108 protein-coding genes and 1 CRISPR repeat array (2 of these 109 only partly in view) are annotated in these 115,343 nt (G+C 40.8%); of the genes, 97 read left to right on the forward strand and 11 right to left on the reverse strand.

Going from position 1 to position 115,343, the window contains the following annotated elements; translation table 11 throughout:
* From LI288_RS02200 to LI288_RS02235, 8 genes are all read left to right on the forward strand, one after another.
* A protein-coding gene (locus LI288_RS02200; protein ID WP_227089280.1) for a LytR/AlgR family response regulator transcription factor crosses the window boundary here: on the forward strand, window positions 1–476 show its 3' portion. It extends 235 nt beyond the left edge of the window; 476 of the gene's 711 nt are visible here — the last part of the coding sequence; its start codon lies beyond the left edge, outside the window; the stop codon is at window positions 474–476.
* A 295-nt stretch (window positions 477–771) separates the two neighbouring features.
* Window positions 772–1,257: a DUF2712 domain-containing protein gene (locus tag LI288_RS02205; RefSeq protein ID WP_227089281.1), complete on the forward strand. Its 486-nt coding sequence runs from the start codon at window positions 772–774 to the stop codon at window positions 1,255–1,257.
* 79 nt (window positions 1,258–1,336) lie between these two features.
* Window positions 1,337–2,065 carry a hypothetical protein gene (locus LI288_RS02210; protein ID WP_227089282.1) on the forward strand — a complete coding sequence of 243 codons (729 nt, stop codon included), beginning with the start codon at window positions 1,337–1,339 and terminating at the stop codon, window positions 2,063–2,065.
* A 4-nt stretch (window positions 2,066–2,069) separates the two neighbouring features.
* Complete coding sequence (locus tag LI288_RS02215; RefSeq protein WP_227089283.1) at window positions 2,070–2,891, forward strand: hypothetical protein; 822 nt, start codon at window positions 2,070–2,072, stop codon at window positions 2,889–2,891.
* Window positions 2,885–3,649: a hypothetical protein gene (locus LI288_RS02220; protein ID WP_227089284.1), complete on the forward strand. Its 765-nt coding sequence runs from the start codon at window positions 2,885–2,887 to the stop codon at window positions 3,647–3,649. The genes LI288_RS02215 and LI288_RS02220 overlap by 7 nt, the downstream gene beginning before the upstream one ends.
* Entirely contained in the window at window positions 3,650–4,456 is an 807-nt protein-coding gene (locus LI288_RS02225) for a hypothetical protein (protein WP_227089285.1), read from the forward strand.
* An 11-nt stretch (window positions 4,457–4,467) separates the two neighbouring features.
* Window positions 4,468–5,109, forward strand: coding sequence for an ATP-binding cassette domain-containing protein (locus LI288_RS02230; protein ID WP_227089286.1), 642 nt, complete (start codon window positions 4,468–4,470; stop codon window positions 5,107–5,109).
* Window positions 5,096–5,665: a hypothetical protein gene (locus tag LI288_RS02235; protein WP_227089287.1), complete on the forward strand. Its 570-nt coding sequence runs from the start codon at window positions 5,096–5,098 to the stop codon at window positions 5,663–5,665. The genes LI288_RS02230 and LI288_RS02235 overlap by 14 nt, the downstream gene beginning before the upstream one ends.
* A gap of 82 nt (window positions 5,666–5,747) precedes the next feature.
* On the opposite strand, the gene LI288_RS02240 is transcribed toward LI288_RS02235, so the two are convergent.
* Window positions 5,748–6,860 carry a sugar kinase gene (locus LI288_RS02240; RefSeq protein WP_022432324.1) on the reverse strand — a complete coding sequence of 371 codons (1,113 nt, stop codon included), beginning with the start codon at window positions 6,858–6,860 and terminating at the stop codon, window positions 5,748–5,750.
* A 176-nt stretch (window positions 6,861–7,036) separates the two neighbouring features.
* On the opposite strand from LI288_RS02240, the gene LI288_RS02245 reads away from it, so the two are divergent.
* From LI288_RS02245 to gltA, 5 genes are all read left to right on the forward strand, one after another.
* Complete coding sequence (locus LI288_RS02245; protein WP_022432323.1) at window positions 7,037–7,996, forward strand: bifunctional 4-hydroxy-2-oxoglutarate aldolase/2-dehydro-3-deoxy-phosphogluconate aldolase; 960 nt, start codon at window positions 7,037–7,039, stop codon at window positions 7,994–7,996.
* Window positions 7,997–8,215: 219 nt separating this feature from the next.
* On the forward strand, window positions 8,216–12,043 hold the full coding sequence (locus LI288_RS02250) for an Ig-like domain-containing protein (RefSeq protein ID WP_227089288.1): 3,828 nt from the start codon (window positions 8,216–8,218) through the stop codon (window positions 12,041–12,043).
* A gap of 402 nt (window positions 12,044–12,445) precedes the next feature.
* A complete protein-coding gene (locus LI288_RS02255; RefSeq protein WP_227089289.1) occupies window positions 12,446–14,128 on the forward strand; it encodes a chitobiase/beta-hexosaminidase C-terminal domain-containing protein in 1,683 nt (560 codons plus the stop codon).
* 81 nt (window positions 14,129–14,209) lie between these two features.
* Window positions 14,210–15,094, forward strand: a complete 885-nt coding sequence (locus tag LI288_RS02260) for a sulfide/dihydroorotate dehydrogenase-like FAD/NAD-binding protein (RefSeq protein ID WP_022432320.1) — start codon at window positions 14,210–14,212, stop codon at window positions 15,092–15,094.
* A 36-nt stretch (window positions 15,095–15,130) separates the two neighbouring features.
* Window positions 15,131–16,516 carry an NADPH-dependent glutamate synthase gene (gltA, locus tag LI288_RS02265; protein WP_022432319.1) on the forward strand — a complete coding sequence of 462 codons (1,386 nt, stop codon included), beginning with the start codon at window positions 15,131–15,133 and terminating at the stop codon, window positions 16,514–16,516.
* Window positions 16,517–16,705: 189 nt separating this feature from the next.
* Here the strand turns inward: gltA and LI288_RS02270 are convergent, their stop codons facing one another.
* Window positions 16,706–17,422: a hypothetical protein gene (locus LI288_RS02270; RefSeq protein ID WP_022432318.1), complete on the reverse strand. Its 717-nt coding sequence runs from the start codon at window positions 17,420–17,422 to the stop codon at window positions 16,706–16,708.
* A gap of 253 nt (window positions 17,423–17,675) precedes the next feature.
* Between LI288_RS02270 and LI288_RS02275 the strand changes: the two genes are divergently transcribed.
* The 7 genes from LI288_RS02275 (at window position 17,676) to LI288_RS02305 (ending at window position 25,771) form a co-directional block, all read left to right on the forward strand.
* On the forward strand, window positions 17,676–18,329 hold the full coding sequence (locus LI288_RS02275; RefSeq protein WP_227089290.1) for a thiamine diphosphokinase: 654 nt from the start codon (window positions 17,676–17,678) through the stop codon (window positions 18,327–18,329).
* Between the two features lie 160 nt (window positions 18,330–18,489).
* Window positions 18,490–19,938: an acyl-CoA carboxylase subunit beta gene (locus tag LI288_RS02280; protein WP_022432311.1), complete on the forward strand. Its 1,449-nt coding sequence runs from the start codon at window positions 18,490–18,492 to the stop codon at window positions 19,936–19,938.
* Between the two features lie 17 nt (window positions 19,939–19,955).
* Window positions 19,956–20,777, forward strand: a complete 822-nt coding sequence (locus LI288_RS02285) for an OadG family protein (protein ID WP_227089291.1) — start codon at window positions 19,956–19,958, stop codon at window positions 20,775–20,777.
* Between the two features lie 55 nt (window positions 20,778–20,832).
* Complete coding sequence (locus tag LI288_RS02290; RefSeq protein ID WP_227089292.1) at window positions 20,833–21,195, forward strand: biotin/lipoyl-containing protein; 363 nt, start codon at window positions 20,833–20,835, stop codon at window positions 21,193–21,195.
* Window positions 21,196–21,232: 37 nt separating this feature from the next.
* Window positions 21,233–22,384 carry a sodium ion-translocating decarboxylase subunit beta gene (locus tag LI288_RS02295; protein WP_022432308.1) on the forward strand — a complete coding sequence of 384 codons (1,152 nt, stop codon included), beginning with the start codon at window positions 21,233–21,235 and terminating at the stop codon, window positions 22,382–22,384.
* A gap of 26 nt (window positions 22,385–22,410) precedes the next feature.
* Window positions 22,411–23,829: an oxaloacetate decarboxylase subunit alpha gene (locus LI288_RS02300; RefSeq protein WP_022432307.1), complete on the forward strand. Its 1,419-nt coding sequence runs from the start codon at window positions 22,411–22,413 to the stop codon at window positions 23,827–23,829.
* A gap of 226 nt (window positions 23,830–24,055) precedes the next feature.
* On the forward strand, window positions 24,056–25,771 hold the full coding sequence (locus LI288_RS02305) for a methyl-accepting chemotaxis protein (RefSeq protein ID WP_227089293.1): 1,716 nt from the start codon (window positions 24,056–24,058) through the stop codon (window positions 25,769–25,771).
* A gap of 112 nt (window positions 25,772–25,883) precedes the next feature.
* Here the strand turns inward: LI288_RS02305 and LI288_RS02310 are convergent, their stop codons facing one another.
* On the reverse strand, window positions 25,884–28,046 hold the full coding sequence (locus LI288_RS02310) for an immunoglobulin domain-containing protein (RefSeq protein ID WP_227089294.1): 2,163 nt from the start codon (window positions 28,044–28,046) through the stop codon (window positions 25,884–25,886).
* A gap of 264 nt (window positions 28,047–28,310) precedes the next feature.
* Entirely contained in the window at window positions 28,311–29,540 is a 1,230-nt protein-coding gene (locus LI288_RS02315) for an NAD(P)-dependent oxidoreductase (protein WP_022432304.1), read from the reverse strand.
* Window positions 29,541–29,700: 160 nt separating this feature from the next.
* Here LI288_RS02315 and LI288_RS02320 point away from each other — a divergent pair, with 160 nt between their 5' ends.
* From LI288_RS02320 to LI288_RS02395, 16 genes are all read left to right on the forward strand, one after another.
* On the forward strand, window positions 29,701–30,369 hold the full coding sequence (locus LI288_RS02320; RefSeq protein WP_227089295.1) for a response regulator transcription factor: 669 nt from the start codon (window positions 29,701–29,703) through the stop codon (window positions 30,367–30,369).
* Window positions 30,366–31,349, forward strand: coding sequence for a sensor histidine kinase (locus LI288_RS02325; RefSeq protein ID WP_227089296.1), 984 nt, complete (start codon window positions 30,366–30,368; stop codon window positions 31,347–31,349). The genes LI288_RS02320 and LI288_RS02325 overlap by 4 nt, the downstream gene beginning before the upstream one ends.
* Window positions 31,350–31,443: 94 nt before the next feature.
* Complete coding sequence (locus LI288_RS02330) at window positions 31,444–32,124, forward strand: ABC transporter ATP-binding protein (RefSeq protein ID WP_022432301.1); 681 nt, start codon at window positions 31,444–31,446, stop codon at window positions 32,122–32,124.
* The gene (locus tag LI288_RS02335; protein WP_227089297.1) at window positions 32,124–34,673 is read left to right on the forward strand and encodes an ABC transporter permease; all 2,550 of its coding nucleotides are present in this window, start codon (window positions 32,124–32,126) and stop codon (window positions 34,671–34,673) included. The genes LI288_RS02330 and LI288_RS02335 overlap by 1 nt, the downstream gene beginning before the upstream one ends.
* Window positions 34,673–35,491, forward strand: coding sequence for a sensor histidine kinase (locus LI288_RS02340; RefSeq protein ID WP_022432299.1), 819 nt, complete (start codon window positions 34,673–34,675; stop codon window positions 35,489–35,491). Before LI288_RS02335 ends, LI288_RS02340 begins: the two co-directional genes overlap by 1 nt.
* Window positions 35,492–35,630: 139 nt before the next feature.
* On the forward strand, window positions 35,631–36,119 hold the full coding sequence (locus LI288_RS02345) for an NfeD family protein (protein WP_022432298.1): 489 nt from the start codon (window positions 35,631–35,633) through the stop codon (window positions 36,117–36,119).
* A gap of 73 nt (window positions 36,120–36,192) precedes the next feature.
* Entirely contained in the window at window positions 36,193–37,179 is a 987-nt protein-coding gene (gene floA, locus LI288_RS02350) for a flotillin-like protein FloA (RefSeq protein WP_227089298.1), read from the forward strand.
* A complete protein-coding gene (locus tag LI288_RS02355; RefSeq protein ID WP_227089299.1) occupies window positions 37,157–37,537 on the forward strand; it encodes a hypothetical protein in 381 nt (126 codons plus the stop codon). Before floA ends, LI288_RS02355 begins: the two co-directional genes overlap by 23 nt.
* Before the next feature lie 13 nt (window positions 37,538–37,550).
* Window positions 37,551–38,456 carry a LytR/AlgR family response regulator transcription factor gene (locus LI288_RS02360; RefSeq protein WP_227089300.1) on the forward strand — a complete coding sequence of 302 codons (906 nt, stop codon included), beginning with the start codon at window positions 37,551–37,553 and terminating at the stop codon, window positions 38,454–38,456.
* 141 nt (window positions 38,457–38,597) lie between these two features.
* Window positions 38,598–39,848: an NAD(P)/FAD-dependent oxidoreductase gene (locus tag LI288_RS02365; protein WP_227089301.1), complete on the forward strand. Its 1,251-nt coding sequence runs from the start codon at window positions 38,598–38,600 to the stop codon at window positions 39,846–39,848.
* A 94-nt stretch (window positions 39,849–39,942) separates the two neighbouring features.
* Window positions 39,943–40,614 carry a (d)CMP kinase gene (gene cmk / locus LI288_RS02370; RefSeq protein WP_022432293.1) on the forward strand — a complete coding sequence of 224 codons (672 nt, stop codon included), beginning with the start codon at window positions 39,943–39,945 and terminating at the stop codon, window positions 40,612–40,614.
* Window positions 40,611–41,459, forward strand: coding sequence for a 4-hydroxy-3-methylbut-2-enyl diphosphate reductase (gene ispH, locus LI288_RS02375; protein ID WP_227089302.1), 849 nt, complete (start codon window positions 40,611–40,613; stop codon window positions 41,457–41,459). Before cmk ends, ispH begins: the two co-directional genes overlap by 4 nt.
* Complete coding sequence (rpsA, locus tag LI288_RS02380; RefSeq protein WP_022432291.1) at window positions 41,440–42,522, forward strand: 30S ribosomal protein S1; 1,083 nt, start codon at window positions 41,440–41,442, stop codon at window positions 42,520–42,522. The genes ispH and rpsA overlap by 20 nt, the downstream gene beginning before the upstream one ends.
* A 335-nt stretch (window positions 42,523–42,857) precedes the next feature.
* Window positions 42,858–43,337, forward strand: a complete 480-nt coding sequence (locus tag LI288_RS02385; protein ID WP_227089303.1) for a hypothetical protein — start codon at window positions 42,858–42,860, stop codon at window positions 43,335–43,337.
* A gap of 118 nt (window positions 43,338–43,455) precedes the next feature.
* Window positions 43,456–43,647: a hypothetical protein gene (locus LI288_RS02390; protein ID WP_227089304.1), complete on the forward strand. Its 192-nt coding sequence runs from the start codon at window positions 43,456–43,458 to the stop codon at window positions 43,645–43,647.
* A gap of 126 nt (window positions 43,648–43,773) precedes the next feature.
* Window positions 43,774–45,888 carry an acid phosphatase gene (locus tag LI288_RS02395; protein WP_227089305.1) on the forward strand — a complete coding sequence of 705 codons (2,115 nt, stop codon included), beginning with the start codon at window positions 43,774–43,776 and terminating at the stop codon, window positions 45,886–45,888.
* A gap of 35 nt (window positions 45,889–45,923) precedes the next feature.
* Here LI288_RS02395 and LI288_RS02400 read toward each other — a convergent pair whose 3' ends face one another.
* Complete coding sequence (locus LI288_RS02400; RefSeq protein ID WP_227089306.1) at window positions 45,924–46,679, reverse strand: YlmH/Sll1252 family protein; 756 nt, start codon at window positions 46,677–46,679, stop codon at window positions 45,924–45,926.
* 292 nt (window positions 46,680–46,971) lie between these two features.
* Here LI288_RS02400 and LI288_RS02405 point away from each other — a divergent pair, with 292 nt between their 5' ends.
* Window positions 46,972–47,760, forward strand: a complete 789-nt coding sequence (locus tag LI288_RS02405; protein ID WP_022432286.1) for a CheR family methyltransferase — start codon at window positions 46,972–46,974, stop codon at window positions 47,758–47,760.
* Window positions 47,761–47,875: 115 nt separating this feature from the next.
* On the opposite strand, the gene LI288_RS02410 is transcribed toward LI288_RS02405, so the two are convergent.
* Window positions 47,876–48,958: a ribonuclease H-like domain-containing protein gene (locus tag LI288_RS02410; protein WP_227089307.1), complete on the reverse strand. Its 1,083-nt coding sequence runs from the start codon at window positions 48,956–48,958 to the stop codon at window positions 47,876–47,878.
* A gap of 245 nt (window positions 48,959–49,203) precedes the next feature.
* Between LI288_RS02410 and rsxC the strand changes: the two genes are divergently transcribed.
* The 8 genes from rsxC to LI288_RS02450 all read left to right on the forward strand — a co-directional run bounded on the left by rsxC (window position 49,204) and on the right by LI288_RS02450 (window position 55,863).
* Complete coding sequence (rsxC, locus tag LI288_RS02415) at window positions 49,204–50,523, forward strand: electron transport complex subunit RsxC (protein WP_022432284.1); 1,320 nt, start codon at window positions 49,204–49,206, stop codon at window positions 50,521–50,523.
* Between the two features lie 17 nt (window positions 50,524–50,540).
* Window positions 50,541–51,497, forward strand: a complete 957-nt coding sequence (locus LI288_RS02420; RefSeq protein ID WP_227089308.1) for an RnfABCDGE type electron transport complex subunit D — start codon at window positions 50,541–50,543, stop codon at window positions 51,495–51,497.
* Window positions 51,498–51,499: 2 nt separating this feature from the next.
* The gene (locus LI288_RS02425; protein WP_022432282.1) at window positions 51,500–52,168 is read left to right on the forward strand and encodes an RnfABCDGE type electron transport complex subunit G; all 669 of its coding nucleotides are present in this window, start codon (window positions 51,500–51,502) and stop codon (window positions 52,166–52,168) included.
* Entirely contained in the window at window positions 52,161–52,883 is a 723-nt protein-coding gene (gene rsxE / locus LI288_RS02430; protein ID WP_227089309.1) for an electron transport complex subunit RsxE, read from the forward strand. The genes LI288_RS02425 and rsxE overlap by 8 nt, the downstream gene beginning before the upstream one ends.
* Window positions 52,884–52,898: 15 nt before the next feature.
* Entirely contained in the window at window positions 52,899–53,471 is a 573-nt protein-coding gene (rsxA, locus tag LI288_RS02435) for an electron transport complex subunit RsxA (RefSeq protein ID WP_022432280.1), read from the forward strand.
* A gap of 12 nt (window positions 53,472–53,483) precedes the next feature.
* The gene (locus LI288_RS02440) at window positions 53,484–54,275 is read left to right on the forward strand and encodes an RnfABCDGE type electron transport complex subunit B (RefSeq protein ID WP_227089310.1); all 792 of its coding nucleotides are present in this window, start codon (window positions 53,484–53,486) and stop codon (window positions 54,273–54,275) included.
* Window positions 54,276–54,619: 344 nt separating this feature from the next.
* Entirely contained in the window at window positions 54,620–55,072 is a 453-nt protein-coding gene (locus LI288_RS02445; RefSeq protein WP_227089311.1) for a zinc ribbon domain-containing protein, read from the forward strand.
* Window positions 55,073–55,092: 20 nt separating this feature from the next.
* Window positions 55,093–55,863 carry an SHOCT domain-containing protein gene (locus LI288_RS02450; protein WP_227089312.1) on the forward strand — a complete coding sequence of 257 codons (771 nt, stop codon included), beginning with the start codon at window positions 55,093–55,095 and terminating at the stop codon, window positions 55,861–55,863.
* Between the two features lie 137 nt (window positions 55,864–56,000).
* Here the strand turns inward: LI288_RS02450 and LI288_RS02455 are convergent, their stop codons facing one another.
* Window positions 56,001–56,270 carry a helix-turn-helix domain-containing protein gene (locus LI288_RS02455; RefSeq protein ID WP_022432274.1) on the reverse strand — a complete coding sequence of 90 codons (270 nt, stop codon included), beginning with the start codon at window positions 56,268–56,270 and terminating at the stop codon, window positions 56,001–56,003.
* Between the two features lie 358 nt (window positions 56,271–56,628).
* On the opposite strand from LI288_RS02455, the gene LI288_RS02460 reads away from it, so the two are divergent.
* The 12 genes from LI288_RS02460 (at window position 56,629) to LI288_RS02515 (ending at window position 70,444) form a co-directional block, all read left to right on the forward strand.
* Window positions 56,629–56,781 (forward strand): hypothetical protein, encoded by a 153-nt coding sequence (locus tag LI288_RS02460; RefSeq protein WP_227089313.1) that lies wholly within the window; start codon window positions 56,629–56,631, stop codon window positions 56,779–56,781.
* Window positions 56,782–56,871: 90 nt separating this feature from the next.
* Window positions 56,872–57,834 carry a helix-turn-helix transcriptional regulator gene (locus LI288_RS02465; RefSeq protein WP_227089314.1) on the forward strand — a complete coding sequence of 321 codons (963 nt, stop codon included), beginning with the start codon at window positions 56,872–56,874 and terminating at the stop codon, window positions 57,832–57,834.
* Between the two features lie 35 nt (window positions 57,835–57,869).
* Window positions 57,870–59,183, forward strand: a complete 1,314-nt coding sequence (locus tag LI288_RS02470; protein ID WP_227089315.1) for a dynamin family protein — start codon at window positions 57,870–57,872, stop codon at window positions 59,181–59,183.
* Window positions 59,184–59,188: 5 nt separating this feature from the next.
* Window positions 59,189–61,453, forward strand: coding sequence for a dynamin family protein (locus LI288_RS02475; RefSeq protein ID WP_227089316.1), 2,265 nt, complete (start codon window positions 59,189–59,191; stop codon window positions 61,451–61,453).
* 12 nt (window positions 61,454–61,465) lie between these two features.
* Entirely contained in the window at window positions 61,466–62,005 is a 540-nt protein-coding gene (locus tag LI288_RS02480) for a hypothetical protein (protein WP_227089317.1), read from the forward strand.
* Complete coding sequence (locus tag LI288_RS02485; RefSeq protein WP_227089318.1) at window positions 61,989–62,486, forward strand: hypothetical protein; 498 nt, start codon at window positions 61,989–61,991, stop codon at window positions 62,484–62,486. The genes LI288_RS02480 and LI288_RS02485 overlap by 17 nt, the downstream gene beginning before the upstream one ends.
* A 4-nt stretch (window positions 62,487–62,490) precedes the next feature.
* A complete protein-coding gene (locus tag LI288_RS02490) occupies window positions 62,491–65,772 on the forward strand; it encodes an ATP-binding protein (protein ID WP_227089319.1) in 3,282 nt (1,093 codons plus the stop codon).
* 30 nt (window positions 65,773–65,802) lie between these two features.
* Window positions 65,803–66,402 (forward strand): HNH endonuclease, encoded by a 600-nt coding sequence (locus LI288_RS02495; protein WP_227089320.1) that lies wholly within the window; start codon window positions 65,803–65,805, stop codon window positions 66,400–66,402.
* 41 nt (window positions 66,403–66,443) lie between these two features.
* Window positions 66,444–66,872: a DUF6985 domain-containing protein gene (locus tag LI288_RS02500; protein ID WP_227089321.1), complete on the forward strand. Its 429-nt coding sequence runs from the start codon at window positions 66,444–66,446 to the stop codon at window positions 66,870–66,872.
* 15 nt (window positions 66,873–66,887) lie between these two features.
* On the forward strand, window positions 66,888–67,544 hold the full coding sequence (locus LI288_RS02505; protein ID WP_227089322.1) for a hypothetical protein: 657 nt from the start codon (window positions 66,888–66,890) through the stop codon (window positions 67,542–67,544).
* A gap of 198 nt (window positions 67,545–67,742) precedes the next feature.
* Window positions 67,743–68,522 (forward strand): Rpn family recombination-promoting nuclease/putative transposase, encoded by a 780-nt coding sequence (locus LI288_RS02510; RefSeq protein ID WP_227089323.1) that lies wholly within the window; start codon window positions 67,743–67,745, stop codon window positions 68,520–68,522.
* A 623-nt stretch (window positions 68,523–69,145) separates the two neighbouring features.
* Window positions 69,146–70,444, forward strand: a complete 1,299-nt coding sequence (locus LI288_RS02515; RefSeq protein ID WP_227089324.1) for an AAA family ATPase — start codon at window positions 69,146–69,148, stop codon at window positions 70,442–70,444.
* A gap of 296 nt (window positions 70,445–70,740) precedes the next feature.
* On the opposite strand, the gene LI288_RS14760 is transcribed toward LI288_RS02515, so the two are convergent.
* A complete protein-coding gene (locus LI288_RS14760) occupies window positions 70,741–71,175 on the reverse strand; it encodes a hypothetical protein (RefSeq protein WP_440311440.1) in 435 nt (144 codons plus the stop codon).
* A 223-nt stretch (window positions 71,176–71,398) separates the two neighbouring features.
* On the opposite strand from LI288_RS14760, the gene LI288_RS02520 reads away from it, so the two are divergent.
* The 10 genes from LI288_RS02520 (at window position 71,399) to cas2 (ending at window position 83,499) form a co-directional block, all read left to right on the forward strand.
* The gene (locus LI288_RS02520) at window positions 71,399–73,129 is read left to right on the forward strand and encodes a TM1812 family CRISPR-associated protein (protein WP_227089325.1); all 1,731 of its coding nucleotides are present in this window, start codon (window positions 71,399–71,401) and stop codon (window positions 73,127–73,129) included.
* 3 nt (window positions 73,130–73,132) lie between these two features.
* Window positions 73,133–73,492, forward strand: a complete 360-nt coding sequence (locus LI288_RS02525; protein WP_227089326.1) for a hypothetical protein — start codon at window positions 73,133–73,135, stop codon at window positions 73,490–73,492.
* 38 nt (window positions 73,493–73,530) lie between these two features.
* Window positions 73,531–74,265: a CRISPR-associated endoribonuclease Cas6 gene (gene cas6 / locus LI288_RS02530; RefSeq protein ID WP_227089327.1), complete on the forward strand. Its 735-nt coding sequence runs from the start codon at window positions 73,531–73,533 to the stop codon at window positions 74,263–74,265.
* A gap of 14 nt (window positions 74,266–74,279) precedes the next feature.
* Window positions 74,280–75,902: a Cas10/Cmr2 second palm domain-containing protein gene (locus LI288_RS02535; protein ID WP_227089328.1), complete on the forward strand. Its 1,623-nt coding sequence runs from the start codon at window positions 74,280–74,282 to the stop codon at window positions 75,900–75,902.
* On the forward strand, window positions 75,895–78,069 hold the full coding sequence (locus LI288_RS02540) for an RAMP superfamily CRISPR-associated protein (RefSeq protein ID WP_227089329.1): 2,175 nt from the start codon (window positions 75,895–75,897) through the stop codon (window positions 78,067–78,069). The genes LI288_RS02535 and LI288_RS02540 overlap by 8 nt, the downstream gene beginning before the upstream one ends.
* Window positions 78,059–79,438 carry an RAMP superfamily CRISPR-associated protein gene (locus LI288_RS02545; protein ID WP_227089330.1) on the forward strand — a complete coding sequence of 460 codons (1,380 nt, stop codon included), beginning with the start codon at window positions 78,059–78,061 and terminating at the stop codon, window positions 79,436–79,438. Before LI288_RS02540 ends, LI288_RS02545 begins: the two co-directional genes overlap by 11 nt.
* Complete coding sequence (locus LI288_RS02550; protein WP_227089331.1) at window positions 79,439–79,894, forward strand: hypothetical protein; 456 nt, start codon at window positions 79,439–79,441, stop codon at window positions 79,892–79,894.
* Window positions 79,891–81,270, forward strand: a complete 1,380-nt coding sequence (locus tag LI288_RS02555) for a TIGR03986 family type III CRISPR-associated RAMP protein (RefSeq protein WP_227089332.1) — start codon at window positions 79,891–79,893, stop codon at window positions 81,268–81,270. The genes LI288_RS02550 and LI288_RS02555 overlap by 4 nt, the downstream gene beginning before the upstream one ends.
* A 40-nt stretch (window positions 81,271–81,310) precedes the next feature.
* Window positions 81,311–82,312 (forward strand): CRISPR-associated endonuclease Cas1, encoded by a 1,002-nt coding sequence (cas1, locus tag LI288_RS02560; RefSeq protein ID WP_227089333.1) that lies wholly within the window; start codon window positions 81,311–81,313, stop codon window positions 82,310–82,312.
* A 210-nt stretch (window positions 82,313–82,522) separates the two neighbouring features.
* A CRISPR array of direct repeats spans window positions 82,523–83,123; the repeat unit is 36 nt; unit sequence GTTTAGAAGGACATTAACCCCGAAGGGGATTGAAAC.
* A gap of 58 nt (window positions 83,124–83,181) precedes the next feature.
* Window positions 83,182–83,499, forward strand: coding sequence for a CRISPR-associated endonuclease Cas2 (gene cas2 / locus LI288_RS02565; protein WP_227089334.1), 318 nt, complete (start codon window positions 83,182–83,184; stop codon window positions 83,497–83,499).
* Window positions 83,500–83,514: 15 nt separating this feature from the next.
* Here cas2 and LI288_RS02570 read toward each other — a convergent pair whose 3' ends face one another.
* Both LI288_RS02570 and LI288_RS02575 read right to left on the reverse strand, forming a co-directional pair.
* Window positions 83,515–84,648, reverse strand: coding sequence for a WYL domain-containing protein (locus LI288_RS02570; protein ID WP_227089335.1), 1,134 nt, complete (start codon window positions 84,646–84,648; stop codon window positions 83,515–83,517).
* Window positions 84,635–85,903 carry a WYL domain-containing protein gene (locus LI288_RS02575; protein WP_227089336.1) on the reverse strand — a complete coding sequence of 423 codons (1,269 nt, stop codon included), beginning with the start codon at window positions 85,901–85,903 and terminating at the stop codon, window positions 84,635–84,637. Before LI288_RS02575 ends, LI288_RS02570 begins: the two co-directional genes overlap by 14 nt.
* 178 nt (window positions 85,904–86,081) lie before the next feature.
* Here LI288_RS02575 and LI288_RS02580 point away from each other — a divergent pair, with 178 nt between their 5' ends.
* The 7 genes from LI288_RS02580 to LI288_RS02610 all read left to right on the forward strand — a co-directional run bounded on the left by LI288_RS02580 (window position 86,082) and on the right by LI288_RS02610 (window position 90,454).
* Entirely contained in the window at window positions 86,082–86,360 is a 279-nt protein-coding gene (locus LI288_RS02580; protein ID WP_227089337.1) for a hypothetical protein, read from the forward strand.
* Between the two features lie 81 nt (window positions 86,361–86,441).
* Window positions 86,442–87,431 carry a GTPase family protein gene (locus LI288_RS02585; RefSeq protein ID WP_227089338.1) on the forward strand — a complete coding sequence of 330 codons (990 nt, stop codon included), beginning with the start codon at window positions 86,442–86,444 and terminating at the stop codon, window positions 87,429–87,431.
* Window positions 87,432–87,440: 9 nt separating this feature from the next.
* A complete protein-coding gene (locus LI288_RS02590; protein ID WP_227089339.1) occupies window positions 87,441–88,124 on the forward strand; it encodes a GTPase family protein in 684 nt (227 codons plus the stop codon).
* A gap of 92 nt (window positions 88,125–88,216) precedes the next feature.
* The gene (locus LI288_RS02595) at window positions 88,217–88,360 is read left to right on the forward strand and encodes a hypothetical protein (protein ID WP_227089340.1); all 144 of its coding nucleotides are present in this window, start codon (window positions 88,217–88,219) and stop codon (window positions 88,358–88,360) included.
* A gap of 12 nt (window positions 88,361–88,372) precedes the next feature.
* Window positions 88,373–89,395: a GTPase family protein gene (locus LI288_RS02600; RefSeq protein ID WP_227089341.1), complete on the forward strand. Its 1,023-nt coding sequence runs from the start codon at window positions 88,373–88,375 to the stop codon at window positions 89,393–89,395.
* Window positions 89,396–89,495: 100 nt separating this feature from the next.
* On the forward strand, window positions 89,496–89,906 hold the full coding sequence (locus LI288_RS02605) for a NusG domain II-containing protein (protein WP_227089342.1): 411 nt from the start codon (window positions 89,496–89,498) through the stop codon (window positions 89,904–89,906).
* Window positions 89,907–89,923: 17 nt separating this feature from the next.
* Window positions 89,924–90,454 carry a Gx transporter family protein gene (locus tag LI288_RS02610; protein ID WP_227089343.1) on the forward strand — a complete coding sequence of 177 codons (531 nt, stop codon included), beginning with the start codon at window positions 89,924–89,926 and terminating at the stop codon, window positions 90,452–90,454.
* Between the two features lie 204 nt (window positions 90,455–90,658).
* Here the strand turns inward: LI288_RS02610 and LI288_RS02615 are convergent, their stop codons facing one another.
* Complete coding sequence (locus LI288_RS02615; protein ID WP_022432262.1) at window positions 90,659–91,957, reverse strand: glycosyltransferase family 2 protein; 1,299 nt, start codon at window positions 91,955–91,957, stop codon at window positions 90,659–90,661.
* Between the two features lie 241 nt (window positions 91,958–92,198).
* Here LI288_RS02615 and LI288_RS02620 point away from each other — a divergent pair, with 241 nt between their 5' ends.
* The 23 genes from LI288_RS02620 to spoIVA all read left to right on the forward strand — a co-directional run.
* Complete coding sequence (locus LI288_RS02620) at window positions 92,199–93,518, forward strand: ATP-binding protein (protein WP_227089344.1); 1,320 nt, start codon at window positions 92,199–92,201, stop codon at window positions 93,516–93,518.
* Between the two features lie 19 nt (window positions 93,519–93,537).
* Complete coding sequence (gene ruvA / locus LI288_RS02625; protein ID WP_227089345.1) at window positions 93,538–94,146, forward strand: Holliday junction branch migration protein RuvA; 609 nt, start codon at window positions 93,538–93,540, stop codon at window positions 94,144–94,146.
* A 12-nt stretch (window positions 94,147–94,158) separates the two neighbouring features.
* The gene (gene ruvB / locus LI288_RS02630) at window positions 94,159–95,157 is read left to right on the forward strand and encodes a Holliday junction branch migration DNA helicase RuvB (protein ID WP_022432259.1); all 999 of its coding nucleotides are present in this window, start codon (window positions 94,159–94,161) and stop codon (window positions 95,155–95,157) included.
* A gap of 342 nt (window positions 95,158–95,499) precedes the next feature.
* Window positions 95,500–95,907: a cell division protein ZapA gene (gene zapA, locus LI288_RS02635; RefSeq protein WP_022432258.1), complete on the forward strand. Its 408-nt coding sequence runs from the start codon at window positions 95,500–95,502 to the stop codon at window positions 95,905–95,907.
* Window positions 95,908–95,960: 53 nt separating this feature from the next.
* Window positions 95,961–98,522, forward strand: a complete 2,562-nt coding sequence (locus tag LI288_RS02640) for a U32 family peptidase (RefSeq protein ID WP_227089346.1) — start codon at window positions 95,961–95,963, stop codon at window positions 98,520–98,522.
* Complete coding sequence (locus LI288_RS02645; RefSeq protein ID WP_227089347.1) at window positions 98,522–99,907, forward strand: FtsW/RodA/SpoVE family cell cycle protein; 1,386 nt, start codon at window positions 98,522–98,524, stop codon at window positions 99,905–99,907. The genes LI288_RS02640 and LI288_RS02645 overlap by 1 nt, the downstream gene beginning before the upstream one ends.
* Entirely contained in the window at window positions 99,834–101,306 is a 1,473-nt protein-coding gene (locus tag LI288_RS02650; protein WP_227089348.1) for a peptidoglycan D,D-transpeptidase FtsI family protein, read from the forward strand. The genes LI288_RS02645 and LI288_RS02650 overlap by 74 nt, the downstream gene beginning before the upstream one ends.
* A gap of 96 nt (window positions 101,307–101,402) precedes the next feature.
* Window positions 101,403–101,837, forward strand: coding sequence for an NUDIX hydrolase (locus LI288_RS02655; RefSeq protein WP_227089349.1), 435 nt, complete (start codon window positions 101,403–101,405; stop codon window positions 101,835–101,837).
* Between the two features lie 13 nt (window positions 101,838–101,850).
* On the forward strand, window positions 101,851–102,588 hold the full coding sequence (locus tag LI288_RS02660; protein WP_022432253.1) for a lytic transglycosylase domain-containing protein: 738 nt from the start codon (window positions 101,851–101,853) through the stop codon (window positions 102,586–102,588).
* 39 nt (window positions 102,589–102,627) lie between these two features.
* On the forward strand, window positions 102,628–102,951 hold the full coding sequence (locus LI288_RS02665; protein ID WP_022432252.1) for a leucine-rich repeat domain-containing protein: 324 nt from the start codon (window positions 102,628–102,630) through the stop codon (window positions 102,949–102,951).
* A gap of 235 nt (window positions 102,952–103,186) precedes the next feature.
* A complete protein-coding gene (locus tag LI288_RS02670; RefSeq protein ID WP_022432251.1) occupies window positions 103,187–104,467 on the forward strand; it encodes a diaminopimelate decarboxylase in 1,281 nt (426 codons plus the stop codon).
* A gap of 24 nt (window positions 104,468–104,491) precedes the next feature.
* Window positions 104,492–105,877 carry a hypothetical protein gene (locus LI288_RS02675; RefSeq protein WP_022432250.1) on the forward strand — a complete coding sequence of 462 codons (1,386 nt, stop codon included), beginning with the start codon at window positions 104,492–104,494 and terminating at the stop codon, window positions 105,875–105,877.
* Window positions 105,878–105,884: 7 nt separating this feature from the next.
* Window positions 105,885–106,229, forward strand: a complete 345-nt coding sequence (locus tag LI288_RS02680) for a hypothetical protein (protein WP_022432249.1) — start codon at window positions 105,885–105,887, stop codon at window positions 106,227–106,229.
* A 20-nt stretch (window positions 106,230–106,249) separates the two neighbouring features.
* The gene (locus LI288_RS02685; protein ID WP_227089350.1) at window positions 106,250–107,236 is read left to right on the forward strand and encodes a hypothetical protein; all 987 of its coding nucleotides are present in this window, start codon (window positions 106,250–106,252) and stop codon (window positions 107,234–107,236) included.
* Window positions 107,237–107,256: 20 nt separating this feature from the next.
* A complete protein-coding gene (locus LI288_RS02690) occupies window positions 107,257–107,655 on the forward strand; it encodes a GerW family sporulation protein (RefSeq protein ID WP_227089351.1) in 399 nt (132 codons plus the stop codon).
* 303 nt (window positions 107,656–107,958) lie between these two features.
* Window positions 107,959–108,144, forward strand: a complete 186-nt coding sequence (gene rpmB, locus LI288_RS02695) for a 50S ribosomal protein L28 (protein ID WP_022432246.1) — start codon at window positions 107,959–107,961, stop codon at window positions 108,142–108,144.
* A gap of 153 nt (window positions 108,145–108,297) precedes the next feature.
* Window positions 108,298–108,657, forward strand: coding sequence for an Asp23/Gls24 family envelope stress response protein (locus LI288_RS02700; RefSeq protein ID WP_022432245.1), 360 nt, complete (start codon window positions 108,298–108,300; stop codon window positions 108,655–108,657).
* Between the two features lie 36 nt (window positions 108,658–108,693).
* The gene (locus LI288_RS02705) at window positions 108,694–110,376 is read left to right on the forward strand and encodes a DAK2 domain-containing protein (RefSeq protein ID WP_227089352.1); all 1,683 of its coding nucleotides are present in this window, start codon (window positions 108,694–108,696) and stop codon (window positions 110,374–110,376) included.
* A gap of 140 nt (window positions 110,377–110,516) precedes the next feature.
* Window positions 110,517–110,963, forward strand: coding sequence for a GatB/YqeY domain-containing protein (locus tag LI288_RS02710; protein WP_022432243.1), 447 nt, complete (start codon window positions 110,517–110,519; stop codon window positions 110,961–110,963).
* A 3-nt stretch (window positions 110,964–110,966) separates the two neighbouring features.
* The gene (gene recG, locus LI288_RS02715; RefSeq protein ID WP_227089353.1) at window positions 110,967–113,030 is read left to right on the forward strand and encodes an ATP-dependent DNA helicase RecG; all 2,064 of its coding nucleotides are present in this window, start codon (window positions 110,967–110,969) and stop codon (window positions 113,028–113,030) included.
* A 33-nt stretch (window positions 113,031–113,063) separates the two neighbouring features.
* A complete protein-coding gene (locus LI288_RS02720; protein ID WP_022432241.1) occupies window positions 113,064–113,294 on the forward strand; it encodes a hypothetical protein in 231 nt (76 codons plus the stop codon).
* A 94-nt stretch (window positions 113,295–113,388) separates the two neighbouring features.
* Window positions 113,389–114,093, forward strand: coding sequence for a tRNA threonylcarbamoyladenosine dehydratase (locus LI288_RS02725; protein ID WP_227089354.1), 705 nt, complete (start codon window positions 113,389–113,391; stop codon window positions 114,091–114,093).
* Between the two features lie 92 nt (window positions 114,094–114,185).
* On the forward strand, window positions 114,186–115,343 hold the 5' portion of the coding sequence (gene spoIVA / locus LI288_RS02730; RefSeq protein WP_022432239.1) for a stage IV sporulation protein A. The gene runs 324 nt beyond the window's last position; 1,158 of the gene's 1,482 nt are visible here — the first part of the coding sequence; its start codon is at window positions 114,186–114,188; its stop codon lies off the right edge, out of view.

The raw sequence follows: 115,343 nt of genomic DNA on the forward strand, positions 1-115,343 counted from the left end.
GAAAAGAAATGATTGCATTTATAACGTGCTATGACGGATATATCCGGGAGGCTTTTGGCAAAAATGTATGTGGTTTCATAGATAAACCGGTTTCAAGGGAAAAGGTATTTGAGGTTCTGGATAAAGCTGTTGAGGAGAAAAAAGAAAATGCAGTCTGTCGGCTTACGGCAGAAACAGGGGTTTCATTAAAAGAGATTCAATATATTAAATCAAACGATAAATATATTGAGATTTATACGGAAAATGGTGTTGTGCCGGGATATATCAGTTTAAAGGAGTGTGAGGACATACTTCCAGTTCAGACATTTATACGGGTTTCGCGATTTTATATTGTGAATTTTGCAGCAATTAAAAATATTGCGGGAACAATAGAAATGAATGATGGACAAAAAATCAAAGTCAGCCGCGGAAAGTTAAAAGAAATCCAAAGACAGTATGCCGATTACCTAATGGAAATCCGTTTCCCGTATATTTAGTAAAAGTGTGAGTTTGGGAGGGTATGCATGAACTTAACGTTTAATGAAGAAATTTTTAAAAATACAAACAATAAAATGTCTGACAGGAAAATCAATCCTGCCGGACATTTTTCTTTTAGATAAGATGAAATAAATCAAAAATGTATTGGAATATTGAACAAAAATTAATAAAAAGTGCAGTTCACGAAAAAAAAGTGCAGTTGGCGAATGACAGATGGAAAATAGAGAGAGTATAAGTTAATATAAATGTAAGGTCGACCGGTAAAATTAAAATAAATATTTGGAGGAAATCAAAATGATAAAATCACGAACGATTAACAAATACTTAAAAGGCTGTCTGATTGCATCAGCTGCAACAGTGACGGTTATGTCTACAAGTATTTTTCAGACTCTGGCAGCAGGAAATTATAAGGATACAGTGCATGAGGAATATAATTCCACGGATTTAGTTGAAGTTACAGATATTGGAACAGAACAGAGAGGCAAGTGGGATTATACGTCGTCATATGCTTATAACAAAAATTCAAATACGGATTTTGATGCGGTATTTGTATATGGCTCGTATAATGAAGATAATGACCCGAGTTGTGGAGAACCAGCATATGATGGACTGCATAACTGCACATATGGTGAGACACTAGATTTACCAATGGGGTGCTCAAGATATTTCCCTAACACAGTGAAAGAAGAGGGATATGAGTGTGCTTCGTTAAGAATATGGCCTGATTATGGTGGAAAAGGTATGTATATTTATTTCTTGTGGAGTCCAGATAGTATTTAAGTAAATAGCATTGGTTGGAACAATTAACAATTGTTCCGACCAATATCTTTATTCATAATAATAGATATGGAGAAAAAAGATGAAACGTAAATGGGGTATTACAGAGAAGGCATTTTTAATTCTTGTCATAGCAGTTTTTGCAGTTTTTGGCGGACGCAGGTTTTTTAGTATGTATCATACGGTCAAAAGTGATGAAACATCTCAGAGGCTGTCCACAGATGAGGCTGTCACAGTTGTGGCAGGAGGAGAGGAACAAAAGCCGGAAAAAGACAGTTATCAGGTCGATATATGGAAGTATTCATATGAAATACTGGAAGCAAAGATTTTGAAGGAACTGCCGTTTGAACCGCAGGAACACGCATCAGGGATACAGTTTGACGGGAACAGAATTGTCAATGATTACAGTATTGTTAGTGTAACCATGACAATAGAAGACAATAACGATATAAGTCCTGATAAGACAGAAACGTTAAACAGTCATCAGCTGCATATTGATAAAATACAGAATACAAAGACACACAAATATGAATTGTATATGAGCAGTATTGGCGAAGAACCTGAACCAATGGAGGATTTTCATTATCAGATGAAATATGGAGAAAAATCAGAGCCGGTTACATTGTACTATCTTGTGAGCGATGATGATTTGACCGGAGATGCCAATATCAATCTGCTGTTAAATCCAATGGGAGCCTACGGTTCCAAAACAACTTACAAATTGAAAGATGAGAATACAACGGTAGAATCTGTGAAAAAATATGCATTTATAAAATTAAATGACCTGTTAAGAAAAAGTGAGGAGTATTAAACGGATGAAACAGATGATTAAATTTGAAGTAAAAAGAATGTTAAGAAATCCGGGATTTTATATTGCGCTGTTGATAGGGCTGATTGTGTCAGTTGTCCATTGGATAGTAGAGGTTCTTCCGGTTGTGAGGGGAATGGATAAATATATGTCTTTAGATTTTGCACTCCTATATCCACCGAATCTGTATAATAGCTGGATATGTGAGGGGAATAATATGTACTCATATCTTTATTTACTTATTCTTCCGATTCTGGTAACACTGCCATATGCAGCTACTTTTTTTAGTGATGTAAATAATCATTTAATTGAATTTATCTGCACAAGGGCAGATAAAAGAGAGTATTTTTATGCAAAATTCACGGCGGTATTTTTGTCGGGAGGAATTGTATCCTGTGTTCCGCTTATTTTCAATATTCTGCTCTGTACGGCAGTTGTGCCGACAATAAAACCACAGGCGGCAGCTTCAACGTCGAATATGGTTCCGAAAGGAAGCTTTTCTGCATTGCTGTTTACACATCCGGCAGTTTATGTTGCAATTTCATTGATTGTTATATTTTTATTCAGTGGAGCACTGGCGGCATTTGCATTAAATGTTGCATTTTACTCCAATCACATTTTTACAGTGCTGTTAGCACCATTGGTATTAAACGTGTTTTTATCGGCATTGTTCCAGCTGCTGAATTTGCAGTCGTGGGAGCCATCTAATTTTATAAATCCTGCGTATAGTTCGCCCAGAATGATTCCGTTCGTGGTAGAAACGGCAGTCCTGCTTATTATCACGGGCTGGGAGTTCATTTACCGCGGCAGGCAGGAGGATATATGCTGAATAAAAATTTAATGAGAATTAAAAAATACTGTGAACCGTATATGCTGGTTGTTTTTCTTGTGATTGTAGTACTTGGAGTACTATATACAGGTAATGCAAAGATTAATTTACAATACGTAAAAGGTGCGGTAATCAGCAGGGCAGATATTCTCATTCACAGTGAGTTGTTGATGTTAAGAGGCTCTATAATATATATTGCATTACTTTTGATTTTTACAAGGACAATTCGCAATGATTTTTTATACTGCAATATATTACAGCATAAAAAGAGAACGGCAATATGGGATTATCAAATAAAAAAACTGTCAGTGGCAGGACTGGCAGCTGCTGTTGTATACAGCGGCAGTACCATTTTGTCGACAGCGGTAATCTGTAAGAATGATATAAACTGGCAGAGTGCTGATAGTTTATATGCATTGTCAACAGGAGAAACAATGCAGATTCGCTATGCTGTGGTTGCAGCGGTATATATAGCGGCGATTCTTGTGCTGACAGAACTCATTATGGTTATCAGCCTGTTGCTGTATTGGATAATCAATCAGGTGGCGTTGGTATGGGTTGGTATTCTTGTATTCTATGTAATAGATATATATGGTACTCATAAAATACTGCGGCTGCTGATGCTTGATTATAAGAACTGGGAGAATCATAAAATCGGTATTTATATGGCAGGTGCAGTTGTTTTCTGTATAGCCATCTATATAATAGGGCGGATTGCTGCAAATAAAAAAGATTTTATACCAAAGAGGTGCAGATAGGTGAATTTAAAAATAATCTGGTATGATATCCGGGCAGTATGGAATGAAAACAAAATAAAATATGCAGTGTTGGCAGTATTTATAATGCTTGCGTGTGTATGCTGCAATCATTCGTGTAAAGAAGCATTATCTGTCGATATGGGATTTTGGGATTATATCATATGGAATTTCCGGGGAATGAAAGCAATCCGTAAAAATCAATATATCGTGCCAAATGCATACTGGGTCTTTATATGGCTGTATCTGGCGGTTATAGTTGGCGTATATCCGGTAAAGGATTTGCATATGGCAGGACAGCAGATTCTTTTGAAATCAGGAAATCGAAAGGCATGGTGGTTCGGAAAAGTGATTTGGAATATCCTGTCTGTTCTCGGATTTTATCTTGTGCTGTATCTGTCGGTGACTGCGGTGAGCATTGTAACAGGCGGATTTAAGGCGGCACAGCCGGAGGTTACGGCATTTTTGCTGGAAAATGAGCAGATTGAAAATGAGGGGACAACGTTATACATATATGCATTGGTATTGCCGGTCATTATATCAATTGCAATTTCTGTTACGCAGATGATGATCGCAGTCGTTTTTCAGTCGATGATGGGATATATCTGGGTCTGCTTTATTCTTGCAGCAGGAATTTTTGTGTACAGTCCATATAGTCTGGGGAATTATTTAATGCTCATGCGCACTCCGGTATTCATGCACGGGAGTGTTTTGAATGTATTGTGGGCGGTGATGCTTAGTATACTGTTTACAGCGGCATCAGTGGCCATCGGCAGTATTGTAATAGAAAAGAAGAATATTTATTCATAGTAGGAGAATGTATGTATTTAGAAATTCAGAATATATCAAAAACAATAAAGGGCAATAAGGTGCTTGATGATATATCAGCATCTATGGAATGTGGGAAAATTTATGGTTTCCGGGGGCAGAATGGTTCGGGAAAGACCATGCTGATGCGGTGTATCTGCGGACTGGTGATTCCTGATAACGGAGCAATTATTGTAGACGGAGATGAACTGGGAAAAAGAATATCATTTCCGGAAAGTCTTGGGGCACTCATTGAAAATCCGGGATTTATAGAGCATTACAGTGCATTGGATAATATGAGGGCAATCGCATCCATCAAAGGAATTGCTTTGGAAAATGAAATGCGTGAAATACTACAGGAAGTAGGATTAGACCCTGATGAAAAGAAGTCCGTAAAGAAATATTCACTTGGAATGAGACAAAAGCTGGGAATTGCCATTGCACTAATGGAAAATCCCGAACTGATTATTTTAGATGAACCTTTTAATGCTTTAGATGAAAAAAGTGTGGAAAAAGTAAAGAAAATTATAAAACAAAGAGCGGAAGCAGGTGCATTAATTATTGTCAGCTGTCATGACAGAGAAATATTAGATCAGATAGCAGACAGCATTTATTATATGGAGGAGGGGAAAATTATCCGAAATGAAAAAAAGTAGAATAAAAACGATCATAATTGCCGTATCGGTGATTGCCTTTTTTGCATATCTGGTGCTGGTAATCGGTATTAACCTGAAATATCCGAAAGCACAGTTAGAGGAAAAACAGCTTGGAGAAGCGATGACGGCTGATGATTTTGAAATAACGGCAACCGATGTGTCTTTTATGAGTCAGGAAGATTTTTCTGATATTTATGCTTCTGAAAAGGAGATATTTAAAGAAGCAGAATGTATTATGGTTACAGTCAATATAAAAAATATGTCAGAAGAGAAACAGCGGGTAACATTAGACCGTTTTGCACTGACATCACAGGCATGGACAAACTGTGCAGCACCTGATAAGTATATGGCGGTAAATGCAAAATTGAACAGTGAACAGTATCAAAGCGGTCCAATCTATATCGAATCAGGCGAAGAACGGACACTGATTCTGCCATTTCTTTTAGTAAAAAAAGGATTTAGACAAAAACAGTGGGAGCACGTAAAAGAACGAAACTATGAACTGGTATTGTCATTGTATCCGGTAAAGAAGCAGATAAAACTCAAATGTGTGTAATAGCATAGAAAAAAACCGGCAGGGTATGGTACCCTGCCGGTTTTTTCTTGAACGCTCTAATCAAATGAAAGCTAAGCTTTAATTATCTCTGAACTCTTGCGCCAGCACCACCAACGATACCTTCAACTTCCTTGAGAGAAGCCATTGTTGTATCACCAGGAGTTGTCATAGCAAGAGCGCCGTGAGCAGCACCGTAATTAACAGCCTTTTCAGCATCTTCAAATGTCATAAGACCATATACAAGACCTGAAGCGAATGAATCACCGCCACCAACTCTATCCATGATTTCAAGACCGTCATACTGAGCAGCCTTATAGATTTCACCATCAGCCCAGCAGATAGCAGACCAATCGTTAACTGTAGCTGTCTTAACCTGACGAAGTGTTGTAGCAACAGCCTTGAAGTTCGGATATGTAGCAGCAGCTTCGTTGATCATCTTCTTGTAACCATCAAGGTTCAGAGTCTTAAGGTTTGCATCGTTACCTTCGATTTCAAAACCAAGGCAGGCTGTGAAGTCTTCTTCGTTACCAATCATAACATCAACGTACTTGGCAACTTCCTTATTAACTTCCTGAGCCTTAGCTAATCCACCGATAGCTTCCCACATAGAAGGACGGTAGTTTAAGTCGTAAGATACGATTGTACCATACTTCTTAGCTGCCTTACAAGCTGCGATAACTGTTTCACAAGCCTGTTCAGAAAGAGCAGCGTAGATACCGCCTGTATGTAACCAGCGAACACCTAAACCACCATCGCTCTTGTTCTTGAAGATGTAGTCGAAATCGAAATCATCCGGTGTAGCCTGAGAGATAGCTGTGTTAGCTCTGTCAGAGCAGCCCTTAGCGCCACGGATACCAAATCCTCTTTCTGTGAAGTTCAGACCGTTTCTGCAAAGACGTCCGATACCATCAGTCTTCTTCCAGCAGATGAGGTCTGTTGAAACGCCACCCTGCTCGATGAAGTCTTTCATAAGAAGACCTACTTCGTTATCAGCGAAAGCTGTGATAACAGCTGTGTTCATTCCGAAACACTTGTGAAGACCACGGATAACATTGTATTCTCCGCCGCCTTCCCATGCTCTAAAGCTTCTTGCTGTACGGATTCTTCCTTCACCCGGATCAAGACGAAGCATTACTTCACCTAAAGATACGGCATCAAATGTGCACTCTTCGGCTGGTCTTAAATTTAATTTCATTTTTTAGATACCTCCAAAATATTTTATTACAAATGTATTCTATCATACTTGTCCGATTTAATCTATATTTTTTACCGAAAGAATTTCATGAATTTACAAAACTATGAATTGACAAAAAAATGTACCAACTCTATAATAAAAAGAAATTACATATTCTAGTAAAAGGAGAAGTTAAAATGAATAAAGTTGTAGAAGAATTGAGCAAGATTGGTATTGTACCGGTTATCGCATTAGATGATGCAAAAGATGCAGAACCGTTAGCAAAGGCTTTAATTGAAGGCGGACTTCCTTGCGCAGAAGTAACATTCAGAACTGCAGCAGCAGAGGAATCTATCCGTATCATGGCTGAAAAGTTCCCTGAACTTGTTGTCGGAGCCGGTACAGTATTAACACCGGAGCAGGCAGACAGAGCCATGAATGCAGGAGCAAAGTTTATTGTCAGTCCGGGACTGAATCCTAAGGTTGTAAAGCATTGTCTGGACAAGGGTTATCCGATTGTTCCGGGTACAAGCAATCCTTCTGATGTAGAAACAGCGATTGAATTAGGACTTGATGTCGTAAAATTCTTCCCGGCTGAAGCAGCAGGCGGACTCAACATGATTAAGTCTATGGCAGCACCATATACAAATATGAAATTTATGCCGACAGGCGGTATCAATGCAGGCAACTTAAAGTCTTATCTTGACTTTGGCAAAATTGTATGCTGCGGCGGTTCATGGATGGTAAAGAAAGACATGGTTGCAGCAGGCGATTTTGAAGGCATTAAGAATCTGACAAGAGAAGCTGTTGATACGATGCTTGGATTTGAAGTTAGACACGTTGGTGTCAACTTACAGAGCGGTGAAGAGGCAGAAGACCTTGCAGATACATTCAATAAGATGTTCAGCTTTGAAAAGAAAGTCGGTAACAGTTCAGTATTTTCAGGAACAGGCTTTGAGCTGATGAAAAAGCAGGGCCGTGGAACACATGGCCATATTGCAATCGCAACAAACTATATTGAAAGAGCAATCTATCATTTAGAGAAACGTGGATTTGAATTTGACAAGGATTCAGCCGTTATTAAAAATGACAGATTAAAGGCAATTTATTTCAAGGGCGAGTTCGGCGGATTCGCTATACATCTTGTTCAGAAATAATTGCAGGAATTGTTTTTAAGTCCATGGGACTGCCGTGCTTTGAAAGTGCGGCAGTCTGTTTATGTAGTACCTTTGTAACAGAAGCCTCCCATGCGGGGGAATTAAAACGTAAATTTTGTGGAAAATGTTGAAAAAATTGTGAAAATATAGTAAACTAAACACAAAATGTAGTCGATAGACTAAATAGGTATTTAGAATACAGTAGAAAAGAGGTCTGTTATGAAAAAAATTTATCAGATTAGAAGATTGCGTAAGGGCTGGAAGGTGCTGGCAGCTGCAATCTTTGCAATCGCTCTGTTAGGAGGATATATGCTCTATGCCAACGCTGCGACCAGTGTTGCCATGAGATTGTCAACGACTTCTGCAAGCATTGCATTCAATAAAGAGTCTAACTCGGTTGTACAGGTTAGTTCTCTTACCGGTACGGATGATAATGGGGATCCGAACCAGAATTACGCACCAAATGGTAATAATATCGAATGGACATCTTCTAATAACGATATTGTTACATTCCGCAGAGAAAATGATGTAATGGATCACGACACTGCAAAAGGTATGATTCCTATTATTAAGGGTGCACATGCCGGTAAAGCGGATGTGACAGCTACATACTATTCTATTCAGTATGACAGCACAGGTTCCATTATCAATAAGTCACTGGTTACCAGCCTGACGGCAAAGGTTGTTGTACCGCTTGAAGTTACGACAACTCATTCCAACAGTACGATTTATACAGTTGGTGATCAGATCACATTTACAACCAATACCTGTGATTCTAACAAGATTTTTATTGAAACAAAGAACGACACCAGTGGAAACGTTTCTCATGACGGTGTAGTTGAACTGGTTTCATCATCCAGCACACAGGCAACTTTAAAGGTTGTCGGCGGTGGACAGGCAACGGTTATTGTAAGAACAGCAGACGGCGGCGGTGAAGAGGCTCTTTGCAAAGAATTTACAGTTCGTGCAAAAGTAGAATTTAATGATTCAAACATTTACAGAGACAATAATAACCGCAAGTGTTTAAAGTTAAATGATGAACCATATGTAGAGTTTACGAAGTATGTTATTGGTTCTAACATCAATAATCCGGCAACGGCAGGTGTTTTTTACGAGTCATCTGACCCGAAGGTTGTTGAAGTTGCACAGGACGGTTCAGTACTTGGTAAGTATGCAGGTGTTTCTACGGTAACAGTAGGTATTCCGGCATATGATGCACAGGGCAATAAGACATGGTATACGCATGATACCGTTGATGTTGTTGTACCGTTTAAGAAACTGGGCAATCAGGTCAGCAATATGAACGTTGATGACCAGCTGCAGTTATCAACATCAGCAAATCCGACAGAGATTACATGGACAACATCGAACAATGCAGTCCTGCAGGTTGATGCAACAACAGGTCTTGTTACGGCAATTGGTGCCGGTACTGCAAAGATATATGCATCAAGAGCAGCAGATGATTTCAGTACAAAGTACAATCAGCCGATTCAGCTGGTGTATGAAATTACTGTTATTGATGATTTTGCATTAAGTGCAGATAAGACATCTGTTAACATGGGCGAAACCATTGAAGTGTCAGCCCTTGTAACAGCTACAGATATTACAGCCAATCCAATTACTTATAAGCTTGAAAACCAGCCAAAGGATGACGGAACAATTCCGACAGGTGATCTGGTTACAGTAGAGCAGGACGGTAAGACATTTAAGATTACCGGTGTGAAGTCCGGTACGGTACATTTGATTGTTACACAAAACGTTAACGGCGTTATGAAGACAGCAACCTGTGTTATTTATGTAACGACACCGGTTAATGAAGTATCCATTAATCCGTCGTCTATTCAGATTGACAGAGGTTCAACCGGAACGGTCCAGCTGTTATTTAATCCGGCAGGACCAACCAATGATAAAGTATTATGGTCTTCTTCAAATACAAGCGTTGCAACAGTTGAAGGTGACAGCTACACGGCAACTATCACGGGTGTAGCCGGCGGTACAGCAACCATCAGTGTTATTACAGAAGATGGATTAAAGACAGCAACTTGTGATGTTTATGTAAGAGAACCGGTTACAGGTGTTGTATTAAATGAAACATCGGTAGAATCTTCTATGTCTATCGGACAGTTCCAGTTAGTGGCAACTGTTCTTCCAGCAGGGGAAGGTGTTAACAGAAATGTTACATGGCAGTCTACAGATGAAAGCATTGTAAAGGTTGATGAGAATGGTCTTGTAACATTTGTAAAACCGGGACATGCAGCAGTAGTTTGTAAAACTGAAGACGGCGCATTTCAGGCATTCTGTAATTTTGTCATTGATATTCCGGTAGAAACGATTACACTCGATTATACAGATGAAATTATGAGAATCGGAGATACATTAAGAATTACAGCAGAAGTACTTCCGTTAGAGGCATCTAACAGAACAGTACGCTGGACATCTTCTAATACCAATGTTTGTATCGTAGACTCTAACGGTTTAGTACAGGCAGTTGGAACAGGAAGCTGTACAATTCTTTGTGAATCATTAGATGGCAAGGCATCTGCAATGTGTAATATCTATGTAAAACAGCCGGTTACACAGGTTGTTTTAAATACAACAGATATTACAGTAAGAAAAGGTCAGGTATTCTGGCTGAATGCAACCTGTCTTCCGGAAAATGCGGATAACAAAATCATTACATGGGAAAGCCGTGATGAAGATGTGTGTACAGTGGAAAGCGACGGTAAGGTAACAGCTACCGGTGCAGGTACAACTTCTATTATTGCAACAAACCCGGATTCCGGTCTGACAGCATACTGTGTTGTAACAGTTACACAGCCGGTAACAGGTATTACCTTAAATTCTGATTATCAGGAATTATGGGTAGGTGCAAAGTATGCGATTATTCCGAATATCGAGCCGTATGATGCTGAAAATAAGAATGTAACGTATCGTTCAAGTGATCCTGATGTTGCAACCGTTGATGAAATGGGTGTTGTAACAGCAGTAAAGGGTGGCTCCTGCGTAATCATTGTTACAACAGAGGAGTGCCAGCTGACAGCAGCTTGTACGATTGATGTAAAAGAATATGTTTCTTCTATTACATTAAGTGAAACACATAAATTTATGAATGTAGGAACTTCCGGAACTTTAACAGCAACGGTAGGTTCTGATACGGCAACCAATAAAAATATTATATGGACCTCATCCGATAATTCAATCTGTTCCGTAGACTCTTACGGTACATTAAATGCGGGTGAACCGGGTATTGCAGTTATTACTGTAACAGCAGCTGATGGCAGCGGTGTATCCGCTACCTGTGTTGTTCAGGTTGTAAATCCGGTGACATCTATCCGTATTGAACCGGATACAGTCCGTATGTTAGTTGGAGAATCCCGCATTGTACAGGCAGTTATTGAACCGGACGATGCATCGATTAAAGATGTAACATGGGAATCTTCTAATGAAGAAATTGCAACAGTTGATGAAGCCGGCGAAATCTTTGCTTTAAGTACAGGTAAGTGTAAGATTACAGCGACTTCGAAGGATGGAAATAATGTAAAGGGTGTCTGCTGGGTATATGTAACACCGGTAGTTAATATTACATCCATTAAGATTAATTCAAGCGAAATCTATATGCTCACCGGTAAGTCAAGACAGTTATCTGTCAGAGTGCGTCCGGCAATTAATACGGATTCCTATGAATGGTATTCAACAGATACCGGTATTGTTGTAGTAGATGGTAATGGCGTAATTACAACAGTGGGTCCTGGTACTGCGGAAGTTGTGGCAGAAAGCGTCAATGGTACTGCACTTTCATCTTGTACAGTCCATTCACTGGCTATCAGCCGTTCAAGCATCACTTTGGAACAGTATGATTCATACTGGCTGGATGTTATCGGTAACGACAGTAACAGCAAGGTGACATGGAGGAGCAGTAACCCGAGAGTCTGCACAGTCGACTCAACAGGTCATGTAGTTGCCCGTAAGGCAGGTACGACAACTGTAACAGCAGTCTTAAATAATAAGACTTTGTCATGCACAGTAAGAGTAACAAATATCCGGTAAGAATAACACAGTAGTGGTATTCCGGTATTAATAAAAGCAGCCGCAGGCGGTTCGTGAAGAACGTCTGTGGCTGCTTTTTATTGTAGTGCAGGAATTATTGAAAGCCGATTTAGCAGATATAGAATTAAAAAAAGTAATAAAAAACCGGTACCCTTGGGGAGAGTACCGGTCAAAAAAATATGAGGGGGAGATAGAAAGAATATCTTTGCTATCGAGATTTATTATATCTGGGAATTGTGAGCAAAGTGTGTACGAAATATAAACAAACAATAAAATATATAAATAAAAAGTGCAAAAGAAGGGTGGGTTTGTTTTGTCAAAAAATTCACAGTATCATTTATTGCTAAAATCATTTGTATATGGTATGATTGTTCATGTTAAATAAAGAAATAGGAGTTAGCTATGGGCAGTCATGATGAAAGTAAACCAGACGATACGCGTACTGATTTAGGCTCAGTGAGTAACGATAATAAAGAAGAGATTGATATAGAGCTTGCAAAATCCATTGAAAAGCTGGTAGAAGAAGAAACCAATGTAGCAAAGGCTGCAATGGGAAAACAGGAAATACCTGTCCGTTCTACAGCCGCGGGAAATGCAGGGAAAAAAGATGCTGCCCAGATGAAGACTCAGGTTTTGCCGGATTTAGTAGATATCCAGCTTCAGGCAAGACAGGCGGAGAAGGAAAAACAGCAGAAAAGCATGCAGAAAGCCGCCATGGAGAAAAAAGCTGCGACAGAAACAAAGGTGTCTTTAGAAACACAGGTAATAGAACCGGTAAAAGTACACCCCGGAATGGATAAACCGGGGAACGGTAAGCAGGACACTGATAAGCCGGAAACAGATTTATCGAAAAAAACATCCAAAACGGCTTTGAAAGCAGATAAAAAAAAGAAAATACTGATTGTGGGAATTGTGGCGGCAGTGACCGTCGCAGTGATTGCAGGAATTACCGTATGGGGTATTTCCAACCGCAAATCCTATTCTTATAATTATCAAAAAGCCATGGAATTGTTAAAAAAACAGGATTATCATAATGCAAAGCAATATTTTGCCAAAGCTTATCAGACCGGTGAGGGTAAAAAAAATGTAGATATGATGTATGCACTTTATCAGTGCTATCAGCAGGATAAAGAAGAACAGCAGGCATTGGATATGCTGCTTGCGATTTTGCAGGTAGATAAAAATAATGAGAATGCATTATCTGCACTGGCACAGTTTTATGCGGATAAAGAAGACGGCGATGCCTTGAATAAATTGATTGCACAGTATCAGGGAACAGATGCCCAGAAGTTGTTATCCCAGTATGAAGTACAGGCACCGACTGTATCCGAAACACCTGGACAGTATCAAAGGGAATTACAGGTTTCTTTATTTGCAGAGGATTCCTGTACGATTTATTATACAACAGACGGTACACAGCCGGACAGCAGCAGTACACAGTATACAGAAGCGATTGCGCTTGAGGGTGGTATTACGGCGTTGAAAGCCGTTGCGGTCAATACAATCGGTGTATATAGTCCGGTTGCGGAATTTGACTATACTATTAACTATCAGAAGCCGGATGCGCCGGTCATCAGTCCGTCATCAGGCACTTATGAATATGGAGAAAAAATTTCCATTGATGCTGCAGATGGCACGAAAATTTATTACACAACAGACGGAACGACACCGACAACAGATTCACAGGCTTATACAGAGCCTTTTTCAATGCCGGAAGGCAATATTGTTGTATCAGCCGTTGCAGTTGATGAACATGATCTGGTAAGTTCTGTTGCAAGGAAGAATTATATTGTGAATCCACAAAAATCCTATACGTATACAGAAGCGTTAGAGATTTTAAAAGACCGCATGAAAGAACTTGGAATGCTCAATGCAGATGAGCAGACAGCACCAAATGGTGCGGCGGCAGTCTTTTCTTATGTGGGAAATGTCACAATTAACGATACGGAACTGTATGAGATCCGGGTGGATTTAAAATCCGGCACACAGACCACGACAGAGGGAAACTACGGGGTAGGCATTAAAAATGGGAAATGCTACCAGATTACAGGGACAGAAGGCGCATATCAGGCATCTTCTTATTAAAAAGGCAGCAATGCCGCGATTTACTATGTTATAAACGTGTCTTTTTATATACACGGAATATAAATTGAAAGGGGTACTAAGATGTATAAGATTCAGAAAGCTGAGAAATTAGCAGACAAAATTTACCTGATGGATGTTGAGGCGCCAAGAGTTGCCAGACACTGCCAGCCGGGTCAGTTCATCATTGTAAAGATGGACGAAAAAGGAGAGAGAATTCCTCTTACTATTTGCGACTTTGACCGTGAAAAGGGCATTGTTACAATTGTGTTCCAGACAGTGGGCGCATCTACAGAAAAGATGGCACATTTAAAGGCGGGAGATGCTTTTGAAGATTTCGTAGGACCACTCGGATGTCCTTCAGAATTAATTGGAGAAGATATTGAAGAATTAAAGAAAAAGAAGCTTGTGTTTGTAGCAGGTGGTGTTGGTACAGCACCGGTTTACCCACAGGTAAAATGGCTGCATGAACATGGCATTGATGCCGATGTTATTGTGGGTGCAAAAAATAAAGATTTACTCATCCTTGAAAAAGAGATGGAAGCTGTAGCCGGTAATCTTTACATTACAACCGATGACGGAAGCTATGTCAGAAAAGGCATGGGTACAGATGTATTAAAGGATTTAGTAAACAATCAGGGCAAAAAGTATGACCGTTGTATCGCAATCGGACCTCTGATTATGATGAAGTTTGTCTGTCTGTTGACAAAAGAATTGGGAATTCCTACAATTGTCAGCATGAACCCGATTATGGTTGATGGTACAGGTATGTGTGGTGCCTGCCGTTTACAGGTTGGCGACGAAATCAAATTCGCCTGCGTAGACGGACCGGAATTTGACGGACATCTGGTAGATTTTGATCAGGCAATGAAACGCCAGCAGATGTATAAGACAGAAGAAGGCAGAGCCATGTTAAAGCTTCAGGAAGGTGATACACATCACGGCGGCTGTGGCAACTGCAACGATTAATCATAAAAAATAAAACAACAGGTAGGAGGTTCCATAATGGACGTTACAAAGAAAGTACCAGTCAGAGAGCAGGCTCCTGACGTAAGAAATAAGAATTTTGATGAAGTTTGTCTGGGTTACAACGAAGAAGAAGCTGTATTAGAAGCCAGCAGATGTATTAATTGTAAGAATGCACAGTGTATTAAGGGATGCCCTGTATCCATTAATATCCCGGCATTTATTCATGAAGTTAAAGAAAAGAATTTTGAAGCTGCTTATAAGATTATCGGTCAGTCATCAGCACTTCCGGCTGTCTGCGGACGTGTATGTCCACAGGAAAGCCAGTGTGAAGGAAAATGTATCCGCGGTATCAAGGGCGAAGCAATTTCTATTGGTAAGCTGGAACGTTTCGTTGCTGACTGGGCAAGGCAAAATCAGATTAAGCCGGAAAAATCTACGGAAAAGAAGAATAAGAAAGTTGCCGTTATTGGTTCAGGTCCTTCAGGTCTTACCTGTGCAGGAGATCTTGCAAAGATGGGTTATGACGTAACAATCTTTGAAGCCCTTCATGAGCCGGGCGGTGTACTTGTTTACGGTATTCCTGAATTCCGTCTGCCAAAGTCAACCGTTGTTGCAAGTGAAATTGAAAATGTAAAGAGCTTAGGCGTTAAGATTGAAACAAACGTTGTTATCGGCAAGTCTATGACAATCGACCAGTTAATTGAAGAAGAAGGTTTTGAAGCTGTATTTATCGGTTCCGGTGCAGGTCTGCCTAGATTTATGGGTATCCCGGGTGAAAATGCAAATGGCGTATTTTCTGCAAATGAATACCTTACAAGAAGCAACCTGATGAAAGCGTTCAACGATGATTACGATACACCGATTGCAAGATTCAATAAGGTAGCTATCGTAGGTGGCGGTAATGTTGCCATGGATGCTGCAAGAACAGCGTTAAGACTTGGTGCAGAAGTACATATCGTATACAGAAGAAGTGAAGCGGAACTTCCTGCAAGAGCAGAAGAAGTACATCACGCAAAAGAAGAAGGTATCATCTTTGACCTTCTGACAAACCCGACTGAAATCATCGCTGATGAAAACGGCTGGGTAAAGGGTATGAAGTGCGTTAAAATGGAACTGGGCGAACCGGATGCTTCAGGAAGAAGAAGACCGGTTGAAGTTCCGGGTTCTGAATATGTAATGGATTTAGACGCAGTAATCATGTCACTGGGTACATCTCCAAATCCATTGATTTCTTCTACAACAAAGGGACTGGATATCAATAACAGAAAGTGCATTATTGCAGAGGAAGAAACAGGTAAGACAACAAAGACAGGCGTTTATGCCGGTGGTGATGCCGTAACAGGTGCAGCAACTGTTATTCTTGCCATGGGTGCAGGTAAAGCCGGTGCTAAGGGTATTGATGAATATCTTTCAAACAAATAATTATACGGTCACAAGATCATTCACCCACCTATGAGCAAGCTCATGTGGGTTCAGATCTTTTGACCCTGGTATCATAAAAAATAAAACCGCAGGAGTGTGACAGATGTCCGGGAATCCGGAGTCTGGTTCACATTCCTGCGGTTTTTGAATAGTTTTAAAACATAGCAGAATCAAAAATATTTAAAGGCATTATTCATGTGAAGAATTAAAAGTATCTTCAATGTACTGGTCACTGACCACTTCGATAACAGAATCATCTGCATCCGGGAAGGCTTCTGACAGCGCGTTTTTTAAATAGCTGCTGCGGTTAAAATACTTCATTTCTTCCGGGATACTGCCATCGTAAGAAGCTTCAATGGCTTCCGGTGACACGTTTTTGGCAAGCCAGTTGTTTAATTTATCTGAAAGTTCATTTTCCACACTCATCTGTGATTTAATATTTTTGGAATATTTGAGTGATTTGAAGCCAATCAGTAAAAATGCAATAAAAAGTCCGCCAAGCACAACATTTGTCAGGATTGCGGAAGCACCTGAAAAGTGGAACAGGTGAAGTACATTAAAGTCATTGAGCAGTAAAATAATCAGTCCCGCACCGCCGCACACAAAAAATGTGATGGCAGAGGAGAGATTGTCGCTGTATTTTTCGGCAGAGTTATTGTAAATACTGCCACCCTGAGTCAGCTCGTCTTCCGTAGAATCTTTTTTTAGTTCATTTTCGGAAAAAACATGATAAAGATTATCTGCTTTTTCAAAATCGCCCGAAGCAACACTGACAGAATAAGTGCTGTTTAATTCATTGACATTCATTTCAATGTCTGCAATTCCCGAAAATTTTAAAAATTCCTGAAAACGTTCAGCCTGCTCTTTCGGAAGATAAGCGACCGGTTCATAATGTTTGTTTTCCATAAAAATCTCCATTCTTATCTCAATCAGATTTTGGGTTTTACTCCAAATTTTAGTATAAAACAAAAATGTGAAGAAAAAAAGAACTTGTACAAAGAACTTTAAAATTGTTATCATATAATAAGCACAGGCAATGCGACGTGCGGAGAAACTTTGAATTTTACGGACATGCATGGCAAAGTCAGAAATATATAATAACGAATCATTACACAAAGCAGAACGGAAAGAGATGATTCGTGAGTGCAGAAAGGATAAAATGAAAATTATGGCAGAAAAGATTTTGATTATTACGGGCGGTACAGTAGATTATGAGTGGGCGAAAGACTGGCTTTCCGCAAAAACATATGATTACTGCATAGCGGCAGACAGCGGACTGGTACATGCGGATAAACTGGGAATCCGGGTGGATTACATTTTGGGGGATTACGATTCGGTTAATGAGCAATTACTTGATACCTATAAAAAAGATACGCAGACTGTGACCTATCCGCCGGAAAAAAATTATACCGATACACATCTGGCTGTAATTACAGCATTAAAGCATCACCCTGCGGTCATTGACATTTTAGGGGCGACGGGAACACGTTATGACCATGCGCTGACGAATATTTTTATGATGAAAGAGGCATTAGAAGCGGGAACAGAGTGCTATATTTATGATAAATACAACAAAATCTATCTGTTAAACGGAAATAAAACCATAAAAAAGGCAGATCAGTACGGAAAATATATTTCATTTGTGCCGATGACAGAGGAAGTGGTTCTTACATTAAAAGGCTTGAAATATCCGCTGAACGGATACATTTTACGGCAGGGGTTAAGCATCTGCCAGAGCAATGAGATAAAAGAAGAAACTGCGGAAATTCTGATTGAAAAAGGGATTGTGGCGGCAATTGAGAGCAGGGATTAGGCTTGTGTCAGATGCTTTTTTTAAAGTATTATGCAATTTAAAAGGAATTGTCAGAATTGTAAATAAGATTCTACAAAAAGCTTGTTTTTTGGGAAATATTGTTATAAAATAGACAATAGATTGTTACATTATTACAAAAAGTATAGGAGGTCTTTAGAGAATGGGTAACACAACACAGGCGTCAGCAAGAGAACGCATTGAAGCAATTCTTGATGACAACAGTTTTGTTGAAATCGGAGCAGGTGTAAAAGCCAGAGCAACAGATTTTAACATGCAGGAAAAAGACACTCCGGCAGACGGTGTTATTACCGGATACGGAGTAATTAATGGAAGTCTTGTGTATGTATACAGCCAGAATCCGGCAGTTTTAGGCGGTTCAATCGGCGAAATGCATGCAAAGAAAATTACAGGACTTTACGATATGGCTATGAAGATGGGAGCGCCGGTTATTGGCCTGATAGATTGTGCAGGATTAAGACTTCAGGAAGCAACAGATGCTTTGAATGGTTTCGGAACAATTTACCGGAAGATGTCATTATGTTCCGGTCTTGTACCACAGATTACGGCTGTTTACGGAAGCTGCGGCGGCGGTCTTGCAGTTCTTTCAGAACTTTCTGATTTTACATTTGTAGAAGAAAAGAACGGAAAGTTATTTGTGAACAGTCCGAATGCATTAGATGGCAACAATGATACCAAGTTAGACACAGCATCTGCTGCATTTCAGGCAGAAGCAGGTGTTGCAGATTTTACAGGTGATGAGGAAACAATTGCAAACGGCATCAGACAGCTTGTATCTCTTCTTCCGGCCAATAATGACGATGTAGCTTATGCAGACTGCGAAGATGATTTAAATAGAGCATGTGCGGATATGGAAGCAGAAGCAGCAGATGCAGTGCTTGCATTAACAGATATTGCAGATGACGGCTTATTTATGGAAGTAAAGTCTGAATTTGCAAAGAGTGTTGTAACAGGTCTGTTAAAGATTAACGGTACAACAGTCGGCGCCGTTGCCAACAGAACAGTCCGTTTTGATGACGAAGGCGAAGCAGCAGAAAAGTTTGAACCGGTACTGACCGTTGACGGTGCTGAAAAAGCTGCAGAATTTGTAAATTTCTGTGATGCATTTGAAATTCCGGTGCTGACCCTTACCAATGTAAAGGGCTTTGAAGCAACAGTTGATTCAGAAAAGAAGATTGCAAAGGCAGCAGCAAAGCTTACATATGCATTTGCAAATGCAACCGTACCAAAGGTTAATGTAATCATCGGCGAAGCTTACGGAAGTGCTTATGTGGCAATGAATTCCAAAGCAGTCGGTGCAGATATGACATACGCATGGCCGTCAGCAAGCATCGGTATGATGGATGCAGCCAGTGCAGCAAAGATTATGTATGCAGATGAGATTGATAAGGCAGAAGATGTCAACGCAAAGATTTCTGAAAAGGCAGCAGAATACGCACAGTTACAGTCCAGCGTAGAATCTGCAGCAGCAAGAGGTTATGTGGATACAATTATCAATCCTGAGGAAACAAGACAGTATGTTGCGGCAGCGTTTGAAATGCTGTACACAAAAAGAGAGGATCGTCCGGTTAAGAAGCATGGAACGGTCTGATAATGAGGTGAAACAATATGAAGAAAACTAATATCAAACGCTTTTTCGTGTTGTTCTGTGTGTTAGCCTGCGTGTTCAGTATGACAGCCTGCACCAATACCATTTCTTCAGACAGTGCTAAGACGAGCCTTAAAGATATGAAGGTCAATCAGTATGCCTCAGATATGGTACAGTGGGCAGAAGATATGCTGGTATATTTAGACCAGACATCGGATGCACAGATTAAAGCAGATGGCGAAGCAGCAAAGACACTCAGCTATGTGAATGGAAAAGTCTATGTCGTAAATATGCAGGGCATGAACGACAAGACGATTGAGTTTTATAACAGCTGGGTTAAAACAAGAGAAGATTTAGGCGCATTAAAGTCCATTGACAAAGAAGATGTCAGAGTCAGTGATGAAACAGGAACACTGTGCACGATTGCAATCAATGCAACGTATGAAACAAGAACCTGTGCATTTGAACTGGTCATCGATGATGATTTCAATCTGGACAGCGGTGCAATTAACCCGACTTATACAACAGGTGAGAAGATGGAAAAGGCTGTATTAAATACAGTACTCGGTATGGGTACGGTATTTATTGTGCTGATTTTCATTTCTTATATCATTTCTCTGCTTCAGCATGTTAATAAAATCGGAGCAAAGAAACAGACAGCAGAAGAACCACAGCAGACAGCACCGGCACCGGTTGTTGAAGAACCGGAAGACGAGGAAGAAGATGACTGCGAACTGGTTGCTGTTATTACGGCGGCGATTGCTGCATCAGAAGGTACTGCGGCAGATGGACTGGTAGTTCGTTCCATCAGAAAAGTCGGCAGACAGAATAACTGGAAATAAAATTAAAATATTTGATAATCAATCAGCCGCAGACCGCGGTGGAACGGAGGAAACAATGAAAAATTATACGATCACAGTGAATGGGAATGTATATGACGTTACAGTAGAAGAAGGAACAGGAAGCGCAGCAGCACCGGCAGCAAAGGCCGCACCGAAAGCTGCTCCGAAGGCAGCAAAGAAAGCAGCACCGGCTGGCGCACAGGGTGCAGTAAAGGTAACTGCTCCAATGCAGGGTAAGATTTTAAAGACACCGGTTGCAGCAGGCTCTGCTGTAAAGAAGGGTGATGTACTTGTTGTTCTTGAAGCCATGAAGATGGAAAATGAAATCTGTGCACCACAGGACGGTACTGTTGCAACAGTAGAATGTGCCGTTGGTGATTCCGTTGAAACAGGTAAAGTATTAGTTTCCATGAACTAAGTTCTTTATCAGAATCATTGAAACGGGAGGTTAAAAAATGAGTTATATTATAGAAACATTGGGAAACCTCGTACAGCAGACCGCATTTTTCGGGCTTTCATGGGGCAATTACCTCATGGTTGTTGTTGCGTTGATTTTCCTGTACTTAGCAATAAAAAAAGGATACGAACCTCTGCTTCTTGTACCGATTTCCTTTGGTATGCTTCTTGTCAATCTTTATCCGGACATCATGCTTTCCATTGAGGATTCCAGCAATGGTGTGGGTGGTTTACTGCATTACTTCTATTTACTGGATGAATGGAGTATTTTACCGTCCTTGATTTTCCTTGGTGTTGGTGCAATGACAGATTTCGGACCGCTGATTGCCAATCCAAAGAGCTTTCTGCTTGGTGCGGCAGCGCAGTTCGGTATTTTCGCTGCATATATTCTGGCAATCTTTATGGGATTCCCGGATAAGGCAGCAGCAGCGATTTCTATTATCGGTGGTGCCGATGGACCGACATCTATCTTCCTTGCCGGTAAATTAGGACAGACAAAATATATGGGACCGATTGCGGTGGCAGCATATTCTTATATGTCACTGGTTCCGATTATCCAGCCACCGATTATGAAGCTTTTAACAACAGAAGATGAAAGAAAGATTAAAATGGAACAGTTACGTCCTGTATCCAAACTGGAAAAGATTCTGTTCCCAATCGTTGTAACGATTGTTGTTGTTATGATTCTTCCGACAACAGCTCCACTCGTTGGTATGCTGATGTTAGGTAATCTCTTTAAAGAGAGCGGTGTTGTAAAGCAGCTTACAGAAACAGCATCAAATGCATTAATGTACATTGTTGTTATTATTCTTGGTACATCTGTCGGTGCAACAACAAGTGCAGAGGCATTTTTAAATCTTGATACTTTAAAGATTGTTGCATTAGGTCTGGTTGCGTTTGCATTTGGTACGGCAGCCGGTGTACTGTTTGGTAAGATTATGTGCAAGGCAACACACGGAAAGGTAAATCCGCTGATTGGTTCAGCCGGCGTATCAGCCGTTCCAATGGCAGCACGAGTATCACAGAAGGTCGGCACGGAAGCAGATCCGTCCAACTTCCTGTTAATGCATGCGATGGGACCAAACGTAGCCGGTGTTATCGGTACTGCAGTTGCCGCAGGTACGTTTATGGCGATGTTTGGTGTAATGTAAAATAGATATTAATGGAGGATATAAAGATGGCAGAACAGGTGAAAAAACCTTTAAAAATTACTGAGACCGTATTGCGTGATGCACATCAGTCCTTAATTGCTACAAGAATGACAACAGAGCAGATGCTTCCGATTGTCGATAAGATGGATAAAGTCGGATATCATTCTGTAGAGTGCTGGGGTGGTGCGACATTCGATGCATCTCTTAGATTCTTAAAAGAAGACCCATGGGAAAGACTTCGTAAGTTAAGAGATGGTTTTAAAAATACAAAATTACAGATGTTATTCAGAGGACAGAATATCCTCGGATACAATCATTATGCAGATGATGTAGTAGAATATTTCGTACAGAAGTCTATTGCAAACGGTATTGATATTATCCGTATTTTCGACTGCTTTAACGATTTAAGAAATCTTGAAACAGCAGTAAAGGCAGCTAAGAGAGAAAAAGGACATGCACAGATTGCACTTTCTTATACAATCGGTGATGCCTATACACTGGATTATTGGAAAGAAACAGCAAAGAAGATTGAAGATATGGGTGCAGACTCTATCTGTATCAAGGATATGGCAGGTCTTTTACTTCCATATAAAGCAACAGAACTCGTACAGGCATTAAAGGAAGGTTCTTCACTGCCGATTCAGATGCATACACATTATACATCCGGTGTTGCTTCCATGACCTATTTAAAGGCAGTAGAAGCCGGTGCAGATGTTATTGATACAGCAATCTCACCGTTCTCAATGGGTACAAGCCAGCCTGCAACAGAAGTTATGGTAGAAACCTTTAAGGGCACACCGTATGATACAGGACTTGACCAGAATCTGCTGGCTGAAATCGCTGAATACTTCCGTCCGATGAGAGAGGAAGCGTTAAAGACAGGTCTGATGAATACAAAGGTTCTTGGCGTAAATATCAAGACACTCTTATATCAGGTACCGGGTGGTATGTTATCAAATCTTGTATCCCAGTTAAAGGATGCAGGTGCAGAAGACAAGTATCAGGCTGTGCTTGAAGAAATTCCGAGAGTTCGTAAGGATTATGGTGAACCGCCTCTGGTTACACCGTCATCACAGATTGTCGGTACACAGGCTGTATTAAATGTATTACAGGGTGAACGTTACAAGATGATTACAAAAGAATCCAAGAAGGTTCTTGCAGGTGAATTCGGACGTACCGTTAAGCCGTTTAATAAAGAAGTACAGAAGAAGGCAATCGGTGATACAGAGCCGATTACATGCCGTCCGGCTGACTTGATTGAGCCACAGTTAGAAGGCTTCAAAAAGAGCCCGGTCGTTCAGAAGTACAAACAGCAGGATGAAGACGTATTATCATACGCATTATTCCCGGCAGTTGCAGAAGAATTCTTTAAGTACAGAGAAGCGCAGCAGACAAAGGTTGACCCAAAGGCTGCGGATACAGAAAATAAGACATATCCGGTATAATAATCTGATGCCGGATTCAGCAGCGGATATCATTGGATATCATTGTTGAGTTAGCTTATAAAGGGAGATTCAAAAGAATCTCCCTTTTTGTAGATTGCGCTTTCGTATCATATAGAAATACACAAAAAATACAATTTTCTTAGGAAAAAATACCCATAACACCTTGAATACAGGAAAAAAGTATAGTAAAATCTGTATTTAACATAAACAAGGAGACAGAACGAGAATGGAACAAAATGAAAGATACAAAAACTTATCACTAAAGAAAAAATTATTTATATCCCATGGCATTATTATTGCAGTAGCGGCAGTGATAGCGGTACTGTTACTTGTGGGATTAAATATTGTAAAGGGAAATGTAAGCGGTATTTTTAACGGTCCGCTTGCCAATATTGACAGTGTAGGCAAAGTGCGCTACGGCATTACGGATTTACAGCGTGCGATTAACAGAATTCTGACTGAGGATTCATCACAGGTTGGGAACAGCTATGTGAATTTTGAAAAGACCGTCACAGAAGATGTCAGTCTGATTACAGATTCTGTACAGCAGATGCACAACCGGAAGATGAATACAGAAAGTACAGCGCTGTTAAATCAGATAGCGTCAAAGATTGATGAAGGCGAAAAGGTCAGAAGCACGTTAATGACACAGATTAAGGCAGGTCGTTACAGCGAGGCGGTTGAATTAAATAATAATACATATCTGCCGATTGTAAATGACATTAAAAGCCTTTCTGAACAGCTGGAAAACTCGATTGATAAGACTGCGGTTAATTATTATACGATGTCAAAATATACTGGTGTCGGAATGACCGTGGCAGGTATTTTACTGCTTATCGCAGACGTGGTATTCGGACTGCGTGTTACACGCAAGATGGCCAGTGCTATTGTAGAACCGGTACAGGAGATTACAGAAGCAGCCAAAATCATGTACAGCGGAGATATGTCTGTCGGAGAACGGATTACCTATGAATCTGAAAATGAAATCGGACAGCTTGCGGATGCACTGCGCGGTACAACGAAAAATCTCTCCGATTATGTAAATGAGATTTCAGCAATCTTACAGCGTATGGCAACCGGCGATTTGACAGAGGACAGCGATGAGATTACAGATTTCCTCGGTGATTTTGCAAGTATTAAAGAGTCTTTTGTACATATCTTAAAGCGTTTTAACAGTACTCTGACGAATATCCAGACAAGTGCGGATGAGGTTGAAGAAGGGGCAAACGGTATATCCCAGTCTTCGCAGGCACTTGCAGAGGGCGCAACTGATCAGGCAAGTGCAATCCAGCAGTTAGATGCTACAGTGACTTCGGTAGCCAATATGGCAACGGAAAGTGCCAGGGAAACGCAGCAGGCATATGATGATATTCAAAAGACCGTTTCAGATGCAGAGCAGGAAAAGGAAAAGGTGAAAGAATTGACCGATGAAATGCGCCGTATTTATGAAATCTCCAGCAAAATCGATAATATTATTGTAACAATAGAAAGTATTGCTTCACAGACAAATCTGCTTTCATTAAATGCTTCAATTGAAGCAGCAAGAGCCGGAGAAGCCGGAAAAGGCTTTGCGGTTGTTGCAGACCAGATTGGTAAGCTGGCGGCAGACAGTGCCAATTCTGCGGCAGAAACCAAGGAATTAATCAGCAAAACCGTTCAGGAAATTGAAAAAGGCAATGCAGTTACGGAAACCGTTTCCCAGTCTTTTGACAGAGTAATTGCGAGCATGAACACCTTTGCAGATGTGGCACATCAGATTAATGAAACAGCCGTCAATCAGGCATCTGCCTTAGAACAGGTCAATCAGGGAATCGACCAGTTATCGGCGGCAGTACAGAATACGGCTTCTTCATCAGAAGAAAGTGCGGCAATCAGCGAACAGTTATCCGCCAAGGCAGAAGAACTGGATACACTGGTAAGAAAATTCAAACTGTATGCATAGTAAAAATATCCCGGCTTAGGCAGACTGCAAAGCCGGGATATTTTTTATTTTATCTTATTTTTATGTCATTTGTTTTTTGTGTCAATACAACGGTTATAACTGTTGTATGTATTTATTTATCCATTTTCTTTTTGTTTGTAATCAGCAGTGTTACACAGCCAAGAACAGCGGCAAAAAGAAGAAGTCCGTAGACAGCGACAGATGTTGTATCACCGGTAGCCGGTTCCTGTGTGTTGTTTTGTGTCGCAGTATCTGTTGAAGCAGCGGCAGTTTTTGTGGCTGTTGTTGTTTTGGTAGAAGTTGCAGGCTGGACAGCCGCTGTTGTAGCAGGTTGAGCCGGTTTTGTAGCAGGCTGAGTCGTAGCCGCTTCCGTTGTAGCATTTTCAGTCGGCTTCGTAGCAGGCTGAGTCGTAGCCGCTTCCGTTGTAGCATTTTCAGTCGGCTTCGTAACAGGCTGAGTCGTAGCCGCTTCCGTTGTAGCATTTTCAGCCGGCTTCGTAACAGGCTGAGTCGTAGCCGCTTCTGTCGTAGCGGTTTCGGTTGGCTTTGTAACCGGCTGTGTTGGTTTTGTAGTAACGGTTATATTTGCAGCGCTGCTCATGGTAGAGCTGTTGTCATCATATACAACGACATAGTAGCTTCCCGCATCATTGCCTGAAATATTATCAAAGCGGATAGAAGAAGCCGTTGCATTGGTTATGGCAGAACCGTTTTTAAACCACTGATAAGATAATGTTCCGTAGCCGGAAGCCGTAACAGAGAGTTCCCCGCTCTCCCCCTCTGTCAGTGAAAGAGAAGCAGGCTGTGCGGAAATCTGAAGTCTAGGCATAACCGTAACGGTTGCGGTGTCGCTTGTGACACTGCTTACACCGTTAGAAACGACAACGGTGTAAGCTCCGGCATCACTTTCGGCAAGTGCAGAGAAATTCAGTGTAGATGAAGTTTCACCGGTAAGAGCCGTACCGTCTTTATACCACTGATATTGATTAGAACCGCCCGTTCCCTGTACAGCAACATTTAAAGAATAACTGCTGCCGGTAATTCCCTTAAAGGATTTCGGCTGGGTGAAAAGCTTAATAGGATCCGGTGCACTTGTTTTGCTGACATAAACGGCAACAAGCGGGTGCATAACAATGTCATATCCCGCAGGCGTGGTAATAGTAAAATGATAGTCAATATAATAATATAAGCGGGAACCGCTGTCCACAAGTGTTGTATCCAGTATAATCTGATTGGATGACGCATCAAAAGTGTATCCGTCTGCTTCAACCGGAGCGACAGGTGTGCCGTCAATATTGATAACCGGGTTGTCAATTACACAGGTTTCCTGTGTATATGGCAGAAATTCCTTTACAATTTTAGTGTATGGTCTGGTCGGGAAGGAATCACTTCCTTCTGCCATACGGATAGGCCAGTTGGTTAAATGCGGCAGACGGGACATAAAGCGGTAGTCCATAATATTTGTAGAGCTGATACCCAGTGTTTTTAAGCTGGTCATTTGTCCGAGTGTGTCGGTCATGTCATTGGCAACTGGACAGCCGTAAAGTGTCAGTTCCTTTAAAGTACCGTTGTGTGACAACAGGAAATCAACATTTGAAAAACGGTTATATGCCAGAATTAAGGTTTCAAGCTTTGTAAGCGAATCAAACATTGAAGAATACTCGTCTGTTACATAAGCGTATGCTAAATCCAGATATTTCAGATTCGTAAGGCTTGAAATTGTGTCCGCATTAGAATCAGCGTTTTTATCGGTGATTTTAACACCGTCCAGACAAAGTCTTGTGATAGACGGAACTGCTTTTAACGGGCTGATATCATTTACAGATGTGCATTTTTCGAGTTCTACATCATTTAAAGTATCCGTTACCGGAATTTTAGAAATATCTGTCAGGTTGTAGCAGTCACTTAAATCCAGAAAGTGCAGTTTTGTTAATGCCGTAATATCCGGCAGTACCGTAAGTTCGGAATCGGTAATCCGTAAGGTTTTCAGATTCACACAGTACTCAAGACCTGTGTAGTCGGTAATGTGTGTGTCGTCAGAATTTGTTAATTTTAAAGCAGTGAGCGATTCAAGCTGTTCCTTTGTAATATCGGCAGAAGAATCTTCAACGTTTAAAGCGCTGTTTAAAGCGGCTTTCATATTGACATCGGGAATGTCTACGATGTCGGACGAAGCTGCCCAAATCTGCGGAAGCTTTGCAAATTCTGTACAGAACGGAATCACCATAAGACAGGCAAGCAGTACGCACAGAATTTTCTTAAAATTGTGTTTCATAATTTTCCTTTCCTCCTAAAAATAGAAATACAATAAAATTTTACCATAATGCAGTGCAAAAGTATGTGGTTATAAAGGGATAAGATAAAAGGGAATTCTAGGAAAAAAGATAGAAAGAATAGGACGGGGGATACAAATTTCCATAAAGTAAAAAGTGTCCGGCAGGAATACCAGACACCGTTTAACCGTCAATCGGCTGCTCTTTTTCCGACTGTGAATCGGATAGAGAGCAAGCAGTTGACGGTTATAGTACCTGATATATTATCAGTCCTTTGGCAGGCTCTGCATATATTCGTGCATGGATTCTGCTACAACCTTGCTGTGGGCAACAGCTTCAACAACAGTACGCGCACCGTTTACAACATCACCGGAAGCAAAGATCCCCGGTCTTGAAGTGTGACCGGTTTCATCGGCATCCAAAAGACCCCTGGCTGTGGATTTTAAGCCTTCGGTGGTATTGACAATACGGTTCTGCGGTCCCTGACTGATAGAAATAATCGTGCTGTCGGCTTCGTAAAGCTTTTCAGTGCCTTCAACATCTGTAAAGGTACCATCTTCATTTTCAATAACATCAATAAAGATAACACCGTTATCCTTAATTTCAACCGGACGCTTATTGTATTCAAACTGGACACCCTCTAACTGGGCATAGCTGAATTCATAGTGGCTGGCGGCGACCTCTTTTGTGATAGAAAAGCAGGTTAAATGCTCCACACCCTTGCGGATAGCGGTTCTTGCCACATCCATAGCGGCATTTCCGGCACCGATGACGATGACACGCTTGCCTAAGCGGTAGCTGTCAGGATTGTTTAAGTAATTGATACCGAAGTGGACATTGCCAAAGGTTTCACCTTTAATATGCAGGGTATTCGGCTTCCATACACCCGTACCGACGAAAATTGCCTTATAGCCGTCACGGAATAAATCGTCAATGCCGATAGCACCGCCGATTGTCGTATTCGGGCGGATTTTAATGCCCTTTAATTCAAGATGGCGGTATTCAATATCGTCTAAGACGCTCTTTGGCAGACGAAATTCCGGGATGCCGTAGCGTAATACACCGCCAATCTTGTCCTTTCCTTCAAAAATAGTAACCTGATAGCCGTATCGTGCAAGAATAATCGCAATCGTAATACCGGCAGGACCGGAACCGATAATGGCAACGCGCATGCCGTTGGATTTAGCAGGACCGTTGGTCATCTGGTTGGCATAGGTTGTGGAAATATAATTTTCAATGCTGGAAAAATGAACCGGCGCACCTTTTCTGCCAAGTACGCAGTGACCCTCACACTGATTTTCATGGTTGCAGACAAGACTGCACACGGTTGTCAGCGGATTGTTTTCAAAAAGCATTTTTCCGGCTTCGTTTAATTTGTTTTCTTTTAACAGGCGAATTGCCAGCGGAATGTTGGTGTGAATCGGACACCCCTTCTGACACTGCGGAACCTTACACTGAAGGCATCTGTTTGCTTCGTCCATAATATGTAACGCCATAGTTTAAAATCCTCCCCTTGAGAAAAATCATTACAAAACTATCATAGCACGTTCTTATCATAAAGAAAAGCAGAGTTAATTATTTGACGAACTTTCGGTGGACTGTTATGATGATAAAAGATATATAAACGAGGTAAAAAGTGCGAAAGGCGGAAAAAGCGTGCAGGAAAAAATTTTGCTGGTTGAAGATGACAGGGATATTGTAGATTATTTAAGCAGCTTTTTAAAAAATGAAAATTTTATCGTAGAAGCGGTAGCGGGGCAGCGGGAAGCGATTGAAAAACTTGAAACAAGGGAATATGATTTGCTCTTAATTGATATATCGTTAGCAGACGGCAATGGATATGCAGTCTGTGCGGCGGCAAAGGAAAAATCCACGGCGGCGGTCATTTTCCTTACGGCATCGGGCGATGAATACAGTGTCGTGACGGGACTGGATATGGGCGCAGATGACTATATCAATAAGCCGTTCCGTCCGCGGGAGCTGGTTTCAAGAATCCGCAGTGTGTTAAGGCGGACAGGAAAGAGCCAGAAGCTGTTAAAAGAGGGCAGTATCACCGTGGATACGGTTAAGGGAATCGTATACCGTAACGGAGAGGAGCTGGCACTGTCAGCACTCGAATACCGCCTGTTACTGATATTTTTTAACAATAAGGGTGTGGTTTTATCAAGAGGCCGTCTGCTCTCGGAAATCTGGGACGTGGCAGGAGAATTTGTTAATGACAACACGCTGACAGTTTATATTAAGCGGCTGCGGGAAAAGATAGAAGAAGACCCGTCCCATCCGGAGTTAATTAAGACGGTGCGTGGAATGGGGTATCGTCTATGAAAAGAAACGGTGAATGGATTGCAGAAGGTGTTGTGTTTACAGCTTCAATATTGGCGGCATGGATAAGCCGGGCATGGTGGATAGTGCTTCCCACGGGAATTTTATATATGGGAATCCATGCGGAGGGCGAATACAGGCGCAGAAAGAAAATCCGGGAAATTTATGCGCAGATAGACCGCGTTCTGCGGGGAGATTATACAACGGCATTTGAGGAGTATCAGGAGGGTGATTTAAGTATTTTGCAGAATCAGCTTCACAAGCTGGTAATCCGTTTAAACGAACAGGCGGTGCAGCTGGGACAGGACAAACGGTATCTGATGAATGCCATGGCGGATATTTCGCACCAGTTAAAGACACCGCTGACCAGCGTGAATATTATTTTGTCATTTTTAATGGAAGAAAAACTTACATATGAAGAACGCCTGCATTTAAGCGGCAAGTTATCCAATGCACTCTCGCATGTCGAAGAACTCATAACGACACTCTTAAAGCTTTCCAAATTCGATGCGGGTGTCGTGCAGTTTCAAAATGCACCGGTGTCCGTAAAAAAGCTGGCAGATACGGTATTTGAGGGCATGGCGGTACAGCTTGAATTAAAAGAGGTGCTTTTGACATACGATATTGCAGAAAATGTATCCTTTACGGGAGATTTCCAGTGGACAAAAGAAGCGCTGGAAAATATTGTGAAAAACTGCATGGAACACACACCGTCCGGCGGGCAGATTCAGATAGAGGCGCAGGAAAATCCGATTTACACGGAAATCATCGTGCGTGACAACGGAACAGGAATTCAAAAAGAAGATTTACCACACCTGTTTGAGCGGTTTTACCGTGGCAAAGGAACGGAAAATACAGGAGTGGGTATCGGACTTTCACTGGCAGCAGAGATTGTTCGCAGGCAGAATGGAACGATAAAGGTATTTAACGCAAAAAACGGCGGTGCGGAATTTCAAATCTGTTTTTATAAAATGCTGCCTTAAACGAAAAGTGACAGATTTGTCATATAAAAGTCATGGCACAGTCACCGGACTGTCCTACAATTTAGACTGAAATCTAAAACACAGGAGGCAGTCAATGGATATTTTGAAAGTAGAAAATTTAACAAAGATTTACGGAAAAGGAGAAAACAGCTTTAAGGCATTGGATAACGTGTCCTTCAGTGTGAAGCGCGGGCAGTTTGTGGCGATTGTAGGACCGTCCGGTTCGGGAAAGTCTACACTTCTGCATCTGATTGGCGGTGTAGACAGACCGGATGGTGGGCATGTCTATGTGGACAGCAATGATGTCTATGCAAGAAATGATACACAGCTTGCAATTTTCAGGCGCAGGGAGGTCGGGCTGATTTATCAGTTTTACAACCTGATTCCGGTGCTGAATGTCGTGGAAAATATCACACTGCCCGTGTTAATGGACGGCAGAAAGGTCGATGAGGAACGGTTAGAGGAGCTTTTGACTGTGTTGCATTTAAAAGGAAGGGAAAATCATCTGCCGAACCAGTTATCCGGCGGGCAGCAGCAGAGAGTTTCTATCGGGCGTGCACTGATGAATGACCCGGCACTGCTGTTAGCGGATGAACCAACCGGAAATCTTGACTCTGCCAACAGCCATGAAATTATGGAACTGTTAAAGCTGTCAAATAAAAAGTACAATCAGACACTGGTTGTCATTACGCATGATGAAAACATCGCCCTGCAGGCGGACCGTATTATTGAGATTTCCGACGGCAGAATCACAAGAGATGAGGTGATCCGCTAATGGGACAGAATCATATTTTTTTAAAAATGACTTACCGGCAAATGGTAAAAAACAAAGTGCGTACACTGGTAACGATTATCGGCATTATGCTGTCAGCGGCGTTGATTACGGCAATTACGGTCTTTATCGCCAGCCTGCATAAAAGTATGCTGGATTATAAAATCAAAGAATCGGGCAACTGGTACGGCGTGATTGAGCAGGTCGATTTAAAGGAAGGGCTGGAAAAAATCAGGCAGGACAGTGACATTTTATCAGAACGTCTGATGTACAATATCGGCAGTACCATTGAAGAACAGGACGGACATCAGATCAGAGTCAAGGCATTCAGTGATGAAAATGAAATCAGCCTCCCATTGGAGCTTACAGAAGGCAGAATGGCGGAAAATTCAAAAGAAATTGTAGTTGCAAGTGATTTGATTACAAGCGGTATTCTTGCGGACTGCAAGGTGGGCGATACGATTGAACCGGAACTTGCGGACACACAGGGATATACGGTAGTCGGTCTGTATGAGGACGCAGGTTTTAATGTCGGCAGCACAAGCAGCTATGTAGTGTATACAAAATACGATGAAAATACAAAGAATATTGAAAGTGCCGATGTTTACATTCGGGTGAAAAATCCGAAGAATACGTTTGCGGTTTTAAAACGGTACAGCGATGCATCCTATGAAACCGGCTACAATCCCGGACTGTTAAGACTGACAGGAATATCCGTGTATTCTTCCTATTACTCTTTTATTACAACGATAGCGGTGATTGTGATTGTACTGGTTGTCGGGGCTTCGGTGCTTTTAATTTACAATTCCTTTGTCATTTCGTTAAATGAACGGACAAAGCAGTTCGGACTGCTCTCTTCTGTGGGGGCGACTAAAGCACAGCTTCGTAAATGTGTGCTTTCCGAGGCATTTTTAGTCAGCATTGCAGGAATCCCGCTGGGAATTTTAGTGGGCGTTGCGGGAATCGGCATTACCCTTTTCGGTGTGCGTGCCAGTATGAAAAGCATTGCGGCAAGCATGGTATCCCTCGGTGAAATGAAATTGTATCCGACACCTGCGGCGATTGTGGCGGCAGCAGTCGTATCTTTATTTACAGTGCTGATTTCAACGTTTATCCCGATGATACGGATTTCAAGAATGTCTGCGATTGAGGCAATCCGCCAGAACGGCGATATTCAGTTAAGCCGCAGAAAGGTCAGATGTTCTAAAATATTCCAGAAGCTGTTCGGCGTCGAAGGCGTAATCAGCCGCAAGAACTTTAAAAGAAGCGGCAAAAGATACCGCACCACCATATTTTCACTGTTTGTCAGTATCGTCATGTTTGTATCGGAAAGCGCATTTGGCAAATACCTTGTGCTTATGGTCGAGGAAAATTATAAGCTTGGGGAATACGATATTTATTACTGTTCCGGCTTCCTGGCAGACAGCGAAAAAGAAGAAGCGGTCATTGAAAAATTAAAACAGGTACAGGGTGTAAAAGAAAGTTCAACCACATTGTCTGCGGGGCTGTTCTGGTACAAAGCGGACGAAAACAGCGAATATCTCACAGAAGAATACAAAACAGAGCGCAAGAAAAGTGAAAATGCTTCGGTTTCCTATAATGATGGAAAAACTCAGATGTTTGTCTACGGCATCGCAGATGATTTGTATGAACGATATTTACAACAGAACGGATTATCAAAGGATACGTATATGAATGCAAAAAATCCGGTCTATCTGCTCTACACCAACCGCCGTGTGACGGATACAAAGACCGGAAAACGAAAGGATTATACGGTTTTTGCAAATCAGGCATTTACATTAAAGGCATGCTTTTATCCGGTTGCGGAAGATGAAAATGAGCAGGAAGAAAAACAGGCGGCAGATATTGATTTTGATATCGGAAGAACGGTGGATAAGCTGCCGTATGCGGTGCAGACCGACCTGCGCTATCAGAATGATATTATGCTGTGTTCACGCACCATGGCAGAAAAACTCATGGAAAAAACGCAGTGCCAGCAGGGCGGACTGATAACTTATTTTAAGACGACAGACCATATGGCGGTGTATGAACAGATGCAGAAAATTCTCAAAGACAATGGTCAGTATTTCCGCTATAGTCTGGTCGATGAGGCAATGGAATACGAATCCTACAGAAGTATTATTTATGTGGTAAAAGTATTCTCATACGGATTTTTAGTATTGATGTCGCTGATAGCCATGGCAAATGTATTCAACACCATTTCTACCAATATGATGCTGCGGCGCAGGGAATTTGCCATGTTAAAATCCATCGGCATGACGGAGCAGGGTTTTGGCAAAATGCTGTATTTTGAGTGTCTGATGTACGGCTCTAAAGCCCTGTTATATGGGATTCCGGTGTCTGTGCTTATATCCGTCTGGATTGCCAAAACGATTAACAACGTACAGGTGCTGGTATTGGATATTCCGTGGATGGCAATTTTAATTTCAGTACTAAGCGTCTATTTCATTGTATTTGTAACTATGATATACTCTAAGAAAAAGCTTCAGAAATTAAATCTGATCGGGTGTATTAAAGAGGAAAATATTTAATGGAATGGAAAAAACTGCGCAGAAAAATTCAGGTTCCGGCGTATATCCAGTTTTTTATCAGTATTGTATTCTGGATTGCGGCGGGGCTTGGGCTGTATGGAACACTGCCGCTTGCGGTTTATGTTTTTATGGGAATGTTACTGGTGTGCAATATCAGTATTATTTTATCGACATTTTTACTGGATAAGTTTTATATTGTTAATTTACAGGAAAATTTTAAAAATCTGGAACATCTTAATTTAAAACTGCGCGCACAGCGGCATGAATACTTAAATGAAATGCAGGTCGTTTACGGATTGCTTGAACTGGAAGAATATGAAGAAGCGTACCGGTATCTGCATCCGCTCTATGAGGACATAGCGCGGATCGGAAAAGCACTGCGGACGAAAAAACCGGCGGTCAATGCCCTGCTTCAGGCAAAAATGGAGTATGCGCAGAAGCAGCAGATTACATTTTTTGTGGAAGTGTCGTCAGATCTGGCGGCACTTTCCATGGAGCAGTGGGAAGTGTGCCGGATTCTTGGCAATTTAATCGACAATGCCTTTACGGCGGTGTCTGGCATGGACGGAGAGAAAAAGGTACATCTGTGTATTCAGGAAAATGAAAAACAGTATTTGTTTATTGTATACAATAATGGTCCGGTTATACCGGAAAATAAGCGGGAACTGATTTTTAAGAAGGGGTATTCAAGCAAAAAGGAAGAAGGCCACGGACTGGGGCTGTGGATGGTGCGGAAGCTTGCAGGGCAGTATCGTGGCACGATTACCGTTACTTCTGTACCGGGAAAAACAGAATTTGACGTGACACTTCCAAAATAAAAATGACAGTTGCATATCAAAAAGTGACAGTTGCGGATAAAAGATGCGGTATTGCGTGATTATGTCTTTCCTTTCGGTGCTTTTTGTATATACTGTAAACAGAAAGAAAAAAAGAAGCGAAAAGGAAAGGAGAAGGGCAATGGACGGTTTTATGATTTTGGGAATTGTACTGCTGGCGGCGGGCTTTCTTTTTGTGGGAATTGAAACTCTTATACCGGGCTTTGGCGCGCCGGGAATTTTAGGAGGGTGTTGTCTGGTCGCCGGTGTGTTTTTAATCGCAGACAGCGTGCAGGAAGCTGTTATTATCGTAGCAGTCGTTTTATTGCTGCTTGCAGTTTTGATATTTACGCTGGTTACACTGCTTGCAAAGGGCAGGTTAAAGACACCGATTATTCTGAATGATAGAATGAATAAAGAAGAAGGTTACATAAGTTCGACGGATTTACAGTATCTTGTAGGAAAAAAAGGAGTTGTAACCACGGATTTACATCCGGCAGGGAAAGTACGGATAGAAGATGTAGAGTTTGATGTGATTTCCGACGGTGCGTTTTTAGAAAAAGGCACACTGGTGGAGATTTACAAAATCAGCAATTCATCACTTGTCGTCAGAAAGGCAAGACAGGAGTAGAGATTAATTCAAATGGGCAGCCATTTTGTATTAATAAATGAAAATATGCATACACAGAAAGGGGTTAAAGGTTATGGTAGGACCGATTATTGTTGCAGCAGTAGTAGTATTTATTTTGATTATGTTTTTCTCGTTTGTTCCGGTGGGACTGTGGATTTCATCGATGGCATCCGGAGTGCGGGTTGGCATTTTCACACTGATTGGTATGCGTTTAAGACGTGTTGTCCCGGCAAGAATTATTCTTCCGCTCATTAAGGCAACCAAAGCCGGTATCGCATTGCAGGTCAACCAGTTAGAAGCACATTACCTTGCAGGCGGTAACGTAGACGGCGTTGTTGATGCGCTGATTGCTGCAGAACGTGCAGGCATTGATTTACCGTTTGAAAAGGCGGCGGCAATTGATCTTGCGGGACGAAATGTCTTAGAAGCCGTAAAGATGAGCGTTAATCCGAAGGTGATTGAAACACCGAATATTTCAGCTGTGGCAAAGGATGGTATTGAACTGCTTGTAAAGGCAAGAGTCACTGTAAGAACAAATCTGGAACGTCTGGTTGGCGGTGCCGGTGAAGCAACGATTATCGCACGTATCGGTGAAGGTATTGTTACAACGGTAGGTTCGGCAGCAGAACACAAGAGAGTGCTTGAAAATCCGGACGATATTTCAAAGCTGGTATTATCAAAGGGATTGGATGCGGGAACTGCATTTGAAATTCTTTCCATCGACATTGCGGATGTCGACATCGGACGAAACATTGGTGCACATTTACAGAGTCTTCAGGCAGAGGCCGACAAAAATATCGCACAGGCAAAAGCAGAGGAACGCCGTGCAATGGCGGTTGCAAAGGAACAGGAAATGCGCGCTTACGTTGTAGAAGCCGAAGCCGAAGTACCAAAGGCACTGGCATACGCACTGCGTGAAGGCAAGTTAGGCATCATGGATTACTATGATATGCAGAATATCAAGGCAGATACGAAAATGCGTGAAAATATCGCAAGAGAAGACATTAATGCAAAGAAGATTTTAGAGGGTGATGCACATGAACCAAAAGATGTCTTATAGCAGCCAGCAGCAGTTAAAAAAGACGATTGCGGCAAGACTGAAAGCAGCAGGCAGTGAACTTGGCGGGCAGTTAGGCGCACAGGTTGTCAGACAGCTTGGCGGACAGCCGGGGAACCGGCAGTCTGCTGCTCCGCCGCTGCCATCCACACAGCAGCAGGCACAGCCGCGGCAGGAAGTTCATACCATGCCGGACGGCATGTCCTGTGCACAGGATATGCACCGTGCAGGTAAAACAGGATTTGAGGGAATATCTGGCGGCATGGATACAGAAGTATTAAGACAGGCAGTTGTATTATCCGAGATTCTTGCAGAACCGGTATGTAAAAGAAGACACAGAAGAAACAGACACACGATTTGAAAGGGAAAATGACATGGCAATCAAGGTAATGCTTGTAGACGATGAGGCTCATATCCGCTTGATTTTGCGCAGGGTCATAGAACGGAATCCGGCATTTTGTGTTGTCAGCGAATGTGACAGCATGACAGATGCCCTGCTGGCTTTTCACGAAACGCAGCCTGAGGTTGTGTTTATGGATATTGAGATTAAGGGCAGCAGCGGAATAGACTGTGCAAAGGTAATTGCACAGTCTGCGCCGGATACGAAAATCATTTTTGCAACGGCATATTCGGAGTATATGTCCAATGCGTTTGAACTGTATGCGTTTGACTATCTGGTAAAGCCATTTGATATGGAACGGATTCAGCATACACTGGAGCGGATACAGCGTAGTTATGAAAGTCAGTATCAGGGCGTCAGTAAAAATGATATGGACGCCGTAAACAATATAAATGATAGCAACGGTAATAATAACGGCGGCAGTGTAAAAGACAACATAGGTGACACGGACAGTATCAATATCTGTCAGAATCAGAATCCGTCAGAAGTACCGTCCGGGTCCAAAAAGGCAGATATACCGTCCGAAAAAGCGCGGGAGAAGCTTCACGAGAAAGATAAAATCCTGATTAAGGGCAAAGAAAGCGTGCGTTTTTTTGATAAAGACGACATTATTTTTGTAGAGCGTGAGAACAATGCCACGATTCTTTATACGGCAGATGCAGAACCGTTTACGACCAGCATGGCAATCAGCGAGCTGGAAGAAAAGCTTTCGGACACAGGTTTCCTTAGAAGCCACAAGTCGTATCTGATTAATGTTTCAAAAATTAAATCCATTGAGCCGTATGGCAGGTGGACGTATGTTGTCAAATTCAAAGGAACACAAAAAGATGCGCTGATTACAAAAGAACATTTTGAGGAGATTAAACAGATTTACGGATAGTACGGGGCAGTACACATTTTCCGTAAATCTGTTTTGCGTTATAAATCCATAGATGTTGCAGGAAGTTGTGGCGTTTAGGGTTGGTTTCTTTTCCGCTTTATGATACAATAGCCTTGTTTAGTCAGCAAAGGAATGAAAAAGATGAAAAAATGTTTAATCGCCGGCGGCGGTGCAGCCGGCATGATGGCTGCCATTACGGCGGCAAGAAATGGAAATCAGGTTATTTTATTTGAAAAAAACGAAAAGCTTGGAAAGAAGCTGTTTATTACAGGAAAGGGCCGTTGTAATTTTACGAATGCAGGCGATTCCGAGGATATTTTTAACAGTGTCGTCACCAATCGCAAGTTTTTATACAGCGCGTTCAACGGCTTTTCCAATTATGATACAATGGGCTTTTTTGATGAACTGGGGCTGGCGTTTAAAATTGAACGCGGCAACCGCGTATTCCCGGAATCAGACCATTCCTCAGATGTCATCGGCGCATTACAGCGTGAGATGAAAAAGCTGTCGGTAGAGGTTCATTTAAATACTGAGGTTGTGCAGGTGTGCCACAAGGACGGCAGATTTACAGGGCTGAGGGTGAAAGATACAGTGACAGGCAGTAAGCGCATGGTACAGGGCAATGCGCTGATTATAGCGACCGGCGGTAATTCTTATCAGTCTACAGGCTCTACCGGGGACGGCTACCGTTTTGCAAAAGAACTGGGACACGAAGTGACACCGATTCTTCCGGCACTGGTGCCGTTTATTGTAAAAGAAGAATGGGAGCGCGAGTTGCAGGGGCTCAGCCTTAAAAATGTGGCAGTTACGATTTCAGATCCGGATACCGGCAAAAAGATTTACTCAGATTTTGGGGAAATGCTTTTTACGCACTTTGGCGTGAGCGGTCCGACAGTGCTTAGTGCCAGCAGTTATGCGGCAAAGGTTATCCGCCAGAAAAATCTTTTACTTACGATAGATTTAAAACCGGCACTTGATGAAGCACAGCTAGACGAGCGTGTGCTGCGGGATTTTGAAGAAGCAAAGAATAAAAGCTTTAAAAATTCACTGGATAAGCTATTGCCAAAGAAGCTGATTCCTGTGGTTGTGGAATTAAGTAAAATCCCACCGGACAAGAAAATCCACGAGGTCACAAAGCAGGAACGCCAGCGGCTGGTTACGCTGTTAAAGAATTTCAAGTTGACCCTTACGGGACTGCGCGGCTTTCAGGAAGCCATTATCACGCAGGGCGGTGTGAGTGTCAAAGAAGTCAATCCGGCAACGATGGAATCAAAGCTGGTATCCGGTGTGTATTTTGCGGGTGAAGTCTTAGACGTGGATGCCGTAACCGGCGGTTTTAATTTGCAGATTGCGTGGTCAACAGCCTATGCGGCGGCGGCACATTTATCGTAAAAGTTTTGATAAATGGCAGTAAGACGAAAAATTTATAAATATTTTAAATATAAAATGTAAAATATTACAATAAATGTAATGGAATGGAGAAAAAATGGCAGTATCAATAGCGATTGACGGACCTGCTGGTGCAGGAAAAAGTACGATTGCCAAGCTTTTGGCGGCAAAGATGAATTATATTTATGTGGATACAGGCGCAATGTACCGTGCAATGGCGGTATATTTTACGCAGAATCACGTCAACCCGGACGATGAGCGTGAAATCAATGCGGCAGTGTCCAATGTGGACATTACGATTGAATATATGGACGGCGTACAGCAGGTGATTTTAAACGGTGACAATGTCACAGGACTGTTACGCACAGAAGAAACAGGAAAAATGGCTTCAAAGACATCAAAGTATGCGGCAGTGCGCAGTAAGCTGGTGGATTTACAGCGAAAGCTGGCAAAGACAACCGATGTCATTATGGACGGCAGGGACATTGGAACGACCGTGCTTCCGGATGCTTTTGTAAAAATTTATCTGACAGCGAGTACACAGGCACGCGCAAAAAGAAGATTTGACGAGCTTACACAGAAAGGTGAGCAGTGTAATCTGGAAGAAATTGCGGCAGATATCGAAAGCCGTGACTATGCTGACATGCACCGTGAAATTTCCCCGTTAAAGCAGGCAGAAGATGCAATACTGGTGGATACATCCGATATGAATATCGAAGAAGTTGTTGCAAAGCTTACACAGATTATTGAGGAGAAAAAGGCATCATGAAAGAAGTGATTCTTGCAAAATCGGCAGGATTTTGTTTTGGTGTAAAGCGTGCGGTGGATACCGTATATGAACAGACAGGCAAAAAAAACGTCTATACATTTGGACCGATTATTCATAATGAAGAAGTTGTTAAAGATTTAGAAAAAAAAGGCGTCTTTGTTATTAATACAATGGAGGAATTAGACGATATTACAGAAGGAACGGTGATTATCCGTTCACACGGAGTATCCAGTGCGGTTTATGAAGCATTGCAGAAGAAAGGCGTGGAAATTGTAGATGCCACCTGTCCGTTTGTATTAAAAATTCACAATATTGTGAAACAGGAAAGTGCAAATGGCAAGCAGATTGTTATTATCGGCAATGAAAAACACCCCGAAGTCGAAGGAATTATGGGGTGGTCCAAAACACAAGTACATGTGGTTGATACCGCAGAAAAGGCACAAAATCTGCAATTAGACCCACAGCGGGAAGTGTGTATCGTATCCCAGACGACATTTAATTACAATAAATTTAAAGAATTAGTTGAAATTATATCCGAAAAGGGGTACAATATTATTATTCGTAATACAATTTGTAATGCAACTGAGGAACGTCAGACAGAAGCACGGGAGATAGCGAAGCGTGTTGATGCAATGATAGTAGTCGGAGGCAGCAGCAGTTCCAATACGCGAAAACTGTATGAAATCTGTAAGAACGAGTGTAAAGATACATATTACATTCAGACGCTTAATGACCTTGACATGACAAGTTTGGGCAAGGCAGACTGCATAGGTATTACAGCAGGGGCATCGACCCCAAACAATATTATTCAGGAGGTTTACACTAATGTCAGAACAGAGCTTTGAAGAGATGTTAGATGAAACATTTAAGACAATACATACAGGAGAGGTAGTTGACGGTACTGTTATCGACGTTAAGGAAGACCAGATCATCCTTAACATCGGCTATAAGGCAGATGGTATTATTACACGTAATGAATACTCATCTACACCGGGCATTGACTTAACAACAGTTGTATCTGTTGGTGATACAATGCAGGCTAAGGTCCTTAAAGTAAACGACGGCGAAGGTCAGGTATTATTAACATACAGAAGACTTGTAGCTGATAACGGTAATAAGAAGCTTGAAGAAGCTTTTGAAAACCAGACAGTATTAACAGCAACAGTAAGTCAGGTTATGAATGGCGGTCTTGGTGTTGTCATTGACGAAGCAAGAGTATTTATTCCGGCAAGTCTTGTTTCAGACACATATGTAAAGGATTTATCTGTATACAAGGATAAGGAAGTTTCTTTCGTAATCACAGAGTACAATCCAAAGAGAAGAAGAATCATCGGTGACTGCAAGCAGTTAATCGTTGCACAGAAGGAAGCAGCACAGAAGGAATTATTAGAAAAGATTCACGAAGGTGATACAATCGAAGGAACAGTTAAGAATGTAACAGACTTCGGTGCATTTATCGACCTCGGCGGTGTTGACGGACTTCTTCATATTTCAGAAATGTCATGGGGCAGAACAGAAAATCCTAAGAAAGTATACAAGGTTGGCGATTCTGTAAAGTGCTTCATTAAGGAAATCAACGGCAATAAGATTGCTTTAAGCGTGAAGTATCCGGATTCTAATCCTTGGAACGATGCAGCTACAAAGTATGCTGTAGGTAACGTTGTTAAGGGTAAAGTTGCAAGAATGACAGATTTCGGTGCATTCGTACAGCTTGAAGAAGGTGTTGACGCATTACTTCATGTTTCACAGATTGCGAAGGAACATATTGAAAAGCCTTCAGATGTTCTTTCAATCGGTCAGGAAATCGAAGCAAAGGTTGTTGACATGAACGAAGCTGAAAAGAAGATCAGTCTCAGCATGAAGGCTCTTGCATCAGATAACGCTCAGGAAGAATCAACAGAAGAATAATTTAGAACGGTCATCAGACAGTCTATATTCATAAAAGCTGCCGCTGCCACATTTCATATGTGGCGGCGGTAGCTTTTTTACGTGGCTTGTTTGTCGGTTTTTTGCCGGAAACAAGGACAATTATTGTTTTCTGACATTTGAACTCCTGAAAGTGACAGTTGCGGGGCAAAGCTGAGGTATTGCGTGATTATGTCTTCTGTTTTGGGAAATTTGGTATATACTGTAATCAGAACAAGGGAAAGAAATTAAAAGGGTTAAATTAAAAGAACGTGAATGACAGCACGGGCAGAAGGGCAGGAAGCAAATGTAAAAGAGAATGTGAGGAGGTGGCAGAGATGTCTGATTATGAAAGCTGGCTGGTAAAAAGAGAAGAAAAAGCGGAACGAAAGAACGCAGTATTCTGGCTGATTTTTAGTATCATAATCATTGGTATTGCAATGTGGTGCTTTGTTGATACAATCCGGGAGTATCAGTTTTCCGAAAAACTCCTGCGGGAAGGAACGTGTATTACGGCAGAGTACTATGAAGGACATAATGCATATCAGTATTTTGAAGCAGGAAAAAGCAGGTTTGCTGTTTGTAAGAAAAGTATCATCTACAAAGACCAGGGTGATACCGTGAAAATGTATTATACAGGGGACGACTTTTCACAGGCAGTTCCATTGCTGGCAGACTGGGTATGGATAACGGGATTTGGCATTGAAATTGCAGTTATGGGAGCTGGTCTTATCGGTGTGATACGGCAGGGAAAGCGGATACACAGAAATAATCTGCGGAAACAAAGTAACCGTGTGAAAAGTGAAAGTGCATTTTAGGCAGATATAGGAAGTATGAGGGTAAAGTAAAGATGGTCAATAAAATGGAATGAATAAGAGCAGGAGAACAGCTCATGGACAGGTCAGCCGCAGGGGTGCGGCAGAAATGGAGGCAGTTATGTTTGGAGAATTAAATGGCGGCGACAGCATGATGGAAACACTCGGTTTACAGTTTAAAGACAAGATTTATGACGATATGAAAACAGATGAACACACCGATGAACGCATGGAAGCACTGCGGGAGCAGGAACTGCGTACAAAGCCTAAAAGAAAAGGGCTGTTTTCTATATTCAGAAGAAATAAGAAGTAGTCAGAAAATCTAAGTTTAAATTTTACAAAAAATTTAAACAGTATTTGCCTGATTCTCATTTGAACTTTACGAAGACATAGTAATATAGACTCCGGCAGTGAAGCTAAGATTTAGGAGGAAAGAAAAATGTCTAACGGAAAGAAAAAGAAAATGAAGAAGATGGTATGTGCAGCGGCGGCAGGCATGATGACCATGAGTTTTATCATGCCTGCTTTTGCGCAGGATACGGCAATTACACCGAAAAAAGCAGTCTATGGATATTATGTTGACGAATATCAGAAAAATGGAGAAGACGGCATAAAAGATACACTGCAAAATCCGGCAATTGGTGTACTCTCAGAAATGCTTGATTATTTTACACCGGGTACGGCATGGGATAACGGCACGATATTAAATTCTGCAATGCATGAAATGAATCTGAAGGAAACGGCAAAAATCAATCAGAATAGTACACAGGCAGAGAAAGAACTGGCGTTTTATGATGATTTACATGACGGCAATTACAGTATGATTTCAGGACTTGGAATTTATGCGGATGAATTTAAGAAAGGTACGAATGCCAAAACATCGATTACAGAGATACCGGCAGATGCCGATACGGTGAAATATTCAGATGCGTATAAGGATAACGGGGAATGGGCAGATACAGACAGCACCTACGGCGGCATTGTAGAACTGGTGACGGCACTTAGAAATGGTGCGGCAAGTACTTCTTCGGCGAAGAAGTATTACAAATACATGCGTCCGTTCCGCTGGTCAAGACTGAATGGAGAATATCCGCAGACAACGATTATTTCAAGTTTAAAACCGCAGGAAAAGGCAGATCCGTCCAATGACGGCGGTTATCCGAGCGGACATACCAACGGTGCCAATCTGGCGGCGATTGCGATGGCATATGCGGTGCCACAGCAGTATTCACAGATGATGCTGCGTTCCAGTGAATTAGGAAATAGCCGTATTGTAGCCGGTATGCATTCGTGTCTGGATGTTATCGGTGGACGAATGATGTCTACGGCAATTGCGGCGGCAAATTTAAATGCAGATGAAAATGCAGCAGTAAAAGCTAAAGCCGTTGCAGACGGACAAAAACTGGTGGAAACAGTCGGAGCAACTTCGGATTACGATAGCTACCAGAAGGATAAGGAAACATATCTGTATCGCATGACTTATAATTTAAAGCTGGATAATGCGGATACCGCAAAGGAAATGGTTGTGCCAAAGGGCGCAGAGGTGCTGCTTGAAACGAGATTCCCATATCTGTCAGCAGATGAGAGAAGATATGTATTGTATACAACAGGCATTTCTTCAGGATATTCTGTTTTAGACGATGCCGAAGGCTGGGGCAGATTAAATCTGTTTGAAGCTTCAAACGGCTACGGCGCATTTGCAACAGATGTTACGGTCGATATGGATGCAGAAAAAGGCGGATTTTGTGCGGCAGATAATTGGAGAAACGATATTGACGGAAGCGGTTCACTTACCAAAAAGGGAAGTGGTATGCTGGTGCTTTCCGGTGATAACAGCTACACAGGCGGAACTACGGTAGAAGGCGGAACAATCCGCGCAGATTACGACTCTGCATTTGGTGATGGAAATGTTGTCAATAACAGTACCATTACCGAAAATACAACAGGTACACTTGCGGTTCACGGGAATTTTACACAAAATCAGGAGGGTGTGTTGGAAGTTACGGTTTCAAATGAGCAGGATTATATTGCAATTGACGGAACGGCAGATTTAGGCGGAAAGCTGGTTGTAAATTTCACGGACGGTTATCTTCCGGAAAATGGATTTGATTTACTCAAAAGTACATCGCTGACATCACAGTTTGATGAAATTGTGGTCAATGCACCGCAGGATTTTAACGGAAGCATTGTATATACGGGAAACGGTGTGGAGGTCAGCTATCAGACTGCACAGGACAATAGCAGCCAGAACGGCGGTCAGCAGGGAAACAGCGGTGACAATGCAGATGTACAGGGACAGCCGTCTGTGGATAATGCAGGTACAGACGGTGCCAATGCGGCAGTTTCGGATGATAATGCCAATGCGGCAGCTTCAGACAATGGTACAAATGCCACTGCATCAACAGATTCCTCAAAGAGCGTAGGTACAACGGTTAAAACCGCAGACAATACCAATATCTGGACAAGCCTTCTTCTTTTGGTATCATCTGCGGCGGCAGCGGCTGGTATTCAGATGAGAAATACTAAAATGAATAAAAATAAACAAAAAGACTAATTATCTGCAAGACTTATATCAAAAGGCAGGGAATGTCACACGTATTTTTGCAGGCGGACATAGACCCTGCCTTTTCGTGTTTCATTTCCACAGCCCTTGTAGATGAACTTGCCTGTGCCGCGGATAACAAGAATATCGTCCGGTTTTAACGCATAACTGTTGTTTTCCATACATTTTCCGTTGACAAAGATTTTCTGGGTGCGGAAAAGCTCTACCGCCTTACTGCGGGAAAGCTTGGTAATTGAAGCGGTGACGGCATCAATGCGGGCAGAAGCACAGATGAGTTCAAGGTCTTCTAAAACCGGTGCAAAGTCATCGGTATCAGGTGCGGCAGGTTCACATTTTACATTGGTGTGTTTGATTTTGATAAGGTTTTCCATAATAAATGTGCTGATGTGGGACAGGCAGAACAGATACCCTACATTGTCACGAATCAGAATGTCGCCGATGAGGCTGCGTTCAATGCCCAGATTTAAAATAGCCCCTAAAAAATCGCGGTGGGTAAGGTCATCGGCAAATTTGCGGAGCAGGGGCGAGATTTTGATACAGTCAATCGGATACGGTTCGTCAAATCCAAAGTCGTCCGGGCTTCCGAAACGTACAATCTGCCGTTCGCAGGAAGCACTGCCACCAAAGGCTTCCGAGTGGATAAAGGATAGTTCGGGCAGTGCCCGGTAATACGTGTCCAGCTCAGACATGCTAAAAAAATTAGTATAGGTATAGATATTCTGGCGGTAAGCCTTATTGGCAGTATCAATGAGTCTGCGTTTTAAAAGAATTTCTTCGTCCATATTGTTTCCCCTGTTCGTATTTATTTTAGTTTTATTTCAGGATTTTTAAGGCATTTTATAAAATCAGACCCCGGCTGCGCATAAGACTGCATGATTCAGATATGGCGGCGCCGGTGCATGCCAAAAGTATAACATATTTTGTAAAGAATTTTTTAAAAAGTTTCAAATAATTTCAAAATAAGGAAGATTTTCATGGTGAAATGTGGTAAAATATATGCAATACATATGCAAGATAGACATGCTGCACTGGATGATTGGCAGAAGTCACAAGATTTGCAGGAAAGAGGGCAACATGATTAAAGATTATGAAGACTTTAAAAAATTTATTTTGCAAAGCACAACGATTGATTTAAATGCCTATAAGGAACGTCAGATGAAGCGCCGTATTGATACGCTGATTAGTAGAAATAAGTATGACGGCTACGACAGTTACAGTCAGGCCATTAAAAAAGACAAAAAGCTGATGGAAGAATTCATCAATTATATTACGATTAATGTATCTGAATTTTACCGCAATCCGGCGCTTTGGAAGACGCTGGAAGATGTAATATTACCGGACTTAATCAGCAAGTTCGGGGAAAATTTAAAAATATGGAGTGCGGCATGCTCCACAGGGGATGAGCCGTATTCCCTTGCAATGGTCATGGCAAAGAAAGTGCCGATGAACAAGATCCATATTTACGCAACCGATATTGATGAGCAGGTACTTGCAAAGGCAAAGGACGGCGTATACGGTGCGAACAGCCTGAACGGACTGCCGGATGAATATAAAAAGAAATACTTTGAGAAAATGGGCGACCGTTATTACAAGATTTCGGATGACATCAAGCGGTGTGTAGAATTTAAAAAGGCGGATTTGTTAAAGGATAAGTATCCGACCGGCTGCCATCTGATTGTATGCAGAAATGTTATGATTTATTTTACAGAAGAAGCAAAACTGGATATTTACAAGAACTTCAATCGTGCATTAGTTAATGACGGCTGTCTGTTTGTAGGTAACACAGAACAGATTATCAATCACAAGGATTTGGGATACACCTTTGATAAACTGTTCTTCTACCGGAAGGTACAGGGCATCTAAACGTTAAATGTGTACAAGCTGTAGGTATTTGTTTTCTGACGAGAGCAAATATCACAAAATCAATATAAACAATAAATCAGCCGGGCGGGATTTTCGTCCGGCTGATTTCATAGATTTATTGTAACAAATGCCATAAATAGGCAGTCAGAAAGTGATACAGTGCGGCAGGGGTGTTTAGGGTGTGCGGCTCAACCCATGTATAGCAGGTGTTTTTAGTTGCGGCGGTGCGTCTGGATTTGTCCACGTAGGCGGCAACGCTTTTATGTATGGCGCAGTTCTGCTCCGGCAGATAGTAATAATTCTTATAATCTTTGTAAAATAACTTGACACGGTCATTGACAACCGGAACGCACAGGCGCAGTTTATCCGGGAAAATCTTGCAGTATCCGTCAGGCTGTTTACAGTCGAGTGCCTTTGGAAAAGGAAAAACCGGCGCGGTTTCTAAAATCAGTTCGGTAATTTCATTCCCTTCATAATCAGAGGCGTAGTTGAACTCCATTGAAATATTTTCAAAAACTTTTTTAAAACTATCTACAGAATCCTTTTTTAAGGCGGTATCGTAAAGCTGTCCGTAGGCGAGGACGGCACAGATTTCATGCAGTCCGGCAAGGTCGTCGCTGTTGTGTAAAAGTAACAGCCGTTCAGAATCGGTATCTTTAGAGAGTACGTAGGATTTGTACAGGGCAATCAGCTTTTTGCCGTCTAATTTATCCGTGCGTGGAAAATTCAAAAAACTTTCAATGGTTTTCTGCTTATAATTGGTCAGATGAAGCAGGCTGTCATAAGATTTTATCATTTTAAAAATGTCAATGCTGTCACAGTCTGTAAGCTTTGCAGCAAGCTGTGCATCACATTCTAAAAGAGCCGCGCGTTCCTGTAAGAACGGGATATCAAAGCGTGTGCCGTTAAAATGCACCAGACAGCTTGTGGCGGAAAGTGTTCCTAAAAATTGTTCCATCAGTTCTTTTTCATCGGACGGTGAATCTGCAAAATACTGTGTCAGAATCAGGGAATCATCCTGTAAAACCAGAGTGCCAATCAGCCAGCACATTGAATTGCCTGCGGACAGTCCGGTTGTTTCAATATCAAAAAATATAAAATCTCCTGCGGCGTGCGCGGTATGAAAACAGGCACATAAAAGCGCCGCAGTCTGTGACGGTGCGGCAGTAGCAGGGATTGTAGATGTAAGCACTTTCATTGTAAACCTCATTTCCGGAGTCTGCTGTATAAAACCGGTAAAAAGCAGGTTTTTTGCACAAACTCCTGTTTTTGTGAAAAACTGTTAAAAAAATATCAGATACTGTTAAAAATATGTCATGAAATGTTAAAAATGTATCAGCTTTTGTTTATTATATATTAATATATACACAAAAAAAAGTAGATTTTTTGTCGATTTTGCGATAAAATACAATGTAAGATTAAATTTATAAGGAGATTTATGTCATGGGAAAGTGTACATTTAAAGGTGGAGTACACCCTTATGATGGTAAGGAATTTTCTAAGGATAAACCTGTAAAAGAATTATTCCCTGCACAGGGTGAGATGGTATTCCCACTTTCACAGCACATCGGTGCACCTGCAGTTCCTGTCGTAGCCAAAGGCGACTATGTACTTGCAGGACAGTTGATTGCAGAAGCGGGTGGATTTGTTTCAGCAAATATTCATTCGTCCGTTTCAGGAACTGTAAAAGCAATCGAACCAAGAACACTTGCAACAGGTGGCAAGTGCAATGCAATCATCATTGAAAATGATGGTGAGTACAAAGAAGTAGAATATACACCGGCAAAGCTTGAAGACCTTTCAAGAGATGAAATCCGCGAAAGAATCAAGGCGGCAGGTGTTGTAGGTATGGGCGGTGCAGGCTTCCCGACAAATGTCAAGCTGACACCGAAGAATCCTGAGAACATCGATTACATCATTGTAAACGGTGCAGAATGTGAACCGTATCTTACTTCCGATTACCGCAGACTGTTAGAAGAATCTGATAAGGTTGTTATGGGCTTAAAGGTTGCCTTAAAGCTGTTCGACCATGCAAAGGGTATTATCGGTATTGAAGATAATAAGCCGGAAGCTATCAGAATTATGAAGGAAAAGACTGCAAATGAACCGGATATTGAAGTCAAGGAATTAAAGACAAAGTATCCGCAGGGTGGTGAGCGCTGTCTGATTTATGCAACAACAGGCAGAAGCATTAACTCCTCTATGTTACCGGCAGATGCGGGCTGTATCGTACATAATGTCGATACGATTTACTCTATCTATATGGCAGTTATCGAAGGAAAGCCACTGACAAAGAGAATTGTAACCGTAACTGGTGACGGCGTAAAAGAACCGGGTAACTTCTATGTATGGCTCGGAACCAATTACAGACAGCTTTTAGAAGCGGCAGGCGGTCCTGTCGGCGAACCGGAAAAGTACATTTCAGGCGGTCCGATGATGGGCTTTGCGATGTACAGCTTAGACGTTCCGGTTGTAAAGGGCAGTTCTTCGCTTTTAGTATTCAAGGAAGATGTTGTTTCAAAGCTTGAAACATCAGCATGTATCCGTTGCGGGCGCTGCGGTGACGGATGTCCAAGCCATCTGCTTCCTGCAAAACTTGCAGGATTTGCAAGCAGAAATGACGAAGCAGGCTTCTTGAAGTTTGACGGTATGGAATGTGTGGAATGTGGCAGCTGTTCATATGTCTGTCCGGCCAAACGTCCATTAACACAGCAGATTAAGTCCATGAGAAGAACCATCATGGCAAACAGAAGAAAGAAGTAGAAAGGTGGACAAAACAGGTGAGCGATTTATTTAATGTATCGACAAATCCTCATGTACGAAGCAAGGATACGACACAGACAATCATGCGTGACGTTCTGATTGCACTGACACCTGCAAGTATATTTGGAATTTATAATTTTGGACTGGGCGCACTGCTTCGTATTGTCATCGGCATTGCAGTCTGTGTGGCAGCAGAAGGAGCATACCAGTATTTTATGCACAAAAAAGTAACTATCAGCGATTTAAGTGCTGCGGTTACAGGTCTTTTAATTGCGTTAAATGTACCACCGACATTAAACATCGGTTATGAAATTGTCGGATGTCTTTTCGCGATTATTATTGTAAAACAGTTATTTGGCGGTCTGGGTCAGAACTTTATGAACCCGGCGCTTGCAGCAAGATGTTTCCTTTTAATTGCTTATACAGGTCCTATGACAAAGTTCGTTTATGACGGTGTTGCAGGCGCTACACCACTGGCAGTCTTAAAGCCGGGCGGAGAAGCAGAAGGCGCAGTGAAGCTGCTTGATATGTTTATCGGTAGAACAGGCGGTGTAATCGGTGAAACATCCGTATTATTCCTGTTAATCGGTGCAATTTATCTGTTAGTGCGCAAGGTTATTTCTATCAGAATACCGGCAGCCTACATTTTAACTTTTGCCGTTTTAATTTTCCTGTTTGCTCCGGGACATCAGTTTGATGTGCTGTATACAGCAGAACAGATTTGCGGCGGTGGTTTAATCCTCGGTGCATTCTTTATGGCAACCGACTATGTAACATCACCGATTACACCAAACGGAAAGATTGTATTTGGTGTGATTTTAGGACTTTTAACATTCATCTTCAGAATGTTCGGCGGTTCAGCAGAAGGTGTTTCTTATGCAATTATCTTCTCGAACCTGTTAGTACCGTTAATTGAAAAGGTAACGGTTCCAAAGTCATTTGGTAAGAAAAAACCGGAAAAGGAGGCAGCCTGATTATGAATAAAATTGTAAAAGATGCGTTAATTCTGTTTGCAATTACGCTGGTAGCAGGAGTGCTTCTCGGTTTTGTCTATGACATTACCAAAGACCCGATTGCGGCACAGAATGAAAAGGCAAAGCAGGAAGCTTATAAAGAAGTTATGGCAGATGCCGACAGCTTTGAAGCATTAAGCGGCGATGCTTATTCAGAAGCCAATATTACAGCAACATTTGCAGCTGCCTTACAGGCAGATGCTGAAAATTACACAGCAGATGAAATCACAGAGGTTGTTGCAGGTGTCAAGGACGGTAAGGTTATCGGTCTTGTTGTAACAGTTGTAGCAGGTGACGGCTACGGCGGAGATATTAAGTTTTCTGTCGGCGTCGGTGCGGACGGTACATACCTCGGAACATCAATTCTGTCGATTTCAGAAACAGCCGGTCTTGGTATGCGTGTAAAGACAAGCCCGGATTTCCTCGCGCAGTTTAAGAGTGCCAATACAGACAAGTTCGTACTTGTAAAGGATGGTTCCGGTGCTGCCGCAGGAGATGAAAAGATTGATGCAATCAGTGGTTCTACTGTAACATCAAAGGCAGTTTTACGTGGTGTCAACTCCGCTTTAATTGCTTACAAAGAAATTTATGCAGCAAAAGCTGTAACAGTAGGAGGTGTTTCAGTTGAATAAATGCGTTGAAAGACTTTATAATGGTTTGATTAAAGAAAATCCGACATTTGTTTTAACACTGGGCATGTGTCCGACACTTGCCGTTACAACATCGGCAATTAACGGTATCGGTATGGGACTTTCCTCTACTGTCGTACTGGTAATGTCAAACCTTATGATTTCATTACTTAGAAAAATAATTCCGGACGGTGTCAGAATGCCGGCATTTATCGTTATCGTTGCTTCATTTGTAACAATGGTACAGTTCTTAATGCAGGGCTATCTGCCATCCCTTTATGATTCACTGGGAATTTATATTCCTTTGATTGTTGTAAACTGTATTATTTTAGGACGTGCGGAAGCTTACGCTTCTAAAAATCCGGTTCTGCCGTCTGCATTTGACGGACTCGGCATGGGACTTGGTTTTACCTGTGCGATTACAATTCTTGGTGCTGTCAGAGAGCTGATTGGTGCCGGAACCATTTTAAGCACAGGCAGCTCAGCACTTGTTACAATTCCTGAAAGCGTGTATACACCGGCAAGTATCTTTATCCTTGCACCGGGTGCCTTCTTCGTACTGGCAATGTGTATTGCGATTATGAACAAGATTAAGGCAAAGCACGGCATGGAACCGGCACAGGTACCGGATTACTGCTCAAAAGACGGCAGCTGTGATTCCTGCGCCAACACAATGTGCGGCGGCAAGGCATTTGCAGAAGAAAAGAAGCAGGCATAAGGGAGGAAAGAAAATATGAATTTATTAATTATTGCGATTGGTGCTGCACTGGTTAATAACGTTGTATTAAGCCAGTTCCTCGGTCTGTGTCCTTTCCTTGGTGTATCAAAAAAGATTAACACAGCCGCAGGCATGGGTGGTGCCGTTATCGGTGTTATCACAATTTCATCAGCTATCTGCAGCTTGATTTACGATTTTATCTTAGTACCGCTCGATTTAACATATCTGAATACAATCGTGTTCATTCTTGTTATCGCAGCACTTGTTCAGTTTGTAGAAATGTTCTTAAAGAAGACTTCTCCGGCGCTTTATGAAGCACTTGGTGTATACCTTCCTTTAATTACAACAAACTGTGCCGTACTGGGTATTGCTTTAACAAATGTACAGAACGGTTACAATTTCATTGAATCTGTTGTAGCTGGTTTCGGTACAGCAGTAGGTTTTACGATTGCAATTGTCATCATGGCAGGTATTCGTGAAAGAATTGAATTTAATGATGTTCCAGAGAGTTTTCAGGGTATGCCGATTGTATTATTAACAGCAGGCCTGATGTCTATTGCATTCTTTGGATTCGCAGGAATCTTATAGGAGGAAAAGAAAATGACAGGTATTATTATAGCAGCTGTAGTTGTCAGCCTTACAGGTCTGATACTGGGACTTTTCCTCGGTGTAATGGGTAAGAAGTTTGCAGTAGAAGTAGACCAGAAAGAAATTGATGTCAGAGCAGAACTTCCGGGTAATAACTGCGGCGGCTGCGGTTACGCAGGCTGTGATGCCCTTGCAAAGGCAATCGCAGCAGGAGAAGCACCGGTAGGTGCCTGTCCGGTCGGTGGTGAACCGGTTGCCGAAAAGATTGCGGCAATTATGGGTGCTGAGGTTGGTGAATCTACCAGAATGACAGCATTTGTAAAATGTGCGGGTGACTGCGAAAAGGCAAAGGAAAATTACAAGTATTCCGGCGTAGAAGAATGTACGGTAATGCCATTTGCGCCAAACGGCGGTTCAAAGGCATGTACATACGGCTGTATGGGATACGGTTCTTGTGTCAAGGCGTGTCCGTTTGATGCAATCCACGTTGTAAACGGTATTGCGGTAGTCGATAAGGAAAAATGTAAGGCATGCGGTAAGTGTGTTGCAACATGTCCTAGACATTTAATTGAACTCATTCCGTACGAAAGCAAGTATACTGTAAAGTGTGCTTCCAAGGATAAGGGTAAAGATGTAATGCCAGTATGTTCAACAGGCTGTATCGGATGTATGCTTTGTACAAAGCAGTGTGAATTCGGTGCAATCACCGTTGAAAACAACATTGCACACATTGATTATGAAAAATGTACAGGCTGCGGCAAATGTGCCGAAAAGTGCCCGAAGAAGATTATTCATATGCACTAATGTGAATTAATATTTTAATATGGTAAAAACCGGCAGGATATTTTAAGTATCCTGCCGATTTTTTATTTTACACGGACAAAATGCTGACGGGGTGCTGTGATAGAATACAAAAGAATTCAAGGAAAGACGATTCGGACGTCCGGAAAACAGCACGAAAAAAACAGCAGCAGGCATTAAAAAGCCTGCGGAATGGAGAGAAGTGTGAAAATCCTTAAATCTAAGATTTTTCACACAGCAGATTTGTGCCGCAGGCATCACAAATCTGTCTTTATCGCAGAGCAAAATCTGATATTTGGCTCGCGATTCCTCCGGCATTAGAAAATGCCTGCGGAATGGAGAGGAATATGAAAATTTGTCCAAAGTGTAAGGGAAATGTAGCAGATGGTTTGAATGTGTGTACGCACTGCGGTGCGGTTATTACGCCGCAGGCGGCAAAACCGAAAAAGAAAGACAGTACGGAAGTCAAAAGGGATAATCAGGCGATAGCCATTACCAGTGTGATTATCACGTTGGTGGGAATCTTTATTATGTTTGAGGTAAGTGCATTGGTCGGTATGATTATTTATCTGATTGCATTTGCACTGTCATTCAATGAACTGAGAAAAGACCCCGAATTCCGCCCGGAAACAATTGTGCCTTTTGCAAAGAAGTGCCTTTCTAAAGAAAATTTTAAAGGCATGGGGCTGATGTTTCTGGTGGTTGCAATTCTTCCGTTGATGGCGGTTATTGGAAGTTATCGCTGGATTGTTACGGATACATACAGGGAAGTTGAATCGATGTACAACGATTATTATTAAAGATGAAAGGGGAAAAGACCATGGGATTTTTCAGCGGAGTATTTGATTCGGATAAACTGGCAGATGCCATCAATACAACAAAAAATGCGACAAAGAATATTACAGGCAAAGTGGCAGGTTCATTTGCAGAGTCAGCAGGCGAAATGAAAAAATTCAGTGAAGAAACAAAGAAAATGAAACAGCCGGTTGAGGGCGCAATCATGCGCTACGGTGTCGCTTATAAAGGCGGACTTGCCAAATATCCGAAACAGCAGTCCGGAGAAATCGGATTGAATATTATGGAGGAGTGCTTTTATTTAAAACCAACCATCGGCACAAATGACTGTTTTGAAGAAATGGCGATTCCATATGCCAAAATCAAGTCACTTGAAATTGTAGAGCGTAAAATCAGCAATACAGAGTGGCTGCTCAGTTCCAGCGATTCGGATATGAAAGCGATGGAGCAGAAAAACAACATTGAAATCGAATATGAAGATTCGGACGGCAATGAGCAGTTTATCCGGCTGGAAATGCTGACGGGAATCAGTATTTACGGTCAGGCAAAAAAATGTGTGGAATTTATGGACGTTTTACGTCAGAACGGCATTTTAAAGAAATTTGCAGGAAACCGTACTGCGGCACAGAATATGCAGGGACAGCAGATGTCCGGCGTGCAGGCAGGAGAAACGCAGGCAGCAAACGGTGATGTAATTCTTGAGCAGATTGAAAAACTTGCCGGATTAAAGGAAAAAGGCATTTTAAGCGAAGAAGAATATCAGCAGAAGAAGTCGGAACTGCTGGCGAAGCTGTAGAAAATGCAGTCTGACAGAAAAAGAGGTAGTTTTTGTAATCATTTTGGATACAAAAACTACCTTTTTGGATTACACGGACAAACAGTTGTCCGGTGCATATGGTATTGTAAGGTCAAGTATAAATCACAGACAAGAGATTAGATTTCTTTTGGCGGAATGTATTCGATGAGTTCGTTCAAATCACATTCGAGTACATAACAAAGACGTTTCAGAATATCAATATCAAGCCGCTGAACCTTTTCATCCCGGTAATTGCGAAGCTGCGTGCGCTGCATCTCCGTCCGGAAGGAAAGCTGGTTCATGGAAACGCCGCGCTGTTCCATCAGTTCTGCCAGATGAATCTTAAAAGTACCATACTCGTCTGAACTGGCAGGAAGCTGTCGCAAAGGATTTTCTTTTTTCGGCATGCCAACACCTCCTGATTAAATTATATTACTCCAACTTATTATTATATTTTGATTGGGATATTATTGTCAGATTCTTGTATGTGTGGTATATTTTAATAAGGGTGTATATATGCTCTATGCTGTGGTTTATACGATTAAAAAATTTACAGGGGAATATCAATCGTATGAAATGTGTTTGAATAGGAATTGCAAAAACCATTCGTACAGTAGTAAAATAAAAGCAACATATTGTTTGATAAAAGCAGCAAAGAGTTGTTAAAAGGAAATAATGAAAAGAGCTTTTTGACAGGAAAATATATGAAAAAGTACATATTTAAAAGCGTTGGCAATTTGTTGCGATAATAAAAGGGGGAATGAAATGAAGAAGCAAAAAGTGAACAGTAATGGCGATTCTGTAATAAGCAGGGTCGCCAATACGCATATCTGCCCACACTGCGGCGCAAAGTTAAGCCGGATTACGGGGAAGTGTACGATGTGCGGGTGGAAGAAGGTGGAGATACATAAGGAATAATAATACGTAAAAACAATACACGGACAGACGTGTGTCATTTTTATATGCTACGATGTACTTACAAAAAATAAAGGAAAGAGGTACATTACAATGAATAAAAGAAACCGGATTATGGAAATCTTTTATAGATTTATGAGTGGCGAACATATGGCTGTAAAAGACCTCGCGGCGGAGTATGAAGTGTCAGAAAAGAGTATCCAGCGTGATATCAGTGAAATAAAAAATTTTATGGCAGAATACGGATATTCTGTGGGCAGGGAAGAAGTAAAGTTTGATCGTTCTTCACAGAAAATGTATTTTGAAGCAGAAAAGTTTTTAACCAATGGGGAGATGCTGGCAATTACCAAAATACTGATTGCAACAAGAGCATTTCCACAGGATAAGATGAAACAACTGGTTGCTAAACTCGAAGAATTTGCTTCAACAAAAGATAAAAAGAGATTGCAGGAACTGGTAAAGAAAGAACTGTATCATTATAAACCAGTAGCAACGCTGTGCAATGATTTAATTGATAATCTGTATGCGCTGGCAGAGGTGATTGATGATAAGCAGGAAATCACAATTACATATTACAAGATGGACAAATCCAGAATTGACAGAAGAGTTCGTCCATTGGCGATTGTATTCAGCGAATATTACTTTTATCTGATTGCCGTACACGAGATAGACGGAGAATGGAAAGACCGGTATTACCGTGTTGACCGCATTACGGATATGATAAAACACCGGACACATTTTGATATGGAATATGACAAACGTTTTGATGAAGGCAAATTAAAAAATGAAATCCAGTATATGTGGCCGGGCAAGGAACAGCAGATTGAGTTTGAATTTACAGGGCCTTCTGTACAGGCTATTTTAGACCGTATTCCAAAATCGAAAGTCATCAAAAGGGAAAAAGATAAGGTGACGATTCAGGCAACGGTGGTGTACGGAACAGGAATTAAAATGACACTGTTAAGTCAGGGCAGCTGGGTGAAAGTGTTGTCACCGCAGTCATTTGTGGATGAGATGAAGCAGGAGGTAGAAAAGATGATGGAGGGGTATCGCTAAAGAAAAGATACATTATAGAATACAGGAGGAATTTAATGCAGGAAAAATTATTACAGATTTCCCAATATGTAATAAAACATCCAATTATGACAGAAAGTGAGAAGTACAAGAAGAACTATATAAATCTATTGGATTATTTCGTAAGGAAATATTCTCCAAGTGATAAATACTCTCGCAGTGTGTTGGAATTATATAAAAAAAGGCTGCTCGAACAACCAAAATTATATGATTACAAAGATGGGAAGCCGGAAAAAACAGCAAAAGGAACAAAGAAGAAAAAATGTAAATTCTTTACATACAGATATTGTTTACTGGTAGATACGCTGTTTATATGTGCTTTTTTTGATGAGAAGAAATCAGAGCAGATATATTTGGAAATATTAAAAATGTATGACAAAAGGTATTGGAAAAATTTAGAGATGCTGTATAAAACAGTAACCGGTAAAAGCAATAATGCAGTAAAAATCAGTCAGATAGATTATATGACAGAGTGTATTAAGGTGAACCGAAAATTTGTTGATAGAAGGATAAAAAATATTTTGGTAACAGCAAATATGAGTGCCGGAAAATCAACATTACTAAATTCAATTATTGGAAAGAAGGTGAATAAAACCCAGAATGATGCATGTACTGCAAAAACACACTATTTATTAAATAAGGCATTTGAAGATACATTGACATATGAATATGACTATGAATTGGAGTTAGATGCAACACTTCAGATACTTATGGATGACAATGGGGGCAATACAAGCAATGAAATCAGAGTGGGTACAAGGTTCAGGAGTATTGAAAATGTGGATATCCCAATCTGCTTTATAGATACACCGGGGGTTAATTCGTCACAGGATAGAGTACATAGGGATATTAGTGAAAAAGACATAGTAGAAAATCAATATGATTTATTGATGTATGTATTAAATGGTGAGAACATCGGAACAAATGACGATAGAAGGCACTTAGAATTTGTTGCAAAGAATTATCATGGAAAAATTATTTTTGTAATAAATAAGCTGGACAGGTATCGAAAAGATGATTCTGTTCCACAAACAATAAAAGCGGTTTATAAGGATTTAAAGGGCATAGGTTTTAAGAATCCTGTAATATGTCCGGTATCTGCGTATGCGGCATATCTTGCAAAGATGAATATGTTTCAGGAAGAACTGAATGATGATGAACAGGATGAATTAGAACGATTGTATAGAAAACTTAGTAAGGATGAATATAAGTTTGATACATATTATCCTGAAAAATATCATATAAAAGATGTTTCTGATAATAAAAATCATCAATTATTGTTACATTCGGGGATTTTGTCGCTTGAAAAAATGCTTTACGAAGAGAGGTAAAACAAATGAAAGAAATTTTTATTAAGTATAATCCGTATCAGCTTGTTACGGAAATCACTATTGATGGACAGAAATTAAAAAAGAACAGCAAATTAAATTTTGAAGATAGACGTCTTCAGGAATGGGTCGAAAGTCTGCCTGATTTATTATTTGAAGAATGTAATACAAAAGATTTTAAGATTACATTCCATGGAACAACACCGGATTATGAAGATATGGAAGCAATGGCTAAAGAGGCAGAAGCAAAAGGAATCCATATTGAATTGGAACATATTCCGGCAAAGGAAATAGGAGATAAAGAAGTAGCAATTCAGGAAGTATTTGATGAGATTCAAAACGGACCTTTTAATGAACTTCGACAGCCGGATGTTATAAAGGCTTTTGATTTGGCAAAAAGCAAAGATTTTGAGGTAAATGTGGTTGCAACAATGAGTGCGGGAAAATCAACACTGATTAATTCACTATTGAGACAGAAACTTATGCCGGCAAAGCAGGAGGCTTGTACGGCAACAATAACAAAGATTAAAGATAATGATGCAGACTGTTTTATGGCAAAGGTATATGATAAAGATGGAACATTGATTCAGACGCATGCAGAGCTTACATACGAGACAATGGAACAGTTGAACGCTAATCCAAGTGTATCCAGAATTCAGGTGGAAGGGAATATACCATTTGTTACCGCTGATGATGTATCACTGGTGTTAGTTGACACTCCGGGTCCGAATAATTCAAGGGATCCTGAACATAAGGCGGCAACTTACAGAATGTTATCAGAATCTTCAAAGCCTCTTGTGCTTTATATTATGAATGCAACACAGTTAGCGGTGAATGATGATTATAATTTACTCAGTCATGTAGCAGAAAGCATGAAAGTCGGTGGAAAACAGTCAAGAGACAGATTTATTTTCGTTGTTAATAAGCTGGACGATTTTAAAAAAGGCGAGGACAGTGTTGAAGCGGCAATTACAAAAGTCAGGGATTATTTGAAGGACAACGGAATTGAAAATCCGAATATTTATCCGGCATCTGCTTTGACAGCACTTAATATTCGCACAATACTGGCAAACAGTGATGATGACAATGATGATGATGTGTATGAAGCAAAAGGTAAAGTACGTAAATTTAACCGGAATGAAGAAATGCACTTTGAAAAATATGCCCCATTAACACCGTCAATGCGGGGGGAAGTGGAGGATATGCTTGCAAAAGCGGTTGCCGAAGGAGATGATAATCAGCAGGCACTTATTCATGCAGGAATAGTTCCTATTGAAGCGGCAATTAGAATGTATGTACAAAAATATGCAAAAACAGCTAAGATAAAAAATATTGTAGATACATTTATCAAAAAACTCGAAAGTACACAGTCATTTGAAAAAACAAAACAGGAAATTGCCACAAACCGAGATGAACAGAAAGAAATACTGGCTCAGATTGATGTGATTAAGAAAAAACTGGCAAGCGGAGAAGATGCGAAAAAGTTCAAGACCCAGATTGAGCAGATTAATTATGATAAAGAAATAAGTAAGCTTGCTCAAAGTGTAATTGTTGCTGCACAGAAAAAAATCACCAAACAGTTGTCATCAACAGATGCAAAGCTGTCAAAACGGGATGCAGAGAGTATTTGTCAGGTATTTGCAAAATTTGCAGAGGGATTGCAGGCTGAGGTACAGGTCAAGCTGGAAAATTTAATATCCAATCATGTTAAAAAAAATGCAGAGGACCTTCTTGAACAGTATAAGAAAAAGATTGCTGAATTAGCACAGGATGTGAAAGTCGGTAGTGTTGAGCTGAATCCGTTTGAATTAATGCAGGGAGATATTATATCAGACACAAGTGCATTGATTTCTAAAATGACAAAATCGGAAAGAGTGAAAGTAGGAGAGGAGTGGATTGAGAATGAAGACAGAAAATGGTATAAGCCATGGACATGGTTTCAGGAAAAAGGACATTATAAAGAAATTTATGAGGATAAGGAATATGTAGACGGAACCGAACTGGCTCAGAAGTTTTTTGCTCCGATTCAGGAATTACTGTATGAAAACAGCGAAAGTGCCGTTGAGTATGCAAAGAAACAGACAGCGTTAATAAAGAAAGAATTTGCAAAGAAATTCGATGAACTTGATGCTGTATTACAGTCAAAGTTAAAAGAACTGGAAGTATGTGCTAAAGATAATGAAAATATTGAAGCAAGAATTAAGGAAACACAGGAAAGACTTGACTGGCTGGAAAAAATTCAGAACAAGGTAAATGGAATACTTGAAATTTAAGGAGATGTTTTAATGGCTGTAACGCAGGAATTTAAGCAGGCTGTATTGCAAAATAACAATCTTAAAACGAAAATCATGTTAAAAGACAGTTTGCTTGTAGATACATCTTTTAATCAGTTTGATGAAATGCTTAGATATGCTGAATCAAAATTAATGGATTTTTGGGTCAAAGATGAGGAAGACGATGAAATATTGTCAGATGACCCGCAGGAGTTTGATGTAATTCTTGCAGGGTTAGTTAATAATTTCAGCCATAAGAGGGTGAATCACCTGAAGAAAATGATTAGTACGATGTATCCTCGGAAAGTGGAAAAAAAGTTACCTCTGGCTAAAGAAAAGCAGTTTGTTATTAGGCAGGCAGGTAAAGTACAACAAGAATGCAAGGGAATAACTAATAACAGTAAAGATATTTTAAATGTTGTAGCACTAATTGATAAAAAAAAATGTATGAATAATAAAGACATTGATAAAATTAGAAAGGCTGCAAAGAGTATTATAGAACATTGTGACAAAATAACGGGAAGTAGGTGCAAAAATGGCAATAACAAGTGAATTTATGGAAGCTGTTAATAATGGGAATAGAACACGCGTGAGGATTATGTTAAAGGACATCATGCTGGTTGACCCGACTATGGAGAAATTTGATGAGATGTTAAAGTACGCGTCATCAAAAATGAATGATTTATATGATGAGCATGACGATGAAACGTTAAAATATGACCGCACAGAGTGGAATGAGGCATATTTAAACAATCAGATGGTAGTGGTTGTTGGCAATTTTTCTAAAGAGCGGGTTGAATTGCTGCGGAATATGGTCAGATTTTTATACAGAGATAAGGCAGAGAAGATTAAAACACAGGCAGATTCAGAGCAGAGTTATCAGATTACAAGAAAACAGGTTGGAACCGGTGTGACAGCAGTTGGAGCAGTTGCGGCAGTTGCGGGAATCTGCGTTCAGTCGGGTGCACTGATAGCAGGTGGTGTGGTAGTTGCAGCAGTTGGTGTAGGCATGATTGTTACGGATAAGGGGTGATTAGATGAATAATAATGCCGATTTATCGGATGTAAAAACGGCAATAACGAATGGACAGCAAAGAGCAGCGAATGTAAAGTATCATAATATAGTAAATGGGTATCAGGCTGCGTTGCAGGTTGTTGATGATGTTGTTCTTAAAAATTATATAGGAAATCTGACAAAAATGCCGGTTGTGCCATTGTCAAAAGATATTCTTGAAAATAATATTAAGAACAATGTGCTTTTTTTCAAGATTACCGAAATGGTTTATGAGAAAGAAGAGTTTGCTACATATAAATTTGCCAGTGTATTTAATTCACTGGCAACAACGGAAAGTGCGGTTTTTGTTATTATTGACAGTGACGGCATAAAAACGGATTTTTATATGGGAGTCCGCTCTCTGGATTCGGAAAGAACGACAAGTTCATTGCGTGATACAGTTGAAAATGCGATGAAGGGACAGTTTCCGGGTATTAAAACTACGGATTATACAATAGAAGAAATGGAGAGTATTTTAGAAAAGATACAGGCAAATAGCATATCTTCCGTTTCATGTGTGGCAAATAGTAAGGCACATACGATTGAATCCAATAAAAATTTTGTTCAAGGTCTGGAAAAACTGGTGCTTTCAATGCAGGGTGAAAAGTATACCGGAATAATCATTGCAAATGGTACTACATCGGATCAATTAAGAGAACTGCGTAAAGGATATGAAAGTGTATATACCCAGATGTCGCCGTTTGCAACAACCCAGGTAAATTATATGGGGAATAAAACCGTTAATTATACTTTTACTGAAACGGAAGGGAAAAGTCGTTCAACTTCACATACAACCAATTCTTCTGAATCTGAAACGGAAACAACCAGCAGTGGAAGCAGTATTACGAATGGAGAATCAAAAGAAAGTGTTGCGGGGAAAACGCTCAAGGGAATTTCTTCTGCGGCTTCTATTATCGGGGCGGCATTGGGACCGCTTACAGGTGGTATGAGTCTTGCGGTTGGCGGAGTTGTAGCAGGCGGTGTAGGACTGCTTGGAAATGCTGTGCAAAAAACAGTATCCAATTCAACAACGGTTAATGAATCAATTTCTCATAGTATTGCAAAAGTATCCGGAGTTAGTGACGGTATTACAGAGGGTGTTAATTACGGAACATCTAAATCGGAAGGCTACACAAACGGTATGTCGGAAGGAATGACATTAACGCTTCATGATAAGTCGGTTGAAACAATGTTAGAAAGAATTGATAAACAGTTAAAGCGAATTGATGAATTTGAAAGTTTAGGCATGTATGAGTGTGCAGCATATTTTCTTTCAGAAAATCAGTACGCGGCAGAAGTCGCCGCTTCAACTTACAAAGCGTTAATGAGAGGCGAGAATTCGGGCGTTGAAATATCGGCAGTCAATTCATGGGGAAAGTCGGAAAAAGAAATAACCAAGCAAATAGGTCAGTATGTTACGAATTTTATTCATCCTGTTTTTAGATATGAAGGAACAGCCGGTAATATAGAAGTAACGCCGTGTTCTTTGGTAAGTGGCAGCGAACTGGCAATTCACATGGGGCTGCCAAGACGTTCGGTGTGTGGTCTGCCGGTTATTGAACATGCGGATTTTGGAAAAGAAGTTGTAACTTACGGACGAGCTTCAAAAGGCGCCAGCATAAATCTGGGTAAAGTCTTTAATATGGGGAGTACAAGTGAGAATGCGGTAAGGCTGGATATTAATACGTTATCAATGCACACATTTATTACGGGGTCTACCGGTTCAGGTAAAAGTAATACCGTTTATGAACTTGCAAGACAGCTTGATGCAAATGGCAAAAATTATTTAATAATAGAACCGGCAAAAGGAGAGTATAAAAATGTTTTCGGATTACTGCCAGATGTAAATGTATATGGAACAAATCCATATTATGAACCACTTCTGAAAATTAATCCGTTTAAGTTCCCGAAAGGAATTCATATTTTGGAACACATTGACAGGCTGGTGGAAATATTTAATGTATGCTGGCCTATGTATGCAGCAATGCCGGCAGTGTTAAAGGATGCACTGCTTCAGGCATACAGGGTATGTGGCTGGAATCTGGTTAATTCTGAAAATATGTATTCAGATGATTTATATCCGACATTTCAGGATTTATTAGCAGAATTGGTAGATGTAATAAAAAATTCGGCTTATTCGGAAGAAGTTAAGAGCAATTATATGGGATCGCTTGTAACAAGAGTAAAATCTCTTACAAATGGTCTTAATGGACAGATTTTTGCGGCGAAAGAAATTGATAATAAAATATTGTTTGATAAAAAAACGATTATTGATTTGAGTAGAATCGGTTCAATGGAAACAAAATCATTAATTATGGGTATACTGATTATGAGATTAAGCGAATACAGAATGACCAGTAATTATGAAATGAATCAGCCGCTTAAACATGTGACAATTTTGGAAGAAGCACATAATATTTTAAAGAAAGTATCTACGGAACAGAATTCAGAGGGAGCAAATGTAGCAGGAAAATCGGTTGAGATGATTTCAAATGCGATTGCTGAAATGAGAACATATGGCGAAGGATTTATTATTGTAGATCAGTCACCGAGTGCAGTTGATATTTCTGCAATCCGAAATACAAATACAAAGATTATTATGCGGCTTCCGGACGAACAGGACAGGCGCATGGCAGGAAAATCAGCAGGACTTAAAGATGAGCAGCTTGACGAAATCGCAAAACTTCCGAAAGGTGTAGCGGTAGTATATCAAAATGACTGGGTTGAACCGGTGCTTTGCAGTATTCAGAAGTTCAGAGGTGAAGAAGGCAGATACCAGTATGTTTTTGAAGGAACAGAAGAAAATGCCACGGCATTATTTAAAACAAAAATATTGGAGCTGCTTTTAAAATACCGCGTGAATGACCCGGTAGACAACGACATTGATGAAGTAATTGAACTTTTAAATGATGCGGACATTGCGGTGAAAAATAAACTGGTATTGCGTAAATTATTAAATACATGCAAAAAAACAGAAGATTTGCCAATGTGGAAAGATGATAATTTTGAAGAGCTTTCCGGTGTAGTAACAGAAATTCTCGATGGTGCATTAAAAACAAAGTCAGCTATTGAATGTTCGCAGGATTATGATGAATTAACCAATCGTCTGATGAAGTATATTGCAGAAGAAACCGAGGACTTACCAAGGTCATTTGCTTTAGCAGCTTCACAGTGTCTGATGAAAAATGAATCTGTGGATAATAAAGAAAGCAGAGACATTTATGCAGCATGGATTACGCATCTTAGAAACAAAAGTGTACTTTAATCAGAGATACTCAAGTAAAGGAGGGATTTAATGTTTTCTTTTGGTGATTTTAGTGGAATAGAAAAACTGGGTATTGACAAATCAGAACTTTCAAAGCTGGCGCAGTCAATGGACAAATTAACAGATGAAAAGGATATTGATAAACCGATAGCAAAGGAACTGGATGAAGTAAAGGGGTGTCCGATTGAAGGAAATGGCGGGCATTGGGAAGGAGAAAGAGGAAATTCAAAATGGTTTCCGAATAGGGATGAGATACCTAAAAATCCTTTGACAAATCCGGATGGATTGACATGGGGACAAATACTGGACAAATACGGTATTGATGGAATAGAATTTAAAAATGGGGAACCGGATTTTTCACCGGTTGCTAAGGGAACAGTTGAAATTGACCATTTTACCGATAACAGATACGGAAAAGGAGGTAATTTTGACCAGGCGTGTGAGAAGCTGGCAGAGCAGAGAGGATGCACAAAGGAAGAAGTCAAAGCCTGGATGAAAGAAAATAAATATACCTGGCATGAACGGTCTGATTGTAAGACAATGGATAAAGTACCTACTGAAATCCATGGCAATATCAGACATTCCGGCGGTATATCAGAGGCTAAAGCAAATCGGGATGCCGCAGCTTAAAGAATAGAGCCGTTTAAATACATAGAAAGAAGGTGCAGTAGATGAATGACAAAGTTTTTGGAGAATTAGTGTTTAATAATGGCTGGGAAAAAAAATTAGACTGTGATTTTTGGGGACAGGAAAGCGTAAAAATACGTGTGTCAGCATATAAAGATGAAGAGCCGAATGATAATCAGCGAGATGCGTATAGTCGTTTTAAAGAAGATATAAAACAGATTTCCAGAATGAGTTTCAAAAAGATGGAAGAATATTTACAAATTATTTCTGATGATATTATCGCATATTTGGATTTTGATCAGATGCCGGATGATATAAGAAAAATCGTAAGTGTTAATCATATTCTGTTTATGGAATCGGGTGATTTTGCAGTTATTTGCGATGCTGTGTGGGATGACCATGGCGTGGCAGTGTTATGCACAGAAACAAAAATGATTGCAGGTCCGCAGGATATTGTCTGGATGAATGAATAAAACGGAGGGATACATATGGGGATTTGGGATATTGTCCGTTCTGCGTCAGATGCTATCGTAAGTTCAACAATCGCTCAACAGGAACGTGTAGAGCGGGAGGTTAATAGAAAGATACGTGCTACAGAACGTAAAATTGATAAATATGACAAAGAGCATGGTGATGTTGAATCAAAGAAAAAAGTTGCCGAGGCAAAAAGAAAATTAAATGAAATGAAAGAAAGGACACAGTCAAGTCAGTCTGCGGTAAGAAGACGTACAGACTATGATTTGGAGAAGGATAATACGGGTTTAGATAAGAAACCAAGAGATTATCAATATCGGAAAAATGTAAGCTTATCGGAAGCAATTCAAACGGCTGATTCCTGTACGGGGGTTTATATTTTATACTTAAACGGTCAGGTGATGAAGTGCGGAAGAGCTGCATACGGACAGGGAGTAAGGTGGCGATTTGTACAATACTATAATCTGAATTATGATGATAGAGCCAGAAGAGGCGATTTATGGTCAGTAACAAAAGAAAATCGGGATTCGGTTATGGTATCATGGCAGTGTTGTCCGGTAAGTAAATGCAAAGAATTAGAGTATAAATTATTTGCAAAGTACGGAAAGGGACCATGGGGATTGAGAGCACCTGCAAAGTGTCCTGATAATTCATGGGAACTGTTAATATAAAAGCAGAAATAATTAAATAAAGTAGAAATTCCCGGTAAAATATGCAATCAGTGTATGTTGCCGGGAAAATTATTTTATAAATAATTAGTAAAATATATTGACAATAATCAAATAACACTATATATTATATATAAACAATAATGTGCGTGATTGTTAGATATTTAAGTGTCATTGTACACAAACAGAGGAGGGATGTATTTGAAAATTACGCAGGAGGCGGAGAAGGTCGTAGACGGACTTTGTCTTATGGACGATACGCTGTTTCGTGTCGTAGCGCAGGATAAAGGGTTTTGCGAGGAAGTTTTGAGAGTAATATTGCAGAAAGAAGATTTGGAAGTCATAACCGTTCAGGTTCAAAAAGATTTGCATCACATTCACAGTCATTCGGTAGTTCTTGATGTATTATGCAAAGATTCCCATAATAAAAATTACAATATAGAAGTCCAGCAGGAAGATAATGACGACCACCAAAGACGTGTGCGTTATCATGCGGCAAGCGTTGATACGACAATGCTGGAAAAGGGTAAAAAGTATGCCGATTTGCCGGATTTATGTGTTGTATACATTTCAAGTTTTGACATTTTCAAAAAAGGGAAGACTACATATCATGTAGACAGGACACTGCGGGAAACGAAAGATGTAGTTGACAACGGACTGTATGAAGTATATGTTAATACACAGATAGATGATTCATCCAGTACGGCGGGACTGATGAAAGTGTTTAAAAGCACAAAGCCTGTGCAGGATGAACGCTTTCAGAGGGTTTGTGAAAAGTTGAAAGAATATAAAGAAGGAAAGGGGAGAAGTACAATGTGTAAGCTGGTAGAGGATTATGCGAATAAAAAGGCGAAAGAAACGCAGGAAGAAACAGCCCGCAGGGCATTTGCAATGGGACTGCCGATAGAAAGTGTAGAACAGCTGGTAAAGCTTTCGACAAAGGAATTGAAGAGGATAGCGGCTGAGGTTGATATTGCGTAAGTGCATTTCATTTGCAATTTGCTATTGTTTTTACAAGAAAAATCCATTATAATAAATAACGGTGATAAAAGAAAAATTGAATTTTACCGCGCACCGCATGAATACTGGGCTGAGGGGCATTTTTAATGGGTTTTCAGTAGAAATATTTCTGAAAAATGATTCTTCCCCGCAAATCACTAATTTAGCCCGCATAAATACTGGGATTGCAGAGATGCAGTTTGGAAGAGTAGAAACCCCAAAGGGGATTGAAACACTTCGTGCATCTGCTTTTCTGTGAATGTTTTGCCGGTTTGGAAGAGTAGAAATCCCAAAGGGGATTGAAACTCTCAGACGGAGCTGGAGTCTGTGTCGGTGCCTGTTTGGAAGTGCAGAAACCCCAAAGGGGATTTAACATAGCTTTTCTGAATTAAAGTCAACGCATATCCAATTTTGATAGTATATATACAGTTTTTTGTTACTCTTATGTAAATTTCAAGGACAAAGGGTTTATTCCAATATTTCAATAAAAAGTATCCCACAGTTGAGTAATATATAGATATTAAGGCAAAATAATTAAAAAAACCAATAATTTTAGTTGAATTTATGTAAATCAGGAAATATAATATTATTGGAGGTGCAATAATATGTTGATAGAATTTCGATTTAAAAATTACAGGTCATTTAGAGATGAGGCGATTCTTTCTATGGAAGCAGTAGGACTTGCATCATTTAAAAATTGTCTGATTGAACACGGAAATATGAAAATATTGCCGGGTGTTGCAATATATGGAAAAAATGGCGGCGGTAAAAGTAATGTAATCCGAGCGTTCTGGCTTGGTGTTCAGTTTATTCGAAATGCACAGAGAATACAGCATGAAAAGGCGATAGTGCCGGTTGTACCTTTTGCTTTGAATGATTATTCCATGAATGAACCAACAGAGTTTGAGTTTGATTATATTGTTAATGATGTGAAATATTGGTATTCATTTGCGGCAACAAGAGAAAAAATTATAAGTGAATCCCTGTATCATGCACCCAAAGGGCAAAAAGCGTTGGTATTTATTAGAAATGGACAGGAATTTTCATTTACTGAGGATAAAGCACGCAGAAAGCTTATAAGTGAAACAGTTGCGGAAAATCAACTGTTTTTTTCTGTTGCATGTACAATGAATGATGCTATGTGCGTGAGTGCAATGAAGTGGTTTAGAGAGTATATTTTCTTCTCAAGAGATTACACGGATATTCCAAGGCAGCTGTTGGAATATTCTGATGACAGCAACATGCTCAAAGCGATTTCCGATTATGCTAAGACAGCGGATTTTGGAATTGAAGAAATGCAGTTTGAGGTGGAGAATAAAGAAATAGAGAGTGATTTTGAATTTTCTGAAAATATCCCTGTTGAAATAAAAGCAGCATTAACCTCATTTGTACAGATATTATCTGAAACATCGAATAATTCGGAAAGTCAATTAAAAATGAGTCAGATAAAGGCAAGGGCAAAACACAAAGGAATTAATGCAAATGGTGATTCCGAATTGTACCATTTGGAATTGGAAGATGAATCGGACGGAACAAGAAAACTGATGTCGATTGCTCCGGCGATTGAATCAGTCCTTGACAAAGGTGGAGTATTGTTGGTAGATGAGTTGGAAAGAGAACTGCATCCAATGCTTGTTTATTTTATCATTGCAAAGTTTCAGAGTAAGAGAAGCAATCCGCATGGCGCGCAAATTATTTTTACCACGCATAATACAGAACTTATGAATTTGGAATATATGAGAAAAGACCAGATATATTTTGCTGATAAAAAAAGAACGGACGGTTCGTCTGAACTTTATAGTGTGACAGATTTTACTACAAAGACAGCTGACAATATTAGAAAAGGTTACTTGGCAGGAAAATATGGAGCAACTCCGAATCTGGAAATTGAGGAGGTGGAGTAATGACACGAAAAAAGATTGGCAGCAGAGATTTCGGGTAAAATTATTATCCGGGTGCAGTGACAAATGCAAGAAGAACAGTAGAAAAACTCTTGGCGGAGGGGCTGCCGGGGTTGGAAGACATGGATGAGCGAAATCGGTGGTTACAAAGAAAATGCCTGACCTTTTCAAATGTATATGAAGCAATTGAATTTTTAGAAAGCTTGGAAAAGTTGTAATCATAATTTTGTGGTTGAAAAAGCAGTAGATGAAAAGATAAGAGAAACAACCCGGAGGGTATTTGCGATTTGCTATTGTTTTTACAGGAAATTTCCATTATAATAAATAAAGGCGATAAAAGAAAAAATGAATTTTACCGCGCACCGCATGAATACTGGGCTGAGTGACATTTTTAATGAAATTTCAGTGGGAAAATTGCAGAAAAATGATTCTTCCCCGCAAATCGCTAATTTAGCCCGCATAAACACTGGGATTGCAGAGATGCTGTTTGGAAGAACAGAAACCCCAAAGGGGATTGAAACAATAATTCTCTTTAAATTTGGAATAACTTTTTTTGTTTGGAAGAACAGAAACCCCAAAGGGGATTGAAACATAGGTGCAACAATTGCAATAATATCGCAGCTTTGTTTGGAAGAGCAGAAACCCCAAAGGGGATTGAAACTTAAAAGCGATGACCATGCTGCAGCTGATAAGTTTGGAAGAACAGAAACCCCAAAGGGGATTGAAACAACCACTCTTTGATGGCTTTTTTAAATTCTTCTGTAGTTTGGAAGAGTAGAAACCCCAAAGGGGATTGAAACGTCTTATATTTAACATTTGATATTCCCAATTTTGGTTTGAAAGAGCAGAATTCTAGAAGAAGGCTAAAACAGTAATCTTGGTAATGATGTTTTAAAGGAATATGAAATACAAGAAAAATTAGTGGATTTATGAAATATAAAAATCAGTGAGGTGCATATGAAAAATTCTATTATGTTATTATTTTTAGGAACTTATAAGGAAGGAGAGAATCTTAAAGAGGGAGATTATAAATATAAAGACGGTATTTCATACAAAGGGATACAGACGGCAGATGCTCCGGTAAGCTGTTTGTTTGAATGTGCTCAAAAAGATGGTAATCCTATTAATAAAATTTTCTGCATTGTATCAGAGGACGTATATACAAAAAAGAAAAAGGTGGAAGAAAAAACAGGTACATCATATGAACTTTTTATTAAGGAAAATGTAGATGTTATCAATGAATCAAGGAAAGATGATGAAAAAATTGAGATAATTCCGATTTATTATGATTTTAAACCAGGGTCATCAGAGAAAGTTGATGACTATGCACTGTATATATATCAGCAGATAAGTAATAAGTTTGCAGAGCTTATTTTTAATAATGATACAAAGACACCGGTATATATTGATTACACGAGTGGACTTAGAGATGTAAGTTTTCTGATGACTTCTATAATAAGATATTTGCAGTTTATAGACGTTGAACTTAAAAAGATTATATATTCAAAGAAGAACGGAGATAATGGTCAGATTTATGATATTGATTACATTTATAACATGTATGAGTTTATTAATGGAGTTAGTGAGTTTGTAAATACAGGTAATGCTTGGCAGTTAAAAAATCTGTATGATAAAATAAACGTAGATAAAGAACCAAAGATTCATAATCTTATAGATGCTATTAATGATTTTTCAGAAACGCTTAGTCTTTGTGCTTTGGCAAACTTAGAGAAAACTTATAATGGCTTAACGGCAGCGATAGATGCTTTCGAGAAAGATGAGAAGGCAGGAGGATTGTATTCGCAAATGTTTAAAACAATGTTAAGCATTATAAAGGATAAAATGCCGATAGCTGATTACGATAAAAAGCAGTATCTTATGTATCCAAAGCTTATATGGTGGTGTGCAGAGAATGGAATGTTACAGCAGGCGTTGACTATTTATACTGAAAAAATGCCAATTTACTATTTGAATGTATGGAATGATGAAAAAATAAATGATTTGGTGAAATTAAATTCCATTGAATTGACAGAAGCTGATAGCTCAAAAGAAGTTAAAGGATTTTATGGGAATCTGTATGATAATGTATATAAAAAATATGATGATAAGGAAGTGTTTAAAAGCGAGTTATATGCAAACATTGCAAGCAATAGTGATAAGTTACAAAAATCTAATGTGTTAGATAATTTAAAAATGTTCTCAGGCGAGTGTGATGCCAAGTATAAAGAGGTTGTTAATAATATCATTGCAGATATCAATGAATATTATGGAAATAATGGATGTTTGAGGGAGAAAGAGCATCCGGAGTATACAAAAGCAAAAAAGCTAGATGGTTATCTTAACGCATTGCCGGGTTATATTAATAAAGTTTTGAATGGGGTGTCTACATATGAAAAAAAGTTGAAAGCAATAGAAATTATGCTTTCGGATGATAATGATATTTTAGCAGGAAAGAAGGATAAACAAAAGCAGGTTGCATATGCAATGAAGTATTATTTAGCTGTTAAAGTATTAAGAAATCTTGTAAATCATGCAAGTGATAAGAATTCAGATAAGGATACAGATATTAAGAATGTAATGAAGCAGAAATACGACATAGAGATAGGAACAAATGTAAATTCAATTAGAAAATTGTTGTATGATGCACTTAAACAGGAATTAGAAGTTAAGGAATCAACGGAGAAGTAAAAGATGTTCATTAATTTATCGAATCATGCGTTGCAAAACTGGAGCCCGAAGCAGAAAGAGGAAGCAGTAAAGTACGGAGAACTGATTGACCTTCCGTTTCCGAATATCAGTCCATACGCTGACAGCGTGGAAATAGACAGGCTTGTGGAGAAATATTTTAACAAGGTGATGGAATATCACAATCCGGTGGTAATGTTGCAGGGAGAATTTATATTCACATTTCGGCTGGCAACAAAGCTTAAAGCGGCAGGAATCAAAGTGGTTGCGGGCAGAAGTGAACGGATTGTGGTAGAAAGCGTTAATTCCGAAGGAATTCCGGTAAAAAAGAGTGAATTCCATTTTGCCGGATTTATGGAGTATTAAAACGGAATCAGAGGGATAAAAGAAAGTGAGGGGAACATATGTTAGCAAGGTTGAAACTAATCTTAGACAGCCAGCTGGAATATTATCAGTCGTCTAATCTTCAGGGAGTTCTCATGCAGAATATTGACACGGATTATGCAGAATATCTGCATAATCAGCGGTTCAATCCATATAGTATTGCCGTCGGTCATGAAGACGGTAATACCGTGTGGACGATTACAACGGTCACAAAAGAAGCATATCAGCAGATTATTGAACCGTTAAAGAGTGATTCGTTTAGAGAATTTGATATTCACAAACATCAGCTGCATGTCAGAATCATCGATAAAAAGCTTACGGCAGTGTCCAGAGAAGCACTGTTACAGTCTGTAAGCAGGCACGAAAAATGGAATCATTTTTCGCTTCACTATGAAACCCCGACATCATTTAAATCAAATGGAAGATATGTTTTTATGCCGGATTTCAGGCTGATTTACCAGAATCTGATGAATAAATATAATTACATTTATTTTGGCAGAAAAGAGGATAATACGGAACTGTTGGAGCAAATGGTAAAAGCAACTTATGTTACACAGTGCGATATTCATTCGGAGCGTTTTCCGTTAGAAGGGAAAAAGATAGCAGGCTGTGTAGGCAGTCTTGAAGTGCGAATCAGCGGTGACGAAAAAATACAGCAGATGATACGGTTACTGCTGGTATTCGGGGAGTATTCCGGACTGGGAATTAAGTGTAGTATCGGAATGGGCAAAATTAAAATAAAGGCATTGGATTAAAGGAGAAAAGGTCAATGGAGAATAATCACACAGCAAACAGTCAGTCAGGCGGCAAAGTCCTTGCGATGTATGATATCAGGGGAATCCAGGATTATATCTATAGGACACCACATATTAAAGATGCGATGGGCGCATCTTTGATTATAGAAGATATTTTAAAGGATGCATTGAATGAAGCCTGTAAAAATTTAAAGCTGAAACCGGAAGAAACGGATTTGGAATGGGAAAAGGGAGAAGAGGAAGAAGAGGTAAAACCGTTTAAAATGTCAGAGAAAGCTGTACAGGTTTTGTATATCGGCGGTGGAAATGCGTATGTAATATATAATGGAGATGATTTATATAAAAATATTAATAAAATAATGTCAAAGTATATCATAGAACATACATATTCATTACAGTTGGCAGCAGCCTGTGTAAAAGTTACGGATAAATATTATAATGACTATGAAGAACTTCGTAATAAAATGGACGACGTAAAGGCGAAAATGGCCGGTTCAAAGCCGTTAGGTGCGCTTCCGATCATGAAGACAGAAATCAGAACGGGGTATCCTGCAATCGAAGAAAGTCCGGATAAGAACCGCGTGGATATCAGTAAGGAAACTGCCATAAAGCTGGATGAGAAAAATGAAAAAATTAAAGAATTAAAACAGGATAAATTTCTTGAGAATTATATTAACCGTGGAAAAGACAGCCGTATTGCCGTGGTACATATTGACGGTAATAATATGGGATTAAGAATCCGGGAACAGATTGAGCATGAACCGGATTATGTAAAAGCTGTTAATACAATGCGTCAGATTTCCCACAATATTAAAAAAGCATATAATGATACTTTTGAAAGTATGAAAAAAGAATATAATAAAAAGCTTCCGGACGAAAATATTGAACGTTTTGTAAGAAAAGTGATTGTTGCGGGCGATGATATTACATATGTCTGCAATGCGCATATTGCATTGGAAACGGTCCGTTATTACAGTGAGCAGATATCAGGGCTGATGATGGTCAGTGAAGAAAGCACACAGGAAAATATTGAAAAATATGGATTTAGTATTTGTGCGGGAATTGCATATATCGGAAGCCATTTTCCGTTTTACACCGCATATGAAGTGGCAGAAGCGTGCTGTGCAAGTGCTAAAGGCGAAGCCAAAAAGGATGAAAATAAAGAAAAATTACAGCCGAAGGGAGAGCGTATTGGCAATTACGTAGACTTTCAGATTTGTAAAAATATTCATTGTAAAAATCTTGATAAGGTCAGACAGGAAGAATACAGTACGCCGACCGGGGAAAATCTTTTAATCCGTCCGTACTACATTCCGACAACTCATCAATACGGATTGAGTAAAAATGCCGGAAAATTAAATGATTATACAAGTTTAAAAGAAAACATCAGAAAATTTTCAGATGAAAAGAATCTGCCGCGTTCTTTCGTCAAAGATATACGAAATACATACAGTCTTGGCAGATACCAGATGGATACCTTATACGCTTTTTTAAAGTCAAGGGACTGGAAGCTTCCAAAAGACAGCTTGTATGAAGAAATTAACGGCGTACAGACGGCATTGTGGTATGATGCGGCAGAAATTATGGACTATAACCTGTATATCACACAGAGTCAGGAGGGAAATGCAGATGCGTAATTATCGGATTAAAATTGAATTGCTAAGTGATATGTGTGTATCGGACGGTGGAATTTACAACAGTGCGATTGATACAGATATTTGTTATGACGAATACGGTTTTCCGTACATTCCGGCAAAGCGTCTGAAAGGCTGTCTGCGGGAATGTGCCTTAGAACTGAAAGACTGGGGTATGCCAATAGGTGTACAGGAAATGTTCGGTGCACAGGGAAATGATGATTCGGATAGTGAAAAGGCAGGCAAAGCGGGAGCGGTACATATCCGGGATGCTTATATCGCAGACAGAGAGCGTTTTGTATCGGAAATCCGGCAGAACCAGTCTGCCAGTCCGGTGCTGTGTCATCCGCAGAATATTTTAAAGGTATTTAGTTATGTAAGAACGCAGACATCAATTGATTATGAAACAGGCGTTGCACAGGAGCAGTCTTTACGTACTATGCGCGTTGCCAATAAAGGGCAGGTGTTTTATGCGGCAGTTGAAATGGATGGGCAGTATGAAAAAGAATTGAAAAACTGTCTTGCGGTTTTGAAACATATGGGAATTGCCAGAACAAGAGGTTTTGGTGAAATAAAAGCAACATTGGAAGTACAGGCAGAAAAAAATAATCCTGTAAAATGTGCAGCATATCAGCAGAATGCGGATTATCTGGAATATGAAATCCGGTTATTATCACCGGTAATTTGTAAATCTGTCCACGGTCAGGAAGAAAGTTCAATGGACTATATTGAAGGGGCAAAGGTGCTGGGACATATTTTACACCGGATTACCGGGGCAGAACAGAAAGAAAAATTTTTAACAGCACTTTCTGATAATCAGCTGATATTTGGAAATGCGTATTTGTCCCATAAGGGAGAAAGGCTGACGGAAGTTCCTGCGTTTCTGTATGGGATAAAGAATGATAAAGTTCATTATAGAAACAAACTTTTTGATCCGGAGAGAAATGGTCAAAAGGACAAATCGACTGAAGACAATGTACAGCTCAATCAGATAAAACACTGTTATGTCTGCATGCCACAAGATGGCAGACTTCAAAAATATGATGTGGAAATGGAAGAACGATACCACCACAGCAGACCGGAAGATAAATCTATCGGCAGAGCGGTAGACAGTACATCGTCAAAATTTTATCAGATTTCATCAATTAAGGCAGGACAGACATTTAAAGGATTTATTAGCGGCGAACCGGAATTCATCCGGGAAATTTATGAATTGTTAAAGAAAAGCAGTCAGGCATCATTTGGATATGCCAGAACTGCAGAATACGGTAATTGTGAAATCACAGTGACAAAGACAGCGGTGCAGAAGAAACCGGAAATACAGTCCGTGAAAAATTTTTATCTTAAATTAAACGCACCTTTAATTTTATACAGCGAAAAGGCGATGTATACAACAGATGCGAAGGAACTGGTGAAAGAACTGTCGGCAGCATTGTGGCAGAATGAGAATATATTGGAAAATTCGGTTGAGAGCCGGTACATCAAGACAACATTTGTCGGAGGATACAACGTCACATGGGGGCTTAGAAAACCAACAGTAGGTGCATTTGACAAGGGAACGGTGATACAGTTTAAGGCAGAAAATGCAGTGGATATACCGGTGGGTACAATCTGGCTTGGAGAGCGTAATACAGAAGGATACGGTGAATGTGAACTGGCAGTTTGTGAGGAAGGTGCGTACTATGGCGAGTATGTACAGGAAACGCTGTCAGCAGTCAAAGGTCAGGATACAGCCGGGGAAATTAAGATTTGTACAGAACTGCTTGGCGAGGTAGCCGGTAATTTATTTGATGAATATCTGCATGCCTATGCCGCACACAAGGCAAAAGACCATGAAAAAGAATACGGCAGCTATTCTAAAGCAACGGTCAGCAATATGCAGATTATGTGCAGTGAAAGCAAGTCGTTAGAAGAGGTGAAGAGTACTTGCAAAGATCGATATGGTGAAAAAAGTGAGGAAAAAAAGAAGAAACTTGAGCAGGCAAAAAAGATTTGTGAAGCGGTAGAACGTGACAGTAAGGATATTAAGGATAAGTTTATGGAACAGTATCACATTTCTGATTTTGAATACAAGGATGACAAAAATATAGAAATGATATATTTAAGACAGTATTTAATTCAGTTAAAATACCGGTTAAGACAGAAGGAGGGCGTACCAGATGAGCAGTGAGAACAATAGTGTAAATAGCATTGTAAAGAGAATTTATATTGCCGCAGATGTGGAACTTGCATCTCCTTTATCAATATCTAACGGTACAGCGGAAAATACGGATTCGGATGTATTAAAAAACGCTTCCGGTGAAATCTTTATTCCGGGAACTGCCATAGCCGGTGCTATGCGCAATTACTTAGGACTGGACAAAAATAAGGACTGCGTATTTGGCTATGCAGACGGAGAAAACGGAAAGATGAGTTCACTGTTTATTTCAGATGCGTATATTCAAAAACTTGATATTAAAAATGACCAGAATAAAAAATACAGTATTTCTGTCCGTGACGGCGTAGGACTGACGGAAAGAAAGACCGCCATGCCCGGAGCAAAATATGATTATGAAGTGGTTGAAACGGGAAAGGCTGTTATCCACATTGAAAAAGTCATTCGCGCACAGGATAAAAATTCAGACGGAGTTGAAGAAATCCGGGAACTATTGTCAGCCGTACAGCAGGGAGCAATCTGCTTTGGCTTTAAGAAAAACCGCGGGTTGGGACGATTAAGAATCAACAAGGTGTATAAGTGGGAATTTGCTTCAGGAAAAGAAAATGCTGAGGACTGGGTCTGCTATTGCAGTGAAACAGAAGAAGAACGAAGAAAACGACCGGGCTGTCTTTGGAAAGACTGGGAAAAGCAGGAAGTCAGCGCACAAAAATATGTTTCCATTACCATTCCGTTAAAGCTTACCGGTGGAATCAGTATCCGTAAATATTCAACCAGACCGGAAGAAGCGGATTTTGAACAGCTTACCATTCAGCAGATATTTGAAAATGGAGAGGAAAAGCAGAGTGTTCCTGTGATACCGGGGACAAGCTGGGCGGGTGCAGTCCGCAGCAGAACAAAAAAGTTATTAAAGGATTTAAACTGCTCCGAAGAAGCGGCGGAACGCATGATAAACGGATGGTTTGGTCATGTTGACGTTAAAGCGGGGAAAGGTAAAAAAACAGCCCAGCAGTCCATGATTGTAATAGGCGAAAGTGTATTAAAAAATTCAGTTCCGCTTGTAACTACCAGAAATAAGATTAACCGTTTCAGTGCAGCAACCGTAGACGGTGCATTATATACGGAAAAAGCGTATTTTGGCGGTGAAACGCAGCTGGAGATAAAAATCAGAAAAGATAAAGAGAACTGTTATCAGTTGCTGGCAGCAATGATTTCTTTTGTAGCTGCAGATATTGTCAGGGGATATTTATCTGTCGGCGGACAGACAGCCATCGGCCGCGGCATTTTTGAAGGAAACGGTCCTGTTACCGGTACGATAAGCGAGCAGGATATGGAACTTTACAAAAAGCAGCTTGCGGCAATGATACAGGAAGGGGTGTGCTAGATGGACATTTACAGCTTAGAACAAATCGGACAGGCACCAAAGCAAGGCTGTCTGTTAATGTATACCAGAAAAGAAGTTATTTTTGAAAAATATGACTGTACCGGTACGGATATAAAAGAATATATTGCGTCAAAAGTAAAGGTGGAAAAAGAAGATACAATACTGGAACTGCATTTATTTGATACAGAACGTGAATACCGGGCAGTTCAAAGCACGGCACACCGTACATATCCGGGTTCTGCAAAAGGAACAGCAGAATGTGTGGTCACAAAAGAGGAATCACAGAAAGATGACATTGATGAATATGTGGAAGATATTCTGCTTGAAAAGAAATTTAAACAGGTTGGAAGCAGGATACGTGTCATCAATTATATGAAATACGATGACAACGGAATGGCAGAGATGTATAATTACCGTCTTGCACTGATGGAAGAAAATGGGGGTGAAGGAGAATGAAAAAGAATGAATTTTTGAATCCGTATAATTTTATAGAACTGCCGGAGCATAAAAGAAAGCAGTATGAAGATATGGATAGACATACCGGGGTAATTGAATATTCGGTTACAACTAAAACACCGCTTTTTATTCCGAATACCAGCACCAATAAAGCGTTTAAAATATCAGATGAAAAGAAATTTTCAGATCCGGAAAAAGCACATTATTCTTATGATTTTTATTCATATACATTATTAAAACAAAATCAACGATATGATGATGTGTATCATCAGCCGGTAATTCCGGGAAGTGAAGTCCGGGGTATGATAAGAAACTTATATGAAACCCTTACGGATTCATGTATGAGTGGTCTGACGGTAAATGAAATTCCAAATGTTTCGGGTATTTTGAAAGAAGAACCTGTCAATACCATTGGCAAGCTCGCAGGGGAGTTTGCACCTTGTAAAAATGCAAATCAAATATGTCCGTCATGTGCATTATTTGGAACAATCGGTGAAGATATTACATCGGCAGCAGCTTCTAAACTTCGATTTGCAGATTTACTGCCTGAAAAAATGCAGGCAAACGCAAAAAGTTACTATGATAATATCATAACATTACAGACGTTAGGCGGTCCTAAACTGGAAAATGTTGCATTTTATTTAAAGAAACCGTATGGAGCCAATTTCTGGACATATGATTATTATACTGATAAAAAGGATAAAGTCTGCAGAAAGCCGGGAACACTGAGAGGACGAAAGTATTACTGGCATCATCAGAATTTTAATTATACCGAAGGGGTTGAAGCAACCAATCTGAACAAGACAATAAGACCGGTAAAGTCCGGAATAACATTTAAAGGAAAAATATTTTTTGAAGATATTTCAGAAAAACAGCTTCAGGAACTGATTTGGATTGTAAATGGTGGAAATACTGACAGCACTGAGAAAAAAGATATTTGTTACAAACTGGGGGCTGCAAAACCGCTGGGGCTGGGCAGTGTAAAGTGTAGTATTAGCAGAGTGCTGGAAAGAACTGTATGTCTTCAGGATGATACAATTGAGTATAAAGAAGTGAATATTACAGATAGATACAGCAGTTTAAGCTATGAGGAGAATGGTTTTAGTAATACAGGCAGACGTGTATTTTTAAATATGTGTAATTATCATGCAGTTCCGGATTCAATTATGATCAGTTATCCGAGAGAAGAAGAGCAAATGGAGGATGAAATCCTTGAAGAGGGTTATTTATGGTTTCAGAATAATCGGGAAAAAACTGATAATAAAGGAATGAAGATTAAACAAGAGCTGCCACCAGCGACAAATGTGGCAACTTTAAAGTGCCATAGGCTTGAAACACAAAATAACAAAGGCAGGTCATCTTATGGGAGAAGATAATATTAGAACAGTTGTGTAGATTACAGGAATATGAGGGATTATGAGCATTTTATACATTAATGATTACGGTGTTGTTGTCGGAATGTCAGACGGGCGGTGTAAGGCAACACTACAGGAGCAGTGTATTGCATCGATACCGCTGGAACAGTTAGAAGGAATCGTGATTCTTGGACAGGCACAGCTTACAACGGCATTGACAGAATATTGCCTGCTAAATGGAATTGCGGTTTCTTACTTTTCAAGAGGCGGCACTTATTTTGGAAAACTGGAATCGGCGGCACATGTAAATGTACCGCGGCAGAGATTACAATGCAGTCTGTATGATACAGAATTTGCGCTGGAATTGTCACGCAGTCTGATTATGGCAAAAATGCACAATCAACGGGTGGTATTGAAGCGGTATGAAGCATCGAAAAATCAAGATTGTGCCGCAGAGAAAAAGATGATTGCAGTAAGCTGTGAAAATGCAAAAGAAGCAGAAGATGGACAGTCATTACTGGGATATGAAGGAACAGCGGCACGTGCGTATTTTCAAGGCATGGGGAAATGCGTGGATGAGGCTTTTTACTTTGAGAAAAGGAGCAGGCGTCCCCCGTTAGACCCATTTAACTCAATGTTAAGTTTCGGGTATAGTATGCTTTTACGCGAAATACAGGTGAGCCTGGAAACACACGGATTAAATTCATACTTTGGCTTTTTTCATAGAGATGCAGAAAAGTCTCCGTCACTGGCATGTGATTTAATTGAAGAATGGAGGGCAGTTATTGTAGATGCAACGGTAATGAGCGCAGTAAATAAGCATATCATAAGGCGGGAGCATTTTGAACAGGAAGATGGAAAACCGGGGATTTATTTTACAAAGGAAGGCGTGCGTATTTTTATCGAAAGAATGGAGCAGAAGTTAAGTACAAAAATACAGTATCTTCCATATATTGATTATCCACTGGATTTCCGCCATGCGATTGATATGCAGGCAGTACAGCTGATTAAGGCGATAGAAGCGGAGGATGCTTCGCTATATCAGCCGTTGTGGATTCGGTAAAAATTATATATTTGCGGTTGTATTTTAAATAAAAATCCTTTATAATAAATAAAGTAAATTGCGGTAAAAATTGAATTTTACCGCGCACCGCATGAATACTGAGCTGGCGGGCATTTTGAATGAAATTTGCAGAAGGGAAATCATCAAAATTCATTCTTCCCCGCAAACTGCCATTTTAGCCCGCATAAACACTGGGATTGCAGAGATGCTGTTTAGAAGGACACTAACCCCAAAGGGGATTGAAACTTATACATTCTGTAAAAATCAACAAATTCTCTCCAGTTTAGAAGGACACTAACCCCGAAGGGGATTGAAACTCTCGGCAATAATTGCCTTTCCTTCCTCGGTTGGGAGGTTTAGAAGGACATTAACCCCGAAGGGGATTGAAACTAAATTGCAAATTGTATCCTGCGCCGAAAAATAGTTTAGAAGGACATTAACCCCGAAGGGGATTGAAACATATACTTTATATCCTTTTCTTCCTGAGAAATCTGTTTAGAAGGACATTAACCCCGAAGGGGATTGAAACTGATAAGACCGTCAAAATTCATCATAGGACGCATAGTTTAGAAGGACACTAACCCCAAAGGGGATTGAAACTATAAAAATTCATAGTCTCATCAGTATCTACTACGTTTAGAAGGACACTAACCCCGAAGGGGATTGAAACTTCCTGTTCCCGGTGTTGCAGTCCCCGGTGTTGTTTAGAAGGACATTAACCCCGAAAGGGATTGAAACCATGCATTGCCTTTTATTAGTGCAATGTCATTTCCTAGTTTAGAAAGACACTAACCCCAAAGGGGATTAAAACTCTATAACCTGATTATCAGTGAGCTGATACTTATAACAACAGAACAGCTAAGGGGGATATGGGATTGGTAGATTTTTTTAAAGTGGATGAAAAAGTGGCAGATGATAGTATTCTGGTGCTGATTATTTATGATATTGAGAATAATAAAAAACGGACCAAACTGGCAAAACATTTGCAAAGATATGGATTTCGTGTGCAGAAATCAGCCTTTGAAGGCATTATAAAAGAGAATAAGTATGACAAGCTGGTAAAAGAGCTGGCAGTCTATGGAAGTGATAAAGACAGTGTGAGAATTTATAAAATCAGGGGAAGCAGCGAAGTTGTTATATATGGTAATGACAAGGTAGAAAGACTGCCAAAATCAATTGTTGTTTAATTTATAAAAATGACACTATTCATAATAACCCACCCGCTTTTTAAGGGAGTCTATAATATCCTTTCTAAGGGATTCCGGTTTCAATACAACAGCGGCTCTGCCGTATCCATAAATCCATGAGCGGAAGCGGCTTAGACCGTAAACTTTATCTTCATAATAAAGACAGCCGTCTTTTTCAGTCAGTTTTCCATTTGTACGGCAGGCAAGCTGTTTTTTGACTTTCTCATGTACATTTGCAGCATTGAAAAATTTTACTTTTACATCGGCAGTTTGATCGGAAGTGCATGAAAAGTTATTTCCCCATACATTTGGCGCAATTTGGTTCATATGGTCAATGAGTTTGGTTTCCATACTGTTGTGAATGGTTTTATCTGTTGTTTCCAATGAAATGATACAGTCTAGGCGGTGTACTAAAAGAATATTGCAGTCATTACGGATAGAAAGTACACTGTAGAGATTTTCATCTGCATCGTAAACGATTTTGACAGGACGGAAGATAAAACGTAAAACCATTTTTTCCCGCCGGCTGTAATATTTCATATATAAGCAGTTGTGAAAATCAATGGCAGTATTGATTTTACACAGTAAATCATTTAAAGAATTATTATAATTGTGCGTATAAAGATAGCTGTCTTTTATTGCATAAGTATCGGCATAAGTTTTCTTCAAACGGTCGAATATAGACAGGGAATCCGTTTCATCGGAATAAAAGGACTGTAAAGCGGCGGCTTCGTCAGGAGTAAGGGGCAGTGTCCAGGTATTTGGAGTGTCAGTATCGTAAAAAATGATTGGAACGGCATCGAGGATACCGTCTGTGATGAATTGTTCAAATTTCTGGATTGAATCATTGCCGGGAACGGCATCCATATAATTATCATATAATTCATCGAGCGCGTATGTATCACAGATTTTCTGATATTTGGGACTTTCATCATTAAAAAGAACGGCAAGTTCATTTTTATCACTGTTTTTAACAAGGTTCATACTGCGCTGCCATTGAAAAATTGTTAAAAAATCATTTCGTACAATTTTGACCGGAATTTGTTTGCTTTCGCAAATCTGCTGCATAGATTTGCCGTTATCGGAGTCGTTGGCGGACAGCAGTGCAAAATATTCCTGAATACGGGCATATGGGTTATGATAATTCATGGTTTGTTTCCTCCTGATAAAGTCGTTGTGTTTCAGTGACGGAGTAACGCATTTTATCTCTTAGTTCTTCAGGTTCAAGAACACGCACTCCAAAGCCGAAGCGGCGCAGATAAGAAGCAAAATCATCCAGTCCGCTGACTTTGTCTTTGTAAATAAATTTTCCGTTGTTTCGTTCAATCGAAGCATTCGGGCGCTGTTTTTTTAACGAATTGATTTTTTGCTCAATGTTTCCGAAATTATCAAATTCAATCGTGACGTCATAAGGCTTATCAATTGATATACTGAACATATTTTGAAACATTTCCAGAAAAACAGTATCATGATAGCATGGATTTTCAAAGATTTCTTCTTCTGCGGCTTCAATGCGTTTCAGATTTAAAATGCGGTGGCGCAAAGATGTATTTGTAGTTTTTTCAGAGTAAACATCACCAATCAGATAAACCTGGTCTTTTTCTACATTATAGATCATTATGCCAACAGCAAAATCCAGCGTCTGTATACCTTCTGTTCGTGAATGATAGCGGATTTTAAGCAGCTTGTGTTTGTAATCACAGGATGTAATAATTTTTAAGGTATCAGCAAGTGTCTGTAAACCGTCATATCGTTTTCCGTAAATGAGATAGTTTTTCAAAGACGGAAGCTGGTCATCAAGGTTGCCAAGCAGGATATTGGTTTTGGCATAGAGTGATTTTAATTCGTCAAAGTAAGGTGTACCACTCGGAATATTGGATAAATCGGTATTCAGATTGGATATAAAGTCCTCATTACAGGTGATATTAAGCGGAATATTTTTTCCGGTAAGCCGGTATGTCCCATTGCCGGTATTAAATTCAATGTCGCCGTCTTCTTTTAATTCTTTAATCAGTTCATAAAATTTGGTCTGACCGACATCAAGCGGTGTTCTGTCAGGATTTTCATCGCCGGTGCCGGAAATAAGCGTAAATTTTCCGGCAAAGGATTCCTTTGGAACAGGTTTTGCCTGAAGCTCCCGTACAATCTGATATTTTCTGAGAATATCCAATGTAAGCGGTTCATAGCTGCTTTCTTCGGAAGAATGCCGGACAGAGTAATAGGTCAGGCGGTTTTCACAGCGTTTCTGAAATTCAATACCGGCATCTTCCAGTCTGTGAATGTAATTGTTGACGGAAATGCGGTTGCAGTTTAAAAGTGTCATCATCTGTGGGATAGTCAGTTCTTTATTTTTCTCAAATGCTTCCTGCAATGTTTTCATGGCGTTTAAAGTCTTTTTTGACATAGGAATCCCCGTTTCTTAAATGTATTTTATCGTTATTGTCTGCTTTCGTCCGGAAAGAAACAGTCGGACAGCGGTATGAGTTGTACAAAAAATGCGAAATACAAGTGCTTATACTGTGTTTATCGGTTGGAAACAATGAAAAATAAAGTGAACAAAGAAATTTTAGGAGGAAAAAACAATGAAAAAAGTGAAAGTGGAAAACAATATTTTTGTCGTAGCAAGAAACTCAGCAAAGAAAGGAAAGTTAGATTATTATATGCAGCTGCCGGATAAGACAGAGTGTTATATGTTTACGAGAAATTTTTCGGCACAGTGTTACAGTATTTGCAGAGCCGGTGTTCCGGTGAACAGTCTGTTACATACCAGAAGCAGAAACAGGGCGGTAATGAAGCTTGCTGGACATATGAATTTTATGATGCCGTACTTTGTAGAGTATTTTGATTTAAAAGCAGCATGACACGAGTTGTACAAAAAATGCGAAACAGTAAAGAATAGAATAAAAGCATAGCAAACGACGGGTTCATTTGGAGGAAAAGTTATGGAAAAGGAAAAGATTTATGAAACAATAGAAAACGATGTAATGAACACAGAACTGAATGAAGAAACAAAGCGCAGAATGCTTAGAAACATTATGAATTTAAAAAATGAAAAGATGAACATTATGATCGTCGGTGCGACAGGCTGCGGAAAAAGTTCGACAATTAATGCCCTGTTTGATACAGAGATTGCGAAGGTGGGCGTAGGGACAGACCCTGAAACGATGGAAATTAAAAAGTATGAACTGGACAACCTGATTTTGTGGGACACGCCGGGCTTAGGTGATGGAAAGGAAGCAGATAACAGACATGCAAAAAATATTATTCACAAGCTGGCAGAGGTAGATGCGCAGGGCAAAGCGCTGATTGATCTGGTATTGGTGATTCTGGACGGAAGTACAAGGGATTTAGGCACGTCTTATGAACTGATTAATAATGTGATTATTCCGAATCTGGGGAGCGGTAATGAAAACAGAATTTTAGTAGCAATCAACCAGGCGGATATGGCAATGAAGGGCAGAAACTGGGATTATGATAAAAATGAGCCAAATAGCCGTCTGAAAGCATTTCTGGATGAAAAGGCGGAATCGGTGAAGAACAGAATTTATGAGGCAACAGGTGTAAAAGTAAATCCGATTTATTACAGTGCGGGCTTTAAAGAGGAAGGAGAACTGCAGAACCGCCCGTATAATTTGTCAAAACTGCTCTACTACATTGTAAAGGCAACACCGGAAGAAAAAAGAGCGGTCTATGTAACAACGTTGAATCAGGATGAAAATATGTGGAAGGATGATGATGAATTACTGGATTATGGAGAAGAAACGAGAAATACCATTGTAATGTCGGTTATCAAAGGCGCTTCGGCAGGCGCGAAAATTGGTGAACAGATAGGAGGCGTGTTTGGACCGATAGGCAGAAAGGTTGGAAAAGTTGTAGGTACAATTGTTGGAGGTATTGGCGGAGCAATTTGTGATGTACTTTCATTTCTTTAGGAGGTTCGTATGAATAGTGTATATAGAATGGCAGATATTGATGAAAATTTAAGAATAGCAGGTTTAAGACCGTTGGATGTGTTGGTTGTCGGTGGAACCGGGGCAGGAAAGTCTTCCACGTTAAATACGCTGTTTCAGCGGGAGGTGGCAAAAGTGGGAAATGAGGGTGAGCCGGAAACCATGTCTGTCAATTCTGTCCGGTTAAATAACCTGATGCGTTTTTGGGACACACCCGGACTTGGAGATAACGTTTATAAAGATAAGGGATATGCGAAGGAATTGGTAAATGTTTTATACAGGGAGTGTACGATAAGTGATAAACAGTATGGGCTGATAGATACAGTACTGGTAATACTGGACGGCTCAGGGAGAGATTTAGGCACTACATATAAACTGTTAAATGAAGTAATTGTTCCGAATATCCAGACCGACCGGATTCTGATTGCCATTAACCAGGCAGATGTTGCGATGAAGGGAAGACACTGGAACGAAACATGGGATTGTCCGGACAATGTATTACATGAATTTTTAGAGCAAAAGGCAGCGTCTGTACAGTCACGTATCAGGGAGGCGACAGGAGTAAATGTAGTAAAGCCGGTATACTACTCGGCGGAAAGGAATTACAATGTTGAAAAACTGTTGGATATGATAATTGATAATATTCCAAGGGAGAGGAGGCAGCTTAAAATGTGATGTACAAAAACTGCGAAATAAGAAAGAGCATAATAACAGTGTAAGGAAGATATGAAAAGCAATTCACAGAGTACAGAATGGAGGAATGTGAAATGGCAATGGTACAGTGGATAAAAATCATTATTGCAATATTGGAGCTTATAGCGGAAGGAGCGGATAAACAGACGGCAGTATCAAGAGTTGCACAGCGATTTGGCGTAAGTGAAAGTAGTATTTGGAATCATGGTGGATTTTAGGAGGAAAAAGGTATGAGAAAGACAAATATTTTTGAGAACATGGAAAACGACATTATGAATGCAGACATCAATGAAAACGAAAAGAGCAAACTGTTAAAAAATGTAATGAGATTGAAAGAAAACAAGATTAACATTATGATTACCGGCGCAACGGGCTGCGGAAAGAGTTCAACCATTAATGCTTTATTTGATACGGAAGTTGCAAAAGTCGGAGTAGGGGTAGACCCTGAAACGATGGAAATTGAAAAATATGAACTGGACAACTTGATTTTATGGGACACTCCGGGTCTGGGGGATGGAAAGGAAGCAGATAACAGACATGCAAAAAATATTATACACAAACTGGCAGAGGTAGATGCGCAGGGCAATGCGCTGATTGACTTGGTATTGGTAATTTTAGACAGCGGCACAAGAGATTTAGGAACGTCTTACGAACTGATTAACAATGTGATTATTCCGAATTTAGGAGCAGACAAGGAGGGAAGAATTTTAGTTGCATTAAATCAGGCAGATATGGCAATGAAAGGCAGAAACTGGGATTATGACAAAAATGAGCCAAACAATACGTTAAAAGAATTTCTGGATAAAAAAGCAGCTTCGGTGAAAAACAGAATTTTTGAAGGAACAGGCGTGAATGTAACACCGATTTATTACAGTGCGGGATATAAAGAGGAAGGAGAAGAACAGAGCCGCCCGTATAATTTATCAAAACTGCTGTACTATATTGTCAAAGCCACACCGGCAGAAAAAAGAGCAGTCTATGTTAACAACATTAATCAGGATGAAAATATGTGGAAGGATGATGATGAGTTAATCGATTATGCAAAAGAAACGAAAAGGACAATCCTGCAGTCAGTTATGGACAGCGCATCGGAAGGTGCAGATATCGGAGGTGAAATAGGAGAGGTTTTCGGACCGGCAGGAGAAACCGTAGGGCGTGTTATCGGAACTGTAGTCGGCGGAGCAGCCGGTGTTGTAAAAGGTATAGGAGGTGGTATTATTGACGGTATTAAAGACTTTTTCTCATTATGGTAAGTAGCTAAAAACAAATTCCCTGTATACAATCCCTGTCTGTTTATGCTAAAATAGACAGGGATTTTTAAGTATATAAAAAGTCAAATCAGGAGTAAAACCAATGAAATTTACAGTAGAAACAGTAAAAAGAAAGAACCGGCTGGGGTTAAAATCTGCGGATTTTTATCTGGTTGCGGTACTGCTTATTATTACCGCAGGGCTGCTTGCCTGGATACAGTTCGGTGTCAAAAAGCAGGGTGAAACCGTTGTGATAAAAGTAGACGGCAATGTGGTAAAACAGCTTGCATTAAAGAATGATACGGAATTTGATGTATCAGGGTATCAGGGCGGTATGAATCATATTGTAATACAGGATAATGCAGTGTATATGTCTGATGCAGACTGTCCGGACAAGCTGTGTGTGCATACAGGAACGATTCATAAGACGGGTGAAACCATTGTGTGCCTGCCGCACCGCGTTGTCGTAGAGATCACAGGAACGACAGATACATTTGATGCGGTTGTGCAGTAGCGGAAACGGAGAAGAAAATGAGAAGAAGAAAGAAAAACAAGAATACAGGAAGAACGAAAAAAATCGCACTGGGCGGTATTTTAACGGCGCTTGCAATGATATTTTCATATATAGAGTCCCTGATACCGATTCCGCTGCCGGTTCCGGGCGTGAAGCTGGGAATTGCCAATATTGCCATTATATCGGTATTGTATCTGCTTGGAAGCGGACAGGCACTGCTTGTCAATCTGCTGCGGATTACGCTGACGGCGGTGTTATTTGGCAATTTTAACAGTTTTCTGTTTAGTATGGCAGGGGGAATGTTAAGTCTTTTGGTTATGGTGATTTTAAAGAAAAGCGGACATTTTTCCATTGTCGGTGTGAGTGTGGCAGGCGGTGTCTTCCACAATGTCGGTCAGATTACGGCGGCAGTCTTTTTAATGGATACTACGGCGATTTATTATTATCTGCCGGTACTTTTAATCTTTGGTATTGTAACAGGCATTATTATCGGATTAATGGGCGGTTATGTGACACAGCGCGTATATCCGGTGGTTGGTGAGGAATAAAGCGTATGTGTAGAGCAATGGAAGAAATGCGAAATGAAACTGCACGTGAAACAGTCAAAGCTCTGGACGAAAAAGCATCTGTTTAGTATTTGTTAAGACACTAAAATCATTTATAAACATCTTATTTATATATCATTATACAAAAAACCACCGGTACTTATTCTGAGAAAAACTCAGATACAAATATCGGTGGTTTTTAAGTTTCTATTTATTCGCCTGCTGCTGCAATTCAATTTCTTCAACAGATTTTGAAATGCTGTGGGCAATCGGTTTCCATTCGACTTTCTTTACCAGCGCAACGAGAGAAATCGGTACGTAGGTAATCATAAACAGCGGAAACGTAAATAAGGATTTAATCTTTTTATTCGCAGGAGCTAAAATCTTATTCCATTCGGTTACTAAAGTAATAAATCCAATTGAGAACATCAGCAGATAGAAGTTTACACCTGCAAAAGCAATAGAGCCTAATGTTCCCGGCAGAATCCTTCGTAACATATGTACGTCCGTTGCACCGTATGCAAGGAAAATCAGATTCAGTAAAATACATCCGATTGAAAGCAGTGTAGCAGGGGCAAGGGTCATAAACATATCGTAGCAGGATACGAACATTTCCCGCTTTTTAAACATCATTGCAATCAGTTCCCTGCCGTAGCGGAACATTACCTGATAAAATCCCTTTGACCAGCGCATACGCTGATTCCATGACTGCTTAAAGGTTGTCGGCTGTTCATCGTAGAACATGGCGCTTTCGCAGTAGCCGATTTTTTCACCTTCCAGAATGTTCACAACAGAAAACTGAATATCTTCTGTTAACAGGTTGAACTTCCAGCCGTTGTTTTTCTTGATAATTGAGCTGTTTACCAAAAATCCGGTACCGGAAACGGCACAGCTTGTTTTTAACATCATACGCGGATTATTCAGGTATTTTGCCTCACGGATAAACCAGAGGGAATAACCGGAAGTAATCCAGTTGGTATCATAATTTTTTGAATTTCTGTAACTGGTAATGACATTATAGCCACGGTCAAAAACCTTATTCATTTCTTTGACATAATTTTTATCAATGACATTGTCGGCATCAAAGATGAAGTAGCCATCATAAGCCGTATAATCACCGAATTGCTCCACAATCTTGTTGAAGCAGTAGTCCAGGGCATATCCCTTTCCGACGAGCATATTGTTAAATCGTTCATAGCAGATTGCGCCATGCTCCCGTGCAATCTGTGCCGTATCATCTGTACAATTATCTGCCACAACAATCACATCGATTAACTCCGCAGGATAATTCTGCTGTTTAATACTGTTAATCAGATTGCCGATTACTGCCTGCTCATTCCGCGCCGCTATAATAAAGGCAAATTTGTGAAGCTTCTTTGCTTCGTAAGTGTCCAGTTTCTTTTTTTTGTCGCCAATGAGTGCGATTACAATGTAAATAAACTGGTAAAAATACAGTACAGTCAACGCTATATATAAGATAGAGTTGATAGTATTTATTGTTCTCATTCCATTTATCCTCTCCATTTTCAAGAAATGAAATATCAGTCAAAATTCAAAAAGAACCTTATGACCTTATGTAAAGTTCTTTTCAGATTATATCATTAATTTCAAAGGTGTCAATCATTATTGGCTTTTTTTATTTAATTTTAATCCGTTTTTTGAATTACGGTGCAAAAAGATTTGACAAATAATCTCATTCCTTTATTATATAATAAGTATGATTCAGAAAGGTAGAAGGGTGAAAAAGATGTATCAGGAAATTTCAAAGTTAATTATGTATGGCAATATGGACCAGGATTGTATTTTATATAAATTTGCGGATATTTTCAGAAGATTTGAAATGCAGGAGTCTTCCGATGCGCAGCTGACACAGGATATTTATACGCAGATTAAGAGATTGTTAGAAGTGGCAACGGATTATGGCTTTGACAAAAATCTGTGGCATAATTATCTGACCTTTATTTTAATTACCAATGAGAATCCGTTCAGCATTACCTGTGAAAAGGTTGGTGCAAATGACGGCAGTGTCAATGCATTTGCAAAAAATGATTTTCAGGTGTTTATGAACCTGTTCCACTATGATTTTTCTAAAATTGAAGCCCAGCTTGGCATTAACTGCTTTTCGGTTATTTCCGATTATAAGGCGATTGTCAAAAAAGAACTGATGTACAATAAAAATGTGTCTGAAAAGGTACAGGCATTAAGTGAAAAGCTTGCGGCAGCAAAGGATGTCGATGAATTTTTTGCGCATGTTACGGAATTTTACAGAGCTTACGGTGTCGGTATGTTTGGTTTAAATAAGGCATTCCGCATTACAGGCAGTGACAACGGCAAAGTAACGTTCCACCCGATTAACAATATGGACAAGGTTATGTTAGATGACTTAATCGGTTATGAAATCCAGAAAAAGAAGCTTGTTGAAAATACAGAAGCTTTTGTACAGGGCAGAAAAGCCAACAATGCGCTGTTATTTGGCGACAGCGGTACGGGTAAATCAACGAGTATCAAGGCGATTGTCAATGAATACTACGACCAGGGTCTGCGCATGATTGAGATTTACAAGCACCAGTTTAAGGATTTATCGACCGTCATTGCAGACATTAAGAACAGAAACTATAAGTTCATTATTTATATGGACGACCTTTCTTTTGAAGAATTTGAAATCGAATACAAGTTCTTAAAGGCAGTTATCGAGGGCGGCGTGGAAACAAAGCCGGACAACATTTTAATCTATGCAACTTCTAACAGAAGACATCTGATTAAGGAAACATGGAACGACAGAAGCGATATGGAATCTGCAAACGGACTGCATCGTTCCGATACCATCGAGGAAAAATTATCCTTAGTCAACCGTTTTGGCTGTCAGATTAATTATTCAAAGCCGTCACAGAAGGAATACTTTAATATTGTTGTCAATCTGGCAAAGAAGAACGGCCTTACCATGACCGAAGAAGAACTGTGTGCAGAAGCAAACAAGTGGGAATTAAGCCATGGCGGTATTTCCGGCAGAACCGCACAGCAGTTTATCAATCATTGTCTGGGAAATGAACCGGCATCACAGAACTAAGAAAATAACGGAGTGAAAAATGATTTCATATATAAAAGGAGAACTAACCGAGGTTTTTGAAGATACGGTCGTTGTGGAAACAAACGGCATCGGATACAATATCCGCGTACCGGGTTCGGTGCTTGACCGCCTGCCGTCCGTTGGCAGTCCGGTACGGATTTATACATATTTATATGTCAAAGAAGATGCGATGAATTTATTCGGGTTTTTAAGCCGGGACGATTTATCAGTGTTTAAATTACTGCTGAATGTCAGCGGTATCGGACCGAAAGGCGCGCTGGCGATTCTTTCAACGATTGGACCGGATGATTTGCGTTTTGCGGTGCTTTCAGAAGATGTCAAGACGATTTCTTCCGCACCGGGTATTGGCGCAAAGACGGCAAAGCGGCTGATTATCGAATTAAAGGATAAATTAAAACTTGCCGAAGTCTTTGAAACGGCACTTGCCAATAAAGAAAAAGTATCGTCTGAAAATGATGTACTGCTTGCAAAGAATGAGGCGGTAGAAGCACTTGTGGCGCTGGGATATGCGAGCGCGCAGGCGATGAAGGCGGTACAGCAGGTTGAAAATGCCGAAGAAAAAGATTCGGAACAGATTTTAAAGGAAGCCTTGAAAAAGTTGATTTAAGGAAATAAAAATATGGAAAAAAGAATGATTTCCACAGAACTGGTGGAAGAAGATGTTAAAATTGAAAATAATTTAAGACCCCTTTCACTGGAAGATTATATCGGGCAGGAAAAAGTCAAGCGGAATTTAAAGGTCTATATCGAAGCCGCAAAGGAACGTGGCGATTCGTTAGACCATGTGCTGTTTTACGGTCCGCCGGGACTGGGTAAGACGACACTTGCCGGTATTATTGCAAATGAAATGGGAACCCATTTAAAAGTGACTTCCGGACCGGCAATCGAAAAGCCGGGTGAAATGGCGGCAATTTTAAATAACTTACAGGAAGGCGATGTCCTGTTTGTCGATGAAATCCACCGTTTAAACCGGCAGGTAGAGGAAGTTTTATACCCTGCAATGGAAGATTATGAAATCGACATTATGATAGGAAAAGGTGCTACGGCGCGTTCAATCCGGTTAGAACTTCCGAAATTTACACTGGTCGGGGCGACAACGAGAGCGGGACTTCTTTCTGCACCGCTTCGTGACCGTTTCGGGGTAGTCAGTCATTTGGAATTTTATTCCGTAAAAGAACTGGAAACAATTATTATCCGCTCGGCAAGTGTGTTAAATGTTGACATTGATACAAAGGGCGCGCACGAACTTGCAAGGCGTTCCAGGGGAACACCGCGTCTTGCCAACCGCCTGTTAAAGCGTGTACGTGATTTTGCACAGGTCAAATACGACGGCAGAATCACAGGCGAAGTTGCCGACTACGCATTAAATCTGCTGGACGTGGACAAAGACGGACTGGACAGAAACGACAGACTGATATTGCAGACCATAATCGGCAAATTCGGAGGCGGCCCTGTAGGCATAGAAACACTGGCAGCATCCATCGGTGAAGATTCAGGCACCTTAGAAGACGTCTACGAACCATACCTGATACAGAACGGCTTCATCAACCGCACCCCCCGCGGCCGAGTAGCCACCCCCGCCGCCTATGCAAATCTAGGTGTTGAACAAATTCAATAACCTATGGTATAATGTGCGTAAGCAATGAGCCGTGCCGCATGAAAGCGGAAAGAAGTGCTGTGCTTGCACAAAGCACTTCTTTATGATTTCATGCGATAGGGCGAATGCCCGACAGCGCAGGGGAGCGAAGCACACCTGCACATGCACGGCGAACCCCGTAGAGAAAGCCAGAAAAGGTGCTGTGCTCGCACAAAGCACTTCTTTATGATTTCATGCGATAGGGCGAATGCCCGACAGCGCAGGGGAGCGAAGCGCACCTGCGCATGCACGGCGAAACTGGTGGTTATTGAATAAATAGAATAAAGTAAAAATAGAAATGTATTTATATAGCAGGAGGACGGTATGTCATCAAAGAATAATACAGAGGTCATTTTAGGCGGAAAAGTATTTACGCTGAGTGGATATGAAAGTGAAGAATATCTCCAGAAAGTTGCCGCCTATATTAATAATAAGCTTGCCGAATTTAACAAGGACGAGTCCTATCGCAGGCAGTCAGCAGAGGTCCGGGCAAATCTGATGTATTTAAATATAGCAGATGATTATTTTAAGGCGAAGAAGTTGGGCGACAGTCTTCAGTCTGAAACGGAGAACAAAGATACGGCAATGTACGATTTGAAACATGAACTGATTGCCGCACAGATTCAGTTAGAAACGGCAAACAAGCAGATTGAAGAATTAAAAGAAGAAATCAATAAGTACCAGAAGAATGTAGTCCGGTTGGAAACAGAACTGGAAGATTTAAAAAAGTAAGCAGATGAACCTGTGATTTTGGGCGCAGACCCCGGATTGCAGGTTCAACGTGTTTGAAAGACAGCAACGGAAAGGAACGCAAAAAGCGGCAGGAGCAGATGAGTTTAAGAGAAAATAAGGTGGAGATTCTGGCACCGGCAGGGTCATATGATATTTTAATGGCAGATTTTGCAGCGGGCGCAGATGCAGTGTATCTGGGCGGCGCAATGTTTGGTGCGAGAGCATATGCAAATAATTTAAGTCAGGAAGAATTACTGCGGGCATTAGATTATGCACATTTACATGACAAAAAGATTTATCTTACAGTGAATACCCTGATGAAACAGCAGGAGCTGGAAGACAGGTTACTGCCGTATCTTGAGCCGTTTTACAAAGCGGGACTTTCTGCGGTTATCGTGCAGGATTTCGGTGCGTTTGAAGCGATAAAAGAAGCATTTCCGGGACTGCATATTCATGCGAGTACACAGATGACGGTTACGGGTGCGGCAGGCGCAAAGCTTTTAAAAGAAGCGGGCGCAAGCCGTGTGGTAACGGCAAGAGAGTTAAATCTTGCGGAAATCAAGGCAATTCACGATAACTGTGATATTGAAATCGAAAGCTTTATCCACGGTGCACTCTGTTACTGTTATTCGGGACAGTGTCTGCTGAGTAGTTTTCAGGGTGGACGAAGCGGCAACCGCGGCAGATGTGCACAGCCATGCCGCCTGATGTATACACCGCAGACATTAGCCATGCCGCGGACGAAGGGAAAGGAACTGCGCGGTGATGAAAACAGACAAAAAGACAGTAACGGTTCTGCATATTTGTTAAGCCCAAAGGATATGTGCGGTCTGCCGGTTCTGCCGGATATTATAGAGGCAGGCGTTTATTCCTTGAAAATTGAAGGCAGAATGAAAAATGTCAATTATGCGGCAGGCGTAACCGGCATTTACAGAAAATATGTTGACCGTTATCTGGAATATGGCAGAGAAGGGTTTAAGGTCGAAGATTCGGATATTAATGATTTGATGGACTTGTACAACCGCGGTGCGTTTACAACCGGATATTATAACAATACAAAAGGACGGGAAATGATTTCATTAAAGCGCCCGAATCATATGGGAACAAAGGCATTAAAGGTTCTTAAAAATGAAGGCGGCAGGGTATTGTTTGAAGCACTGGAACAAATTTATCCGCAGGATGTTTTTGAAATTGATAAGGAAAACAGCTTTTCAAGCGGCAGTGCATATGCAAAGGGAAGCCGCTTTACCGTAAATCTGCCGAAAAAGTACCGGCTTGAAAAGGGCAGGGTGCTTTATCGTATGAAAAACGGTGAACTGACCCGGTTTGTGGAAAAGCAGTATGTAGGGCAGACGCTGAAAAAGAAAATTGATGTCCATCTGACGGCAGCTTGTGACAGACCGCTGGAACTGACCTTTACAGATACAAGCACCGGAGCAGCGGTAACACAGACCGGTGCAGAGGCACAGGCGGCACAGAAACAGCCGGCAAAAAAAGAACGGCTGGCAGAGATAGTGACGGCACTTGGCGATACGCCGTTTGCAGCTGAAACGGTAAAGGTAGACTTACAGGGAGAATTATTTGTTCCCGTATCGGCATTGAAAGAATTAAAAAGAAACTGCGCACAGGCATTGGAAAAGAAAATTTTAGGGCAGTATTACCGTGAATTGCCAAAAGGCGCAGTAGAAGACCGTATTGCCATGTCACAGGACACACAAGTATACATGGACACAAAAGACGCATCTGTTGCAGGCAGTGTAGAAAATATGCAGATTCAGGCGGCACAACAGTCACAGACACGCCCGGTAACGGTGCTTGTAACAACGTTAAGGCAGGCGGAAAGTGTCTATCCGATGGCAGATATCACCGACATTTATTTCGATTTCAGACTGTTTATCCGTGAAAAGGACAGCCGGATGATGGCAGAAGCTGTAGGAAAGTGTAAGGCGGCACAGAAAAATCCGGTGCTTGCACTGCCACACATTTTACGCGGAAAAGACAGTCAAAAGGGCAGACAGCTGATGGAAAACTGGCTTGCTGCCGGAGCGGATACTTTTCTTGTGCGTAGTCTGGAACAGCTCGGACTGTTAAAAGAACTAAGCCGGTCAGCCGTTATCCGCGTGATTACCGATGCGAATCTGTATACATGGAATACGCGGGCGGAGCAGTTCCTATTAAAAACAACAGGAACACAAAAAAACTTGCGGATTATCCGCACGACCATGCCGCTTGAATTAACAGCGCAGGAACTGGCACAGACCAAAAATGCGGTACTGCCGCGTGAACTGATTGTATACACACATCTGCCGTTAATGGTTTCTGAACAGTGTGTGAAAAAAACACTCGGAAAATGTGACGGCGCAAATGGCAGAATGACAATGACAGGATACCGGCAGCAATATCAGGTGCAAAGTGTATGTGATTTGTGTTATAGTATTCTGTATGACGATACCGTATTGGATATCTCAAAACCGGAAACGCTGATTGACAAAGCAGCGCCGGACAGTATACGGTATGAGTTTATAGAGGAAACGGCAGAGCCGGATAAAGTTTTAACAGGAAGACAAAACTGCGAAAAGACAGGCAGAGGACATTTTGAGCTGGGGGTTGAGTAATGCAGCAGATTTTTATTGAACTTTCAAAATATATATTTGCGTTTTTGATTGCATTTTATACACTGGCATCTTATCAGGGTGCGGTCATGCAGAATGAACAGAAAAGAGGAAAAATATATTTTACGCAGAATGTATTAATGTTTATTATTCATCTGCTTGGATATCTGATTTTATACATTTTAAATGATGAGGATATGAAATATATCATGCTGTATTTTGTGCAGTTTATTTATTTGTTTGTTGTGGTGATGATATACGATGTGCTGTATCCGAAGGCATCAAGACTGCTGGTGAATAATATGTGCATGCTGATGGCAATCGGATTTGTTATGATTGCAAGACTGGATTTTGATAAATGCATCAAGCAGTTTGCAATTGCGGCAACTGGAACGATTCTGACATTCTTTATTCCGTGGCTGTTAAAAAGAGTACGCAGTTTCAGAAATTTCGGCTGGCTTTATGGTATTTCCGGGCTGGTGCTTCTGATACTGGTGCTGTTTAGCGGAAAAGTATTCGGTGCGAATCTGGTGCTTTCATTAGGACCGGTTTCCGTCCAGCCGGGTGAGTTTGTTAAGATTTTATATGTGCTGTTTGTTGCATCGATGTTTAATAAGTCCATTACATTTAAGCAGACGGTACTGGTGACGGTGCTGGCGGCGGCACACGTTTTAGTATTGGTTGCTTCAAATGACCTGGGTGCGGCACTGATCTTTTTTGTGGTGTATCTGCTGATGCTGTTTACGGCAACCAAAAAGGTCAGCTATCTGTTTGCGGGACTGGGTGCAGGCAGTGTGGCGGCAGTGCTTGCTTATCATATCTTTTCCCATGTCAAAAACCGCGTAACCATCTGGTTAGATCCGTGGAGTACGATTGATACGACAGGATATCAGATCTGCCAGTCCTTATTTGCCATTGGTATGGGTTCATGGTTTGGATACGGACTGGGACAGGGAATGCCGGATAAGATTCCGGTTGCTGAAAAAGACTTTATGTTTTCGGCATTGACGGAAGAGTTTGGTATTATCTTTACGGTAGCACTTCTTTTGATTTGCTTAAATAATCTTATTCTGATGATGAATATTGCATCACGCTGTAAGACACTCTTTTACAGACTGGTAGCTGTCGGACTTGGCGTTACATACGGTTTTCAGGTATTTTTAACAGTCGGCGGTGCGATTAAAATGATTCCGATGACGGGAGTAACCCTTCCGTTTGTCAGCTATGGCGGCAGTTCCATCATCAGCTCATTGGTGATGTTTGCACTGATTAACGGCATGTACAACATGCGACAGGACGAAGGCGAGGCAGAACATGGAAAAGGAAAAACAGAAAAAAAGAAAATCAAAGAAAAGGGAAACGGATATTCTGGAGACGAAGAAGAATAGCGGACTCAGAAACCGTGAAACCAATATTATATCTTTTGTATTTGCGGGACTGTTCCTTTTTATGATGGGCTATCTGGTGTGGTTTAACGTGACAGAAGCCCCGGATATTATTAACAGTCCATATAATAAGAGAGTGGATAATCAGGAAACGAAGGTCGTGCGCGGCGATATTCTGGCGGCGGACGGTTCAATTCTTGCAACAACGGAAACGGATGAGGATGGCAATGAAACCAGAAGCTATCCGTTTGGAAAAGTCTTCTGCCATGTAGTTGGTTTAAGTTCGGCAAAAAGCGGCATTGAAGGTGAGGAAAACTATCATCTGCTCTCAGAGGACGGCAATGTGTTAAAACAGCTTGCTAGTGATGCCACCGGACAAAAAGCAATGGGCAATACGAGCGTGACGACACTGGATGTTGATTTACAGGAAGCTGCTTATAAAGCTATCGGAAGTAACAAGGGTGCGGTGATTGTGATGGAGCCGTCCACAGGTAAGATTTTAGCAATGGTTTCCAAACCGGATTATGATCCGAATGATGCATCCACGGATTATTCAGAGTGGCTGACGTACGACAGTGCGGATTCTGTATTGTTAAACCGTGCGACACAGGGCTTATATCCGCCGGGATCTACCTTTAAGATTATTACGGCACTGGAATATATCCGGGAGTATGATGCGGATTCGTATTCTTATCATTGTACGGGAAGTGCCTATATTCAGGGAGGAACAAGTATTCCGTGTTTTGATAATAAGGCACATGGCACAGAGAATTTAAAAACGGCATTTGCCAATTCATGTAACTCTGCGTTTTCTACAATTGGTACACAGTTAAACCGTTCTGCATTTAAAAATCTGTGCAGCACGCTGATGTTTAATTCCAATCTGCCAATTGGAATTGAGTATAACAGCAGCAGTTTCACGCTGGATGATTCCTCAGGAATCAGTGAAGCACAGGAAACAGCAATCGGACAGGGTAAGACTATGATGACACCGATTCACAATCTGATGATTACGGCAGCAATTGCCAATGACGGTGTGATGATGACACCATATCTGGTGGACCATGTGCAGACGGCAGATAAGATAATTGTAGAGCAGACCACACCGACAGCACTGGCAACGGTTGCAACGGCAGATGAAGCAGAACAGCTGACACAGTATATGCGTGCAGTTGTGACACAGGGAACAGGCTATGCCTTAAAAAATGCTTCTTACAAAGCTGCCGGAAAAACCGGTTCGGCGCAGTATGACAGCTCTGACAATGTCCATTCGTGGTTTGTCGGATTTGCCCCGTATGATGATCCGGAAGTTGCTATCTGTGTTATTTTAGAGGGCGGCTACACCGGTGTCAGAAATGCATCTTATGTGGCAAAGGAAGTCTTAGACGCGTATTTTAATTAGAAATACAAATGACAGGATTTGCGGTTGCTATTGTCTGCCTGCAATGTTATAATGAAAGTAATTGAGAACACACCCATATGTACAGGAGGAATTGCAATGAAAGAAGCAACAAGCTGTGGTGGTGTGGTGATATTTAGAGGCAAAATACTTGTTTTATACAAGAATTACAGAAATAAGTATAAAGGCTGGGTGCTTCCCAAAGGGACGGTTGAGCCGGGAGAGGCACATGAAGATACCGCCATCCGGGAAGTCAGAGAAGAAAGCGGCGCCAATGTCAGAATCAGGGCGTACCTTGCAGATACCGGATATACATTTAATGTTTCTGATGATGTGGTCAATAAAACAGTACACTGGTATCTGTGCGAGGCAGACAGCTATGATACCAAACCGCAGCGGGAAGAATTTTTTGAAGATGCGGGATTTTATAAATTTCATGAAGCGTATCATTTGTTAAAGTTTCCGAATGAAAAACAGATTTTAGAAAAGGCTTATGGAAAGTATATACAGATGAGAAAAGAAAAAATATGGTAATGGGAGAAAAAACATGAGTACAGTCAGTCAGATTGGAGCGGCAGAAACGGCAAAATATCTTATGGATATTCCAAGCTGTGTGATACCGCAGGATACAGACAGTTTTGATTCGGTATATTCGGATATATCTACAGGTGATGAAGATTTAGATACGATATTTGAAGAAGTTTCAAAAGAATACGGTGTTAATGTGAATCTGTTAAAGGCAGTGGCACAGGCAGAGTCGGGATTTGATTCACAGGCGGTATCAAGTGCAGGTGCGATGGGTATTATGCAGCTGATGCCGGCAACAGCAGAATCACTGGGAGTAGAAGACCCGTATGATGCCAGACAGAATATTACGGGCGGTGCCAAGATGCTCGGCTATCTTTTAGCGGATTATAATGGCGATGTGACACTGGCACTGGCAGCGTATAATGCGGGAAGCGGTGCAGTACGTAAGTACGGCGGTGTTCCTCCGTATTCCGAAACGGAAAATTATATCCGCAAGATTAATGATATTCTCGGCGGAGCATTGGACAATGATTCTACAACGGTAGACGGCGCAGAGCCGACACCGGTATACGGCACATCACAGGATGAAGAAGAAGTGTATTACAGTGCGCCGGTGACACAGCAGTATATGGCGGCTGCGCAGATTCCTGTGGTACAGGCAGGCTATCAGACAGCGGCACAGGCATACGAAGCTGCTTACAACAGTGTGATATCTGTAATTTCCGGACAGGATTATTCGGGAATTACACAGATTTAATCACGTTTATTATATGGAAAGAAAATAGAGGTGCAAGAGATGAAAAGAGGAAGAATAAAGGTAACACTGTACAACCGTACATTAAAAGAGATTGATATGAGTGATTTTTCATATATTTCAGAAGACATTTTTTCAAACAGAAGTGATGTTGTTAAGATTGAACTGCCGGAAGGCGTTAAGAAAATCGGCAACAATGCATTTGAAAACTGCAACAATCTGGAAGAAGTGATTTTCCCGGATTCACTGGAAGAAATCGGACAGGAAGCATTTATTAACTGCGTGAATTTAAAAAGTGCGGTATATAAAAAGGGTGTGAAGGTAGACCCAACTTCCTTTAAAGGATGTATCCAGTTGGAAAGATAAGTACATAAGACAAGGCTGCGGCATTTGCCGCAGTCTTTTTTCGTTATCGGGAATTTGCGGATTCTTTAGTAAATTAAAGTGCTTTTTATTTGACAAATGCGTTGCGGTAAGATATGATTTTTAGATAGTGGGATACGTATATAGTAATGTCGGGGTTTTAAATTCCCCGGTTATGGTACGCTTCGCATGTGCAATCAATAAAGCATCAGGAAAATATGCGGAAATGAGGAGAACTATGAGTCAGAAAAAAACATTTGTAACATTAGAACAGTTAAAAGAAATTAATAAGACTTATCCGACACCATACCATCTGTATGATGAAAAAGGGATTCGTGCAAATGCAGAACGTTTAAAGAAAGCATTTTCATGGAATAAAGGCTATCGTGAATATTTTGCGGTAAAAGCAACCCCGAATCCGTTCATTTTAAATATTTTAAAGGAATACGGCTGTGGTACGGATTGTTCTTCAATGACAGAACTGATGATGAGCCATGCACTCGATTTTAAACCGGAAGAAATTATGTTTTCATCCAACGATACACCGGCAGAAGAATTTGCTTATGCAGCAAAAATTGGTGCTACGATCAATTTAGATGATATTACACATATTGATTTCTTAGATAAGATTTTAGACGGCAAATTCCCGGAAACCATGAGCTGCCGTTATAATCCGGGCGGATATTTCAAACTCGGAACATCAATTATGGACAATCCGGGCGATGCAAAATACGGTATGACACATGACCAGATTATCGAAGCATTTAAGATTTTAAAGTCAAAGGGCGTAAAGCACTTTGGTATTCATTCTTTCCTTGCAAGCAATACAGTTTCTAACGAGTATTATCCTGCACTGGCAAAGATTTTATTTGAACTGGCAGTTGAATTAAAGGAAAAGACCGGCGTAGATATCCGGTTTATCAACCTTTCAGGCGGTATCGGCATTGCATACAAGCCGGATCAGGAAGAGAATGATATTGCTGTTATCGGTGAAGGCGTTCACAAGGTTTATGATGAAGTGTTGACACCAAATGGCATGGGCGATGTTGCAATTTATACGGAACTCGGACGTTTCATGCTTGCACCTTACGGCTGCCTTGTTACAAAAGCAATTCATGAAAAGCATACACACAAGGAATACATCGGTGTCGATGCGTGTGCGGTAAACCTTATGCGTCCGGCAATGTACGGTGCATACCATCATATTACGGTAGCGGGAAAAGAAGATGCACCTTGCGACCATGTATACGATATTACAGGTTCTCTTTGTGAAAATAATGACAAATTTGCAATTGACAGAAAGCTGCCAAAGATTGACATGGGTGATTATCTGATTATTCATGATACAGGCGCACATGGCTTTTCAATGGGATACAATTACAACGGAAAGCTGCGTTCATCAGAACTGTTATTAAAGGAAGATGGCAGTGTGGAAATGATCCGCCGTGCAGAAACACCAAAGGATTATTTTGCAACATTTGATTTTTGTAATATCCTCGATAAGCTGAATTTAAAATAAGCCGAAGGAGAAATAAGGATTACTATGAAAGACTTATATTATGTTGCGCAGGAGATTTCAAAGCAGAAGAATTTAAAAGGAAATCTTTTAAAATATGCAACAGGGATGGCTTCTATGTATACAGGACTTGCATACATGAAGCTGTCCATGAATTATTATACCGTTTATGATATGCGTCAGGAAAATGCGACAGTCAATCCGGTATTTGAAGAACTGCTTGCTACGACAAACGGTGTGATTGACAAGCTGCTTTCCGGACAGGCAGAAGATGTGACAGAAGTTGAAACAGTCAGAAACCGTCTGATTGAAACCATGGAGGTTGTAACACAGTATGTAGACTGCCTGCGGATTTATGAATATGTATTAAACCGCGTGGAACACCGTTTCAGTGGTCAGGTGGCAGATGAAGAATATTACGGGATGTATCTGACCAATGATTTGATGCATTATATTCTTGCAGATAAAGATAATGTTGTCATTAACAGTAAGATTTCAGAAGTTGTGGGACAGCTGCCGATGCGTCTTTCACGGAACAAGTTCTTTGAATATTTAAGAGAAGCATTTACGTTATACCACGGCGCACAGAAAGGCACAATCGATGATTTTGCCTATGCACTGCGCACAACGGCGATGTTACAGGAAGTCAAGGGCTTTGAAACACTTTTTCCTGAAGTGTATGACAGTTACAGAACGCTTGCCAATGCAGATTATGCAGAACTGACAGAGGAAGAATATACCCGTCTTAAAAATGTGCTTACAATTGCTACAGAAAAGATGTTAGACTGCGCGGATTTATTTGTACTGCTTACACAGGTGGTCAATGATTTGTACACCATTATTTTAACAGAAAAGCAGACACTTTCCGATATCGGGGAAGTGACGGTTGCAAAGCAGATTATTACCGGTGTGCGTCAGGCATTTGACGGAAAAACACTGCTTTCAGATGAAGTTCTCGGCAAGTTTGAATATTTTGAAGGAAAGCAGGAAAGAATCCTTATGATTCTTTCTAAGAGTGACTTTGCAGTGGAAACGGCACTGGAAAATATGCCAAAGGAATTAGAAGAAGAAGGATTACAGGACTGCTATGCAGCACTGGCTGATGTGATGAAATTACAGTCCGGCAGTGACTTTGTAAGTCTTATAAAAGACCCGGAAAAGTTAAATGTACCGGATAATTCTTACGCAGACGAAACCTGTGAAAACATTATTGCCCAGTTAAAGGAAAGCTTTACGGATATGCCGCAGATTGTAAGACGTGCCGTGATGTCGGCAGTACTTTCACAGCTGCCTGTATTTTTTAACAATACTGACGAAATCTGCGAATATATTAATCTGTCGCTGGAGCAGTGCAATGATGCGGCAGAAAAGATGGCAGTAATTGAAGTAATGAAAATGATAATGCGTGGGTGATGAGTAAATGAAATGGTATCGGAACCTCTATCTTGGCGAGGGTGCAAAGCAGGCAAAATATAAGATGTTTGGCAGAATCCGCCGCGGGCGTTTTCAACTGGATACGTATCTGATTACACTTTCGGACAACCCGGATAATCTGCTGGATATGTTTTCGGCAAATGTCTTAAAGCAGCCTTATTTTAAGAAACAAAAGGGGATTCATGCCAGAGAAATCTATGTTGTCGGTCTGGCGAAAGGCTATGCCGAGGGGCTTGAGGTTATCACAGCCATTATTGATGATGTTTATCAGCAGACGGGAGCGTTTGATATTCCGGGTTATTTAAAGTTCGGAAGAAACCGCACCCGCTAGACTGTGGGAGGAAAACAACAATGCTTCATGGTTTGCTATTGGTTTTAAAAATAGCAGGGATTATCCTTGCAGTCTTACTGGGAATTGTTCTTGCGGCAGCAGCGGCGGTGCTGTTTGTGCCGGTGCGCTATACGGCAGATGCACAATATGATAAAAACAGCGGCAAAAAGCCGGTGCTTCATGTACGGGTTACATGGCTTTTGCATCTGTTCCGTTTTTTTATGGAATATAACGAAGGCTTTAAAATGCGGGCGCAGGTTCTTTTCTTTCCACTGTATGATTCGGAAAGACCGATAGAGCCGGAAATAAAAGAACAAAAAGAAAAAGCTTCAAAAAAGAAGCAGAAAGCCGGGGAACGCACGGTTTTTGACGAACAGCCACAGAAAAGCGGCGTACAGGCGCAGGAAGTCCGGAAACGGATAGAACAGGAACCACCGCAGGAAACCGGGAGCGAAACTGAGGCAGAGCAGACGGCGGAAGAAAATCCGCGTGCTTTCCGCAAAAAGCCGTCTTTAGCGGAAAAGTTTAAGTGTTTTGTGGAGCGCATAAAACAGGTCTGCCGGCGGATAAAAGCATTTTTTATCAGGATTGCGCAGACAATCTGCGGTATTTTTGATAAGAGTGTTTCGCTAAAGGAGACCGTGCAGGAAAAAACAACCCATTTTTCGGAAATGCTGCAGGATGAAGAAAACCGCGAGCTGGTTCATTTTCTATGGGAGCAGTTGAAACGGCTTTTACAAAAATCCCGTCCGAAAAAATACCGACTCCGTGTCCGGTACGGATTTGAAGACAGTGAAACGACAGGCTGGCTTGCAGTACGGCTTGCGGTCCTTTACGGACTTTTGGGACTGGACATCGAACTGATTCCCGATTTTGAAGAATCCGTTTTTGAGGGCGAAGGCATGATAAAAGGGAAAATCCGGCTGGCGGGGATTTTAATGATTGCAGGGAAAGTTTATTTTAACCGCCTTGTACAGAAAAAACTGTTAAAGAAAAGCAGCCGTTAAGACGGCAGAATGGAGGAGTTATGGCAGAAAATAAGAATAATTTTGATACAACGGTAGCCTCTCTTTTTAAAGGGATGGATTCATTTGTTTCCGCAAAAACGGTTGTGGGAGATGCAGTGACAGTCAATGACACCATTATTCTTCCGCTGGTTGATGTATCGTTTGGTGTGGGTGCAGGTGCATTTGCGGGCGAAAAGAAAAACAATGCGGGCGGCGTAATGACAGGAAAGGTTTCGCCAAGTGCGGTTTTAGTTATTCAGAATGGGACAACAAAGCTTGTCAATATTAAAAATCAGGATACGGTGACAAAGATTTTAGACATGGTGCCGGACGTGATTGACCGTTTTACAAGCGGAAATAAGACAAAAGAGTACGATGAAGAAGTTGAAAATGCAATTCACGATGTAACAGAGGAATAACACGCGGCGGTGCAGCATATACTATTGATAAGACAGAATATAAAGACGGTTCGCTATGACAAGAATGTGTGGATTTATACTGTTCTGGATTGCAGTAGGAATGATGATTGCACTGTTTTTTACTGAAAATATCTGTCTGTGTATTTTCGTGATTATTGTGCTGATGATATTGGGATATAATTTGTTTTGCCATTAAAATGAAAAAAATGTTGAAATAATGCTTGCAAAATAATTTAATATCTGATACAATATTTTCTGTTGTGGGTAAATAATACCCAATACCATTAAGGAGGTGTATTTAAGATGGCAAAATGTGCAATTTGTGAAAAAGCTGCTCACTTTGGTAACGCTGTGAGCCATTCTCATAGAAGATCAAATAAGAAATGGAATGCTAACGTTAAGTCAGTAAAGGTTAAGGTCAACGGTGCATCTCAGAAGATGTATGTATGTACTTCATGCTTACGTTCCGGTAAAGTAGAACGCGCATAAGAACTGCTGTTAATTTTCGAAAATTTATATCAGTGGGAAGGTGGATTGTCTTTTTAGATGATTCACCTTCTTTGTTTTGACATTTGTATCATGAATAGGTATAATATCTATTATTAGATAGGATAGATAGTATCCGTGAATGGAGGTATATAGATGAGAGGTCATATCGAAGGACAATTAGGTACGATTACCATCGAATCAGAAGTTATTGCAAGATATGCCGGTTCTACAGCCGTAGAGTGTTTTGGTATTGTGGGCATGGCAGCTGTCAGCATGAAGGACGGCCTTGTAAAGCTTTTAAAGGGCGACAGCCTTACAAGAGGAATTCACGTAGAGATTGATGAAGACAATATGATTACAATTGATTTTCATGTTATTGTTTCTTATGGTGTCGGCATTTCAACCGTTGCAGAGAATCTGATTGAAAATGTAAAGTACAAGGTACATGAATTTACAGGTCTTGATATTAAGAAGATTAATATATTTGTAGAAGGTGTTCGTGTAATAGATTAATGGAAGATGCCGTATATGGCGGAATGGAGGAAAATTGTGGCTACAAATACAATAGATGCAGCACTTTTGCAAAAGATGTTCCTTGCAGGAGCAAAAAACCTTGAAGCAAAAAAAGAGTGGATTAATGACTTGAATGTATTCCCGGTGCCGGACGGCGATACGGGAACCAATATGACACTGACAATTATGTCTGCGGCAAAAGAAGTCGGTGCGCTTGCAGTACCGGATATGGAAATGCTGGCAAAAGCAATTGCGACCGGTTCATTAAGAGGTGCAAGAGGTAATTCAGGTGTTATTCTTTCACAGCTGTTCAGAGGATTTACAAAGGAAATGTCCGGGCTTGACAGTTTAACCGTAGAAGACATTGCAAGAGCAGCACAGAGAGCAACAGAAACAGCATACAAGGCCGTTATGAAGCCGAAGGAAGGAACAATTCTTACCGTTGCAAAGGGTGTATCTGATAAGGCGGCAGAAGTTGCAGAGGAAACAGAAGACATCGAAGAAGCACTGTTAAAGATTATTGAACATGCAGAGCTTGTCTTGTCAAAGACGCCTGAAATGCTCCCTGTTTTAAAGGAAGCCGGTGTTGTGGATTCCGGCGGACAGGGTCTGGTTGTTGTATTAAGAGGTATGTATGATGCTTTAACAGGTAAAGTCACAGACTTTAAGATTGAAGGCGTATCTAAAGCAAAAATTGCAGCAACAGGAAAGAATACGGGAGCTGCCATTGAAAATGTAGATATTAAATTCGGTTACTGTACGGAATTTATTATTATGCTCGATAAAGAATTTGATGAAAAGACAGAAGAATCCTTTAAGGCATTTTTATCTTCTATCGGTGATTCCATTGTGTGTGTTGCATTAGATGACATTGTAAAGGTTCATGTGCATACCAATCATCCGGGTCAGGCATTTGAAAAGGCATTAGAATACGGACAGCTGACAAAGATGAAGGTTGATAATATGCGTGAGGAACACAACCAGAAGGTTATCCAGCAGTCAGAGATGGAAGCAGCTGCTAAGGAAGAAACAGAAAAGAAGAAAGAAAAAGCACCACATAAGGATTTTGGTTTTGTAACGATTTCTGCAGGCGAAGGACTTTCTGAAATCTTTAAGGAATTGGGTGTTGACGAAGTGATTGAAGGCGGACAGACCATGAATCCGAGTACAGAGGATATTTTAAATGCTGCTGACCGCATTAATGCAGATACTGTTTTTGTTCTTCCGAATAATAAGAACATTATTCTTGCCGCTGAGCAGGCAGCAGAGCTTGTAGAAGGCAAAAAGCTGATTGTAATTCCGACAAAGACAGTTCCGCAGGGTATTACAGCGATGATTAACTTTGAAGCTTCAAGAAATGCACAGGAAAATGCAGACACGATGACAGAAGCACTTTCAACAGTGGCAACAGGACAGCTTACTTATGCAGTCCGTGATACGTCAATTGACGGAAAAGAAATTCACAAAGACGATATTATGGGACTTTCAGACAGCGGACTTGCGGCAGTCGGCAAGAGCATTGACCAGACACTGTTAGAACTTGTTGATGCAATGATGAATGAAGATGCAGAACTTATTACCCTGTATTACGGCAGTGATATTTCAGAAGAAGATGCAGAAAATGCCGCAGCAAAGGTTGAAGAAAAATATCCGGATATTGATGTAGAGCTTCAGATGGGCGGACAGCCGATTTATTATTACATTGTTTCAGTAGAATAAAATGTGAACAAGTCATCTATTAAAGCTTGTTCACATAACAGTATGCGCCGCAGGCAGCGCATACTGCTGTTTATCGCAGGACTGAATAAATTCAGTCCGCGTTCCTCCGGCATTGGAATGCCTGCGGAAAGAAGGATAAGATGAGTAAGATTGATGAAATCAGAGGCGAGATGGTTAAGGCGATGAAGGCGAAGGATAAGGCCAGAAAAGATGTTCTTTCCTTACTGCTTGCGGAATTAAAGAATGTAGAAATTAACAACCGCACACCGCTGACTGATGAAGAAGGAAATCAGGTTATTTTAAAGCAGATTAAGCAGTTAAAAGAAACACTTTCCCTTACTCCGGCAGACCGACAGGACATTATTGACGAGTGTAATTTCTCAATCAGTGTATTAGAGGAATATGCACCGAAGATGATGGATGAATCTGAAATCAAAGCAGTGATTGAAGAAACATTAAAAGAACTTTCTATCGAAACACCGACAGCACAGGATAAAGGTAAAATTATGAAAGTGTTAATGCCAAAGGTCAAAGGCAAGGCAGACGGTAAACTTGTCAATCAGGTTCTTGGCTCAATGATGGCATAAGTTATGAATATACAGCAGCTTAAAGGAATTGGAGAAAAAACTGCTGCGCTACTTAGCAGGCTTTCCGTATACACTGTAAAAGACCTTGTAGGGTTATACCCACGGGCTTACGATGTATATGAAAAGCCTGTTTTTGTACAGGAAGCAGTGGAAGAACATGCATCAGAAATCGTGAGCATTGAAGCCGTTGTGGCAAGAAATGTGGAACAGTATTCCACACCGAGAATGAAAGTATTATCGACAGTTGTGCGGGATGAACAGGGAACATCCCTGAAATGCACATGGTTTAACATGCCATTTCTGCGCAGCAGTTTAAAGCCGGGAGCACATTATGTCTTCCGAGGTCAGCTTGCAAAGAAAAAGGGAAGCTTTGTTTTAGAACAGCCACAGATGTATACAATGGCGGCATATGCACAGTTACAGGGAAGTATGCAGCCCATATATCCGCTGACAAAGGGGCTGTCCAATAAAACGGTCGCCAAAGCAGTAAAACAGGCATTGGAAAAGTACGATACGTGTCTGGAAAAAGAATATATACCGGTAAATATCCGCAGTGCGTATCAGCTTGCGGAACACAATTTTGCCGTACAGCGGATACATTTTCCGCAGTCGCAGGAGGATTATTTACAGTCCAGAAAAAGACTGGCATTTGAAGAATTTTTTCTGTTTGTGCTGGCAGTGCGCAATATGAAAGAAAAAAATACACACAGGCTGAACGAGTACCGTATTTTAAATGATGCGCGTACCGATAAATTCATTTCTGAACTGGAGTTTGAACTGACGGATGCACAGAAAAAGACATGGGAAGAAATCAAAGAAAACATGTCCGGCAGTGCGTTAATGAGCCGGTTGATTCAGGGCGATGTTGGTTCCGGAAAGACGATTATTGCAGTGTTGGCATTGATGAATACCGCGTTTGCAGGGTATCAGGGGGCCATGATGGTGCCGACAGAGGTGCTTGCAAAACAGCAGTACGAGTCGATTTGTTCGATGTTTGAAAAACATCAGATTCCGTTAAAGGTTGTGCTTTTAATGGGTTCGATGACGGCGGCGCAGAAAAGAGCGGTTTATGAGCAGATTCGCACGCATGAGGCGGATATTGTGGTCGGCACGCACGCCGTGATTCAGGAAAAAGCCGTTTATGACAAGCTTGCACTGGTAATTACGGACGAACAGCACCGCTTCGGGGTCAATCAGCGGCGGGCGCTTTCTATGAAAGGGGACAATCCGCACGTACTGGTTATGAGTGCAACCCCGATTCCGAGAACACTGGCAATTATAGTATACGGTGACTTGGATATTTCTATTATTGATACACTACCGGCAGAACGTCTTCCAATAAAAAATTGTGTTGTGGGAACCAATTACCGGGAAAATGCGTATAAGTTTATAGCGGGTCAGGTCAAAGAAGGCAGACAGGCATATGTTATCTGTCCGATGGTGGAGGAAAGCGAAAATGTCGATGCCGAAAATGTCGTAGAATATGCCGAAAAGCTTAAAGCGGCACTGCCTCCGCAAATCCGTGTGGAATATCTGCACGGAAAGATGAAAGCAAATCAAAAAGAAGAAATTATGGCGCGCTTTGCGGCGCGGGAAACAGATGTACTGGTATCGACAACCGTTATCGAAGTCGGTGTCAACGTTCCGAATGCCACGGTAATGATGGTGGAAAATGCAGACCGTTTCGGGCTTGCACAGCTTCACCAGCTGAGGGGCCGTGTGGGGCGCGGAAAATATCAGTCGTATTGTATCTTTGTGTCCGGTTCGGACACAGCCAAGGCAAAGGACCGCTTAGGCATTTTAAATCAGACGAATGACGGATTTAAAATTGCAGAGGAGGATTTAAAACAGCGTGGACCGGGAGATTTTTTCGGCGTGCGCCAGAGCGGGGATTTGCGTTTTAAAATCGGTGATATTTTCTCAGATTCCAAAGTGTTAAAGGAAGCAGCAGATGCGGCAGGCGCTGTACTTGCAAAAGATGAACTGCTTTCGTCGGAAGAAAATGTTTATCTGAAGACAAAAGTGGAAGAATATACAAAGGAATGTCTGGAAAATATTAATTTATGATGTAAGTGTCACAAGTATAAGGAGTGCTATAAAATGCGGACAATGGAATTTACAATGAGCAGACCCGGACTGGTAGAACCGGGACAGGAAGTGGAAATTACCGAAGGGAAACTGCCAAGCAGCTTTTACTACACGATAGAACCGGCGGTTGCAATGTCGGGAAACTACTCGACACCGGAGCGTTTAAAATCCAGAAAAGGCATTGTAAAAGAAGTCGGCGAAACCAGCCGTGGATACTACGTACTGGCGGAATTTGACGAGTAAATGCGGCGCAGTGGAAGATTGTATCAGAAACTGCCGCACGCAGAATGCTGCGAAAAAGAAGGATAAGGATTAGAAGAGAAAATCAGGTGGACAGATGAAGGAAGAATTAATGCGCACAGAACTGCTGTTTGGCAGCGAGGGCATGGAAAAATTAAAAAATGCAAAGGTGGCACTGTTCGGAGTCGGCGGAGTCGGCGGCTACGTGGCAGAAGCACTTGCACGCAGCGGTGTCGGAAACATGGTGCTTACAGATAACGACTGTGTAAGTGTTTCCAATATCAACCGTCAGATTATCGCACTGCACAGTACGGTCGGCAGACCGAAAGTGGAAGTAATGAAGGAACGGCTTTTAGATATCAACCCGGAGATTAATCTGGAACTGCACCAGTCCTTTTATCTGCCGGAAAATCACGATGACTATGATTTTGCATCATATGATTATGTTATCGACTGTATTGATACAGTTGCTGCCAAGATTGATCTGGTGCTTGAAGCGCAGAAAGCAGGGACACCGATTATAGCGAGCATGGGAACCGGCAATAAACATCACCCGGAGCTGCTCGAGGTTTCGGATATTTTTAAGACTTCGGTCTGTCCGCTTGCAAAAGTCATGCGTTATGAATTAAAAAGGCGCGGCGTAAAGAAACTGAAAGTGATTTATTCGAAGGAGCAGCCGGTCAAGGTATCGGCGCCGCTTGAGAATAATGCTAGAAGATGTATTCCCGGCAGTACTGCATTTGTTCCGGCTTCGGCAGGACTGCTGATCGCTTCTGAAGTCGTCAAGGACATTATGATGTAAGAACCGGGCAAAAGTATCTTAATAATCACTGCATAAATAAAACACTTCTTCCATATACATGAAGTAAATATGGAAGGAGTGTTTTTGTTTTTATGGACAGTAATCAGGAATTTTCGTTATACAAGGATATGAAAGCCAGAACAAACGGAGAAATATACATCGGGGTGGTAGGACCGGTCAGAACCGGTAAATCAACTTTTATTAAAAGATTTATGGACTTGTGCGTACTGCCGCAGATGGAAAATGAACATGTACGTGCGCGGGCAAAGGACGAACTGCCGCAGAGCGCCGCGGGAACAACAATTATGACGACCGAGCCGAAGTTTATTCCGAGTGAGGCGGCACTCATTTATCCAATGGAAGATGTGGGCGTCAAGGTGCGTCTGATTGACTGTGTCGGTTTTATGGTGGAAGGCGCGTCCGGTCACGTTGAAAATGAAAAGGAGCGCATGGTAAAAACACCGTGGTCGCAGACGGAAATCCCGTTTACCAAGGCGGCGGAAATCGGTACGAAAAAGGTGATTGCGGAACATTCAACGATAGGTATTGTCGTAACCACAGACGGTTCATTTTCAGAGATTCCAAGACAAAATTACGTTCCGGCGGAGGAACGCACTATTCAGGAATTAAGTGCCATTAAAAAGCCGTTTCTGGTGCTGTTAAACAGTGCAAAGCCGTATTCTAAGGAAACCGGACAGCTTGCGGAAGAACTCACGCAGAAATACGGCGTAACCGTGCTGCCGGTCAACTGCGACCAGTTAAAAAAAGAAGATATCACTGCGATTCTTGAAAATGTACTGCTTGAATTTCCGGTGACGGAGCTGGATTTTTACACGCCGCAGTGGATGGAAATGCTGCCGGAGGACCACTGGCTGAAAGCGGAGCTGATTGCAAAGGCTGCGGAAGTGTTAGAACCAGTCGGAAAAATCCGCGATGTGAAGAAAAATTTTGTGCAGGTAACGGGAGAATCGCTAAGCGGCATTACCGTATCCGATATCCAGATGTCGGATGGCAGGGTGCGGCTGGAAGTGCAGATGAAGCCGCAGGTTTATTATGACATTTTAAGTGAATTGACAGGCACGGCAATCCACAATGAATATGAGCTGATTCACATGATCCGGGAGCTTTCTGCAAAGAAAAAAGAATTTGACAGTGTGGGAAATGCTTTATCAGAAGTGTCTGCAAGCGGCTTCGGGGTTGTAACACCGGTGCGGGAAGAAATTGTGTTAGATGAGCCGGAGGTGATTAAA

Origin of the sequence: Lachnospira pectinoschiza, from assembly GCF_020564355.1 — a bacterium.
GTDB lineage: Bacteria > Bacillota > Clostridia > Lachnospirales > Lachnospiraceae > Lachnospira > Lachnospira intestinalis.

Coding starts and splice junctions, on each gene's coding strand:
- LI288_RS02400 (WP_227089306.1), bottom strand. CDS start 46,679: ATGGACGAAGAAATTCTTTTAAAACGCAGACTCATTGATACTGCCAAT.
- LI288_RS02210 (WP_227089282.1), top strand. CDS start 1,337: ATGAAACGTAAATGGGGTATTACAGAGAAGGCATTTTTAATTCTTGTC.
- cmk (WP_022432293.1), top strand. CDS start 39,943: ATGGCAGTATCAATAGCGATTGACGGACCTGCTGGTGCAGGAAAAAGT.
- LI288_RS02485 (WP_227089318.1), top strand. CDS start 61,989: ATGGCAATAACAAGTGAATTTATGGAAGCTGTTAATAATGGGAATAGA.
- LI288_RS02290 (WP_227089292.1), top strand. CDS start 20,833: ATGAAAAATTATACGATCACAGTGAATGGGAATGTATATGACGTTACA.
- LI288_RS02650 (WP_227089348.1), top strand. CDS start 99,834: ATGGAAAAGGAAAAACAGAAAAAAAGAAAATCAAAGAAAAGGGAAACG.
- zapA (WP_022432258.1), top strand. CDS start 95,500: ATGTCATCAAAGAATAATACAGAGGTCATTTTAGGCGGAAAAGTATTT.
- LI288_RS02475 (WP_227089316.1), top strand. CDS start 59,189: ATGAAAGAAATTTTTATTAAGTATAATCCGTATCAGCTTGTTACGGAA.
- LI288_RS02685 (WP_227089350.1), top strand. CDS start 106,250: ATGCTTCATGGTTTGCTATTGGTTTTAAAAATAGCAGGGATTATCCTT.
- LI288_RS02230 (WP_227089286.1), top strand. CDS start 4,468: ATGTATTTAGAAATTCAGAATATATCAAAAACAATAAAGGGCAATAAG.
- LI288_RS02355 (WP_227089299.1), top strand. CDS start 37,157: ATGAACCAAAAGATGTCTTATAGCAGCCAGCAGCAGTTAAAAAAGACG.
- LI288_RS02330 (WP_022432301.1), top strand. CDS start 31,444: ATGGATATTTTGAAAGTAGAAAATTTAACAAAGATTTACGGAAAAGGA.
- LI288_RS02710 (WP_022432243.1), top strand. CDS start 110,517: ATGAGTAAGATTGATGAAATCAGAGGCGAGATGGTTAAGGCGATGAAG.
- LI288_RS02405 (WP_022432286.1), top strand. CDS start 46,972: ATGATTAAAGATTATGAAGACTTTAAAAAATTTATTTTGCAAAGCACA.
- LI288_RS02670 (WP_022432251.1), top strand. CDS start 103,187: ATGAGTCAGAAAAAAACATTTGTAACATTAGAACAGTTAAAAGAAATT.
- LI288_RS02585 (WP_227089338.1), top strand. CDS start 86,442: ATGGAAAAGGAAAAGATTTATGAAACAATAGAAAACGATGTAATGAAC.
- ispH (WP_227089302.1), top strand. CDS start 40,611: ATGAAAGAAGTGATTCTTGCAAAATCGGCAGGATTTTGTTTTGGTGTA.
- LI288_RS02470 (WP_227089315.1), top strand. CDS start 57,870: ATGCAGGAAAAATTATTACAGATTTCCCAATATGTAATAAAACATCCA.
- LI288_RS02580 (WP_227089337.1), top strand. CDS start 86,082: ATGAAAAAAGTGAAAGTGGAAAACAATATTTTTGTCGTAGCAAGAAAC.
- LI288_RS02590 (WP_227089339.1), top strand. CDS start 87,441: ATGAATAGTGTATATAGAATGGCAGATATTGATGAAAATTTAAGAATA.
- LI288_RS02340 (WP_022432299.1), top strand. CDS start 34,673: ATGGAATGGAAAAAACTGCGCAGAAAAATTCAGGTTCCGGCGTATATC.
- LI288_RS02460 (WP_227089313.1), top strand. CDS start 56,629: ATGAAGAAGCAAAAAGTGAACAGTAATGGCGATTCTGTAATAAGCAGG.
- LI288_RS02255 (WP_227089289.1), top strand. CDS start 12,446: ATGGGCAGTCATGATGAAAGTAAACCAGACGATACGCGTACTGATTTA.
- LI288_RS02610 (WP_227089343.1), top strand. CDS start 89,924: ATGAGAAGAAGAAAGAAAAACAAGAATACAGGAAGAACGAAAAAAATC.
- LI288_RS02395 (WP_227089305.1), top strand. CDS start 43,774: ATGTCTAACGGAAAGAAAAAGAAAATGAAGAAGATGGTATGTGCAGCG.
- LI288_RS02540 (WP_227089329.1), top strand. CDS start 75,895: ATGCGTAATTATCGGATTAAAATTGAATTGCTAAGTGATATGTGTGTA.
- LI288_RS02310 (WP_227089294.1), bottom strand. CDS start 28,046: ATGAAACACAATTTTAAGAAAATTCTGTGCGTACTGCTTGCCTGTCTT.
- LI288_RS02665 (WP_022432252.1), top strand. CDS start 102,628: ATGAAAAGAGGAAGAATAAAGGTAACACTGTACAACCGTACATTAAAA.
- LI288_RS02305 (WP_227089293.1), top strand. CDS start 24,056: ATGGAACAAAATGAAAGATACAAAAACTTATCACTAAAGAAAAAATTA.
- LI288_RS02315 (WP_022432304.1), bottom strand. CDS start 29,540: ATGGCGTTACATATTATGGACGAAGCAAACAGATGCCTTCAGTGTAAG.
- LI288_RS02220 (WP_227089284.1), top strand. CDS start 2,885: ATGCTGAATAAAAATTTAATGAGAATTAAAAAATACTGTGAACCGTAT.
- LI288_RS02660 (WP_022432253.1), top strand. CDS start 101,851: ATGAGTACAGTCAGTCAGATTGGAGCGGCAGAAACGGCAAAATATCTT.
- LI288_RS02525 (WP_227089326.1), top strand. CDS start 73,133: ATGTTCATTAATTTATCGAATCATGCGTTGCAAAACTGGAGCCCGAAG.
- LI288_RS02445 (WP_227089311.1), top strand. CDS start 54,620: ATGAAAATTTGTCCAAAGTGTAAGGGAAATGTAGCAGATGGTTTGAAT.
- LI288_RS02725 (WP_227089354.1), top strand. CDS start 113,389: ATGAAGGAAGAATTAATGCGCACAGAACTGCTGTTTGGCAGCGAGGGC.
- LI288_RS02365 (WP_227089301.1), top strand. CDS start 38,598: ATGAAAAAATGTTTAATCGCCGGCGGCGGTGCAGCCGGCATGATGGCT.
- LI288_RS02605 (WP_227089342.1), top strand. CDS start 89,496: ATGAAATTTACAGTAGAAACAGTAAAAAGAAAGAACCGGCTGGGGTTA.
- LI288_RS02575 (WP_227089336.1), bottom strand. CDS start 85,903: ATGTCAAAAAAGACTTTAAACGCCATGAAAACATTGCAGGAAGCATTT.
- ruvA (WP_227089345.1), top strand. CDS start 93,538: ATGATTTCATATATAAAAGGAGAACTAACCGAGGTTTTTGAAGATACG.
- LI288_RS02240 (WP_022432324.1), bottom strand. CDS start 6,860: ATGAAATTAAATTTAAGACCAGCCGAAGAGTGCACATTTGATGCCGTA.
- ruvB (WP_022432259.1), top strand. CDS start 94,159: ATGGAAAAAAGAATGATTTCCACAGAACTGGTGGAAGAAGATGTTAAA.
- LI288_RS02410 (WP_227089307.1), bottom strand. CDS start 48,958: ATGAAAGTGCTTACATCTACAATCCCTGCTACTGCCGCACCGTCACAG.
- LI288_RS02425 (WP_022432282.1), top strand. CDS start 51,500: ATGAATAAAATTGTAAAAGATGCGTTAATTCTGTTTGCAATTACGCTG.
- rpmB (WP_022432246.1), top strand. CDS start 107,959: ATGGCAAAATGTGCAATTTGTGAAAAAGCTGCTCACTTTGGTAACGCT.
- cas6 (WP_227089327.1), top strand. CDS start 73,531: ATGTTAGCAAGGTTGAAACTAATCTTAGACAGCCAGCTGGAATATTAT.
- LI288_RS02345 (WP_022432298.1), top strand. CDS start 35,631: ATGGACGGTTTTATGATTTTGGGAATTGTACTGCTGGCGGCGGGCTTT.
- LI288_RS02520 (WP_227089325.1), top strand. CDS start 71,399: ATGAAAAATTCTATTATGTTATTATTTTTAGGAACTTATAAGGAAGGA.
- LI288_RS02675 (WP_022432250.1), top strand. CDS start 104,492: ATGAAAGACTTATATTATGTTGCGCAGGAGATTTCAAAGCAGAAGAAT.
- LI288_RS02280 (WP_022432311.1), top strand. CDS start 18,490: ATGGGTAACACAACACAGGCGTCAGCAAGAGAACGCATTGAAGCAATT.
- LI288_RS02615 (WP_022432262.1), bottom strand. CDS start 91,957: ATGAGAACAATAAATACTATCAACTCTATCTTATATATAGCGTTGACT.
- LI288_RS02645 (WP_227089347.1), top strand. CDS start 98,522: ATGCAGCAGATTTTTATTGAACTTTCAAAATATATATTTGCGTTTTTG.
- LI288_RS02570 (WP_227089335.1), bottom strand. CDS start 84,648: ATGAATTATCATAACCCATATGCCCGTATTCAGGAATATTTTGCACTG.
- LI288_RS02385 (WP_227089303.1), top strand. CDS start 42,858: ATGTCTGATTATGAAAGCTGGCTGGTAAAAAGAGAAGAAAAAGCGGAA.
- LI288_RS02550 (WP_227089331.1), top strand. CDS start 79,439: ATGGACATTTACAGCTTAGAACAAATCGGACAGGCACCAAAGCAAGGC.
- rpsA (WP_022432291.1), top strand. CDS start 41,440: ATGTCAGAACAGAGCTTTGAAGAGATGTTAGATGAAACATTTAAGACA.
- gltA (WP_022432319.1), top strand. CDS start 15,131: ATGGACGTTACAAAGAAAGTACCAGTCAGAGAGCAGGCTCCTGACGTA.
- LI288_RS02205 (WP_227089281.1), top strand. CDS start 772: ATGATAAAATCACGAACGATTAACAAATACTTAAAAGGCTGTCTGATT.
- LI288_RS02480 (WP_227089317.1), top strand. CDS start 61,466: ATGGCTGTAACGCAGGAATTTAAGCAGGCTGTATTGCAAAATAACAAT.
- LI288_RS02250 (WP_227089288.1), top strand. CDS start 8,216: ATGAAAAAAATTTATCAGATTAGAAGATTGCGTAAGGGCTGGAAGGTG.
- LI288_RS02515 (WP_227089324.1), top strand. CDS start 69,146: ATGTTGATAGAATTTCGATTTAAAAATTACAGGTCATTTAGAGATGAG.
- LI288_RS02720 (WP_022432241.1), top strand. CDS start 113,064: ATGCGGACAATGGAATTTACAATGAGCAGACCCGGACTGGTAGAACCG.
- LI288_RS02690 (WP_227089351.1), top strand. CDS start 107,257: ATGGCAGAAAATAAGAATAATTTTGATACAACGGTAGCCTCTCTTTTT.
- LI288_RS02335 (WP_227089297.1), top strand. CDS start 32,124: ATGGGACAGAATCATATTTTTTTAAAAATGACTTACCGGCAAATGGTA.
- LI288_RS02500 (WP_227089321.1), top strand. CDS start 66,444: ATGAATGACAAAGTTTTTGGAGAATTAGTGTTTAATAATGGCTGGGAA.
- LI288_RS02495 (WP_227089320.1), top strand. CDS start 65,803: ATGTTTTCTTTTGGTGATTTTAGTGGAATAGAAAAACTGGGTATTGAC.
- floA (WP_227089298.1), top strand. CDS start 36,193: ATGGTAGGACCGATTATTGTTGCAGCAGTAGTAGTATTTATTTTGATT.
- LI288_RS02270 (WP_022432318.1), bottom strand. CDS start 17,422: ATGGAAAACAAACATTATGAACCGGTCGCTTATCTTCCGAAAGAGCAG.
- LI288_RS02215 (WP_227089283.1), top strand. CDS start 2,070: ATGAAACAGATGATTAAATTTGAAGTAAAAAGAATGTTAAGAAATCCG.
- cas2 (WP_227089334.1), top strand. CDS start 83,182: ATGGGATTGGTAGATTTTTTTAAAGTGGATGAAAAAGTGGCAGATGAT.
- rsxA (WP_022432280.1), top strand. CDS start 52,899: ATGAATTTATTAATTATTGCGATTGGTGCTGCACTGGTTAATAACGTT.
- recG (WP_227089353.1), top strand. CDS start 110,967: ATGAATATACAGCAGCTTAAAGGAATTGGAGAAAAAACTGCTGCGCTA.
- LI288_RS02275 (WP_227089290.1), top strand. CDS start 17,676: ATGAAAATTATGGCAGAAAAGATTTTGATTATTACGGGCGGTACAGTA.
- LI288_RS02390 (WP_227089304.1), top strand. CDS start 43,456: ATGTTTGGAGAATTAAATGGCGGCGACAGCATGATGGAAACACTCGGT.
- LI288_RS02235 (WP_227089287.1), top strand. CDS start 5,096: ATGAAAAAAAGTAGAATAAAAACGATCATAATTGCCGTATCGGTGATT.
- LI288_RS02535 (WP_227089328.1), top strand. CDS start 74,280: ATGGAGAATAATCACACAGCAAACAGTCAGTCAGGCGGCAAAGTCCTT.
- LI288_RS02545 (WP_227089330.1), top strand. CDS start 78,059: ATGAGCAGTGAGAACAATAGTGTAAATAGCATTGTAAAGAGAATTTAT.
- LI288_RS02360 (WP_227089300.1), top strand. CDS start 37,551: ATGGCAATCAAGGTAATGCTTGTAGACGATGAGGCTCATATCCGCTTG.
- LI288_RS02595 (WP_227089340.1), top strand. CDS start 88,217: ATGGCAATGGTACAGTGGATAAAAATCATTATTGCAATATTGGAGCTT.
- LI288_RS02505 (WP_227089322.1), top strand. CDS start 66,888: ATGGGGATTTGGGATATTGTCCGTTCTGCGTCAGATGCTATCGTAAGT.
- LI288_RS02440 (WP_227089310.1), top strand. CDS start 53,484: ATGACAGGTATTATTATAGCAGCTGTAGTTGTCAGCCTTACAGGTCTG.
- LI288_RS02450 (WP_227089312.1), top strand. CDS start 55,093: ATGGGATTTTTCAGCGGAGTATTTGATTCGGATAAACTGGCAGATGCC.
- LI288_RS02700 (WP_022432245.1), top strand. CDS start 108,298: ATGAGAGGTCATATCGAAGGACAATTAGGTACGATTACCATCGAATCA.
- rsxC (WP_022432284.1), top strand. CDS start 49,204: ATGGGAAAGTGTACATTTAAAGGTGGAGTACACCCTTATGATGGTAAG.
- LI288_RS02285 (WP_227089291.1), top strand. CDS start 19,956: ATGAAGAAAACTAATATCAAACGCTTTTTCGTGTTGTTCTGTGTGTTA.
- LI288_RS02295 (WP_022432308.1), top strand. CDS start 21,233: ATGAGTTATATTATAGAAACATTGGGAAACCTCGTACAGCAGACCGCA.
- LI288_RS02300 (WP_022432307.1), top strand. CDS start 22,411: ATGGCAGAACAGGTGAAAAAACCTTTAAAAATTACTGAGACCGTATTG.
- LI288_RS02555 (WP_227089332.1), top strand. CDS start 79,891: ATGAAAAAGAATGAATTTTTGAATCCGTATAATTTTATAGAACTGCCG.
- LI288_RS02465 (WP_227089314.1), top strand. CDS start 56,872: ATGAATAAAAGAAACCGGATTATGGAAATCTTTTATAGATTTATGAGT.
- cas1 (WP_227089333.1), top strand. CDS start 81,311: ATGAGCATTTTATACATTAATGATTACGGTGTTGTTGTCGGAATGTCA.
- LI288_RS02620 (WP_227089344.1), top strand. CDS start 92,199: ATGTATCAGGAAATTTCAAAGTTAATTATGTATGGCAATATGGACCAG.
- LI288_RS02455 (WP_022432274.1), bottom strand. CDS start 56,270: ATGCCGAAAAAAGAAAATCCTTTGCGACAGCTTCCTGCCAGTTCAGAC.
- LI288_RS02325 (WP_227089296.1), top strand. CDS start 30,366: ATGAAAAGAAACGGTGAATGGATTGCAGAAGGTGTTGTGTTTACAGCT.
- LI288_RS02260 (WP_022432320.1), top strand. CDS start 14,210: ATGTATAAGATTCAGAAAGCTGAGAAATTAGCAGACAAAATTTACCTG.
- LI288_RS02600 (WP_227089341.1), top strand. CDS start 88,373: ATGAGAAAGACAAATATTTTTGAGAACATGGAAAACGACATTATGAAT.
- LI288_RS02490 (WP_227089319.1), top strand. CDS start 62,491: ATGAATAATAATGCCGATTTATCGGATGTAAAAACGGCAATAACGAAT.
- LI288_RS02245 (WP_022432323.1), top strand. CDS start 7,037: ATGAATAAAGTTGTAGAAGAATTGAGCAAGATTGGTATTGTACCGGTT.
- LI288_RS02655 (WP_227089349.1), top strand. CDS start 101,403: ATGAAAGAAGCAACAAGCTGTGGTGGTGTGGTGATATTTAGAGGCAAA.
- LI288_RS02680 (WP_022432249.1), top strand. CDS start 105,885: ATGAAATGGTATCGGAACCTCTATCTTGGCGAGGGTGCAAAGCAGGCA.